At 71.6% G+C, this 115,343-nt stretch carries 89 protein-coding genes (1 of these 89 running past the window's edge); 39 read left to right on the plus strand and 50 right to left on the minus strand.

Going from position 1 to position 115,343, the window contains the following annotated elements; translation table 11 throughout:
• The 6 genes from CLV71_RS20135 to CLV71_RS20160 form a co-directional block, all read left to right on the plus strand.
• Nucleotides 1–2,128, plus strand: a 2,128-nt coding sequence (locus CLV71_RS20135; protein ID WP_133904376.1) for an alpha/beta fold hydrolase, incomplete at its 5' end; no start/stop codon positions are given.
• Nucleotides 2,128–3,249: a tryptophan dimethylallyltransferase family protein gene (locus CLV71_RS20140; protein WP_166664174.1), complete on the plus strand. Its 1,122-nt coding sequence runs from the start codon at nt 2,128–2,130 to the stop codon at nt 3,247–3,249. The genes CLV71_RS20135 and CLV71_RS20140, both read left to right, overlap by 1 nt.
• A 25-nt stretch (nt 3,250–3,274) precedes the next feature.
• On the plus strand, nt 3,275–3,808 hold the full coding sequence (locus CLV71_RS20145; RefSeq protein WP_243866602.1) for a flavin reductase family protein: 534 nt from the start codon (nt 3,275–3,277) through the stop codon (nt 3,806–3,808).
• A gap of 30 nt (nt 3,809–3,838) precedes the next feature.
• Nucleotides 3,839–5,257 carry a cation:proton antiporter gene (locus tag CLV71_RS20150; RefSeq protein ID WP_133904378.1) on the plus strand — a complete coding sequence of 473 codons (1,419 nt, stop codon included), beginning with the start codon at nt 3,839–3,841 and terminating at the stop codon, nt 5,255–5,257.
• A 147-nt stretch (nt 5,258–5,404) separates the two neighbouring features.
• On the plus strand, nt 5,405–6,562 hold the full coding sequence (locus CLV71_RS20155) for an FAD-dependent monooxygenase (protein ID WP_133904379.1): 1,158 nt from the start codon (nt 5,405–5,407) through the stop codon (nt 6,560–6,562).
• 26 nt (nt 6,563–6,588) lie between these two features.
• Nucleotides 6,589–7,386 (plus strand): hypothetical protein, encoded by a 798-nt coding sequence (locus tag CLV71_RS20160; RefSeq protein WP_133904380.1) that lies wholly within the window; start codon nt 6,589–6,591, stop codon nt 7,384–7,386.
• 54 nt (nt 7,387–7,440) lie between these two features.
• Here CLV71_RS20160 and CLV71_RS20165 read toward each other — a convergent pair whose 3' ends face one another.
• The 6 genes from CLV71_RS20165 to CLV71_RS20190 form a co-directional block, all read right to left on the minus strand.
• Nucleotides 7,441–8,289, minus strand: coding sequence for an ABC transporter permease (locus tag CLV71_RS20165; protein ID WP_133904381.1), 849 nt, complete (start codon nt 8,287–8,289; stop codon nt 7,441–7,443).
• Nucleotides 8,286–9,257 carry an ATP-binding cassette domain-containing protein gene (locus tag CLV71_RS20170; protein ID WP_133904382.1) on the minus strand — a complete coding sequence of 324 codons (972 nt, stop codon included), beginning with the start codon at nt 9,255–9,257 and terminating at the stop codon, nt 8,286–8,288. The genes CLV71_RS20165 and CLV71_RS20170 overlap by 4 nt, the downstream gene beginning before the upstream one ends.
• Nucleotides 9,254–9,682 (minus strand): lasso peptide biosynthesis B2 protein, encoded by a 429-nt coding sequence (locus tag CLV71_RS20175; RefSeq protein ID WP_133904383.1) that lies wholly within the window; start codon nt 9,680–9,682, stop codon nt 9,254–9,256. Before CLV71_RS20175 ends, CLV71_RS20170 begins: the two co-directional genes overlap by 4 nt.
• Complete coding sequence (locus CLV71_RS20180) at nt 9,679–9,939, minus strand: lasso peptide biosynthesis PqqD family chaperone (protein ID WP_133904384.1); 261 nt, start codon at nt 9,937–9,939, stop codon at nt 9,679–9,681. The genes CLV71_RS20175 and CLV71_RS20180 overlap by 4 nt, the downstream gene beginning before the upstream one ends.
• Entirely contained in the window at nt 9,936–11,750 is a 1,815-nt protein-coding gene (locus CLV71_RS20185) for an asparagine synthase-related protein (RefSeq protein ID WP_133904385.1), read from the minus strand. The genes CLV71_RS20180 and CLV71_RS20185 overlap by 4 nt, the downstream gene beginning before the upstream one ends.
• A gap of 91 nt (nt 11,751–11,841) precedes the next feature.
• Nucleotides 11,842–11,970, minus strand: coding sequence for a lasso RiPP family leader peptide-containing protein (locus CLV71_RS20190; RefSeq protein WP_133904386.1), 129 nt, complete (start codon nt 11,968–11,970; stop codon nt 11,842–11,844).
• Between the two features lie 223 nt (nt 11,971–12,193).
• Between CLV71_RS20190 and CLV71_RS20195 the strand changes: the two genes are divergently transcribed.
• The gene (locus tag CLV71_RS20195) at nt 12,194–12,961 is read left to right on the plus strand and encodes a hypothetical protein (RefSeq protein ID WP_133904387.1); all 768 of its coding nucleotides are present in this window, start codon (nt 12,194–12,196) and stop codon (nt 12,959–12,961) included.
• A 10-nt stretch (nt 12,962–12,971) separates the two neighbouring features.
• Here CLV71_RS20195 and CLV71_RS20200 read toward each other — a convergent pair whose 3' ends face one another.
• Nucleotides 12,972–13,733, minus strand: a complete 762-nt coding sequence (locus CLV71_RS20200) for an ABC transporter permease subunit (RefSeq protein WP_133904388.1) — start codon at nt 13,731–13,733, stop codon at nt 12,972–12,974.
• Complete coding sequence (locus tag CLV71_RS20205; RefSeq protein WP_133904389.1) at nt 13,730–14,659, minus strand: ABC transporter ATP-binding protein; 930 nt, start codon at nt 14,657–14,659, stop codon at nt 13,730–13,732. Before CLV71_RS20205 ends, CLV71_RS20200 begins: the two co-directional genes overlap by 4 nt.
• A gap of 142 nt (nt 14,660–14,801) precedes the next feature.
• Here CLV71_RS20205 and CLV71_RS20210 point away from each other — a divergent pair, with 142 nt between their 5' ends.
• Both CLV71_RS20210 and CLV71_RS20215 read left to right on the plus strand, forming a co-directional pair.
• Nucleotides 14,802–15,995 carry a sensor histidine kinase gene (locus tag CLV71_RS20210; protein WP_208297637.1) on the plus strand — a complete coding sequence of 398 codons (1,194 nt, stop codon included), beginning with the start codon at nt 14,802–14,804 and terminating at the stop codon, nt 15,993–15,995.
• Nucleotides 15,992–16,666 carry a response regulator gene (locus CLV71_RS20215; RefSeq protein ID WP_133904390.1) on the plus strand — a complete coding sequence of 225 codons (675 nt, stop codon included), beginning with the start codon at nt 15,992–15,994 and terminating at the stop codon, nt 16,664–16,666. The genes CLV71_RS20210 and CLV71_RS20215 overlap by 4 nt, the downstream gene beginning before the upstream one ends.
• Here CLV71_RS20215 and CLV71_RS20220 read toward each other — a convergent pair whose 3' ends face one another.
• The 3 genes from CLV71_RS20220 to CLV71_RS20230 all read right to left on the minus strand — a co-directional run bounded on the left by CLV71_RS20220 (nt 16,667) and on the right by CLV71_RS20230 (nt 20,917).
• Complete coding sequence (locus CLV71_RS20220) at nt 16,667–17,329, minus strand: LuxR C-terminal-related transcriptional regulator (RefSeq protein WP_133904391.1); 663 nt, start codon at nt 17,327–17,329, stop codon at nt 16,667–16,669. It lies immediately after the preceding gene.
• Nucleotides 17,330–17,711: 382 nt separating this feature from the next.
• On the minus strand, nt 17,712–19,316 hold the full coding sequence (locus tag CLV71_RS20225; protein ID WP_133904392.1) for a glycosyl hydrolase family 18 protein: 1,605 nt from the start codon (nt 19,314–19,316) through the stop codon (nt 17,712–17,714).
• 134 nt (nt 19,317–19,450) lie between these two features.
• Nucleotides 19,451–20,917 (minus strand): MDR family MFS transporter, encoded by a 1,467-nt coding sequence (locus tag CLV71_RS20230; protein ID WP_208297638.1) that lies wholly within the window; start codon nt 20,915–20,917, stop codon nt 19,451–19,453.
• A gap of 88 nt (nt 20,918–21,005) precedes the next feature.
• Here CLV71_RS20230 and CLV71_RS20235 point away from each other — a divergent pair, with 88 nt between their 5' ends.
• Nucleotides 21,006–21,620 carry a TetR/AcrR family transcriptional regulator gene (locus CLV71_RS20235; protein WP_133904394.1) on the plus strand — a complete coding sequence of 205 codons (615 nt, stop codon included), beginning with the start codon at nt 21,006–21,008 and terminating at the stop codon, nt 21,618–21,620.
• Nucleotides 21,621–21,659: 39 nt separating this feature from the next.
• Here the strand turns inward: CLV71_RS20235 and CLV71_RS20240 are convergent, their stop codons facing one another.
• A complete protein-coding gene (locus CLV71_RS20240; RefSeq protein WP_243866603.1) occupies nt 21,660–24,092 on the minus strand; it encodes an ATP-binding protein in 2,433 nt (810 codons plus the stop codon).
• Nucleotides 24,093–24,237: 145 nt separating this feature from the next.
• Here CLV71_RS20240 and CLV71_RS20245 point away from each other — a divergent pair, with 145 nt between their 5' ends.
• Nucleotides 24,238–24,540, plus strand: coding sequence for a hypothetical protein (locus CLV71_RS20245; protein WP_133904395.1), 303 nt, complete (start codon nt 24,238–24,240; stop codon nt 24,538–24,540).
• A 36-nt stretch (nt 24,541–24,576) separates the two neighbouring features.
• Nucleotides 24,577–24,948 carry a hypothetical protein gene (locus CLV71_RS20250; RefSeq protein ID WP_133904396.1) on the plus strand — a complete coding sequence of 124 codons (372 nt, stop codon included), beginning with the start codon at nt 24,577–24,579 and terminating at the stop codon, nt 24,946–24,948.
• Between the two features lie 53 nt (nt 24,949–25,001).
• On the opposite strand, the gene CLV71_RS20255 is transcribed toward CLV71_RS20250, so the two are convergent.
• From CLV71_RS20255 to CLV71_RS20270, 4 genes are read right to left on the minus strand one after another with little or no spacing between them, the layout of a single operon-like run.
• Complete coding sequence (locus tag CLV71_RS20255) at nt 25,002–25,919, minus strand: carbohydrate ABC transporter permease (protein ID WP_133904397.1); 918 nt, start codon at nt 25,917–25,919, stop codon at nt 25,002–25,004.
• Nucleotides 25,916–26,902, minus strand: coding sequence for an ABC transporter permease (locus CLV71_RS20260; RefSeq protein WP_133904398.1), 987 nt, complete (start codon nt 26,900–26,902; stop codon nt 25,916–25,918). The genes CLV71_RS20255 and CLV71_RS20260 overlap by 4 nt, the downstream gene beginning before the upstream one ends.
• Before the next feature lie 11 nt (nt 26,903–26,913).
• Complete coding sequence (locus CLV71_RS20265; RefSeq protein WP_133904399.1) at nt 26,914–28,536, minus strand: FAD-dependent oxidoreductase; 1,623 nt, start codon at nt 28,534–28,536, stop codon at nt 26,914–26,916.
• The gene (locus CLV71_RS20270; RefSeq protein ID WP_166664175.1) at nt 28,533–29,591 is read right to left on the minus strand and encodes a LacI family DNA-binding transcriptional regulator; all 1,059 of its coding nucleotides are present in this window, start codon (nt 29,589–29,591) and stop codon (nt 28,533–28,535) included. The genes CLV71_RS20265 and CLV71_RS20270 overlap by 4 nt, the downstream gene beginning before the upstream one ends.
• 239 nt (nt 29,592–29,830) lie before the next feature.
• Here CLV71_RS20270 and CLV71_RS20275 point away from each other — a divergent pair, with 239 nt between their 5' ends.
• The 5 genes from CLV71_RS20275 to CLV71_RS20295 all read left to right on the plus strand — a co-directional run bounded on the left by CLV71_RS20275 (nt 29,831) and on the right by CLV71_RS20295 (nt 36,996).
• Nucleotides 29,831–31,453: an extracellular solute-binding protein gene (locus tag CLV71_RS20275; protein WP_133904401.1), complete on the plus strand. Its 1,623-nt coding sequence runs from the start codon at nt 29,831–29,833 to the stop codon at nt 31,451–31,453.
• Nucleotides 31,454–31,463: 10 nt separating this feature from the next.
• Entirely contained in the window at nt 31,464–33,428 is a 1,965-nt protein-coding gene (locus tag CLV71_RS20280; RefSeq protein WP_133904402.1) for a glycosyl hydrolase, read from the plus strand.
• The gene (locus CLV71_RS20285; RefSeq protein WP_208297639.1) at nt 33,425–35,683 is read left to right on the plus strand and encodes a glycoside hydrolase family 3 N-terminal domain-containing protein; all 2,259 of its coding nucleotides are present in this window, start codon (nt 33,425–33,427) and stop codon (nt 35,681–35,683) included. Before CLV71_RS20280 ends, CLV71_RS20285 begins: the two co-directional genes overlap by 4 nt.
• Before the next feature lie 25 nt (nt 35,684–35,708).
• Nucleotides 35,709–36,701: an aminoglycoside phosphotransferase family protein gene (locus CLV71_RS20290; RefSeq protein ID WP_133904403.1), complete on the plus strand. Its 993-nt coding sequence runs from the start codon at nt 35,709–35,711 to the stop codon at nt 36,699–36,701.
• 94 nt (nt 36,702–36,795) lie between these two features.
• A complete protein-coding gene (locus CLV71_RS20295) occupies nt 36,796–36,996 on the plus strand; it encodes a hypothetical protein (RefSeq protein WP_133904404.1) in 201 nt (66 codons plus the stop codon).
• Nucleotides 36,997–37,099: 103 nt separating this feature from the next.
• Here the strand turns inward: CLV71_RS20295 and CLV71_RS20300 are convergent, their stop codons facing one another.
• Complete coding sequence (locus tag CLV71_RS20300; protein ID WP_243866604.1) at nt 37,100–39,073, minus strand: ATP-dependent Clp protease ATP-binding subunit; 1,974 nt, start codon at nt 39,071–39,073, stop codon at nt 37,100–37,102.
• Between the two features lie 185 nt (nt 39,074–39,258).
• On the opposite strand from CLV71_RS20300, the gene CLV71_RS20305 reads away from it, so the two are divergent.
• The gene (locus CLV71_RS20305; RefSeq protein ID WP_166664176.1) at nt 39,259–40,518 is read left to right on the plus strand and encodes a glycosyltransferase family 87 protein; all 1,260 of its coding nucleotides are present in this window, start codon (nt 39,259–39,261) and stop codon (nt 40,516–40,518) included.
• 24 nt (nt 40,519–40,542) lie between these two features.
• Nucleotides 40,543–41,265, plus strand: a complete 723-nt coding sequence (locus tag CLV71_RS20310) for an alkaline phosphatase D family protein (protein WP_133904407.1) — start codon at nt 40,543–40,545, stop codon at nt 41,263–41,265.
• Nucleotides 41,266–41,618: 353 nt separating this feature from the next.
• On the opposite strand, the gene CLV71_RS20315 is transcribed toward CLV71_RS20310, so the two are convergent.
• Both CLV71_RS20315 and CLV71_RS20320 read right to left on the minus strand, forming a co-directional pair.
• Nucleotides 41,619–42,443, minus strand: a complete 825-nt coding sequence (locus CLV71_RS20315) for a DUF72 domain-containing protein (RefSeq protein WP_133904662.1) — start codon at nt 42,441–42,443, stop codon at nt 41,619–41,621.
• A gap of 60 nt (nt 42,444–42,503) precedes the next feature.
• Nucleotides 42,504–43,121 carry a DUF2238 domain-containing protein gene (locus tag CLV71_RS20320; protein WP_243866605.1) on the minus strand — a complete coding sequence of 206 codons (618 nt, stop codon included), beginning with the start codon at nt 43,119–43,121 and terminating at the stop codon, nt 42,504–42,506.
• A 146-nt stretch (nt 43,122–43,267) separates the two neighbouring features.
• Between CLV71_RS20320 and CLV71_RS20325 the strand changes: the two genes are divergently transcribed.
• On the plus strand, nt 43,268–46,156 hold the full coding sequence (locus CLV71_RS20325) for an AfsR/SARP family transcriptional regulator (protein WP_133904409.1): 2,889 nt from the start codon (nt 43,268–43,270) through the stop codon (nt 46,154–46,156).
• Entirely contained in the window at nt 46,153–46,533 is a 381-nt protein-coding gene (locus tag CLV71_RS20330) for a hypothetical protein (protein ID WP_133904410.1), read from the plus strand. The genes CLV71_RS20325 and CLV71_RS20330 overlap by 4 nt, the downstream gene beginning before the upstream one ends.
• A gap of 82 nt (nt 46,534–46,615) precedes the next feature.
• On the opposite strand, the gene CLV71_RS20335 is transcribed toward CLV71_RS20330, so the two are convergent.
• The 3 genes from CLV71_RS20335 to CLV71_RS20345 form a co-directional block, all read right to left on the minus strand.
• The gene (locus tag CLV71_RS20335; RefSeq protein ID WP_133904411.1) at nt 46,616–47,869 is read right to left on the minus strand and encodes a helix-turn-helix transcriptional regulator; all 1,254 of its coding nucleotides are present in this window, start codon (nt 47,867–47,869) and stop codon (nt 46,616–46,618) included.
• 126 nt (nt 47,870–47,995) lie between these two features.
• Complete coding sequence (locus CLV71_RS20340) at nt 47,996–50,077, minus strand: AfsR/SARP family transcriptional regulator (RefSeq protein ID WP_133904412.1); 2,082 nt, start codon at nt 50,075–50,077, stop codon at nt 47,996–47,998.
• A 197-nt stretch (nt 50,078–50,274) separates the two neighbouring features.
• On the minus strand, nt 50,275–52,080 hold the full coding sequence (locus tag CLV71_RS20345) for a condensation domain-containing protein (RefSeq protein ID WP_166664177.1): 1,806 nt from the start codon (nt 52,078–52,080) through the stop codon (nt 50,275–50,277).
• An 88-nt stretch (nt 52,081–52,168) separates the two neighbouring features.
• Between CLV71_RS20345 and CLV71_RS20350 the strand changes: the two genes are divergently transcribed.
• Complete coding sequence (locus CLV71_RS20350) at nt 52,169–52,435, plus strand: phosphopantetheine-binding protein (protein WP_166664178.1); 267 nt, start codon at nt 52,169–52,171, stop codon at nt 52,433–52,435.
• Between the two features lie 175 nt (nt 52,436–52,610).
• Here the strand turns inward: CLV71_RS20350 and CLV71_RS20355 are convergent, their stop codons facing one another.
• From CLV71_RS20355 to CLV71_RS20440, 18 genes are all read right to left on the minus strand, one after another.
• The gene (locus CLV71_RS20355; RefSeq protein ID WP_166664179.1) at nt 52,611–54,431 is read right to left on the minus strand and encodes an AfsR/SARP family transcriptional regulator; all 1,821 of its coding nucleotides are present in this window, start codon (nt 54,429–54,431) and stop codon (nt 52,611–52,613) included.
• A 26-nt stretch (nt 54,432–54,457) separates the two neighbouring features.
• Nucleotides 54,458–55,435 (minus strand): thioesterase domain-containing protein, encoded by a 978-nt coding sequence (locus CLV71_RS20360; RefSeq protein ID WP_133904416.1) that lies wholly within the window; start codon nt 55,433–55,435, stop codon nt 54,458–54,460.
• Between the two features lie 18 nt (nt 55,436–55,453).
• Nucleotides 55,454–56,905 (minus strand): class I adenylate-forming enzyme family protein, encoded by a 1,452-nt coding sequence (locus CLV71_RS20365; protein WP_133904417.1) that lies wholly within the window; start codon nt 56,903–56,905, stop codon nt 55,454–55,456.
• Nucleotides 56,902–57,417 carry an acyl carrier protein gene (locus CLV71_RS20370; RefSeq protein ID WP_133904418.1) on the minus strand — a complete coding sequence of 172 codons (516 nt, stop codon included), beginning with the start codon at nt 57,415–57,417 and terminating at the stop codon, nt 56,902–56,904. The genes CLV71_RS20365 and CLV71_RS20370 overlap by 4 nt, the downstream gene beginning before the upstream one ends.
• Nucleotides 57,411–58,217 carry a hypothetical protein gene (locus tag CLV71_RS20375; RefSeq protein WP_133904419.1) on the minus strand — a complete coding sequence of 269 codons (807 nt, stop codon included), beginning with the start codon at nt 58,215–58,217 and terminating at the stop codon, nt 57,411–57,413. Before CLV71_RS20375 ends, CLV71_RS20370 begins: the two co-directional genes overlap by 7 nt.
• Complete coding sequence (locus CLV71_RS20380; RefSeq protein WP_166664180.1) at nt 58,162–59,613, minus strand: AMP-binding protein; 1,452 nt, start codon at nt 59,611–59,613, stop codon at nt 58,162–58,164. Before CLV71_RS20380 ends, CLV71_RS20375 begins: the two co-directional genes overlap by 56 nt.
• 64 nt (nt 59,614–59,677) lie before the next feature.
• Nucleotides 59,678–60,631 carry an alpha/beta hydrolase gene (locus CLV71_RS20385; protein WP_133904421.1) on the minus strand — a complete coding sequence of 318 codons (954 nt, stop codon included), beginning with the start codon at nt 60,629–60,631 and terminating at the stop codon, nt 59,678–59,680.
• Nucleotides 60,621–61,607, minus strand: coding sequence for an alpha-ketoacid dehydrogenase subunit beta (locus tag CLV71_RS20390; RefSeq protein WP_133904422.1), 987 nt, complete (start codon nt 61,605–61,607; stop codon nt 60,621–60,623). The genes CLV71_RS20385 and CLV71_RS20390 overlap by 11 nt, the downstream gene beginning before the upstream one ends.
• 2 nt (nt 61,608–61,609) lie before the next feature.
• The gene (locus CLV71_RS20395; protein WP_133904423.1) at nt 61,610–62,587 is read right to left on the minus strand and encodes a thiamine pyrophosphate-dependent dehydrogenase E1 component subunit alpha; all 978 of its coding nucleotides are present in this window, start codon (nt 62,585–62,587) and stop codon (nt 61,610–61,612) included.
• Nucleotides 62,584–63,372 carry a DUF3050 domain-containing protein gene (locus CLV71_RS20400; protein WP_133904424.1) on the minus strand — a complete coding sequence of 263 codons (789 nt, stop codon included), beginning with the start codon at nt 63,370–63,372 and terminating at the stop codon, nt 62,584–62,586. The genes CLV71_RS20395 and CLV71_RS20400 overlap by 4 nt, the downstream gene beginning before the upstream one ends.
• Nucleotides 63,359–64,306 (minus strand): phytanoyl-CoA dioxygenase family protein, encoded by a 948-nt coding sequence (locus CLV71_RS20405; protein ID WP_133904425.1) that lies wholly within the window; start codon nt 64,304–64,306, stop codon nt 63,359–63,361. Before CLV71_RS20405 ends, CLV71_RS20400 begins: the two co-directional genes overlap by 14 nt.
• Nucleotides 64,303–65,373, minus strand: a complete 1,071-nt coding sequence (gene hppD / locus CLV71_RS20410; protein ID WP_133904426.1) for a 4-hydroxyphenylpyruvate dioxygenase — start codon at nt 65,371–65,373, stop codon at nt 64,303–64,305. The genes CLV71_RS20405 and hppD overlap by 4 nt, the downstream gene beginning before the upstream one ends.
• A gap of 3 nt (nt 65,374–65,376) precedes the next feature.
• A complete protein-coding gene (locus CLV71_RS20415; protein ID WP_133904427.1) occupies nt 65,377–65,907 on the minus strand; it encodes a beta-ketoacyl-[acyl-carrier-protein] synthase family protein in 531 nt (176 codons plus the stop codon).
• Complete coding sequence (locus CLV71_RS20420; RefSeq protein ID WP_133904428.1) at nt 65,904–67,025, minus strand: beta-ketoacyl-[acyl-carrier-protein] synthase family protein; 1,122 nt, start codon at nt 67,023–67,025, stop codon at nt 65,904–65,906. The genes CLV71_RS20415 and CLV71_RS20420 overlap by 4 nt, the downstream gene beginning before the upstream one ends.
• Entirely contained in the window at nt 67,022–67,243 is a 222-nt protein-coding gene (locus tag CLV71_RS20425) for a hypothetical protein (protein ID WP_243866606.1), read from the minus strand. The genes CLV71_RS20420 and CLV71_RS20425 overlap by 4 nt, the downstream gene beginning before the upstream one ends.
• On the minus strand, nt 67,240–68,655 hold the full coding sequence (locus CLV71_RS20430; RefSeq protein ID WP_133904429.1) for a class I adenylate-forming enzyme family protein: 1,416 nt from the start codon (nt 68,653–68,655) through the stop codon (nt 67,240–67,242). Before CLV71_RS20430 ends, CLV71_RS20425 begins: the two co-directional genes overlap by 4 nt.
• 62 nt (nt 68,656–68,717) lie before the next feature.
• Nucleotides 68,718–70,043 (minus strand): aminotransferase-like domain-containing protein, encoded by a 1,326-nt coding sequence (locus CLV71_RS20435; protein ID WP_243866607.1) that lies wholly within the window; start codon nt 70,041–70,043, stop codon nt 68,718–68,720.
• A complete protein-coding gene (locus tag CLV71_RS20440; RefSeq protein ID WP_133904430.1) occupies nt 70,031–70,546 on the minus strand; it encodes a hypothetical protein in 516 nt (171 codons plus the stop codon). The genes CLV71_RS20435 and CLV71_RS20440 overlap by 13 nt, the downstream gene beginning before the upstream one ends.
• Nucleotides 70,547–70,664: 118 nt before the next feature.
• On the opposite strand from CLV71_RS20440, the gene CLV71_RS20445 reads away from it, so the two are divergent.
• Genes CLV71_RS20445 through CLV71_RS20455 form a run of 3 tightly spaced genes read left to right on the plus strand, consistent with a single transcriptional unit; the run spans nt 70,665 to nt 73,528 of the window.
• Entirely contained in the window at nt 70,665–70,925 is a 261-nt protein-coding gene (locus tag CLV71_RS20445) for an acyl carrier protein (protein WP_133904431.1), read from the plus strand.
• Nucleotides 70,926–70,932: 7 nt separating this feature from the next.
• Nucleotides 70,933–72,153, plus strand: a complete 1,221-nt coding sequence (locus tag CLV71_RS20450) for a beta-ketoacyl-[acyl-carrier-protein] synthase family protein (protein WP_133904432.1) — start codon at nt 70,933–70,935, stop codon at nt 72,151–72,153.
• A 4-nt stretch (nt 72,154–72,157) separates the two neighbouring features.
• The gene (locus CLV71_RS20455; protein ID WP_133904433.1) at nt 72,158–73,528 is read left to right on the plus strand and encodes a condensation domain-containing protein; all 1,371 of its coding nucleotides are present in this window, start codon (nt 72,158–72,160) and stop codon (nt 73,526–73,528) included.
• Between the two features lie 4 nt (nt 73,529–73,532).
• On the opposite strand, the gene CLV71_RS20460 is transcribed toward CLV71_RS20455, so the two are convergent.
• From CLV71_RS20460 to CLV71_RS20470, 3 genes are read right to left on the minus strand one after another with little or no spacing between them, the layout of a single operon-like run.
• Nucleotides 73,533–74,345 (minus strand): 2-hydroxy-acid oxidase, encoded by an 813-nt coding sequence (locus CLV71_RS20460; protein ID WP_133904434.1) that lies wholly within the window; start codon nt 74,343–74,345, stop codon nt 73,533–73,535.
• Between the two features lie 9 nt (nt 74,346–74,354).
• Nucleotides 74,355–74,636 (minus strand): phosphopantetheine-binding protein, encoded by a 282-nt coding sequence (locus CLV71_RS20465; RefSeq protein WP_133904435.1) that lies wholly within the window; start codon nt 74,634–74,636, stop codon nt 74,355–74,357.
• A gap of 22 nt (nt 74,637–74,658) precedes the next feature.
• Entirely contained in the window at nt 74,659–75,588 is a 930-nt protein-coding gene (locus tag CLV71_RS20470) for a 3-oxoacyl-[acyl-carrier-protein] synthase III C-terminal domain-containing protein (protein ID WP_133904436.1), read from the minus strand.
• 54 nt (nt 75,589–75,642) lie between these two features.
• Between CLV71_RS20470 and CLV71_RS20475 the strand changes: the two genes are divergently transcribed.
• The 5 genes from CLV71_RS20475 (at nt 75,643) to CLV71_RS20495 (ending at nt 81,509) form a co-directional block, all read left to right on the plus strand.
• Complete coding sequence (locus tag CLV71_RS20475) at nt 75,643–76,809, plus strand: glycosyltransferase (RefSeq protein WP_133904437.1); 1,167 nt, start codon at nt 75,643–75,645, stop codon at nt 76,807–76,809.
• Nucleotides 76,809–77,663 carry a thioesterase domain-containing protein gene (locus tag CLV71_RS20480; protein ID WP_243866623.1) on the plus strand — a complete coding sequence of 285 codons (855 nt, stop codon included), beginning with the start codon at nt 76,809–76,811 and terminating at the stop codon, nt 77,661–77,663. The genes CLV71_RS20475 and CLV71_RS20480 overlap by 1 nt, the downstream gene beginning before the upstream one ends.
• A 69-nt stretch (nt 77,664–77,732) precedes the next feature.
• On the plus strand, nt 77,733–79,367 hold the full coding sequence (locus CLV71_RS20485) for a class I adenylate-forming enzyme family protein (RefSeq protein WP_243866608.1): 1,635 nt from the start codon (nt 77,733–77,735) through the stop codon (nt 79,365–79,367).
• Nucleotides 79,368–79,395: 28 nt separating this feature from the next.
• Complete coding sequence (locus tag CLV71_RS20490) at nt 79,396–80,652, plus strand: cytochrome P450 (RefSeq protein ID WP_208297640.1); 1,257 nt, start codon at nt 79,396–79,398, stop codon at nt 80,650–80,652.
• Nucleotides 80,649–81,509 (plus strand): sulfotransferase family protein, encoded by an 861-nt coding sequence (locus CLV71_RS20495; protein ID WP_133904439.1) that lies wholly within the window; start codon nt 80,649–80,651, stop codon nt 81,507–81,509. The genes CLV71_RS20490 and CLV71_RS20495 overlap by 4 nt, the downstream gene beginning before the upstream one ends.
• 8 nt (nt 81,510–81,517) lie before the next feature.
• Here the strand turns inward: CLV71_RS20495 and CLV71_RS20500 are convergent, their stop codons facing one another.
• Both CLV71_RS20500 and CLV71_RS20505 read right to left on the minus strand, forming a co-directional pair.
• Nucleotides 81,518–84,445: a helix-turn-helix transcriptional regulator gene (locus CLV71_RS20500; RefSeq protein ID WP_133904440.1), complete on the minus strand. Its 2,928-nt coding sequence runs from the start codon at nt 84,443–84,445 to the stop codon at nt 81,518–81,520.
• An 18-nt stretch (nt 84,446–84,463) separates the two neighbouring features.
• Nucleotides 84,464–86,977: a type 2 lanthipeptide synthetase LanM family protein gene (locus tag CLV71_RS20505; protein ID WP_133904441.1), complete on the minus strand. Its 2,514-nt coding sequence runs from the start codon at nt 86,975–86,977 to the stop codon at nt 84,464–84,466.
• A gap of 97 nt (nt 86,978–87,074) precedes the next feature.
• Here CLV71_RS20505 and CLV71_RS20510 point away from each other — a divergent pair, with 97 nt between their 5' ends.
• Nucleotides 87,075–87,779: a helix-turn-helix transcriptional regulator gene (locus tag CLV71_RS20510; RefSeq protein ID WP_133904442.1), complete on the plus strand. Its 705-nt coding sequence runs from the start codon at nt 87,075–87,077 to the stop codon at nt 87,777–87,779.
• Between the two features lie 5 nt (nt 87,780–87,784).
• Here CLV71_RS20510 and CLV71_RS20515 read toward each other — a convergent pair whose 3' ends face one another.
• The 4 genes from CLV71_RS20515 to CLV71_RS20530 all read right to left on the minus strand — a co-directional run bounded on the left by CLV71_RS20515 (nt 87,785) and on the right by CLV71_RS20530 (nt 90,583).
• On the minus strand, nt 87,785–88,006 hold the full coding sequence (locus tag CLV71_RS20515; protein ID WP_133904443.1) for a response regulator transcription factor: 222 nt from the start codon (nt 88,004–88,006) through the stop codon (nt 87,785–87,787).
• A gap of 63 nt (nt 88,007–88,069) precedes the next feature.
• A complete protein-coding gene (gene sbnA / locus CLV71_RS20520; protein ID WP_243866609.1) occupies nt 88,070–89,092 on the minus strand; it encodes a 2,3-diaminopropionate biosynthesis protein SbnA in 1,023 nt (340 codons plus the stop codon).
• On the minus strand, nt 89,089–89,313 hold the full coding sequence (locus tag CLV71_RS20525) for an MbtH family protein (protein WP_133904444.1): 225 nt from the start codon (nt 89,311–89,313) through the stop codon (nt 89,089–89,091). The genes sbnA and CLV71_RS20525 overlap by 4 nt, the downstream gene beginning before the upstream one ends.
• 1 nt (nt 89,314) lies before the next feature.
• Nucleotides 89,315–90,583 carry an MFS transporter gene (locus CLV71_RS20530; protein ID WP_133904445.1) on the minus strand — a complete coding sequence of 423 codons (1,269 nt, stop codon included), beginning with the start codon at nt 90,581–90,583 and terminating at the stop codon, nt 89,315–89,317.
• Nucleotides 90,584–90,759: 176 nt separating this feature from the next.
• Here CLV71_RS20530 and CLV71_RS20535 point away from each other — a divergent pair, with 176 nt between their 5' ends.
• The 6 genes from CLV71_RS20535 to CLV71_RS20560 all read left to right on the plus strand — a co-directional run bounded on the left by CLV71_RS20535 (nt 90,760) and on the right by CLV71_RS20560 (nt 111,474).
• Entirely contained in the window at nt 90,760–100,278 is a 9,519-nt protein-coding gene (locus CLV71_RS20535) for a non-ribosomal peptide synthetase (protein WP_133904446.1), read from the plus strand.
• Complete coding sequence (locus tag CLV71_RS20540; RefSeq protein ID WP_133904447.1) at nt 100,275–107,603, plus strand: non-ribosomal peptide synthetase; 7,329 nt, start codon at nt 100,275–100,277, stop codon at nt 107,601–107,603. The genes CLV71_RS20535 and CLV71_RS20540 overlap by 4 nt, the downstream gene beginning before the upstream one ends.
• Nucleotides 107,603–108,589 carry a TauD/TfdA family dioxygenase gene (locus CLV71_RS20545; protein ID WP_133904448.1) on the plus strand — a complete coding sequence of 329 codons (987 nt, stop codon included), beginning with the start codon at nt 107,603–107,605 and terminating at the stop codon, nt 108,587–108,589. Before CLV71_RS20540 ends, CLV71_RS20545 begins: the two co-directional genes overlap by 1 nt.
• A gap of 156 nt (nt 108,590–108,745) precedes the next feature.
• Nucleotides 108,746–110,029 carry an aspartate aminotransferase family protein gene (locus CLV71_RS20550; protein WP_133904449.1) on the plus strand — a complete coding sequence of 428 codons (1,284 nt, stop codon included), beginning with the start codon at nt 108,746–108,748 and terminating at the stop codon, nt 110,027–110,029.
• Nucleotides 110,030–110,040: 11 nt separating this feature from the next.
• On the plus strand, nt 110,041–110,952 hold the full coding sequence (locus CLV71_RS20555; protein ID WP_133904450.1) for an ornithine carbamoyltransferase: 912 nt from the start codon (nt 110,041–110,043) through the stop codon (nt 110,950–110,952).
• A gap of 6 nt (nt 110,953–110,958) precedes the next feature.
• A complete protein-coding gene (locus tag CLV71_RS20560; RefSeq protein WP_133904451.1) occupies nt 110,959–111,474 on the plus strand; it encodes an aspartate kinase family protein in 516 nt (171 codons plus the stop codon).
• Here CLV71_RS20560 and CLV71_RS20565 read toward each other — a convergent pair.
• Nucleotides 111,461–114,355 (minus strand): glycosyl hydrolase, encoded by a 2,895-nt coding sequence (locus CLV71_RS20565; protein WP_133904452.1) that lies wholly within the window; start codon nt 114,353–114,355, stop codon nt 111,461–111,463. The genes CLV71_RS20560 and CLV71_RS20565 overlap by 14 nt on opposite strands.
• Nucleotides 114,356–114,582: 227 nt before the next feature.
• Here CLV71_RS20565 and CLV71_RS20570 point away from each other — a divergent pair, with 227 nt between their 5' ends.
• Together CLV71_RS20570 and CLV71_RS20575 are read left to right on the plus strand one after the other, a co-directional pair.
• Nucleotides 114,583–115,305 (plus strand): type VII secretion target, encoded by a 723-nt coding sequence (locus CLV71_RS20570; RefSeq protein WP_166664181.1) that lies wholly within the window; start codon nt 114,583–114,585, stop codon nt 115,303–115,305.
• Between the two features lie 26 nt (nt 115,306–115,331).
• On the plus strand, nt 115,332–115,343 hold the 5' portion of the coding sequence (locus CLV71_RS20575) for a hypothetical protein (RefSeq protein ID WP_133904454.1). It continues 429 nt past the right edge of the window; only the first 12 of its 441 coding nucleotides appear in the window; the start codon lies at nt 115,332–115,334; the stop codon falls past the right edge of the window.

The following is a 115,343-nucleotide window of genomic DNA, read 5'->3' on the forward strand; positions in this document are numbered from 1 at the left end:
GGGGCGGCCCAAGGGTGTGGTGGTCGAGCACCGGTCGCTCACCAACTACGTGGTGCGGTGCGCGACCGCCTACCCCAGCCTGCGGGGTGCCACGCCGGCACACGCGTCGGTGGGATTCGACGCGGGCGTGACCGGGCTCTTCGGGGCGCTCACGGTCGGCGGATCGGTACACCTTGCCGCCTTCGACGACCGGTTGCCGCAACGGGGGGAGCGGGACGGTGTGTCGTACACCTTCCTGAAGGTCACCCCGGCGCACCTGTCGTTCGCGATGGACGCATTGCCCGAGGACTTCGGCCCGTCGGTGCAGTTGATGGTCGGCGGCGCGGCGGTGCAGGGCGCGGATCTGGCGCGCTGGCGGGCGTCCCACCCTGGTGTGTCGATCGTGAACCACTACGGCCCGACCGAGGTCACCGTCGGCTGCACCGACTATCCGGTCCCGGACGGAGATCTCGCGGACGGCCCGGTGCCCATCGGGAAGCCGATGACGAACATCCGGGCGTTCGTGCTGGACCGGTGGTTGTCCCCGGTGCCGCCGGGCGCGCCAGGCGAGCTGTACTTCGCTGGCCTCGGCGTGGCCCGGGGTTATCTGGGTCGCGCCGCGCTGACCGCCGACCGGTTCGTGGCGTGTCCGTTCGGCTCTGGTGAGCGGATGTACCGGACCGGGGACGTGGCCAGGTGGCGGCAGGACGGGAACCTGGAGTTCCTGGGGCGCGCCGACGACCAGGTGAAGATCCGCGGTTTCCGGGTCGAGCCCGGCGAGGTGACCAGTGTGCTCGCCGGCCACCGGTCGGTTGCCGAGAGCGTGGTCGTCGCCAGGGAGGACCGGCCGGGGGACGTGCGGCTGATCGCCTACGTCGTGCCGGCCGCGTCCGTGCGTACGTCGCAGGCGGACGCGATGACCGTCGCCGGTGACCTGACCACCGCGCTGCGGGCGTTCCTGAGCGAGCGCCTGCCCGACTACATGGTGCCCGCGGCCGTGGTGCTGCTGGACACGATGCCGTTGACGGCCAACGGCAAGGTCGACCGCGGGGCACTCCCGGCACCGGACTTCGCGGGCGCGGCGGGCGCGGGCACCGCGGGCAGTCCGAGGGAGGAACTGCTGTGCGCGTTGTTCGCCGAGGTGCTCGGGCTGCCGAGGGTCGGCGTCGACGACGACTTCTTCGCCCTGGGTGGTCACTCCCTCGCCGCGACCCGGCTCGTGGCGCGGCTGTGGGCGGCGGCAGGACTCGACCTGTCGGTGCGGTCGGTGTTCGAGTCACCGACGCCCGCGCTGCTCGCCGCGCGGACCGGCGGCGCGAGCCGTGACGACGACTTCGACGTGCTGCTCCCGCTGCGCACGTCCGGTGCGCTGCCGCCGCTGTTCTGCGTGCACCCCGTCATGGGGCTGAGCTGGTCGTACTCCCGGCTGCTCGCCCACCTTGATCCCCGCAGGCCGGTGTACGGACTGCAGGCCCGTGCCGTGCGTGACGCCGTCCGCACACCCCGCGGCATCGACGAGATGGCCGAGGACTACGCCGAGCGGATCCGGGAGATCCAGCCGCACGGGCCGTACGCGCTGCTCGGCTGGTCGTTCGGCGGGATCGTCGCACACGCCGTCGCCACGCGGCTCCAGGAGGCGGGTGACCGGGTCGCACTGCTCGCGCTGCTCGACACGCGAGTACCCACCGGTGCCGCAACGGAGATCACCGACAACGAGGACGAGATGATGGCCGCGAAGATGCGCCGTGCCGGCCTCGACGAGCGGGCGCTCGAGCGCTATCTGTCCACACTGGAGCCCCCGGTCCGGGAGCGCCTGGTGACGCGGGAACGGGCCATCGCCAGGGCCGCGCTGAACAACAACGCCCTGCTGCGTGGTTTCACGCCAGGGAAGTGCGACGGCGACGTGGTGTTCTTCACGGCGGGCGACGACCAGGACGTGGCGAACGCCTGGCGCGGGCACGTCGGCGGCGCCGTGCACAACCACGCCGTGCCCTGCGCGCACCGCGACATGTTGACACCCGAGCCCGCCGCACTGATCGCCAGGGTCGTCGAGGACCACCTGGCGACACCACACGGATGGGGAGACCCTGCCGACCGGACACGGCCGGCGGGCGGAACGAGCACCGACAAGGGGAAGGGGCGGATCTGATGACGACTGTGGAGTTCCGGCCGTGGCCGATCGCGGGCGACCGCACACCGACGACGTACGGCGAGGTGATCGACGCCTACTTCGACGGCGCGTGCCGGACACTCGCACTGCCCGAGGACCACATCGTCCCGCACGCCCGGTCACTGACCTCGGTACTCGGCGCGTGGGCGCAGGCGCCGATCGAGAGCCTCGCCGACTACTACTCGTGGGTCGCCAACAACGGCGCGCCGCTCGAGTTCTCCGCCGCCTTCTCCGCCGCGGGAGTGCAGGCGTTCCGGGTGTTACTCGAGGTGCGGCGGCAGGACCCGACACCCAGGGCCGTCCAGGCGGAGGGGCACGCGTTCACCCGGCGGCTCGCCACGGAGTTCGGTGTGTACCTCGGCCGGTTCCTGGAGATCGAGGACCTGTTCCTCGGCGACCGCGACCCGGCGGGCCCGTTCTCGGTGATGCACGCGGTGGCGTTGTCCGCGGTCGGTGAGCCGCCGCTGTTCAAGATGTACCTCAACCCCGGCGTGACCGGTCGTTCGCCTGCCGGGGTCACCGAGGAGGCGTTGCGCAGGCTGGGTCTCGCCGACGCCTGGGCCGCCGTCGTGGACCACTTCGGCGGCGCCGACATGAACGCCCCCGAGCACGAGGTGGCCCTGGTCGGCCTCGACCTGACGTCGTCGGCCGACGCCCGTGTGAAGGTCTACCTGCGCCACACCGGGGTGGGTGCCGAGCGCATCGACCGGGCCGCCGCCGTCGCGGCCGACCACAAGGACGGCGTGTTCGCGGAGATCATCGAGGCGATCGGCGGCGGTGTGGACGCCACCGGCTGGGAGAAGGCACCCATGACCTGCCTGGCGTTCCGGTCCCGGCGGGACGTGCCGTCCTCGGCCACGCTGTACACCCCGCTCGACCCGAACCTGGCCAACGACGAGGTGTCGGCCGCCCGGGTCATGCACCTGATGCGCATGGCCGGCGTCGACCCCGGCGTCTACGAGACGGCGGTCTCGGCGATCTGCGGCGACCGGCGCGACCGGCTCCGCAGGCTCAGCTGGGTCGGCTACAAGCATCCCGCCGACCCGGTGTGCACCCTGTACGCCGGCCTGAACAGTCCCGGCCGGGAGCCGGTGGACTGAACCGCGGCGACAAGAGGGGGACCACATGCGAGAGCCGATGGGCGGCGCGGTGGCGCCGGTGGACTCGGGCCGGTTCCGTGCGCTGATGGCGACGTTCCCCACCGGCGTCGCCGTCGTCACCGCGACCGAGGTGGACGGTTCGCCCCGGGGCATGACGTGTTCCTCGGTGTGCAGTGTCTCGGTACGGCCACCCACCCTGCTGGTCTGCCTGCGCGAGGGCAGCCCCACCCTCTCGGCCGTGCTCGGGCTGGCGGGGTTCGCGGTGAACCTGCTGCACGACGAGGCGAGGCCGGTGGCCGAACTGTTCGCCTCCGGCGATCCGGACCGGTTCGACCGGGTCGGCTGGGCGCGGGACCCGTCGTTCGCCGGGCCGCACCTCGTCGACGACGCCCACACCATCGCCGACTGCCGCGTCACGCGGACCGTGCGGGTCGGCGACCACGCCGTCGTGTTCGGCGAGGTGCACCGGCTGGACCTGCCGACGGCCTCGCCGCCGCGACCGCTGCTGTACGGCCTGCGCCGGTACTGGGCCGTCGGCCAGCCGCGCTCCGAAACCTGACCGCCGCACGCCGACAGCGAGGGAGTCACAGTGTCCGACGAGACGTCGTGGGTGTCGGAGGAGACCTCCGAGCCGCGCTGGCGGGTCGTGGGAGGCTACGTCGTGCTGGCCGTGGTGCCCGCCGTCGTCTCCGTCGTACTGCTCGGCCGGTTGCGTGGCGGCCCGGTGCACCAGACGGAGCCTGTCCCGCACGTCGCGGTGGCGGTGCCCGTCTACCAGGCGTTGTTCGGTATCGCACTGATCATGGCCGGGTCCCACGCGATGGGCGCGCTGCTGGCCGCGCTCCGACAGCCCCGGGTGATCGGCGAGATCGCCGCGGGCCTGCTGCTCGGCCCCTCGGTACTCGGCGTGGTGGCACCCGGCCTGCTGCACGCGCTGTGGACGTCGGACATGATTGCGTTCCTGTCGCTGCTTGCGCAGCTGGGCGTGGTGTTCTTCATGTTCCTCGTCGGCCGGGACACGCCGTTCTCACTGCTGAGGAACGGTGCCGTTCGCGCGCTGGTGTCGGGACACGCGACGATCGCGCTGCCGTTCCTGTCCGGTGTGGTAATCGCGTCGACGATGCTGGCCGGGTACCGCCAGCAGACGGTGTCGCCGCTGGCGTTCGTGATGTTCTGTGGCATCGGGCTGAGTATCACGGCGTTCCCCGTGCTGGCGAGGATCCTCAGCGACCGAGGCCTGCGCGACACCAGGGTCGGTGTGCTCGGCATGGCGACGGCCGGTGTGGCCGACGTCAGCGGGTGGTGCGTGCTCGCCCTCATCGTGGCGATCGCCCGAGGCAACTCGACAGTGGACGCGCTGCGCACCGTCGGCCTGACGGTCTGTTTCGCGGCGGCGATGTGGTGGCTCGTGCGGCCTGCGCTGGCCAGGCTGTCCGACCGTGCCGGGGACTCACGGGGCTGGCTGACGATCGTCATGATGACAGTGCTCCTGTGTTCCGCCGCGATCACCCAGGCGATCGGCGTCCAGGCCATCTTCGGCGCGTTCCTGGCCGGTGTGATCGCGCCGAGATCCCGGTCGGTCACCGAGTTCGCCTACCGCCTGGAGGGCCCGACCACGTGGTTCCTGATGCCACTGTTCTTCGCGGTCACCGGTATCCAGGTCAGCCTCGGTACCCTCGGCAGCGGCGCGAACTGGCTGGTGATCGTGGTGCTTGTCGCGGTCGCCATGGCGGCGAAGCTGGTTGCCGGAGCGGCCTCGGCACGCGTGACCGGAATGGACGGACGGTCCTCACTCGGCCTCGGCGTGATGATGACCTGCCGGGGCATGACGGAGCTCATCGTCCTCCAACTCGGCCTTTCCCTGGGGATCATCTCGGGTGACCTGTACGTCATGCTGCTGGTGATGGCATTGGTCACCACGGCTCTCACCGGCCCGCTACTCGGCTACCTGCTGCCGAGGAGCCGGGAAACCGCGGCTCTCCACGCACCCGTCCACACAGGACAGTGAGGCCGAAGGGCGCCGACCGGCCGTCTCGCCGGTCCGTTCAGTCGGGACCAGGACGGGACCGTACTCCCACGAAACCGGGACCTCGGGACGCATAGGTTCGCGGAAGGCCGGGGACGAGCGCGTGCTCGCCTCGGCGAGGGAGAGGCAATGAGTTCACGGGTGGCTGTCGTCGGCGCGGGTATCGGCGGTCTCGCCGTGGCCGGTGCCCTGCTGCGCAAGGGTTTCCAAGTCGACGTCTACGAGCAGGCCGCCGCGTTGCGCGACGTCGGTGCCGGTATGCACCTGGGCTGCAACGGCAGCAGAATCCTCCGGCGCTGGGGCTTCGGGGCCTGGTTGGACCGCGCCGGGGTCCGGCCCGTCGCGCTGGAGGTACGCGCCTGGGACGACGGCAGGACGCTCAATCGCCAGGTGATGGGCGAGGACTGGGTCGCCGAGTTCGGCACCCCCTACCACACGATCCATCGTGCGGACCTGCAACGGATCCTGGTCGAGCACGCGGCAGGCGCACGGGTGCGGCTGAACCACCGGCTCACCGGGTTCACCGACCGCGGCGACGGCGTGCGCCTGAGCTTCGCCTCCGGCCGGACCGCGACGGCGGACGTGCTCGTCGGCGCCGACGGCATGCACTCGGTGGTGCGTGGCGCCGTCGCCGGACACGAGCGGCCCGTGTTCTCCGGTACCAGCGCGTTCCGCGGCATGGTGCCGGCCGGGAGCGTGCCGGACCTGCCGCCGGAGACGATGTTCCTGTGGGTGGGCGCGGGGGCACGCCTGTTGTGCTACCCCGTGAGCGGCGGCCGCTTCCTGACCTTCGTCGCCGTCGTCCCGGACCCGGGGAGTGGCACGGAGTCCTGGAGTTCCGAGGGCGACCCGGCGGAGCTCCAGGCTCTTTTCGAGAGGTGGCACCCGCACGCCCGCGCGCTCGTCGGTGCGGTGCGGGAGACGCGCCGGTGGGGCCTGTACGACCGGCAGCCGCTGGAGAGCTGGGGCACCGGCCGGGTCACGCTGCTCGGCGACGCGGCCCACCCGATGCTGCCCCACCACGGGCAGGGCGCCAACCAGGCGCTCGAGGACGCCGTGGCGCTCGCGCACTTCCTGCACACCGACGAACCCGGGGCCGGGCTTCGCCGGTACGAGGACCTCCGGCGCCCGCACACCGCCAGGGTGCAGCTCGGTTCGCGGGGGAGCGGCTCGCTCAGGGTGCGGCCGGGCGGAGGTGGCGAGCTGGCGTCGCTCGTGGAGGACACGTCCTGGATCCAGCGCTACGACGTCGAAGGGGTGTTGTTCGGCGAGGTCGTGGCGCGTTGAAGCCGAACGAGGAGGAGAGATCATCCATGTCGAACGAACTTGATCGCCGCGGCCTGCTACGGATGTCCGCGGGGGCCGCCGTGCTGGCCGCCGCGGGCATGGCCGGGCTCGCGCCAGGCTCGGCCGCGGCCGAGCCTGGCGCCAGGGGCACCGGCGCCGGGCTGCCGCCCGTGCCCGGTATGTCCGGGGACCGGCTGGCGAACGAACTGTGGTACCAGCTCGACGAGGCGACGCTGTACACACAGGACCCGGAGCTGAACGACGCCTATCTGGCCATGATGGACCACCTCGGCGGCGACCTCGAGAACGGGATGCTCGACGCCTGGAACTCGGTGGTCACCTCGCCGGACTACCCGGGTAACTACGCCGACCTGATGGCGCCGGTCCGCGGCGCGCTCCAGAAGCTGTCCGATGTGCAGGCGACCGTCTTCGACGCCTACTACCCGCGTCGCGACATCCGGCTCGCCGAGGCGTACGGCATGTTCGGCCAGGGTGTGCTGTTCGACCCGCGGCGGGCGCCGGTGAAGCAGGAGGTCCACACCATGGGCGGGAACCCGCCGCACGGCTACCACGTTTGGTTCGCCTACCTGCGCGCCATGATGGTGCTGGGCATCGACCGGGCGCGCTGGCGCGACATGGCCCCGTTCGTGGCCTACGGCTGGGCGGCCCAGTCCATCGCGAAGCCCGGCCAGCGGACGGTCAACCCCCCGCTGCCCGCCGCGACCATGCGCGGGCTGCGGCGGACCTGGCTGTGCCGGACCACCCGCCAGCTCGACCGGGACTTCCAGTCCTTCCCGTACCCGGCAGGGTCACCGGCCGCCTGAGCCGAGCACGACGAGAACAGGCCCGCCACCCCGGCGGGCCTGTTCTCGTCGCGTTCAGTCGGCGCGGGCGAACCGGCGGGTCGCCGCCATCAGCGCCACGGCCGCGATCAGCGCCACGATGCCGACCTCCAGCAGCACGGGCGGCGCCCAGCCCCACCACCTCGGCCCGACGGCGAGGCCACCGAGGTCGAGATCGCCGGGGAGCGTGCGCCGCAGCGCGTCGACGCCGTAGGTGAGCGGGTTCGCCAGTACCGCGGCGCCCAGCCACGTCGGCAGCCCGCCGACCGGGAACATCGCCCCGGACAGGAAGAGCATGGGCATCACGGCGATCCCGACGACGATCTGGAACGTGTCGATACGCCTGATCCGCACGGCGGCCAGCACGCCGATCGCGGTGAAGGCGAACGCCACCAGCGCGACCTCCAGCAGCCCGAGCAGCAGCTCCGGGCCGTACGGGATGCCCGCGTACCCGGCGACCAGCAGCACGAGCAGCCCGTAGACCGCACCCGTGGTGGCTCCGCCGAGGCAGAGCCCGCCCAGCAGCGCGCCGCGGCGGACGGGCGCGACGAGCATCTGCCGGAGGAACCCCGACTGCCGGTCCCAGACGATCGAGATGCCGACGGCCATCGCGGGTGACTGCACCGCCATCAGCAGCACGCCGGGGAACAGGTAGGCCCGGTAGTCCGCGCCACCGACCGTGCCGTTCAGGCCGGTGCCCAGGATGAGCAGGAACATCATCGGGGTGATCATCCCCATGAGGATCCGGACCTTGTTGCGACTGAACCGGATCCACTCCCGCTGCCACATGACCTTCACCGCCCGCAGCGTCCGGCCCTCGCCTGCCGTCAGCTCGGCCGTGCCCGGCGGGTGGGTGGTGGTGTCCGCGCCGGCCGTCGTGGTCATCGTCCACCTCTCCGGACAGCGGCGGTGAGGTCCGCCGGGTTCTCCGCCGACTCGCGGATGGTGCGGCCGGTGTAGTGCAGGAAGACGTCGTCGAGCGTCGGGGGCGTGACGGCCACCGACCGCACCGGCAGCCCGACCTCCGCGCACAGGCGCGGCACGAAGCCCGCGCCGTCGGTTACCCGCAGGTGCACGCCGTCCGGCTCCGCTGTCGCGGTCAGCCCGAAGCGGTCGCGCAGGATCCGGACCGTCTCGTGGTCGTCGCCGGTCCGCACGACCACGAGGTCGGCGCCGATGGTCGCCTTCAGCTCGGCGGGCGTGCCCGTCACGACCAGCCTGCCGCTGTCCAGGATGGCGAGCCGGTCGCAGTGCTCGGCCTCCTCGAGGTGGTGCGTGGTGAGGAAGACGGTGATGTCCCGCTCGGCACGCAGCCGGTGCAGGTGCGCCCAGATGGCGACCCGCGTCTGCGGGTCCAGCCCGGTGGTCGGCTCGTCGAGGAAGAGCACGCGCGGGGTGTGCAGCAGCCCCCTGGCGATCTCCAGCCGCCTGCGCATCCCGCCGGAGAACGTGCGGACCTCCTCGTCCGCGCGGTCGGTGAGCTCCACCAGTGCGAGTGCCCCGGTGATCGCGGCGCGGGCCACCCGGCGCGGCATGCCGAACAGCTCGGCCTGGAAGCGCAGGTTCTCCGCCGCGGTCAGGTCGACGTCCACGGTGGACTCCTGGAAGATGAGCCCGATCCGGCGGCGTACCGCGTCCGGTTCCCGGACCACGTCGTGCCCGGCGACCTCGGCCGTGCCGCCCGTCGGCCGCAGCAGCGTGCACAGCATGCCGATGGTGGTGCTCTTGCCCGCACCGTTGGGGCCGAGGAAGCCGAAGACCGTCCCCGTGGGGACGGTCAGGTCCAGCCCGGCCACGGCCTCTGCCGCGCCGTAGTGTTTTCGCAGCCCGCTGGTCTGGATGGCGGCGGTCACCGGCGCGTCCCGGCGTCGTGGCGGACGGTCATGGTCGCGCGGAACAGGGCCGTGTCCGCTGGTTCGCCGACGGGTTCGCCCGCCACCTCGAGCCAGGCGTGCGCCCGGAACGGCGCGGTGCGGATGCCGGTGCACCAGTCGGGCCACTGGCCGGACAGCCGGGTGAGCAACGCCGCGGCGACCGACCGCTGCAGGCAGCCCTGCCCTGCGCAGCGCGCGCTGACGCTGACGACGGCCTGCCGCGCGCGGAGTGCCCGCTCGGCGGTGGCGGGGCGGGCACCACGGCGGAGCACGGTGAGCATCAGCCGCAACCGGCGCGGCGGCAGCAGGATCAGCAGCCGCGCGAGCCCCACGGCCGCGCGTGCGGAGAGCGCGCGGCGCGGGCTCAGCCGGACGGTCTCCTCGGCGACGACCGGCATGGTCATGCCGTCACCACCAGTCCGGCGGCACGCAGGCTGCCGAGCAGCGCCCGAACGTCGGTGCGGACGCGCTCGGACAGCTCCGGCCTGCCCGCCACGAGCCGCGCCGCGGCGTCCTCCGGCGGGTGCCCGTCCAGCAGCAGCCGCAGGGTGGCCGCACCGGTCCGGTTCAACTGCCAGTACTTCCCGTCGCGCTCGTTGAGCAGCACCATGCCGTCCTCGGTCTCGGTGGCCGTGACGTCGCGTGCGAGGGCGAGGGTCATGGTGTTCCTCCTGCCGCGAAAGCGGGTTCCGGCGTGGCGCTCGGCGAACGCAACCAGCGCTCGCAGGCCAGCGTGTTCTCCAGCGGTGAGACCGCCTGGGTGGTCGGGCCGAGGTTCAGGAGCGCGGTCCGGAGAGCATCCGCGTCGACGAGGCCGAGCTCGGCGAGCCTGAGGTCGTCGCACAGGGCGACGAGCTCGTCGCGGTTGTGGCGCAGCCCGTCGTAGATCTCGGCGCTGAACTCGCCCTTGGTGCGCCTGCCGAGCAGCTCGTCCGGCACGATCCCGCGCATGGCGGCCGCCAGCACCGGCTTGTACAGCCCGCGCCCGCCGCGTTCGGCGAGACGGACCGACAGCGCGGCCTCGATCACCGGATCGTCCATGAGGGGTGCCTCGAACCGGACGCCGGTGGCGCGCACCGCGGCGTTCAGCTCACGGAGTGCACCGCCGTTCAGCACGACGAACTCGAGTGCCTGGTGGATGACCCGTTCCGGTGCCAGCGGCGCGGAATCGGCCGCGGCGACGATCGCGGCCCGCGCCGAGTCCCTGGCGGACGTTGTTACCCAGTGCGGCACTCGTGCACCACCGTGCCAGCCGAACGGGGCTTCGGAATAGTGCGCGGGCGGGTCGCCGAGCTGGTCCGCGCTCGCGCGCAGCGACCGCCCGAACGGCGTGTTGTCCGCCAGTGCCAGCAATGTCGACCGGAGCCCCCACCGGTTGACGTTGCGGGCCCGGCGGATGATCGGGATGCTGCGCAGTGGGTGGGCGCGCAAGCGTGAGTGCAGGTAGGCGGGCAGTGCGCCGAACAGCTCGTCGCCGCCGACGCCCAGCAGGTGCACGGCCGACCCCTCGGCCGCGACCGCCTTGGCCAGGTACTCCGTCCGGTCCCGGTTCGAGCTCCAGGTGAGGGGCCCTTCCGCGTCGTCGGTGTATTCGGCGTCCGGCCGGGCCGAGTACCGCCTCGGCCCGGCCGTCGGCGCCACGGACCGGTGCCGGGCGGACGGCAGTCTGCTCGTGGCGTACTCGGCCCAGCGCGTGTCGTCGTTCGCCTCGTCGAGCGGTTTCCAGTGGTGAGTGAGGAGGTTCATCCCCGTGTGGGCGGCGGCGAAGCACAGGCTGGTGGAGTCCATGCCGCCGGAGAGGTCGGCGCTGAGCAGCCGCTGGCCCCGGCCGCGGACCTCGACGGCGTCCAGCACCTCGGCACGCACCGCCTCGGCGGCGACGGCGGCGGGCACGTCGGGAGTGGGTGGCCGCCACCAGCGCACGGTGCGGGCGCCGCCGTCGGCGGTGAGCTCGAGCCAGTGTCCGACCGGCACCGGCTCGATCCCGGCCCACACGGTCGAAAGGCACAGTGGCCACGGTGCGCGGGGGACGATCAGCCGCAGTGTCAGCGCTTCCTCGTCCAGCTTCGCACCGGTGAACACGGTCAGCAGACCGGGATCCGTCGCGGCCACCGTCGTGCTCGCGACGGTGGTGTGGAAGATCTGACACGCGGTCGAAAGGGTGCCCCGCAGTCGCGTCCGGCCGTCGAAGGAGACCGCCAGGTGCGCGGCGCCGCGCACGGTGGCCGCCACCGCGTCGAGTTCCTGTGGTGACGCCGCCCTGGCGAGCGCGCGTTCGGCGGCCCCGGCGTCGAGCCGCGCACGACCGAGCAGGACCAGCCGCCGGGTCCCCGCGTCCACGACCATGATGTCCTCGTCCGCCCATTCGCCGACGATCCACGGCCGCCCGGACGGGTGCGTGATGCTTCGGGTGCCTCGCTTCCCGGCCGGCGCGGCGCCGGCCGCCCCGTCGGGGAAGAACAGAATTCGCATCTCTCCAGCTTCCGACACGGCTTCGGAAATTCTTTCGGCGTGCCCGCCCACGCGGGGCCACCGTGGTGGCGCCCCGCGTGAGCGTTCGCGATCAGCCCCAGATAGGGGTGTTCGCGTTGAAGTTGTCGATGTTCCCGCCCCAGGGGAGGCCCAGGGTCAACTCGGCGAAGTCGCCGACCTCGACCAGTGCGGGAGCCTCGTAAACGTCGTCGTGCTTCATGCTTGTTCCCCATCTCGTTGTGAACCGGAGGTGTGCGCGCCCACCTCGTCGAACGATTCCAACGTAGACGGCCTCAAGTCCCGGGAATGCGGGATTCCGGTCCCGACCGTGTCCCGAACCGCCGCCGCCCGCTCGGCAGTTGACCCGATTGTCTTGACAGCCACGGGAGTGGCGTAAACGATCGGTGACCGAAAGGGCAGCGGAATCCGGGGGAGTAACGAACATGTCGGAACTGAGTCGTCGGCGCGTGCTGAAATCAGGACTGGCCGCCACCGCGGCCGTCGGGGCGAGCGTCCTGTTGGCACCGGTCGCGCACGCGTCGGAATTTCCCGAGGTGCCGGGCATGCGCGGTGACCGCCGCGCCAACGAACTGTGGTACGCCTACGAGATGGAGTTCTCCTACGCGCCGTCGGCGGAGGTCGTGGCGGCCTACGGGGAACTGGACGCGGCCGCGCAGGGCTCGCCGCTGAGCCTGCTCGATCTCTACATCCAGACCCGCGAGCAGGGCACCTACCCGGAGTCCTATCTGGACCGGATCCGCCGCGCGCGGCACGCGTTCGAGGTGTTCTCCGTGGTGCAGCTCGATCTGTTCGACCGGTACTACCCGCGCGACGAGCGGGCACTGGCGTGGAGCTTCGTCCACATGGGAAACGGTGTCCTCTACGACCCGAGAATGCCGCACCCCAACGAGATACACATGATGACGATGGACAACACCTCGGCCGACGGCAAGACGACGACGTCCTGGCACTTCTGGCACGCGGTGAACCGTGGGCTCACCCTGCTGGGCATCGACCGGGCGCGCTGGAACCGCCTCGACCGGCTCGTGGGGCTGGGCTGGGAGGTCCAGTCGACCACGAAGCCGGCCGTCGGCCAGGTCAACCCGCCGATCGCCTGCCACACCGCCGAGCGGTTGATCCGCCGCTGGGAGTGCCGCACGCCGGGCGAGATGGACCGCGCCTTCCAGTCGTTCCCTTACCCCGCACCGTGATCGCGGGGTGTCAGGCGTCGCGGGATCGGAGCACCAGGTAGCCGCCGAGCAGGGCGAGCACCGTCCACCCGACCAGCACCAAGAGTCCCTGCCCCGGTCCCAGCGCGTCCTCGTTCGGCAGCACCCGGAACATCCGCGTGCCCGCCTGGTCCGGGAGGAACCGGGCCACGGACTTCAGCGCCTCGATGTTGCCGAGGATCGGCGAGACGATGAAGAGCAGCGGGATGAGGAGCGCGAGGGAGAGCACCGAGCTCCGCAGCATCGTCGCGACGCCGAGGGAGAACGCGCAGATCAGCACCATGTAGGCGGCCGCGCCGAGGACCGACCGCAACGCACCGGGATCGGTGATCGCCACGTTGTGCCCGTCGCCCAGTGCCGCCTGACCGGCGAAGAACGCCGCGAACGCGGTCACGAGGGAGACCAGCAGGGCCGGTGCGATAGTGGCGAGCAGCTTGGCGCCGTAGAGGACGCCGCGTCCCGGCACCGCGGCCAGCGACGAGAGGATCGACCCCGAGGTGTACTCGGCGCTCACCACCAGCACACCGAACGCCAGCAGGATGATCTGTCCGAACGCGAGGCCCGCGAAGCCGTTGTAGACCGGGTCGAACGTGCTGATCTGCTCCGGGGTCATCCTGGCGAACGCGCTCCGGTTGGCGTAGGAGATCCCGACGCTGATGCCCAGACTGACGACGAGGGTCATCGCGAGTGTCCACCGCGTCGACCGGACGGTCCTGATCTTGGTCCACTCGCTCAGCAGCACCGCCGTGTTCATCTCCGCCCCGCTTCCCGCGACTCGGCCCCACCGAGGAACTCGGCTGTGCCGGTGGTCAACCGCATGAACGCCTCCTCGAGCGACGCCGACCGGGTGCTGAGCTCGTCCAGCGGCACCCCGTGGTCCGCGGCCAGCGCGCTGATGCTCCTGGCGTCCGCGCCGGTGGCGGACAGGGTGCCGTCGGCCGCCTGCTCGACGGCGATCCCGGAGTCGCGGAGCAGGTCCAGCAGCCGCCGAGGCTCCGGGGTGGCGATGCGGACGAAGCCCTGCGCGTTGCCCTCGGTGAACTCGGCCATCGTGGTGTCGGCGAGCAGCCTGCCGCCGCCGATGACCACGAGATGGTCCGCGGTCAGCGCCATCTCCGCCATCAGGTGGCTGGAGACGAGCACGGTGCGGCCCTCCGAGGCGAACTGGCGCATGAGGTTGCGGATCCACCGGATGCCCTCCGGGTCGAGCCCGTTGACCGGTTCGTCGAAGAGCAGGATCGGCGGGTCCCCAAGCAGTGCCGCGGCGATGCCGAGCCGCTGGCCCATGCCGAGCGAGAACTCCCCGGCCCGCTTGCCTGCCACGCTTTCCAGCCCGACGATGCCGAGCACCTCGGCCACCCGCCCCCTCGGGATCCGGTTGCTCTGGGCGAGGCAGAGCAGGTGGTCGTGTGCGCTGCGGCCGGGGTGCACGGACCTGGTCTCGAGCAGCGCGCCGACCTGACGCAGCGGATCGGTGAGATCGCGGTAGTGGCTGCCGTCGATGAGGACCTCGCCGCCGGTGGGCCGGGTCAGGCCGAGAACCATGCGCAGTGTGGTGGACTTGCCCGCGCCGTTCGGGCCGAGGAACCCTGTCACCTGCCCGGGAACCACCCCGAAGGTCAGCCCGTCGACGACGGTCGCCGCGCCGTAGCGTTTCGTCAGGCCTCTGAGTTCGATCACCTGGCAACGATCCCGCGAACGGAGGGCCCGGCACATCGGAGGAGGAACCGAACTCCGGACTACGCCCAAAGTCGTAGACGGGGGCGTCAGGGTCGGCGCGGGGTCCGATGCCGTCGCCGCCGCACCACGCTACGTTTGGCCTGTGGCGCACTCCGACCTGCGGTCGTTCCTCACGAGGGAGCTGAGCCGCGAACGACTGGTCGCGCTCGACTGCCTGGTGGCCGCGCTCTACGCCGCGATCCTCATCGCGTACGCGGTGACCGACGCGGATGGACGGGTACCGGCGCTGCCCGTGTGGTCGCGGTGCCTGGTCGCGGCGGCCATCGCGCTGCCGGTCGCGGTTCGCAGGCTCTGGCCGGTGCCGGTCTTCGCGGTCGTGCTCGCCGTGTCGGTCGTGTCGATGGTGGCCAACGTGCTCGACGAGCCGGTCCTGGCCGCCGCCTACGCGCTGTACCCGGTCGCCCTCACCACGCCGCGCCGGACCTGGGTGCCGACCTCGGCGATCGCGGTGGTCAGCGCGTTCTGCCTGTTCGTCGGCACGCTGGCGCTGCCGCCGTCGCTCGTCTCCGGGAACGTGGGCATCGTCGTGTTCGGCGCGGCCGCGCTGGGTGGCGGCTGGACGATCGGCCGGGCGGTGGCCGAGCGCCGTGCGTACGCGGGCCGCCGCGCCGAAGGGCTGGCCACGCAGGCAGTGGCGGAGGAACGCCTGCGGATCGCCCGCGAGCTGCACGACATCGTCACCCACGGCATGGGCCTGATCGCGGTGAAGGCCGCGGTCGCCAACCACGTGTTCACGGTCCGGCCGCAGGAGGCACACGACGCGCTGCGGGTCATCGAGGCCACCAGCCGGATGTCGCTCGTCGAGATGCGGAACATGCTCGCGCTCCTGCGTTCGGAGCCAAGTGCGGACGAGCTGGGACCCGTCCCCGGCCTCGCGCGCCTGCCCGACCTGGTCGCGACGGCGGCCGGGTCCGGTGTCGAGGTCGAGTTGTCGGTGTGCGGTGAGGACCGGCTGCCGGAGGGCCTGGGAGTGTCGGTGTACCGGATCGTCCAGGAAGCGCTGACCAACGTCGCGAAGCACGCCGGGCCCGCGCGGTGCCGGGTGTCGATCGAGACCACCGGTCCGCAGGTGCGGATCGACGTGGTCGACGACGGCGCCGGGGCACGCGCACACGGTGGCGCGGCGGGGGAGCCCGGTGGTCACGGGCTGATCGGGATGCGTGAACGGGTCGCCATGTTCGGCGGGACGCTCGTCACGGGGCCCCGGCCGGACGGCGGGTTCGCCGTGTCGGCGTGCCTGCCGTACCAGCCGGTGGAGGTGGGCGGGGCGTCATGAGCGACCCGATCCGCGTACTGGTCGTCGACGACCAGGCGCTGCTGCGCGGGAGTTTCCGGGTGCTGGTGGACACCGCGCCGGGGCTCACCGTCGTCGGCGAGGCGGGCGACGGTGCCGAGGCGGTCGCGGCGGCCGAACGCCACCGGCCCGACGTGGTGCTCATGGACGTGCGCATGCCCGGGATCGACGGCATCGAGGCCACCAGGCGGATCTGCGCCGCGCCGGGTGGGGGCGGCACCCGGATCCTGATGCTCACCATGTTCGACATGGACTCCTACGTCTACGCGGCGCTGCGCGCGGGAGCCAGCGGGTTCCTGCTCAAGGACACCCCGCCGCAGGACCTGCTGGCCGCGATCCGCGTCGTCGCCGGTGGCGACGGCCTCCTGTCGCCGTCGGTCACCAGGAGGCTCATCGCGGAGTTCGCCAGGCGGCCCGCGGTGTCCCGGCCCGTGAGCCGCGAGCTCGACGGCGTGACCGCGCGTGAACGCGAGGTGCTCACGCTCATCGGCAGGGGCCTGTCCAACGTCGAGATCAACGAGCAGCTCGGGATCAGCCCGGCCACGGTCCGCACGCACGTCGGGCACCTGCGCGAGAAGCTGCGTGCGCGGGACCGGGCCCAGCTGGTGATCGCCGCCTACGAGAGCGGCCTCGTCGCCATCTCCTCCGAGTGACTACCCCATCCCCGCCTCCCGTGCGCGGACCGCGGCCGTCGCCCTGTCCTTGACCTGCAGTTTCCCGAACAGGTGGGTGACGTGGTTGCGGATGGTCTTCTCCGAGAGCACCAGCTGTCTGGCGATCCGCCGGTTGTCACAGCCGCGGGCGATCAGGTCGAGCACCTGCCGCTCCCGGTCGGTGAGGGTGGGAAACGCGGCGTGGCTGGGATACTCGTGGACCACGGAGAAGTACTCGCCAAGGCGCCTCGCCACGTTGGGACTGAACACCGCCCCACCAGCGGCGGCGATGCGCACGGCCTGCAGCAACTCGACGTGTGAGGCCCCTTTCGCCAGGTAACCGCTCGTGCCCGCACGCATCGCGGCCACCACGGCGTGCCCGGCGTCGGAGGCGGAGACCATCAGCACCCTGGGTGGTGGGGTGCCGCGTGCCTCGCTGTCGGCGACGATCGTCCTGGCGGCGTCGATGCCGGAGATGTCGGGCAGGTCCACCTCCATCAGCACGACGTCGGCGTCGACGGTGGTGTTCCGCAGCAGCCGCACGGCCTCGTTGCCGGTCGACGCCTCACCGACCACCTGGACGTCTCCGTCGGCCTGGACCGCGACGCGCACCCCGGACCGGTAGAGCGGGTACTCGTCGACGAGAAACAGCCGGACGGTCATGACGGATCAAACAGGCAAATCACCAAGGTTCGCGCGGCTCCCGATCTGACGTCAATGCGTAATCCGGTGCGACCGCCGACAATCCACTCCGCGCAAGGCGTAGTCATTCTTCCCCCAGGATTTGCGGTGAATCTTCCCCAATTCGAACCTACCGAGGCACACGGGCCCGCGTCAACGACCGGCAGCGGTGGTCGGAAGGCGGTTGACCATCGCGGCGATCCGAATACGGGTTACCGACGGGGGATACGGGCGCGGAGGTCGGACGACTTGTCGCTGCGCGCGGTTTGCCAAGATCGTGTCCTCGGCCCGCACGACAAAACGAGCGGCCACCACGAGCGGGAATGGTCGCTCGTGGTGGCCGCTGTCGGGGCGAGAAGATGTGTCAGCCGAGGCCGTTGCCGAAGGCCGTGACCAGCTCACCGTTGGCGGTGTCGCCGGACAGCTCCCAGAAGAAGGCGCCGCCGAGGCCCTGGGACCTGGCCCAGGACAGCTTGCTGCCTATCGTCGCCGGGGTGTCGTAGCTCCACCACTCGCTGCCGCACTTGCCGTACGCGGTGCCCGCGATCGTCCTGTTGGCGGGACAGCGGGTCTTGAGGACCTTGTAGTCCTCGATGCCCGCCTCGTAGGTCCCCGGCGCGGCACCCGTCGCGGTGCCGCCGGGCGCCTCCTGGGTGACACCCGTCCACCCTCGGCCGTAGAACCCGATGCCCAGCAACAGTTTGCTCGACGGGACACCCTTGCTCTTCAGCTTCTGGATGGCCGCGTCGGAGTTGAACCCGGCCTGCGGGATGCCCGCGTACGACGTCAGCGGCGAGTGCGGGGCCGTCGGGCCCTGCGGGTTGAAGGCGCCGAAGTAGTCGTAGGACATGACGTTGTACCAGTTGACGTACTGCGAGGCGCCGCCGTAGTCGGCCGCGTCGATCTTGCCGCCTGCCGAGCCGTCCGCGGTGATCGCGGCGGTGACCAGGTAGCTGGAGCCGAACCTGGTGCGCAGAGCCTGCATCAGGTTCTTGAACGACGCCGCGCCACTGGTGTCGCAGGACAGGCCACAGGCGTTCGGGTACTCCCAGTCGATGTCGATGCCGTCGAACACGTCGGCCCAGCGGGGGTCCTCGACGAGCCGGTAGCAGGAGTCGGCGAACGCCGCCGGGTTCGCCGCCGCCTGGCCGAAGCCGCCGGACCACGTCCAGCCGCCGAAGGAGAACAGGATCTTGATGTTCGGGAACTGGCGCTTGAGTTTGCGCAGCTGGTTGAAGCTGCCCCGCAACGCGCCCGCGTCCCACGTGTCCGCCACGCCGTCGACGCTGTTGGCCGTGGTGTAGGCCATGTCGTAGTCGGCGTAGGAGTCACCGATCGCGCACTGCCCGTTCGTCACGTTGCCGAACGCGTAGTTGAGGTGCGTCAGCTTCGCGGCCGAGCCGCTGGTGACGATGTTCTTCACGAAGTACTGGCGGCCGTACACGCCCCACTGCGCGAAGTACCCGAGCTTGGTGAGACCGCCGGTGTTGGGCGGCGGGTCGGTGGGCGGGGGATCGGTGGGCGGCGGGTCCGTCGGCGGCGGGTCGGTCGGTGGCGTGCCACCGGAGCCGCACGAGCCGCCGTCCAGCTTGCAGTTGGCGGGTGCGGAGTACGCGCCGGAGTAGGCGACGTTGAACCCGAAGCTGACCGACGCACCCGGGGAGATGGTGCCGTTCCAGGTGCCCTTGACGGTCACGTGCTGACCGCTCGCGGTGTAGCTGCCGTCCCACAGGCTGGCGATCCGGTGCCCGGACGGCAGGTCGAACTCGACCTGCCACGACGTGCGCGTGGCGGTGCTGCCGTTGGCGATCGTGTACTTGCCCTCGTAGCCGGTGCCCCAGTCGGATCCCTTGGTGAAGGTCGCCGAGACCCCACCCGCGCCCGACGCGGGCACCGCGGTGACCCCGAGCACGAGCGCGACCGTCGCGGCGCAGATCCCCACCATGTGGGGCCATCTCAGTCTTGTCATGGGACTCCTAGTCGATCCGCAGGGGGAGTGTTGTCCCCAACATGTGGTCTAGACCACATGAATGCAAGGGTCTAGACCACATGTCACTCGAACGGCCTAGTGGCAGTCCGGACCGGACAGTCCTCAGACCAGGGTCACCCTCGCCGACCGGAGCGTGCGACCACGGGTTGTGCCGCTCCTGCCACCGCGGCCGCGGCGGCACGGACCTGCGTTCGTCCCGGGAGCCAGACGCACAGGGCGGTCGCGACGAGTGAGAAGCCGGTTGCCCACCAGAACGCGGTGTGGAAGCCCGACACGACCGCGTCCGAGCCGGTTCCCGAGATGGACTGCTCGAGGATGACGGCCAGTACCGCGGTGCCGAACGAACCGCCGATCTGCTGCGCGGTCCGCGTCAGGACGCTCGAGTGCGCGATCTGCGCGCGGTCCAGGCCGACGTACGAGGCCGTCATGACCGGCATGGTGACGGCGCCGAGCCCGGCGCCCCGGACCAGCAGCCACAGCGCCAACAGCCACCCGTCGCTCGTCGCGTCGGCGAAGGCGAACGGCACGGTCGAGGCCGCGACGACGAGGAACCCGACGACGGCGATCGAGCGGGCCCCGACGCGGTCGGTGAGCGGCCCGGCGATCTGGCGGCTGAGCATCGTCCCGACCCCCTGCGGCACCAGCATGAGCCCCGCGCTCAGCGCACTCACGCCGCGGATCTCCTGGTAGTACAGCGGCAGCAGCAGCATCGCCCCGAACAGTGCGCAGCCCGACAGGAACAGCACCGAGAACGACGACCCGACCGACCGTGTGGCGAGCAGGCGGATGTCCACGAGCGGGTCGCGCCGGTGCAGCGCGTGGACCGTGAACGCCACCAGGAAGGCGACGCCGACGGCGAGCGGCGTGACGACGTCCGGGTGGTCGAACCCGTTCGCGGTGCCGGCGTTCGAGAGCCCGAGGATGACCGCCGCGATGCCCGGGGCGAGCAGCACGAGCCCCCACGCGTCGAGCCGGGGGCGCGCGGCGGTCGTGGCAGGCGTGTCCCTCTCCAGGTGGCGGGCCGCGAGGATCAGGCCGACGACGCAGAACGGCACGTTGACCCAGAACATGAAGCGCCAGCTGAGGCTGGTGATGATCGCGCCGCCGACGAGCGGTCCGAGGATCGGTCCGAGCAGCGCGGGCAGCGCCACCCAGGTGATCGTGCGGCCGAGCGCGCGCCCACCCGCCGCCTGCATGACCAGCGTCGTCATCACCGGCAGCATCAGCCCGCCGCCGAGCCCCTGCACGACCCGCCAGCCGATGAGCGACCCCGCGTCCCACGCGAGGCTCGCCCCGATCGAGCCGACGAGGAAGACCGCCAGGGCGAACATCCAGACCTGTTTGCCGCCGAAGCGGGCGAGTGCCCAGGCGGACAGCGGCACCGCCACGCCGAGCGCGAGCATGTAGCCGGTGGTCACCCACTGGATCGTCGAGACCGGCACGTCGAGGTCCGTCGCCAGCTTGTGCAGCGCGACGCTGACGATCGTCGTGTCGAACACGACCGCCAGCGCGCCGACGACCAGGATCAGCGCGGTCTTCAGCACCGCCGGGTCGACCCGGTCGTTCGTGTCCTCGGCCATCACGCCCCCTATAAGAGTTGGATCCATTCCTTAATGTCGAGAGTAGGGACGGTGGCGAAGGAATGCAAACCTCTCTTATGCTGGGTGCATGCCGACGAAGACGACGTCCGACGCGGTCAAACGCCGACGCCGGGGGACCGAGCTGGAGCACGCGCTGCTCACCGCGGCATGGGACGAGCTGGCCGAGGCCGGCTTCGCGAGGCTGACGATGGAGTCCGTCGCGGACCGCGCGAGGACCGGGGTCGCGGTGCTCTACCGGCGCTGGCCGAACAAGGACGAGCTGGTGTTCGCCGCCATCCGCCACTACGGCGACACCCATCCGATCGTGATCCCCGACACCGGCAGCCTGCGTGAGGACATGATCGAGCTGCTCGCGAACATCAACGCCGGACGGATCGAGCTGGCGACCCTCGTCGGCGCGACGTTCGCCGGGCTGCACGACAGCGCCGGACTCACCCCCGAGGACGTCCGCAACATCGTGCGTGGCGACGGCCCGCGCCGGTCGGACGTCGTGTTCCGGCGGGCCCACGACCGCGGCGAGATCGACCTCACGCGGATCCCGCAGGACGTGCTCGAGCTGCCGTTCCAGCTCGTGCGCCACGACGTCCTGATGACCCTGCGGCCGGTCACCGCCGAGCGGATCCGCTCGATCGTCGACGACGTCTTCTGGCCGCTGGTCACGGGACCGTACGCGAGGCCCTGACCGCCCGGCTCGGTCCCGGCCGGTGGACCGTCGCGACCCTCACCGCCGGGGCGGGCCTCCTTCGCCCACCGCTTCACCACGCTGATCGGCCAACCGCCCTCGCTCGGCGCCGTCGCCACCCGCGTCCGCCACACCTCGGTTGCCGTTCATGACTTTCGGTGGGGAGAGCTGGTCACGAAGAGCCTGGGCCCGGGGATCGCCGAGGTCGTCATAGATGCCGAGGGCCGCCAGCCTGCTGCGCCGTGCGAGCTCCGGCTGGCCGGTGTCCTGGTAGACGAGGCCGAGGGTGCTCAGGGCAAGGGCCTCGGTGTGCCGGTCACGGATCTCGCGGGTGAGGTCGAGACCTTCGAAGAGCCGGTCGAGCGCCTCCCCGTACGCACCGAGCCCGAGGTGCGCCTCGCCGAGGTGGATCAGGGTGACGGCCTCGCCGTGCCGGTGGCTGATGTCGCGGCAGAGGTCCAGCACGCGGTGGAACTGGGTCAGGGCGTCGTCGTAGGCGCCGAGACCCAGGTACGCCTCGCCGAGGTTGCCCATGGCGATGCCCTCGATGTACTGGTTCCCGATCTCGCGGAAGATCTCCACGGCCTGCTCGGCGTACTCGACCGCGTCCGTGTACTCGCGAAGGCCGAGGTAGACGTCGGCGAGGTTGGTCAGGCAGCTCCCGACGCCCCACCGGTCGCCGACCGCCCGGAAGAGCCCACGGGCGGCCCGGAAGAGGTCGAGGCACTCGGTGTACCGGCACATGCCCGCGTACGCGGTGGCCAGCCCGTTGAGCATCCGGGCCTGCCCTCGCACGTCCGCCAGGTCGACCGCGGCCGCCAGGCCCACCTCGTGCGTCGCGACCCAGTCGGTCCAGTGCTTGCCCAGGTAGAAGAAGCTCCACAGGTTGTTGGCGAGCTGCCACGCGGCGGCACCCAGCCCGGTCTCGACCGCGGCCCTGGCGACCGCGACCAGGTTGGCCTGTTCGGTCTCGCACCACCCGAGCGCCGCGTCGTAGTCGGCGAAGGCGGCGGCGTGCTCGGGGGCCGTTACCGCGTCCACCACCGCACGTCGCCTGCCGGGATGCAGCAGATCGTCCGCGGCGGCACTGGCGTGGAGGTACCAGCCGACCAGGCGGTGCACCGCCGCGCGCCGGTCGGTCTCGGTGTGGGTGGCCTCGGCGCGCTCACGGGCGTAGGCGCGGAGCAGGTCGTGCAGGCGGAACCGGTCGAGGCCCGCGGACTCCACCAGGTGGGCCTCGACCAGACCGTCGAGGAGCCGCCGTGCCGCCCGGGGGGCGAGTCCGGCCATGGCCGCGGCGGCGGGGGTGCCGACGTCCGGACCGGGATTCAGCCCGAGTAGCCGGAACATCCCGGCCACGGCCTCCGGCAGGCTCTGGTAGGACCAGGAGAACACCGGCCGGATCGCGGTGAACTGGTCCGCGCCGCCACTGAACACCTCCAGCCGTTGGACGTCGTCGACCAGTTCGGTCGCCAGCTCGGCGAGCGTGACGTGCGGGTGGGCGATCGCCCGCTGGGCGGCGATCTGGATCGCGAGCGGCAGCCGGTCGCACAACCGGGCGAGGTGCGCCACCGCCTCGGGCTCGGCGTCGGCCCGGTGTCCGCCGACGATCGTGCGGACCAGCGTCACGGCGTCCTCGTCGGGCAGCCGGTCGATGGCTATCCGGTGCATCCCCACGCTGACCGCGAGACCGGTGAGCTTGTCACGGCTGGTGACGACGACCATGCACGACGACGAGCCGGGCAGCAACGGCCGTATCTGCTCGGCGCTGCCCGCGTTGTCCAGCACGATCAGCAGACGCAGCCCGGTGACCACGGACCGGAACTGGGCGGCCCGGTCGTCGAGGGACGGCGGGATCTTCGCGGCGGGCACGTCCAGCGCCCGGAGGAAGCCGTCCAGCACCTCACCTGGCGCCGCCGGTGGACCGGGGTCGTAGCCACGCAGGTTGACGTACAGCTGCCCGTCGGGGAAGGAGGAACGCACCCGGTGTGCCCACATCACCGCCAGGGTGGTCTTGCCGACGCCCGCGGTGCCGCTGATCGCCGAGATGACCACCGCCCGGCCGGTCGGCGCGGCGCCTGCCGCCTGCCCAAGCAACGCGTCGAGCGCCACCAACTCCGCCGCGCGCCCGGTGAAGTCGCGCACCGGTGAGGGCAGCTGCCTTGGCACGACGACGACTGCCGGCTCGGCGGGTGCCGACGCGACGTGTCCGGAGTCGTTGTCCCTGCTGCCCTGCCGGACGCGGCGCGGTACGTGTGCCGCCAGGTTCACGCGCTCGTCGTCGCTCAGGCCGAGTGCGTGCGCGAGTGCGCGAACGGTGTATGGATAGGGGTGTCGGCGTTCTCCTCTTTCCAGCGCGCTGACCGCCTTGGCGCTCACCCCGGCACGTTGCGCCAGTTGTTCCTGGGTCAGAGATCTGTGCTCCCGGAGCCTTCGCAGCAGGGCGCCGAAGGATTCGAGCGGAACTCCCACACTTCATGCTAACTCTCGACGTTGCCGAGTGTGGGGCTTCCTGTGGGTGTCGGGCGCCCTCGGACGAGTGAAAACTCACGTTCGTCGGTTGCCAATGCACCCGTACCCGATGGGTCTTTTTACGGCACCCACACTTGGAGAGAATATGCGCAATCTCGGAAAGCCCGTTCTCGTCGCCGTGTTCACCGCGGGGCTCGCACTCCTCGGCGCGATGGGCGCCACCGTTTCCTCTGCCGCCGCGGAAACGACCAGCGCGGTCGAGTCCGTGGCGGGCCAGGCCCCGGCGTCGACGGCGGCCGAGACGTACATGGGAAGCACCCGGGACCTGGCTGCCTGCCATTCCACCGGGCTGTGGTACGTGACCAACGGCTATGCGACCTATTACTACTGCAAGGAGTACTACGACGCGGCCACCGGCCGCTGGTACGCCCTTTACATCGGCGTGTAGCACATTTCTCACGGGGAAACTCGAACAGGAGGAAGTATGCGGGGTATCAGGAAGTACTTCGTCGCGGCCGCGCTGACCGGCGGCCTCGCGTTCGCCGGCGTGCTGGGCGCCACGGGGTCCGCGTCCGCCGCCGAACCGACGACCGCGGTGGAGACCGCGACGCAGTCGGCGGTTCCGCAGCCGGGCTACATCTGGGTCGGTCGCTGGAACGTCGTGTTCAGCGAGTACGGCGGCCCCTCGACGATCGGCTCGACCGCCGACGAGATGATCTACGCGCAGTGCCAGCACAACGGGATCTGGGGATGGCAGACCTACGCGTGGGTGCCCTCGCTGAACAGCTGGGGCTGGCTGCGCAACGGCGACATCACCGGGTTCACCGATCCGATCTGGTGGCTGGACGTCTGCTGATCGACTGACGGTCGTCGACCGCGGGCCCGGGGGTGACCGCCGGGTCCGCGGTCTCAGCCCTTGACCGCGCCGACGAGCACTCCTTTGGCGAAGTACTTCTGCAGGAACGGGTAGACGAGCAGGATCGGCAGGATGGAGATCACGAGGATGGCCATCCGCAGCGAGGTCTGTGGTGGTGCGGCGCCGACCGCGCCGAGGTCGCCCGTGCTGATCTGCGCGCTGTTGACGACGAAGGTCCGCAGTATCAGGGAAAGCGGCCACTTCTCGGTGTCGGTGATGTAGAGCAGCGCGGAGAAGAAGTTGTTCCAGTAGGCCACGGCGTAGAACAGGCCGATCACGGCGACGACGGCCTTCGACAGCGGCAGCACCACGCGGAGCAGGATGCGCCACTCGCTCGCGCCGTCCGTGCGCGCCGCGTCCGTCAGCTCCACGGGAATGCCCATGAAGAACGCGCGCATCACGATGACGTTGAAGGCGTTCATGGCGACCGGCAGCACGAGCGACCAGTACGAGTCGAGCAGGCCCAGCTCCTTGACGATGAGGTACTGCGGGATGATCCCCGGCGTGAACAGCAGGCTGAAGAGCACGACGAACAGGATCGGGCGCGCGGCCAGCGCGCCGGGCTTCGACAACGCGTAGGCGAGCGTCGTGGTCGCCGCCAGCGAGATGAGCGTGCCCACCACGGTCACGAGCAGCGATACGACCAGAGCCCGTGCCACGGTGCCGCCGGACAGGATCGCCGCGTAGGCGGTGAAGTCCAGGTGTTCCGGGAACAGCACCAGGCCACCGCTCCTGTCCACCTGGTCGGCGGGTGCGAGGGACGTGGCGATGATCGAGACGAACGGCACGACCACGACGAGCACGCAGAAGGTCAGCACCATGGCCTTGAGGACACGGACGGGAAGTGCCGCCGCCCGCCGGCGTTGGGCACGCGTGCGGTGTCTGCGGTACACCCGCGCGGTGGTGGTCATCGCTGGTAGATCCCGTTCTCTCCGATGAGGTGGGCCACCTTGTTGGCGATCAGGATCAGGGCGAGACCCACGACGCCCTTGACCAGGCCGACGGCGGCGGAGGTGCCCCACTCGCCGTTGAGGATGCCGTTGTTGTAGACGTAGGTGTCGAGGACCTCGGACGCGGTTGGTCCGACGGCGCCCATCTGCAGGACGATCTGCTCGAAGCCGACCGACAGGACGTCGCCGAGGCGCAGGATCAGGACGAGCACGACCACGCCCCGGATGCCGGGCAGCGTGACGTGCCACAGCTGCCGCAACCGCGACGCACCGTCCACTTCGGACGCCTCGTAGAGGGTGTGGTCCACCTGCGACAGCGCGGCGACGAACAGGATCGTGCTCCACCCCGTGTCCTTCCAGATGACCTGGGAGGTGACCAGCGTCCTGAACAGCTCGGGGTCGCCGATGATGTTCACCGGTGAGCCGCCCGCGTCGGTGATGAGGTTGTTGAGCAGTCCGGTGTTCGAGAGCATCGACTGGAAGACCGCCACGACGATCACCCACGACATGAAGTGCGGCAGGTAGACGACCGACTGGACGAACCGCCGCACCTTCTCGCTCGCGAGCGAGTCGAGCAGCAGCGCCAACGCGATGGGGATCGGGAACACCACGACGATCTGCAGGAACGAGATGACCAGGGTGTTGGTCAGCGCGTTCAGGAACGCCGGGTCGCCGTCGAAGATCACGGAGAAGTTGTCGAACCCGACCCACGGCGCCTCCGTGATCGGGATGAACGGCTGGTAGTCCTGGAAGGCGATCACGTTCCCGAGCAGCGGGACGTAGTGGAAGACCAGGATGAGCACGAGGCCGGGGACCGCCAGCAGCAGGAAGGCCCTGTCGGTCCGCAGGCGGGTGAGCAACCCCGGCCTGCGCCTGCCGGGTCGTGGCGCGGGACCACGGTGTACGGCGGTGGTCACCACGGTCGTCGTGGTGTGTGTTGCCATGACGTCTCGCTTCAGTAGTACTCGAGCTTCGAGCGCAGTTCCTCGGGCCAGGACAGCTGCACGCCGCGCAGCTCCAGCAGCCGCTGGAACTCCTTGAGCCGGTGTCCGTCGGCACGCACCGCTCTCGGGGGCACGCTCGTGTCGATGGCGTGGGCCGCGAGCGTGCCCGCGGCCTCGCCGATGCCCCACTCGACCGGGTGCAGCCGGTAGCACCCGTTGCTCACGTGGGTCGTCCCGATGCCCTTGCCCGCCGCGATGAGGTTGTCGACGCGGACGGGGAGCAGTGCTCCGAGCGGGATCTCGAACGGGAAGGTGTCGATGTCGATGTACGTGCGTGCCGGGCCGCGGCCACCGGTGCTCGGGTGCAGGTCCATGCGGTAGCTGCCGACACCGATCGTGTCGCCGAACCGTTCCGCGCCGTCGAGCCCCGCGCGCATCGCCGTGCCGACGTGCTGTTCGAGGATCGTGAACTCGGCGCGGATGCGCCGCGACTCGCGGATGTAGGGGAACTTGGCCAGGCCGTCGGTGGTGCCGACCGCGTCGCCCCGCAGGCGCAGGCCGGGAAGTCCCGTGCCCCCGTCGTAACGCGGCGCCTCGGTCTGCATCCAGTAGAGGAAGGACAAACTCAGCTGGCGGGCGTGTTCCAGGTTGGCCGCCCTGGTCGCCGGGTCGACGCCGACCAGGGGGCCACCCCAGTAGTCCATCTGCTGCCAGTTGACGAGGGTGATGTCGCTGGCGAACAGACCGGGCTCGAAGTGCTTGCGGTACAGGATGCGGCGGAACCGCCACAGGTCGAAGTGGTCGCTGCCGGGGCCGTAGTCGTCCTTGTTCTCGAAGACCATCCGCTGGAAGGGCACGAGGGTGCGCGGCACCTCCCACCAGGACAGCCGGGAGCCGGGCCAGAACGGGTCGCGGTGGCCGAGCCAGTGGTCGTACTCTGCGGGACGGTCGATGGTGTGGTCCTCGCCCGGCCGGTAGTCCAGCGCGAAGCACCAGCTGAACGACTGCTGGTCGAGGGGGTCGGCGGGGCCGTCCAGTGCGTGCAGCTCACCGGTGTCGGCGCGGCTCTCCGACCCCGTCACGTTCTCCACGCCTGCCAGCTCCAGCAGGTCGCCCAGCTCGCTCGCGTCGAGGACGTAGGTCGGCTCGACCACCAGCTCGGCGCCGGTCCGGTCGTCGCGGACGGTGACGGCGACGATCCGGTCCCCGTCGACGTCGACCGCCACGGGGGTGTGCTCGCGGCGGATGTCGAGCAGGCCCCGGCTGACGTGGACACTGAGCAGCTCGTCCATCACGGCCGCGATCACCCTCGGCTCCGCGCAGATCCGGGAGACGCGGCCCTTGCCGGGGTTGAACCGAGGATCGGCCGCCACCTCCGGCAGGACGGGGTAGTTGCGCCGGTAGTAGTCGCGGACGGCCGCACGCATCCGCCGGTAGCTCGCGGTCGCTCCCTGCTCCTCGATCCAGGGGTGCTCGTCGGCGGGCACGACCTGGCTGGTCAGCTGGCCCCCGAGCCAGTCGGTCTCCTCGACCACCAGCACGGAGCACCCGGCCTCGCAGGCGGCCAGCGCCGCCGCGACACCGCCCGTGCCCCCGCCGACCACGAGGACGTCGACCCGACGGCCGCGGCTCACGCCGCCACCCGCGCGAGGGTCTCGCCGTCACGGAAACCGCAGGCCACGACCCTGCTGACCGGCTCACGGGCGTCGGCGGTGAGAAGTTCCACCAGGAGTGAGACGGACACGCGACCCAGGTCGAGCGTTGGCGTCAGCACGCTCGTCACCCGGTTCAGCTCCGGGTCGGTGCCGCCCGGGTAGTCGCTCAGGGACACGACGGAGAAGTCCTCCGGCACCCGCAGCCCCCGTGCTGTCGCCACCGCCACGGCGGCCCGCGCCACGAGGCAGTCGGCCACGAACACGCACGTCACCCCCTGGTCGATCACGGAAGCCACCAGGTCGTCCACCGGGTCCGTCGACGGCACGGAGTAGACCGGCGCGGTGTCGAGGCCGAGTGCGGCACGTGCCGCGTGGAAGCCCTCGGCACGGTCGGCCATGGCCGGGTGCCACAGGTCGGTCGCGATCATCGCGACCTGCCGGTGCCCGAGGCCGACCGCGCGGGTGACGGCCGCGGTCGTGGCTTCGGCGTAGTTCGCGGTCACGTAGGAGACGTCGCCGTGCTCCTCGGTGTGGCGTCCGATGTAGACGAACGGGTAGCCGTCGGCGGACAGGCGCCGCACCTCCTCGCTGTCGGAGTCGCGGCCGAGCAGGATGCTCCCGTCGGCGAGCTGCAGCGAGTTGACCCCGTCCCGGTAGATCATGCGGGTGCCCTCCGGGGAGACGGGCCCCCCGGTGAACAGCAGCAGGTTCTGCCCGGCGTGCTCGGCGGCCTCCTCGATGCCCTGCAGCATCGGGTAGTAGAAGTCCTCCGCCGCGGTCGGGAAGATGGGGGAGTAGGTGAAGACACCGATGACGTCGTTGCGGCCGCCCGCGAGCTGCCGGGCCGCCATGTTGGGCACGTAGCCGAGCTTGGCGATGGCGGCACGCACGCGGGCCTCGGCCTCCCGGCCGACGCGGACGCTGCCGTCCATGCGGTTGTTCACCACGGCCGAGACCACGCCGCTGGACACCCCCGCCAGCCTGCCGACGTCGGCCTGCGTAGGCCGACGGTTGGTGGTGCCTCGTTGACTCACCGGATCTCCATCCCGTAGTGCGCCGGCGTACGACGTGTCCGTGCCGACCGTGATGATGCGCTTCATCATAGGCACGCGTGACGCACTGGATCAATGCGCATGCTCAGCTCTTCAACACCTGTGACAAGGCTTGACCGGTGGAAAATCGCTCTGTACGGTCTGGTCGAACCAGATGATGATGCGCTTTATCACATCTCTCCGCGTGGCCGACGCAGCCCACGACCCGAAGGAGCCACCGAGTGGTTCAGCATCAGATCGGTCGCCGATCCTTCCTCCAGCTCACCGGCCTCGCCGGACTCGCGCTGGCAACCCCCGCCACGCTCGCCGCGTGCGGGCCCGGCAACAGCGGTACCGGTGCCTCGGGTGCGGCGGACGGCGCGATCCTGCCGTCCTACCTGCCCTACACCGGTGTCAGACCGGACCTCGCGGGCAGCGACACCTTCATGGCGGCGTTCTACGGCCTGCCCGCCAAGCCGCCCGCCGCGTTCCCGAAGCCGCCCGCTGGCGGCGGGTCGGTCACGGCGATGGTCAACGTCTTCGGCCCGCCACCGCCGGCCAAGAGCCACAACGGTTTCTGGCAGGCGCTGGACCGCGCCGTCGGTACCGACCTCGAGCTCAACATGGTCCCGGACTCGGACTACCCGACGAAGACCAGCACGGTGCTCGCGGGCGGCGACCTGCCGGACATCATGAACCTGCCGCTCTACACGCCACGGCTCGGCCAGGTGCTGCCCGCGCTGTTCGCCGACCTGGCCCCGTACCTGAGCGGCGACAAGAGCCACGACTATCCCTACCTCGCCAACCTGCCGACGGACTCGTGGCGGCCGATGGTCTACGACGGACACCTCTTCGGCGTCCCGGTGGCCCGCATGTCCACCGGTACCGTCATCTTCACGCGTTCGGACATCCTCGACGACCTGTCGCTGGACCCGAACCCGGGAACCTGGGACGACTTCGTCGCACTCGCGAAGGACCTCACGAGCGAGACGGACAAGCGGTGGGCCTTCGACGACCCGCACCGCCTGTTCACCTTCGCCGCCGCCTCCCTCGGCGCGCCGAACACCTGGCAGCTCGGCAGGTCCGGCGAGTTCGTCAACATGATCACGAGCGAGGCCTACGCGGACGCACTCGACAGGACACGCCAGTTCATCACGAAGGGCTACCTGCACCCCAACGGTTTCTCCGCGACCTTCGACCAGACCCGCGCCAACTTCGGCACGGGCGCGTGCGTGTTCCACTCGGACGGCTACCTGGCCTGGGACATCCTGTCGGCGAGCTACCCGGACATCGGCATCGACGCGCTCCGTCCACTGAAGACACCGGACGGCAAGGCGTACCAGTTCACCAGCGCGGGTGCGCTGTCGCTGTCGGCCGTCAGGAAGGGCGACGAGAAGTCCGTCCGCAGGAGCCTGGAGGTGCTCAACTGGCTCGCCTCGCCGTTCGGCACCAAGGAGTACCTGCTGCGCAAGTACGGCGTCGAGGGCACCCACTACACGATGAGCGACGGCGCGCCCGTCAAGACCGCCCTCGGGACGACCGAGACGGCACTGCCGCTGCAGTACGTCGTGGACTCCGCGCCCGTCCTCGGCCCGGGACCCAGGGACCGGGTCGACGCCCAGTACGACTACCACAAGACCGTCGCCGCCGAACTGCTCGAGGACCCGAGCATCGGGCTGTACTCGGAGACCTACGCCAAGCAGGGCGCGACGCTGCAGAAGATCGTCACCGACGCGCGGACCGAGATCCTGCTCGGCCACAGGCCGGTCTCCAGCTGGGCCGACACCGTCAGCCAGTGGAAGTCCTCGGGCGGGACCGCCATGGGCACCGAGTACACGCAGGCCCACGCCAAGAACCCACGGTGAGGTGACGACGATGTTCCGCTCACTCCTGGCCGCCCTGGTGGCCGGCGCCCTCATGACCACCGGCCTCGCGCAGCAGGCGCAGGCCGACCCGAACGTCCACGGTGGATCGCGTGCCCTGCGGGCCGCCACCCAGGGACTCACGACCGGCTGGAAGAACATCACGCAGCCCGTCGCCGGCGCGACGGCGAACACCACCTACGACTTCGGCATCTGGCTGCGCGGCACCGGCGCGCTGACCGTCAAGGTCACGAAGGCCAACGGCGACAACCTCCAGTACCTTCGCCCCAAGGCCACCGGCTCGTGGACGTACGTGTCGTCGAGCTTCGCCACCGGCACCTACAGCGGTCAGGTGGTCTTCACCGTCGTCGACAGCGCCGTCACGCAGTACCCGGCCGCGGACGTGAGCGGCACGATGTACCTCGACGACGCCTACCTCGGTGTCGGCTCGGGGCCGAACCTGTTGCAGAACAGCGGTTTCGAGGCGCAGCTCGCGGGCTGGGGCGGCGACCGGGGCACCGTGTTCACGCGGTATCCCGACCAGTCGGGCAACCCGCCCGCCGAGCAGTACCACGGCGTGAACGACGTCGGCGTCTACGCCTGGGACCGCAATCCCGCGGGCGTGACCGACTTCGGCAGCTGGGTCGGGCGCACCCCGGCGCTGGCCGAGGAGTTCCTCGCGCAGGACACGTGGTCCGACCTCGAGGGCGGTGACCGGCTCGCCCCGTGGAGCGGCACGCCCTACGCGCACTCGCTCCTGCTCGCGGCCTACCCGTTCCCGAAGTCGGGTGGCAGCCTGGCCGCCGCGGCCGACGGCGACTACAACGCCCACTACGCCACCCTCGGCCGGAACCTGGTCAGCAGAGGCCTCGCCGACACGGTGATCCGCTTCGGGCACGAGTTCAACGGCGGCTGGTACGTGTGGACGGTCGGCAACCAGGACAGCCCCGACCACGAACAGAAGTGCGCCGACTTCGCGGAGGCGTTCCGCCAGTTCGTGACCACGATGCGGAGCATTCCCGGTCAGCACTTCAGGTTCGTCTGGAACCCCTCCGCGTCGGTCTGGGGGGTCGACCTACCCGCGGCGTTCCCCGGCCGCGACTACGTCGACTTCGTCGGCATCGACCACTACGACCAGACCTGGGCGCAGGACAACGGCACCCCGATCTACGGCGCCGCCTACCAGACCGCCACCCCGGCCGAACGCCTGCGCCGCCAGCAGCTCGCCTGGAACGCCGAGGTGAACGACGGCAACTGGGGCCTGAACATGATCGCGGGCTTCGCCGCGGACCAGGGCGTGCCGCTCGGCCTTCCCGAGTGGGGCATCGCGGCACGGTCCGACGGCATGGGCGGCGGCGACAACCCGTACTTCGTGCAGATGATGCACGACTGGATCACGGCCAACAACGTCGCCTGGCATGTCTACTTCAACGTGTCGGCTCCCGACGGGGACCACGACCTGTACGACACGGTCGCCTTCCCGCGGTCCTCGGCGAAGTTCAGCGCGCTGTGGAACCCCGCGGGCGCGCCGCACACCGCACCCGCGATCACCCCGGCGGGCATCCCCGGCGTCACCGCGCCCTACCGGGTGGTCGAGGGCGAGTCCGGCACCCTGACCGGACCGGCGTTCCGCTACCACGGCGACCCGTGGGCGTCCGGCGGCAAGTTCGCCGTGATGTACCGCGACGGCAACGCGTTGGCGTTCACCGGCACCCCGGCGGCGACCCGCGGCGTCGCGATCGTCTACCAGGGCTGGCAGTCCGACCAGCGCGCGTCCCTGTACGTCAACGGCGCGCTCGTGAAGAAGGGCGTCCTGTTCCCCCAGCACGGCCGCTCGTGGTCGCACTCCTACGGTTCGGTCGTCCTCCCGGACGTCACCGTGCCCGCGAACGCGACCGTCCAGCTCCGGATCGACGCCGACGACGTGCTGCCGAACGTCGACAGCCTGAAGATCGACTACCTGGTGTTCCTCCAGTGAGCGTCGATCTCGGCGGGACGACGCCCTGGCTCGACACCACGCGGGACGTGGCCGCCCGGATCGAGGACCTGCTCGGGGGGATGACGCTCGCCGAGAAGGCCGGGCAGATGCTGCAGCTCGACGCCAGGGGAGACCTCGTCGACGCGGTCCAGGGCAGGCTCGCGGGGTCGCTCCTGCACGCCACGCCGGAACGCATCGAGGAGGCGGCGGCGCTGACCACGCGCACCCGCCTGCGCATCCCGCTGCTGATCGCGGAGGACTGCGTCCACGGGCACGGCTTCCGGTCGGGTGCGACCGTGCTGCCGAGCCAGCTCGGCATGGCGTGCACGTGGGACCCCGAGCTGCTCGAACGCGCGGCACGCATGGTCGCGACCGAGGTCGCGGCCACGGGCGTGCACTGGACGTTCTCGCCCGTCCTCTGCATCGCCCGCGACACGCGCTGGGGCCGCGTCGGCGAGACCTTCGGCGAGGACCCGTACCTCATCGGCGAGCTGGGTGCCGCGATGATCATCGGCTACCAGGGCGACGGCCCGGGTGATCCGGACGCGGTCCTGGCGTGCGCGAAGCACTTCGCCGGTTACTCCCAGACGGTCGGTGGCCGCGACGCGACCGAGACCGAACTGAGCAGGCGGGCGCTGCGGTCCTGGTTCCTGCCGCCCTTCGAGCGCGCGGTCCGCGCTGGCTGCCGCACGGTGATGCTGGGCTACCAGTCGATCGACGGCGTCCCGGTGACGGCCAACCGGTGGCTGATCGACGAGGTGCTGAAGACCGAATGGGGCTTCACCGGCATCCTCGTCACCGACTGGGACAACGTCGGGCGGATGGTGTGGGAGCAACGGATCCTCGCGGACGACGTCACGGCCGCGACCACCGCCGTGCGGGCGGGCAACGACATCGTCATGAGCACGCCGGTGTTCTCCGAAGCGGCCCAGGAAGCGGTCGCACGCGGCGACCTGGCCGTCGGGCAGCTCGACGACGCCGTGCGCCGCATCCTGCGGCTGAAGTTCGACCTGGGTCTGTTCGACGGCGGGCGCACGGCGCCACCCGTGGCGGTCATCGGCTCGGCGCCCCATCGTGCGCTGAACCTGGAGGTCGCCCGCCGTTCGCTCGTGCTGCTCCGCAACGACGGCACACTGCCCCTGCTGCCGACAGGTGCCGGTCCACAGCGGACGATCGCGGTCCTCGGCCCGAACGCCGACGACCCGGACGCCCAGCTCGGTGACTGGGCGGGCCGGTCGGGACAGGTCGACTGGCTGCCCGACGGACATCCCCGGGCGACGATCACCACGGTGCTCGACGGTCTCCGCCGGCACGTGCCGGCCGGCTGGCACGTCACCTCGGCCCGAGGCGCGGACATCGGGTCGATGACGCCCGATCCCGAGGGCCCGGTCTTCGCGGACGGCCAGCCACGCCCACCCGTCTTCGAGGCCAGCCCACCGGATCCGGCGCTGCTGGCCGAGGCGGTTCGGGTCGCGCGGGCGGCGGACTGGGCGGTCGTGGTGCTCGGCGACCTGCCCGCACTCGCCGGAGAGGGACGGTCGACCGCCACACTGGAGCTGCTGGGTGGCCAACAGGCGCTCCTGGAGGCGGTCGTCGGCTCGGGCACGCCGGTGATCGTCGTGCTCGTCCAGTCCAAGCCGTCCGTACTGCCGGAGGCCGCGACACGGGCCGCGGCGATCGTGCAGGCGTTCAACCCGGGCATGGAGGGCGGGCGCGCGATCGCCGAACTGCTCCTGGGCCTCGTCGAGCCGTCGGGACGGCTCCCGATCACGGTGCCCCGGCATGCCGGCCAGCTTCCCGTGTACTACAACCAGATCCGCGGCCAGCACGGGTCCCGGTACGCCGACCTGACGCAGGACCCGCTGTTCGCGTTCGGCGAGGGCCTCGGCTACGGCCGGCCTGTGTACGAGTCCCTGACCCTGAGGGAACACACGGTCCGACCCGACGGGGTCGTCGTGGCCCGGGTGCGCCTCGGCAACTCCGGTGAACGCCCGGTGCGCGAGACCGTCCAGGTCTACGTCCGCGATCTCGTCACGAGCGTGACCTGGGCCGAACGCGAGCTGAAAGCGTTCCGGCAGGTCGACATCGCCCCCGGTGCCGTGGTGGACGTCGAACTCGCGATCCCCGCGTCCGCGTGCACCGTCGTGGACGCGGAGGGCCGCCGTCGCGTCGAACCGGGCCGCTTCGAGCTGCTGGCCGGCCACTCCTCCCGCGACGAGGATCTACTGAGGACGGAGTTCGACATAATGGCGTGAACACAACGCGTCGGTTGGGGGAGCGGTGCCGGAGTCCGTCTCGCGTCCGTCCGGGGCCGTCCTGGTCCCGGACCGGGTCGCGCGGTCCGTGCGGGCACTGGGCGCGGCGGGGGAGAGGTGGCTGGCCGGGCTGCGGGGTCTGCTCGCGGAGCTGGAGGCCGAGTGGTCGATCACGGTCGGCGGCTCGCTGGCGGGCGGTCAGGCGGCCTACGTCGCCACCGTGGTGGGCCGCGATGGCAGGCAGGCCGTGCTCAAGGCGGCCATCCCGATGGGCATCGACGCGCTCACCCCGTTCGAGCGGGAGCTGACCGCACTGCGGCTGATGGGTGGTGATCCGTACGCGGAGCTGCTCCGGTACGACGTGGGACGGCGCGTGCTGCTGCTCGAACGCCTCGGCGAGCCGATGGCGGCCCTGGGCTGGCCGCCGGAGCGACAGGCGGACGCGCTGGTGGGCATGGCCGCCAGGGGCTGGCGTCCGGCGCCGGCCGACGTCGGGCTGCCGACCGGGGCCGAGGCGGCGCGCTGGCTGGCGGACTTCGTCGCCACGACGTGGGAGCGACTGGGCGGGCCGTGCCCGGAGGCGACCGTGGACCTGGCCGTCCGGTGTGCCGCGGCGCGGGAGGCGGCGTTCGACCCGCGCCGGGCGACGCTCGTGCACGGGGACGTGCATGCCTTCAACGCCCTGCGGTCCGGGGCGGGGTTCCGGCTGGTCGACCCGGAAGGGCTCGTCTCCGAGCCGGAGCACGACCTGGGCGTGATCCAGGCCCGGGGCGTCCAGGCCTGGACCGACGACCTCGCGACGAGTGAGCCCCGGCAGGCGCTGGAGGTGCTGACCCGCCGCTGCGCACGAGCCGGGCGACAGTCCGGGACCGACCCGGCGGCGATCTGGCAGTGGGCGTTCACGGAACTGGTCTCCACCGGGCTGTTCCTGCTGAGCCTCGGCCACACCACCGAAGCGGAGCCGTTCCTCGCCGCGGCGGACAACCTCACGACAGCCACGCCGGGCGGATCGCCGTGACCCGTGCCAGCAGAAGATCAGCGGGCCGATCACGGCTTGCCACTCGGTCAGTTCGGCAGTCCGTCGGCGTACCTGCCCGCGGTCGGAGTAGAACATGGTCAGCGTCATGGTCGCGGTGAAGAACACGGCCGGCACGAGGGTCGCGCCCATCATGATCGTGCTCGTGGGAGGACGCGCGGGGCGAGCACCCGTCCACGAGGCACTCCGGCGTGGACTCGGTGACGGGAGTGGTCCGCGACCCGCGGCGCCCATGACGACCTCGCTGCCCGAGAGCTGCACCTGGTCGGGTCGGTGACCTCACCGACCCGACCTGCGCCCCCGAGGTGGCGGGACGCGGCCATCAACCGGAGCGTGGTGGTGCCGGATGCCCCCGGCGCCACCACGGGGGGATCAGGTGGTCAGTCGTGGTCCCGTTCGGTGATTGTCAGTACCGGTACGTCGTCCTTGATGCCGATGGTGACGTGCCGTCCGCCGCGTAGGTCACCAGAGAGCAGGGCGTGGGAGAGTCTGCGGTCGACCTCCCTCGCGATGACGCGGCGCAGCGGCCGGGCGCCGTACTCGGGCACGTAACCCGACGACGCCAGCCACGACAGTGCCGTCTCGTCCACCTCCAACGTGATGTCCTGTTCCCGCAGGCGTTCGCGGGTGTCCTCCAGCAGCAGTGCCGTGATCCGGCGCAGCTGTTCGGCGTCCAGGCCGCGGAACAGGATGATCTCGTCGAGCCGGTTGAGGAACTCCGGCCGGAAGTAGCGGCCCACGGTCGCCAGCAACGGCTCCCGCACCTGCTCCACCCCGACACCGGACATCGCGGCGGCCAGGAGTTGGTCCGCGCCGATGTTGGACGTCATGATGATCACCGTGTTGGCGAAGTCGGCGGTACGGCCGTGCGCGTCGGTCAGCCTGCCCGCGTCCAGCACCTGGAGCAGCGTGTTGAACACCTCCGGATGTGCCTTCTCGACCTCGTCCAGCAGTATCACCGAGTACGGCGTGCGCCTGACGGCGTCGGTGAGCCTGCCGCCGTCCTCGTAGCCCGCGTAGCCGGGCGGCGCACCGGTCAGCCGCGTCACCGTGTGCTCCGCCGCGAACTCGCTCATGTCCAGCCTGACCAGCCGGTCGGCCGACCCGTACAGCGACTCGGCCAGCGCCCGCGCCACCTCCGTCTTGCCCACGCCGGTCGGCCCCAGGAACAGGAACGACCCGATGGGGCGCCTCGGGTGTTTCAGCCCCGTCCTGCTCCGCCGCACGGCGTCCGCCACCGCCTCCACCGCCTCCTCCTGCCCCACGATCCGCCGGTGGAGCTGCTCCTCCAGGTGCAGCAACCGGTGTCGTTCGCTCTCCGTCAGCTGCGCGACGGGGATGCCCGTGCTGCGCGACACGACCTCGGCGACGTCGTTCGCGTGGACCTCCGGGGCGCTCGCCAGCGCCGCCCTGGCCGCGTACAGCTCCTCGATCGCGTCGGCCAGTCGCTCGTCGTCCTCCTGTTCCAGGCCGCGAACCCGTGCCTCGAGCGCCTCGAGGTCCGGCGCAGCCGACTTCTGCCGCAGCCGCACCCGCGCGCCCGCCCGGTCCACCAGGTCGATCGCCTTGTCCGGCAGGAACCTCTCGGTGACGTACCGCGCCGACAGCTCCACGGCCGCCACCACCGCCTCGTCGGTGATCCGGACGACGTGGTGGCGTTCGTACCGCCCGCGCAGCCCCTTGAGCATCGCCACGGCCTCCTGCGCCGACGGCTCGTCCACCACCACGGGCTGGAACCTGCGCTCCAGCGCGGCGTCCTTCGCGATGTGGCGCTGGTAGTCCTCGGCGGTGGTGGCGCCGATGACCTGCAACCGGCCGCTCGTCAACGCAGGCTTGAGGATGTTCGCCGCGTCCATCACCGCGCCCTCGGCGCTGCCCGCGCCGATCACGGTGTGCAGCTCGTCGATGAACAGCACGATCATCCGGTTGGTCGCGGTGACCTCGTCGATGACGCCCTGCAGCCGCTCCTCGAACTCGCCCCGGTACTTCGAGCCCGCCACCACGGCCGCCAGGTCGACGGAGATCAGCCGGCGGGCACTGAGCGTGGGTGGCACGTCTCCGCTCGCGATCCGCGCCGCGATGCCCTCGACGATCGAGGTCTTGCCCACGCCGGGGTCGCCGACCAGGACGGGGTTGTTCTTGCTGCGGCGCGACAGCACCTCGACGATCTCGTCGATCACGTCGTCCCGGCCGATCACCGGGTCCAGCGCGCCGTCCCTGGCCGCGGCGGTCAGGTCGCGGCCGAAGCGTTCCGCCCGGCGGGTCTCCGAGCCCGGGGGTCCGAGACCGGCGAACAGTCGGCCGACCAGGCCCTCCAGGGGATTGGGCCCGAAGCCGAAGAAGTCGTCGGCCATGTCTCGCCACCTCTTCCGTGGAGCTGCTGTATCACCAATCCTCCTCGCTCGGAGGGCGGGTGCAACCGCGCCGACGAGGGCTGGTGTGACCCTGGTCATGTTCGGCCGGTGAACCTGGTCCGGGGGACGTGCGTCCTTGCGACGTGGCCGAGGATTTACGCATAACGGAAAACCCGCCTGCGAGCGTGGCCGGCTCGCCTCGCGTCAGCCTGCGGGAACGAGCCAGGGACTTCGTCCTGGCACCGTCCTCGCGACGGCACTGGCAGGTCGTCGGCGTCAGCCTCGCCGTCGTCGTGGTCCTCGAACTCGTCCTGGTGCCGACGTTCCACAACCACTTCATCGACCTGCACGCGTACTGGCAGGGCAACGCCGCCTGGTCGCAGGGGCGTGATCTCTACGGTTCCCTGTCGTCGCGCGCGGTGGGCTGGGTGCCGGACTTCATCTACCCGCCGTTCGCGCTCATCGCGCTCGCGCCGTTCACGCTGACCTCGTTCGCGGTCGCGAAGGTGACGATCGTCGTCGCCAACGTGGCCTGCCTCGCCGTCAGCGGCTACGTGGTGCTGCGGCGGCTTCGCCCGACCGCGCCGGTGTACACGACGGTTCGCCTGGTCGCGGTGGCCATGCCCGTGCTCGCGGTGCTGGAGCCGGTCCGGACCACCGTCGGGCTCGGGCAGATCAACATCCTGCTGATGACCGCGGTACTCGTGGACTGCCTCGCGCCGACGACACGCCTGCCCCGCGGCGTCCTGGTCGGTCTCGCCGCGGCCGTGAAGATCACCCCGGCCGCGTTCCTGCTGTTCTTCCTCCTGCGCAGGGACTACCGGGCGTTGGCGACCGCCGCGATCACCACGGTCGTCGCCACGGGCGCGGGTTTCGCCCTGGCACCCCGCGAGTCGACGCGGTTCTTCCTCGGGGGCGTGCTGTTCCAGCCGCACCGCGTCTCCGGGCCCGCGACCAGGGAGAACCAGACCATCGCGGCGTCGTTGAGCCGGCTCCACCTGCCCGACGGCGCGCAGCTGGTCGCGCGGGTCGTGCTCATCCTGGTCGTGCTGGTCGCGGGCGCGATCGCGATCCGGTACGCCGACCGGCTGCCGGCCGTGCTGGCCACCGCGACGGTGGCGCTGCTGGTGTCGCCGCTGTCCTGGGTCGCGCACTGGGTGTGGTTGGCGATGGCCTGGTTGATGATCGCCCACCACGTGTTCACCACGCTGGCCGACGAGACGGCGAGTACGCGGCGCCGGCGGTGGGCCGTCGTGGTGCCGGCGGTCGCCTCCGTGGCCTTCGTGGTGTCGCCACACGACCTCGCGTCGCAGAACGGCCCGTCCTGGTCGCCGTGGGAACACCTGGTGGTCCACACGTATCCGGTCGTGGCCATCGCGTTCCTGGTCGTCGCCGCACGCCTGGCTCTCCGTCGCAGGCACGCCGGCACCGCGGCGCCGAGCTGATGCGGGTGGTGCGGGGTCTGGTGCATGCTGTCGGCCGTGGTCGGTGAGCTTCCCGACAGTGCGCGGCGCAACCCGGAGCGGCTGCAGTACTCGCTCTACAAGACCGAGGCGCCGCTGCGCCACGCACAGATGCCCGCCGGACCGGACATCCGCATCAACCGGCGGCTGCGCTACGGCACCCTGGCCGACCTGACGGTGATCGACACGCGCTCCTACCGCGACGACCAACCGTGCGGCGACGGCGACGGTGTGGACTGCGCGGACCGCCTCGACCCGAACCGCACGATCCTCGGTGCCGCGCAGCGGGACTGGCTGCTGACCGGGCTGTCCCGGTCACGCGCGCGGTGGCAGATCCTCGGCAACCAGGCCCCGATGGGCCAGACCGACCGCGACGTCCGCAACCTGGTGGTGATCACCGGCGACCGCCACCAGAACTACGCGTGGGACCTCAAGCGCGACTACGCCGACCCGACCTCCCCGACGGTCGCGTCGGAGTTCGTGGGCACGTCGATCACCAGCGGCGGCGACGGCGCCGACATGAACACCGACGGCGTGAACTTCCTGGCGGCGAACCCGCACCTGAAGTTCTTCAACGCGCAACGCGGGTACGTGCGCGTGAACGTCGACCGACAGCGGTGGCGGAGCGACTTCCGGGTACTGCCCCACGTCCAGCAGCAGGGCGCGCCGGTGACCACACGCGCGAGCTATGTGGTCGAGGACCGGGTGCCGGGCGTGCAGCAGGCCTGACCGGGCCTGGTGGCGACTGCTGTGCGGCCACCGGCGCCCAGGACGAACGCACGCGCGGCCGGTCCGACCAGCCGCGGGTGCAGCCGCTCGCGGAAGTCCTGGAGCCACCGGTAGGAGAGTCCGTCGGGGGCGTCGTCCAGTCCGCAGAACACGGCCACGTTGCTCGGCGAGCGGGACCTCGACCAGGCCCAGCCGTTCGGCTACCGGGCCGAACCGGCGACGGACAGCCGACTCGGACGTCGCGCCCTCGCGCCCCTCGCGCCCCGTGTGCCGATCGTGCCAACCGGCGGGCGCGCGGTGTCCCGCGAGACCGGCGCAGTGTCCACCGACCGACCAGGTCCGCGGCCTCGGCGTCAGAACAGGGTCGCCGGCTCGACCGGTGCCGGCTCGGGCAGCGCCTCGAGGTCGGGCACCAGTGCCCGCACGTCGTCGTGGAAGCGGCGGGCGAGTGCCGGCGCGTCGTCGTTGTCGGGGGTGTGGAGGAAGACCGTCGGCGACCGGCCCTCGTGGAGCCAGTCGGCGACCACCCCGGTCCACGGCCGCCAGCCCTCGACCGTCTCCTCCACCGAGTCCCGGCCCAGGTAGCGGACGATGGGCCGGTCGGTCAGGGCCCGTGTCCGCCGGGGCACCCGCGGTTTCTTGGTCCAGGTCTCCTGCTCGATCTCGCTGACCGGTGGCCGCGCGAAGAAGACCGTCGTGTCGAACGGCACCCACTCGGCGTCCGCGTCGGCCAGCGTGCCCTCCAGCAGCGTCGTCGCGGCCGCGTCGGTGAAGAAGGCGGGGTGGCGCACCTCCACGGCGCGTCGGCGGTCGAGGGGGAGCCTGCGCAGGAAGCGGCCGAGGGCCTCGACGTCCGTGGGGCCGAACGAGCCGGGCAGCTGGGTCCACAGGACCGCCCGCTCACCGAGGGGCTCGACCGCGTCCAGGAACGCCCGCATCTCGGCCTCGACACCGGCGAACCGGCGCTCGTGCGTGACGACCTTGGGCAGCTTGACCACGAACCGGAAGCCGGGGTCGGTCTGCTGCGCCCAGGTCGCGACCGTGCTCCTGGCGGGGGTCGCGTAGAAGGTGGTGTTGCCCTCGACCGCGTTGCACCAGCCCGCGTAGGCCCGCAGGCGCTCCCTGGGCGGCAGCGACTGCGGCAGGAACCGTCCCGGCCACGCCTTGTGTGTCCACATCGCGCAGCCGACGTGAAGACGTGCCACGCCACCCCTCTCCTGTCGGTCGTAGGTCAAACCCTACCCGGGCAGCGGTTCCGGGAGCTGACGGTCGTGGACGCGGCGGAGCACCAGCTGCGCGACCAGCGCCCCGCACAGGCACAGGAACATGTCCCACTGGGTGTCCCACACGTCGCCCTGCGTGCCGAGGAAGTCGTCGGCACCGGCACCGAGGACCACGGCCGAGGCCCATTCCACGAACTCGAAGCACGCCGCGACCGACAGGCACACCGCCGAGGTGAGGGTGAACGTCCAACCACCCCGCCGCAGCGGCGTCAGCCGCAACAGCAGCTCGCGCACCAGAATCGCGGGCACGAAGCCCTGCACGACGTGCGCGAAGCGGTCGTAGTCGTTGCGCCGGGTGTCGAACAGGTCCCGGAACCAGTCACCGAGCGGCGTCCTGGCGTAGGTGTAGTGCCCGCCGTAGCAGAGGACGACCGCGTGGCCGACCAGCAGCCACAACACCAGCCGCGTCAGGGGAAGCCGGTGCCGGGTGAGGATCACCAGCGGCGCCCCGACGAGGATCCAGACGACCTCGAGCGCCCACGTGCCGAGACTCCTGGCACCCACCGCCGACCACACCAGCGCGACCACGAGAATCCCGACGAGCACGACACCCTCACGACGGGGGACACCCATCGCAACACTGTGCCGCATCCCGTGGCGGCACGCAGATCGTGGGAGGCCGAGGAAGCCGGGCGGTCCGTTCAACTCGCGTCCAGATTTCTTCCAAACGCGGACCGTAACGTCCCGCCCGTGAATTCACGCGGACAGATATTCACGGCATGATGGAGTTCCGCCTACTCGGTGACATCGAGGCCTACGCCGAGGGTCGACCGGTCGACATCGGTTACCTGCAACGAAGATGCATTCTGGCGATGCTGCTGACCGAACCCAACCGCGTGGTTCCGGTGGAGCGCATCGTCGGACGCGTCTGGGAGGATCGGCGCCTGCCGAAGAATCCGCGTGGCGCGGTCCAGTACAACATCACCATGTTGCGGAAGGTGTTGGCGCGGCAGGTGTCGATAGTGTGGCAGGACCACGGCTACCGGCTCGCGGTGCGACCGGAGACCGTCGATCTGCACCACTTCGACCAACTGGTCCACCGCGCCCGCACGGTCGACGACGACCACGCGGCCGCGTTGTTCGAACAGGCCCTCGGGCTGTGGCGGGGACAACCGTTCGCAGGCGTGGACCTGTGCTGGTTCAACGAGGTCCGCGTCACCGCGACACGGCGACGCGACGCGGCCTGGCTCGACCTGATCGACGTGCAGCTGCGGCGGGGCAGGCACACGGAGATGCTCGCCGAGCTGTCGGACTGCGTGGAGCGCGACCCGCTCGACGAGCGCCTCGCCGCCCAGTACCTGGTCGCCCTGTACCGCTGCGGGCGTCCCGGCGACGCGCTGGCCCACTACCAGCGGCTCCGGCAGCGCCTCGCCGAGGAGCTGGGTGCCGACCCCGGCACGGCGCTCCAACGCGTGCACCAGCAGATCCTCACCACCGACCCGGCACTGGCGGTGCCCGCGCGCGTGGCCCCGGCGACCCGTGTGCCCCTGCCCCGCCAGCTGCCCGCACCGCCCCGGCCGTTCGTGGGCCGGTCCGTCGAGCTGGCCCACCTCGACGCCGCACTCGGCGAACCGGACGACACGGTGCCCGTCTCGGTGATCTGCGGCGCCGCGGGCATCGGCAAGACCTGGCTCGCCCTGCACTGGGCACACCGGCACCTGGACCGTTTCCCCGACGGCCAGCTGCACGTGGACCTGCACGGCTTCGGCCCCGGCGGGAACCTCGTGGCTCCGGCCACGGCGTTGCGCGGGTTCCTGGACGCACTCGGTGTCGAACCCGCCGCGGTGCCGCCGGAGACCGGCGCCCAGATCGGGTTGTACCGGAGTCTGCTGGCAGGCAGGCGCGTGCTGGTCGTGCTCGACAACGCCCGCGCCACCGCACAGGTCGCCCCGCTGCTGCCGGGGAGTCCGACGTGCGCGGTGCTGATCACGAGCCGCCACCGCCTGGACGACCTCACCACCGCGCACGGCGCCCGGTCGCTCCGGCTGGACCCGTTGGGCGACGCGGAGGCGCGGGAGCTGCTGGCACGCGGCATCGACCGGGACCGGGTCACCTCGGAGCCCGGCGCCGTCACCGAACTGCTCACCCGCTGCGCGGGACTGCCGCTGGCGATCGGGATCGTGGTCGCCCGCGCCTGCCGCTATCCCCGGTTCCCGCTCGCCGTGTTCGCCGAGGAGCTGCGCGACCACAACGGTCGGCTGGACGCGTGGACGACCGGCGACAGCCGGCTCGACCTGCGGGCACTGCTGTCCTGGTCGCACCACGCCCTGTCGCCGCCTGCCGCGACCGCGTTGGGACTGCTGGGAATGGCGCCGGGGGAGGACATCGGCCTGGCCGCCGCGGCGAGCCTCCTCGCGCTGCCCACCGCGCAGGCCCGCCTCGTGCTGCGTGAGCTCGAGGACGGACATCTGCTGGAGCAGCACGTCCCGAGCCGCTACCGCATGCACGACCTCGTCCGCCTCTACGCACTCGACCGCGCCTGCCACGACCAGCCGGAACAGAGCCGAGGCGGGGCACTGCGACGGCTGGTCGACCACTACGTCCACACCGCGTTCGCCGGTGACCGTCTGCTGAGACCCCTGCTGTCGCCGGTCGAGCTCACACCGCCCGCCGGCGGCTGCCTGCCGCACCCGCCGCGGGACCAGCGCGCCGCCCTGGCCTGGTTCACCGCCGAGCTTCCCAACCTGCTGGCCGTCCAGCACCTCGCGGCCGAGCACGGCTGGCCCGCGGCCGTCCACCAGCTGGCGCGGCTGCTGACCACGTTCCTGTACCGGCAGGGCCGTTTCCACGACGTGCTCACCGTGTGGCGGGCCGGGCTCGCCGCGACCGAGCAGCTGGCGGAGCCGTTCCTCGAGGCCGGCGCCCACCAGCTCCTCGGCGCGGTCCTCGCCGAGCTGGGTGAGGACCGCGCCGCACTGTGGCACCTCGGTCGTGCCGAAGCCCTTGGCGACGCGGCCGGGCAGGCCGACACCCACCACGCCCTGGGCAGGTTCTGGTCGCTGCGAGGCGACCACCGGCGTGCGCTGACCCATGCCGACCGAGCGCTGCGGCTGTATCGCACCCTCGGCGTGCAGGCGGGCGAGACACGTCAGCTCACGGTCATCAGCTGGTACCACGCACAGGCAGGCGACCACGAGAGTGCCGCCGCCGCGGGGGAGGTCGCGCTGGCGTCGGCACGACGTCACGAGCACCGCGAGGACGAGGCGATCGTGCTGGGCCTCTTCGGCTTCCTCGCACAACACGCGGGCCGCCTCGTAGCCGCCGTCGAGTGGTACCGGCAGTCCCACGTGCTGTTGCACGAGGTCGGCAGCACCTATTTCGAGGCAGGCGCCCTGGATCTCCTGGGACAGGCCCATTCGGCACTCGGTCGGGCCGACCTGGCCCGCCCCGCGTGGGAGCGGGCACTGGAGCTGTGCCGCGCGCAGCACCGCGCCGGGGACGTCGAGCGGCTCCAGCGTCGGCTCGACGCCATCGAGCCGTCAACCCGCACACCCACCAGCGCACAAAGCGGCACAAAAGACCTGCCAAAGCGGGTTCTCGGATGCTGGTCGGGCGGCGTCGCGGCGCCGTTGAACTCTTCACCTCTCCAGGAGGACGTCATTTCATGAAATCCATGTCGAGCTGGTTACGGAAAGCGTCGGTCGGGGCCGTGACGGTCGCCGCCGTGCTGGTCGCCTCGCTGCTCGCCGTCGCGCCCGCCCAGGCGGCCCCGTCGCCCGGCAAGGCCGACGCGTCATGGGCGACGGTCGCGGCCGCGCCGGGCGAAGCGGGCACCAGGGCCATCTGCTCTCCGCCGACCCGCCTCACCACCCAGGCGATCTGGTACGACTGCACCGTCTTCTCCGGGCAGTACATCCAGGCCTGGATCGTCTGCAGCGGCTACATCTACTTCAGCGACCTGATCGGCGAGGGATCGTGGTACATCGTCGGCACCTGCCCGCCAGGAACGCTGCGTGACGACGAGGGCATCATCTACTACGAGTGAGCGTGCGACGCCTCGACCTTCACTCCGGTGACCGGGGGTGGGGAAACGCCTCGGCGTCTCTCCACCCCTCCGGCCGCACGGGTTACCCGTTCGGCCGCCGGACCAGCGGGACCACGTCGCGACGGCTTGCCACGCCGAGCTTCTGGTAGACGCGGCCAAGGCAGTTGTCCACGGTGCGGGCGGAGAGCCGCAGCCGCCTGCCGATGGCCGAGCTGGTCATCCCGTCGGCCACGAGCAACGCCACGTCCCGCTCACGTCTGGTCAGGCCGGCCAGTGCGGGCGTCAGCCTCAGCAGGGGAGTGGCCGCATGGGGGAACGCGGTGGGAACGGCCCGCTGGTTGCGGATGGCCGCCGCGGCGGTCGTGGCCTCCGCCGCGAGCAGGTCGAAACCCAGGCTGGTGAACGCGGCCGCCGCACGGTCCAGTCCGTGCACGTCGGCGCGGGCCAGCGCGGCTGCCGCGGCGGCCATCGTCGGCGCCAGCCTGCCCTGCACCACACCGGCGAGCGTCGCGAGCCTGCGGTGTGCCGACTGGGGGTCGCCGAGGCGTGCCACGTCGTAGCGCGCCACGGCCTCGACGGCGAACTGCCCGTGGGCCATGGCGACGTCGGCGGCGGCGTCCGCCTGCCTGGCGGCGAGCGTGGTGTCACCGCCTGCCGCCGTGACCCAGGCCTGGCTCAGCCCGGACAGCGGGATGAACAACCGGCCCACCGGCGCCTCGGCGGCCAGCCGCAGGGTGTGCTGCGCCTCGGTCCGCTCACCGCACACGGCCCTGGCCGAGGCGAGCCAGGACAGGCACGGCGCCAGCATCCGGTAGGGGTCGTGCGTCCCGAGCAGTCCCACCGCGACGTCCAGGGACGCCACCGCGGCGGCAAGGTCGCCGCGTGCGTTCTCGACCACGCCACGCAGCATCGACCAGCCCGCGGTCGCCGCGGCGTTCCCGTCGGCCACGGCCGCCCGGTGTCCGTTCTCGGCGATCACCCGCGCGTCGCCCACCTGGCCGGCCAGTACCAGCGAGAAGCACTGGACGTAGCCGATCAGGGCAAGCTCCCACTGGGCCGGCCCGGCCTGCCCGATGGCGACCCACACGCGGTCGAACCGTCCGGAGAGGCTCGCCCCGACCACCGCCGTCGCCAGCGCGGGGATCACCGCCGCGCGGGGTGCGGTCCGGTCGCGCAGCACCCGGTCCGCCTCGGCCAGCGCCGACGCGGTGCGCCCGTCCAGCAGCATGAGCCCGGCTCGGTACGCCGCGGCGACCGGACCGTCGACCTCGGACAGCATCCGTGCCGCGGCACTGACATCGTCGCTGCGCCAGTACCGGGTGGCCGCCGAGGTCACCGCCCACCGAGTTCGGTGCGTTTCGGCGGCAACCTGATCCGAGCGCACCATCGCATCCACGAACCCAAGGTAGAACCGCCCCGTAAGTTGGGCATAAGTCCGCTGCGGCTCGCGACGGTGTGCGGGTCACCGCTGTTCGCGCAGGAACAGGTAGCCGCGCAACGCGTCCGCGAGCTGCCAGGCGAAGACCTGCGGACCGTGTGCCGCGGCGTGGGTGATCGCGGCCATCAGGTTCGGCAGCTCCGCGTCCAACCACGCCAGGGCCTCGGTGAGGTCGCCGTTGGCCGGCTCGGGTACGGACAGCCGAGACGTGCCCGGGTCGAGCCGCGTGGCGGCGGACTGCGTGCCGCGCAGGTAGTGGTCGTAGAGCCGGTCCAGCGCGGCGTGCCGGTCGAGGGTGCCGTCCCTGGTCGCCAGGTCCGCGGCGTAGAGGCGCAACAGGTCGTGCAGCGTGTAGCGGTCACAGGCGTGTTCCACGATCAGGTGGCCGCGGGCGAGGCGGTCGAGCAGCCGGTTCGCCTGCGGGAGCGAGAAGTCGGCGAGCGCCGCCGCGGCCGGTGCGGTGATCTCCGTGCCGGGGACGAGCCCGAGCAGCCGGAACAGCAGGGCCGCGTCGTCGGGGAGGGTGGCGTAGGAATGGTCGAACGCGGCGCGGACGGCCGCCTCCGGGTCGCCGTCCATCTGCAGTGCGGCCAACCGGTCCCCGCCGGCCAGGCGGGTCGTGTAGTCGGCGATCGCACGGGTCGGCCGCGCGGTCAGGTTCGCCGCCGCGATCCGCAGCGCCAGCGGCAGGTGCCCGCACAGGTCGGTGAGCTCCGCCGCGGCGTCCGGCTCCGCGGCGACCCGGTCCGCCCCGAGCAGCCGGGTCAGCAGGGTCGTGGACTCGGCGGGGTCGAGCGCGTCGAGCGTCAGCGGCACGGCACCGTCCCTGGCGACCAGACCGCCGAGCTTGTCGCGGCTGGTGAGCAGGACCCGGCAGCCCCGGCTGCCGGGCAGCAGCGGGCGGACCTGGTCCGAGTGCGCCACGTTGTCGAGCAGCACAAGGGTTCTCGTGTCCGCCAGCAGGCTGCGGTACAGGCTGGCGGCGACGTCCACCTCCAGCGGTACCTGCTCGGCGGGCACCCCGAGAGCGGGCAGGAACCGGGCCAGCGCGTCGATCGGGCGCATCGGCGGACCGGCCGCGTGGCCGCGCATGTTCACGTACAGCTGGCCGTCCGGGAAATGCCGCCGGACCTGGTGCGCCCACCGCATCGCGAGAGCCGTCTTGCCGACCCCGGCGGTGCCGACGATGGTGGCGATCACCGGCAGCGGGGGCCCGGCGGCACCGTCGGGGTCCCCCGGGTCGGGCAGCAGGATGTCCAGCTGTTTCAACGGCGACTCGCGGCCGGTGAACGCGGTCACCTCCGCGGGCAGCTGGGCCGGGGTGACGCGGTGGTCGTGGCCGCTCTGCCGGACCGGCGCGACGAGGTGCGGTTCGTCGGAGAGCATCGCCAGGTGGAGCCTGCGCAGTTCCATCCCTGGCTCGACACCGAGCTCGTCGGTGATCATCCGGTGCGCGCTGCGGTAGGTCGCGAGTGCCTCCGCGCGTCTGCCGCACCGGTAGAGGGCCAGCATCAGCTGCCCCTGTAATCGTTCCCGCAACGGGTGTTCCGCGACGACCTGCGCCAGCTCGTCGACCATCTCCGCGTGCCTGCCGAGGTCGAGCAGGGCACCGAGCCGCTCCTCCATCGCGGTCAGCCGCCGCTGCTCCAGCCGGGTGATCTCCGTGGCGACCGTCGCGGTGGAGGGCACGTCGGCGAGCACGTGACCGTGGCACAACGCCAGCGCCTCGGAGAGCCGGGTGAGCGCGCCGCCCCGGTCGCCGCCCGCGATGGCGCGGATACCCGTGTCGACCAACCGCTCGAACACCCGCGCGTCCACGTCCTCGTCGGCGACCGCCAGCTCGTAGCCGTGCCCCCTGGTCAGCAGCGGGCCGTGGGTGCCGCCACCGAGGATCCGGCGCAGCGCACGCACGTAGCCGCGCACCGTGGCCGCCGCGGTTCCGGGCGGCTGTTCGCCCCAGATCTCGTTGACCAGCTGGTCGGTGCTGATCACCTTGCCCGCCTCGATCAGCAGGACGGCCAGTACCAACCGCTGTTGTGCCGCACGGACGGAGGTCCAGTGCGCCCCGTCGTGAACCCGCAGCGGACCGAGTATGCGAAAGCGCATCCGAGCTGCCTCCGGCCGTCCGACCTACCTGATGACAGAATAGTGAGTCATTTTCATCTTTGGCGCGAATGTGGTCATAGGCAAGGCTCCATTTACCGGCACCGGTCGGAAGTTTCGTCGCTACGACGCCTGGCGCGGGTGAAACCCCTGGTGGGAGAGCTTCTGATCAGAGCTCGGTGCGGATTCGTGACTCGAAATTACCTGGGCGCGACCGGTTCGCGACCGGTGCCCGAGCCGGTGAACTCGCGCCAGGCGGCGGGATCCGCCGGGTCGGCGGGCGCGCTGCGGCACACCACGTACTGGCGCGGGGCGATGGCGACGGGATGGCGCTGCAGCGCGGCCACGCAACGGGCGTGGGCCTGCTCGGGGGTGCTGACCGACTCGGTGGCCGTGAGGTAGGCGACCAGTGCCCGGCCGTCGACCGACGGGAAGATCCGCGCCACCGCGGGTGCGAGCGCGTCGTCGAGCAGGCGCTGCACCTCGGTGAGGTCGACCCAGCAGGAGTCGACCAGCAGCCAGTCCGGCCCACGGGAGATGGGGTCGAGCCCGATGGCCTCCCGCGTCCGGTCGGCGTCGAGGTCACCGTAGGCCGCGGCCACGAGCAGGCGCTCCACGGCCAGGAGCAGCGACTCCAGCTCCGTGCGGGGCACCAGGCCGTTGTCGATGCTCCACCCGTCCAACCGGACCACGTCGTCGACCTGGTAGAGGTCGAACCGCACCAGCGTCGCGGGCCCCGGCAGCGAGCGCCAGCGCAGCTCGGTCCGGCCCACCGCGGCGCTGACCTGTTCCGGACGGTGCAGGGCGCCGGGATCGGGCGCCGGCCGCGACTCGACCGCGAGGTTGTTGAACACCGGGTCGTAGTTGAAGCACAGACCTCGTTCGTAGGCGATCCGGTCGCCGAGCTCGGCCCGCTCGACGACGTCGTACCTGCCGTGCCTGGACCCCTCCATGACCGAGGCCCAGGTCTGCCGCGCGAGCGCGTCGAAGCCGCCCGCACCCGTCTCGACGGTCACGACGGCGGCTTGGGCGAGGGTGCCGACGTAGCGCGTGAGGTGGCGCTCGAAGCGGTTGCTGGAGATGACGGGGAACACCAGCTCCCGCAACCCGGTGCGCTGTGCGAGCACGGCGCAGATCGCGGCGAGGACGATGCTGGACCCGCTGACCCTGGTGCGCGCCGCCACCCGGCGCACCGCCATCGCGGCGGCCTCGGACGACATCTGCACCGCCAGCGACTCCCCGGTGACCGTGGCCCGCGCCGGCACGTACAGGAAGTGGGGCATGCGCTCCAGCTGGTCCTGCCAGTAGTGGAGCGCACGTTCGGCCTGGCGCCGCGCGGCGGGCACGGCTTCGGCCCTCACCTGGTCGAGCGGCTGGTGGCAGGGCGCGCCGACCCGCCGTGCGGACCGGTCCCGTGCCATCTCGGCGAACTCGCGCCTGACGATCTTCACCGCCTGGTCGTCCACGGTCAGGTGCGAGATCGCCGCGACGCAGGCGATGACCTGCCCGGCCTGCCCGTCCCGGCCCGTCGCGGTGGCCACCCCGACCCGCAGCGGGGGCCGGGTCAGGCCGAGCCCCGCCCGGTCCCGCTCGGCCATCCACCGCCCGAGCGCCTCGGCGACCTTGGGCCGGTCCCTCGGTCCCCACCCGTCCCCGGCGAGGGCGCAGACCTCCACCGTGAGCACGCCAGAGCCCGCGACGCACTGGCGGGGGTGGCCGCCGTCCACCACGTAGTGCGTGCGCAGCGCCTCGTACCGGCCGAGCAGCACGCGGACCGTCTCGACGACGTCGTCGACCGACATGCCCGCGGCGACCTCGAGCTCTCCCCACAGCGTGTGCAGCGGGTGGTTGGGCGACCCGACCAACCAGTGCATGGTGTTGAGCTGACCGAGTGTCAGCGGTCCCGTCGCGGTCCGGTGCCCGGTGAAGGTGACCGGCACGGAGGGCAGCGGGGTCAGCTGTACACGCCGGCGACGGGTGGTTCTGGTGGGAGCGGTTGTGTTCATCGTCTTCACCCTGTCTGTGACGTGATCGCCCACATAGAACATCGCGAATGGATAATGAACGGATATCCCGATGAATTTGTATGTAGCCATGCCAGATGCTGAGGTGATCCCGGGCGACGGTGCGGCCATGGCGGACATGGTCGCCGAGGCGTGGCGGGACGTGCTGCGGTGTCCCGGACCGTCCCAGGAGGACAACTTCTTCGAGCTCGGCGGGCATTCGCTGGCCGGCGCGCGGGTGATGTCACGGCTGCAGCCGAACGTCGAGGCCGAGCTCACCATGCGGATGCTGTTCGACAACCCCGTCTTCGGCGAGTTCGTGGCCGCGGTCACCCGGCTCGCCCGGCGACCGGCGTAGCCCCTCGCGTTCCATTGTGGCCGGCCTGCGCGGGACTCCCGACCGGAGACCGGGAACGTTCGCCGGGTCCACGGTCCCCCGCCACCGAGCGATGGAGATCGCCTCGAGCAGGTAGCGGTAGGACGCCGTCCCGTCGCCGTAGTACGGCATGACGAACGTCGCGACCTCGGCGCGGCTAGACACGGTCGCCCTCGGCGGCGAGCAGCTCGCGTGCGAAGGCCCTGAGCACGCCACGGAGGTGGAACCGCACCTGCCCGGCCGCGTCCCGCTCGACGTCGAGCAGCCCGGCGTTCACCAGCTCGGCGAGCGCGTCGTCGGCGTCGTCCTCCGCCACGGCGAGCAGCGGTGCGCACACCCAGCCCGCGAAGCCCGCCGTGCCCACCAGGCTCACCCGGCGCAGCAGCCGCTGAGCCTGGCCGCCGAGCCGATCGTAGGTCCGGCGGACCGTGACGGTCAGGTCCAGGCCGCCGTGCGACAGCTCGGTCAGCCCTCGGCCCTTCTCCGACAACCGCCCGACCAGCCGCCCGACCGGCCAGTGCGGCCGGGCGGCGAGGCGGGCGGCGGCGAGGCGGAGCACCAGCGGCTCCCCGGCACACAGCTCGGCCAGCCGGGTGACCGCGCCGGCCTGGTGCAGTACCCGCTCCTCGCCGAGCACCTTCGTCAGCAGCTCGACGGAGTCCGGCAGGCTGATCGAACCCACCGCGACCCGTGTCGCGCCCGGCAGGTCGGTCGGCCCGAACCGGCTGGTGACGATGACGGCGCAGCGCGGGTTCCCCGGCAGCAGGGGCAGCACCTGCCGCTCGTTCGCCGCGTCGTCGAGCACCACGAGCATCCGGCGGTCGCCGACGAGGTTGCGGTAGGTCTCGACACGTTCGTCGGTGGACTCCGGGATCGCGGCGGCCGCGACCCCGAGCGCGCCGAGGAAACGCCCGAGCACCTCGTGTGGCGTCAGCGGCCTGGCGCTGCCGCCGAGGTCCACGAACAGCTGGCCGTCGGGGAACTCGTCGGCGACCAGGTGCGCGACACGGACCACGAGGCTGGTCTTGCCGAGCCACGGTCTGCCGTGGACGGCCGCGAGACGGACCGTGTGGGCGTCGGTCCGTGGCCCGGCCAGCACCTGGCGCAGCCGCTCGACGAGCCCCGCACGGCCGACGAGGTCGCCGACGTCCGGCGGGAGCAGGCGGGGCACGGCGGGTGCCGGCTGCGCGGACGCGACGCTCGCCGCCGGTCCGAGCGCGATGTCGGTGTCACCCCGCAGGATCGCCTGCTCGATCCGGACCAGCTCGTCACCGGGCTCGAGCCCCAGCTTCGCCACGAACAGCTGCCTGCCCGCCCGGTAGGTCTCCAGTGCCTCGGCCCGCCGCCCCGCCTGGTAGAGCGCGATCATGAGCTGCGCACGCAGCCGTTCCCGGAACGGGTTGGCGGCGACCAGCTCGGTCAGCTCGCTGATCAGCTCGTGCTCGTAGGCAGGCTCCCTCGGATGACCCATCCGCAGCTGCGTGGCGACGTACTCCTCGACCACGGCCAGCCGCCGCACGTCCAGTGCCGTGCTGATGGACTCCAGCAGCGGGCTGTTCATCCCGGACAACGGTTTTCCCCGCCAGAGCGCGAGCGCCCGGCGGAACGCGGCGACCGCCTCGGCGTGCCGGTGCCTGGCCGCCTCCGCCCGGCTGCTGGACACGAGCGACTCGAACGCCAGCAGGTCGAGGTTCTCCTCGGTGCACTGGATGGAGTAGCCGGGCGGCCGGGTGACGATCGTGTTGGGCATGCCGCCCGCGACCATCCGCCGCCGGATCGAGGAGACGCAGATGCGGATCTGCTCCTTGGCCGTCGGCGGCGGCGCCGCGTCCCAGACCGCGTCCACGAGCCGGTCGACGGTGACGACCCGGTTCGGCTTGCACAGCAACATCGACAACACGACCCGCTGGCGGGGGGCCAGCGGCAGCGGCTCCGCGTCACGGGCCACCTCGAGAGGGCCGAGAATTCGGTAGAGCATCGCGCCTTCTTCCGATGGGCGACGGGTCAGCCGATCAGCCGGCGGAGTTCGTCGGCGACGGCCGGGAGGCGGGTTCCGTCCGGGCCCGCGGCGCATTCGTGTGCCCGCTCGTCCTCGGCCGCCGGCCAGTCGGCAGGCCGCTCGGTGCCGGGGGCCAGGAAGGTGTCGAGCGGTCCCGGGTAGGACGTCCCCGTCCAGTCGCGGACCGCGGCGCGGTTGGCCTGCCACACCCGCAGCGACCGCGTGACGAAGTCCGGGTTCTCGTCCCGGGGCACGAGGTCGTGCTCCTTCCAGTCGTCGAGCACCTCGGCCGCCGTCCGCCCCTGCGCGAGCTGCCCGAGGGAGGAGTCGACGAGACCGCCGGTCGGTTCGACCAGCTCCGCGTCGATCGCGGCGAGCAACCGCACCTCGGCACCCGCCTCGGTCAGCAGGTGCGCCAGCTCGACGGCGACCGCCACGCCGGTCGAGCAGCCGCCGAGGAGGTAGGGGCCCACCGGGTCGACGGCCCGGATCTCGTCGAGGTAGGCGCGTGCCATGGCCTCGACCGTGGTGACCGGCGCCGCGTCGGTGTGGAGGCCGACGGGCTGGAGCCCGAACACGGTGTGGTCGTCGCCGAGGGCACGGGCCAGGTGGCAGTAGGAGCCGAGCTGCCCGCTCGCCGGGTGGACCATGAACAGCGGGGGGTGTGTGCCGTCGCCGCCCTGGAGCTCCACGAGCGGCCCGGACAGCGTCCGTCCGTTCTCCTCGCGCACGAGCGCCGCGAAGCGCTCCACGGTCGGGTTCTCCGTCACCGCGTTGAGCGGGAGCTGGCGGTCGAACTCGTCGAGGACGGCGTTGACGACCCGCGCGGCGTCCAGCGAGTTCCCGCCGACGCCGAAGAAGTTCTCCCTGATGCCGACGCAGAACCCGAGCACGTCCTGCCAGTGGCGGGCGACCCAGATCTCGGCCGGGTCCCTCGGGCGGGCGTAGCCGGTGTCGGTTGACGTTTCGACGGCCAGATTCATCGTTCGGCTCACTGTCTGTCAGTCCTGTCTGATGCCGGCGGTGTCAAGTCGCCAGCGCTGGATCTTCCCGGCCGCCGACCGGGGGATCCGGTCGACGAAGGTGAACTGTTTCGGGATCTTGTAGCCGGCCAGCCGCCGCCCGCAGTGCGCGGCGAGGTCCACCCGGTGGACGGTCGATGCCGGTCGCAGCACCACCCGCACCCCGATGACCGAGCCGAGCGTGTCGTGCGGCACCCCGAGCGCCACCACGTCGAGCACGTCGGGGTGGTCCAGCAGCGCCGCCTCCACCTCGTTCGGGTCGACCTTCTCGCCGCCGACGTTGATGAGGTCGTCGCCCCTGTTCTGCAGGAACAGGTAGCCCTTCTCGTCCAGCCGGCCGCGGTCGCCGACCGTGGCGAACCCGTCCGGTGTTGTGCGCACCACCTGGTCGCCGACGTACGCGGAGCGGCCGCCTGTCTGCGCGGTCCGCATGTAGACGGTGCCGACGGTGCCCGGCGGTACCGGCCTGCCCTCGCCGTCCACGACGCGCAGCTGGGTGAGGAAGCCCCGACCGACCGTTCCCGGCCTGGCCAACCATTCGTCGCCGCGTGACAGGGTCATGCCGATGCCCTCGGTCGCCCCGTACAGCTCGAACAGCCGTTCCGGGCCGAGCAGGTCGATCCAGCCGCGCTTGGTCTCCGGGTCACAGCGGGCGGCGGTGTGCAGCACCGCGCGCAGGCTCGCCATGCCCGACTGCTCCGGCCGGGCGAGCAGCAGTATCTCGCGCATGTGTGTCGGGGTCAGCTGCATCCACTCGACGGCGTACCGCGCCACCAGCTCGACCGTCCACTGTGGCGAGAAGAACGGCTGCAGGACGACGATGTTGCGGTCCAGCACCGAGTCGATGAGCGTGGTGAACGGCGCCGCGTGGAACAGCGGCCCGACGATCAGCTGCCGCTGCCCCGACCGCCAGCCCGTCTGTCTTATCGGCAGGGACGGTGTTCTCGCCGCGTCGTAACGCAGCGGCCCCGGCCGCACGGCGATCTTGGGGACGCCGGTGCTCCCGCCGGTGGCCAACAGGTACGCCGCGGTCCGGTCGTCCGGGGATCCCGGCGGCAGGTCCACTCGCTCCGGCCTGCCATCCGGCGGGAGCAGGTGGATCCGCGCGAACCGCCTGCCGAGCTGGCGCAGCAGGATCGTCCGTTCGGCCGCCGGGGTCGCCGGGTTGAGTGGGAAGACCGGGACCTCGGCGGCAAGTGCCGAGACGATGCTCGTGGCCGCCCGCAGGGTATTGGCCGCCTCCACGACCACACAGGACGACCCGGGCAGCGCCCGCAGCACACTCGCCGTCTCCTCGACGAGACCGCCGAGTTCCCGCCACGACAGGGTCTGCTCGGTCAGCTCGGCGTCGAACCCGACCAGGGCGGTGCGTGCCGGCTCGTCGCGGGCGAGGTCGCAGATCCGCTGCTGGACCGACGGCAGCGAGGTCATCGCAGGATGTCGGCCACGCGCCGGACGCTGGAGGCGCTCATGAACTCGAACACGTCGAGCGACCGGTCGAACTCGGACTCGATGGCGGCGATGACACCGAGCGCGGACAGCGAGTCGCCGCCCAGCTCGAGGAAGTCGTCGTTCGCGCCGACCGACCCCGCGTCCAACCGCATCTGCTCCGACCAGATCGTGACCAGCTTGCGTTCCACGTCGTCCCTGGGGCTCTCGAAGAGGACGCACCGGCCGTCGTCCACAGCGGACGCGAGCTGTGCGACGTCGACGGACCCGTCCTTCATGGGGATGCTCTCCACGGTCAGCACACCCGTCAGCCCGCTGTCCTCACCCAGCTGCTGGCGCACGTAGTCGCGGAGCACCGGGCCGCCGAGGTAGTCGGTCAGCTCGACGGCGGCGATCGTGATGTCCTTCCCGTCGTGGCGCAGGGTGGCCGTCTCGGCCCGGCGCACACCGGGATGTGCCAGCAGCACCCGGGAAATCTCGGTTGGCGTCACCACGAGAACTCTCCTCTCAGCACGTCGGCGACGAGCTTGTTGGTTTCGGCGTCGCGCAGCAGTTCCGCGCGGTCCACGTCGAGCGACACGGTCGTCGCGTCCGCGTGGTCGAGCTCATGGTCCTTCGAGGACACGAACAGCGGGGTCCCGGTGTGCGTGTCGAGCCTGCCCTGGTTCGCCAGCTGCAGGTAGGTCAGGTAGCTGGTGAACCCTCTGGTCAGTTCCTTCCTGAAGACGTCGCTCAGCCCGAGTCTCCCGGCCAGGGCCACCATCAGGGTGTCGTAGCGGCCGGCCAGCGCGGCGGCGACGCCCGGCAGGTCGTTGGGGTACTTGTCGAGCAGGTGCCCGGCGTACCGGTGGGCGCCGTCGCGTTCGGCCTCGGTCAGGTGTTCCTCGTAGGCGGTGACCGAGGTGACGAACTGGTCGTGCAACGCGGTGGCGCCTGCCGGCACGACGGCGTCGAAGAGCACGACCCTGGGTGGGGGGCACCCGGCCGCGCAGATCGCGTCCGCGACACAGGTCGCCAGGGACGCGCCGCCGCAGAAGCCCAGCACCGCGCTCACCGGCCGGCCGATGCCCAGCACCTGGCCGACCCACCGCTCGATCCTGGTGTCGAGCAGGTCGGGCTCCGCGCCGGGGTCCGGCGGTCTGATGTGGAGGAAGCAGGCATCCACCGGGGTCCCCGAGGCCAGCTCGGCGAAGCCCGCCGTGGCCCGCCCGCCCGCGAAGTCGAGGCACAGGACCAGGTCAGCTCCCCGGTCGCAGAGCAGCTGCCAGTCCGTCGGCTCTGTCAACGGTTCCACCGCCCGACCTCCTGTCCGCGAGTGCCTGGTAGTCGACCTTGCCGCCCGGGGTCTGGGAAATGCGGTCGACGGGCTGGAAGACCACGTGCCTGCCCGGTACTCCCAGCGACGCGGCGAGCTTGGCGCACTGGGCGTGGTGAACCGCCGGGTCGCCGGCACCGACCAGGCGGACGACGTCGTCCTCGTCGCTCACGACCGCGGTGGGGTGCCCCGGCTGTTCCACCAGGTGCTCCAGGTCGTCGAGGCTCACACGCACCCCGAGGATCTTCACGATGCGTTTGGTGCGGCCGGTCAGGTACAGGTATCCGTCGCGCAGGTAGCCGAGATCCCCGGTGTCGAGGACGTCCACCTCGTTGCCCCGGGCCAGGTCCGCGCGACCGGCGGCGTAGCCGAGCATGACGCCGGGACCGCGGTAGTGGACCGCACCCTCGCCGGGTATTCCCCCGTGCCGGGGCGGTGTCGGCTCGATCGTGATCGTGCCACCCGGTACGGCCCTCCCGACCGAGCCCGGACGCGCGGGCAGGTCGGCCGGATCGAGGCAGGCGATCCGGGAGGTCGCCTCGGTCTGGCCGTACATGACGAAGAACCGGCCGTGCCGCTGCGCCATCGTCTGCCCGAGTCGGCGTGCCGCCTCCTCGCCCAGGCGCGCACCCGACTGGGTCATGGTGCGGATCCTGGTGCGGCCCAACAACGTCGTGTGCGCGGGACCGAACGCCGCGTACGTCGTCGGGACCGCGGCGAACGAGGTGGCCCCGGCGCGGGTCAGCTCGTCCCACATCGCCAGCGACAGCGGCGACCTGTTGCCGAGCATGATGCACGCGCCGGCGAGCAGGTGGCTGTTCAGCACGGACAAGCCGTAGGCGTGGGTGATCGGCAGCGTGGTCGGCGCGCACTCCGCCGAGGTGATCCCCAGGGCCTGGACGATCGCGGCGCTGTTGGCGGCCACACCCGCGTAGGACAGCCGTACCGCCTTCGGGCTGCCGGTGGATCCCGAGGTGGCGACGACGACACCGGTGTCCGGGTGGATCTCGCCGGCCGACGTGGCCGCCTGCCTGCGAAAGACCCGCGCCCCGGTGGTTTCGGTCGGCAGGTAACCGAGTTCGGGCAGACCGTCCTCCGCGCCAGGGGCAGGCACGACGAACTCCGGCTGGTAGGCCGCGAGGATCTCCGGGGTGGCGGGCAGGAACGCCACGGTGTGACCGAGTCGCAGGCCTGCCAGGTAGGCCAGCAGTGTGGGCAGCTCCCGATCTCCCGCGCACAGCACGAGCGCCTTGCCGTCGTGCCGGAGCAACCGTTCGGCCCCGCCGACGAGACCGGCGAGGTCGTGGTAGGTCAGCGTCTCCCGCCCGGCGACGGAGACGGCGGGCGACGACGGCACCGCACGATCGTGAGTCACCAGGTCGAGCATCGCCACCACCTCCGTTTGCCGTCGACATCAGGAAAACCTCCGCGGCTATCCATCACGTATCCAAACGCGGTAGTCCAAAGTGGTCACGGAGGTAGTCGCTGACCTGTCGGCGGGCCAGGCGCCCGCCGTCGAGAACACCCGCCATGGCGAAGAAGCCGTGCACCATCCCGGGATACCGCGTCGCGACGACCGGGACGCCTGCCGCACGGAGTCGTGTCGCGTACTGCTCGCCCTCGTCCCGCAGCGGGTCGTACTCGGCGGTGATCACCAGCGCCGGGGGCAGCGCACCGAGGTCCTCGGCGAGCAGCGGGGAGACCAGTGGATCGAGGCCGTCCTCCGGCGTCGCCAGGTAGTGGCCCCAGTACCAGGCGACCGACCGCCGGTTGAACAACGCGTCGTCGTCGTTGTCCCGCATGGACTCCGTGCCCCCGCGGTAGTCGGTGTTCGGGTAGACCAGCACCTGCGCCACGAGGTCCGGTCCACCCCGGACCCGGGCGAGCAACGCGACGACGGCGGCGAGGTTCCCCCCGGCACTGTCCCCGGCGACGGCGAGGCGGCGGGGGTCGGCGCCGAACTCGTCCGCGTGGTCGGCGATCCACGACGTGGCCGCGTAGCAGTCGTGCACCGCGGCCGGGAAGCGGTGTTCCGGCGCCAGCCGGTAGCCGACGGTGATCACCTGGGCGGGCACCGAGTTGGCCAGGTGTCTGCAGATCTCGTCGGAGGTGTCGATGCTCCCGAGGGTCCAGCCGCCGCCGAAGAAGTAGACCAGCGTCGGCAGCGGCGCGGCGTTGGCGGTCGGGCGGTAGACCCGCACCGGCACGTCGCCCTGCGGTCCGGGAACACAGCGGTCGGTCACCTCGTGCACGGGTTCGCCCGCACCCGCCGCGTCCCGGATCGCGGCGAGGTCCGCCGCCCTGGCCTCGGCGATCGGCAACGTGTACAGCGGGGGTGCACCCGCCGCGACCACCCGCTCCCGCATGGCCGTCACCTGGGGGTCAAACGGCATGTGCGCCTCCGTCGTTCAGCACCCGCTGGATCGCGCTCACCAGCTGCGCACGGCTCGGCTGGACGGCACGGTCCAGCTCGGCCGCGTAGGGCAGCACCGCACCGTCCGGTCTGGTCACACGCGCGGGCGCGGTGGGTAGGCCGAACCACTCGGCCGCCGTGGCGAGGATCTCCGCGCCGATCCCGCACGACCGGTTGGAGTCGTCGATCACCACCAGGCGCCCGGTCTTGGCCACCGACACCGCGAGCCCGTCCCAGTCGAACGGGTACAGCGTGCGCGGGTCGAACACCTCCACCGACACCTCCCCGGCCAGCTCGTCGGCGACGGCGAGCGCGTCCCACACCAGGTGCCCGATCGCCACGACCGTGACGTCGTGGCCCTCCCGGCACACCCGCCCGACCCCCAGCGGAACCCTTGCCAGCTCGGCGAAGTCCACGTTCTCGCGCACCGCGAGCGCACCGGCGGGCGCGAACACCACGACCGGGTCGTCGTCGCGGATGGCCGTGCACAGCAGCCCGTAGGCGTCGGCGGGGGAGGAGGGCACCGCGGTCTTCACCCCCACGTGCGCGAACAGACTGTACGGGTGGTCGGAGTGCTGGCCCGCCCAGCCGAGACGCGAACCGGAGCCGGGCACCAGGTAGGTCACGGGCACCCGCGCCTGGCCGCCGGTCATCAGCGAGAACTTGTGCGCCTGGTTGACGATCTGCTCGAACACCAGGAACAGCAGCGAGGGGATCTGGAACTCGATCACGGGCCGCAGCCCGGCGAGTGCGGCACCGGTGGCGAAGCTGGTGAACGCCTGCTCGGACAGCGGGGTGTCCAGCACCCGGCGGTTCCCGAACCTCCCGGCGAGTCCCGAGGTCACGGTCGAGACCGCGACCCGGACGTCCTCGCCGAGCACGAACACGTCAGGATCGCGGGCCAGCTCGCCGGCGAGCGCGCGGTTGAGCGCCTTGCGGTAGGACAGCCACGGCATCCTCAGCCACCCCCCGGCCTGCCGCGCATCCCGGTGGCGTACAGGTGGTCCAGCGCGCCGGCCGGGTCGGGACGCGGACTCCCGATGGCGAACTCGACGGCACTGCCGAGCAGTGCCTCGATCTCGTCGTCGATCGCCATCCTGTCCAGTTCGGACAGTCGGGCGCCCTGGATCGCCACCGGGTCCCTCGTCCTGGCCGTCGCCACCTCGGCCTCGTCGCGGTAGCGGACCCCGGAGCCGTGCTCCCAGGTGTGGTGGGCGTCGAACCGGTACGTGCGGTACTCGATCAGGCTCGGCCTGCCCTCGGCACGGGCACGTCGCACCGCGGCGTCCGCCGCGTCGAGCACCACCTGCGGGTCCGCCCCGTCGACCGTGACGGCAGGCATCCCGAACGCCTCGGCCCGGCCGGTGATCGTGCCCGCCACCGCGTCCTCGACCGTCAGCGACGTCGCGTAGCCGTTGTTCTCGCACACGAACAACACGGGAACCCGCCACAGCGCGGCCAGGTTCATCGCCTCCAACAGGACGCCCTGGTTGACCGCGCCGTCGCCGAAGAAGCTGACCCCCACCGGGCCGCCCTGCGCCTCCGCCGCCTGACGCCGGGCCGCCCACACCGCGCCGACGGTGATCGCCCCGTTCGCGCCGACGATCGCGTTCGCCCCGAAGATCCCCAGTGAGAAGTCCGCCGCGTGCATGGAGCCGCCCCGGCCCTTGTTCAGCCCGGTGGACCGGCCTGCCAGCTCGGCCAGCATCCTGGCCGGGTCGGCGTTGCGGGCCAGGACGTGCCCGTGCCCCCGGTGGGTGCTGGTGATGATGTCGCCGTCCCGCAACGCGGCGCACACCCCGGCCGCGACGGCCTCCTGCCCGATGTACGGATGGATACCGCCGATGATCACGCCACTGTGGACAAGCTCGATCGCCCTCTCCTCGAACCGTCGGATCAGGCGCACTGTCCGGTAGAGATCGCAGGGGGTGCTCATGCGGTCTTGATCGCCTCCAGGATGCCGTCCCACAGCCTGGCCCTGGCGGTCAACGCCGTGTTGACCGTGTCCGCGCACTCCCGCCACTTCTCGTCGTCCTCACCGCACAGGTCGGCCAGCATCTGCATGGCCATCGGCGTGTGCTGCTCGCCGTCCACCTCGATGTGCCGCTCGAGGTAGTCCACGAAGGTCCCGAGCCGCCCGTCGCGTTCGTTGACCGCGACCACCTGGGTGAACATGTCCGGGATCAGGTCCTCCCTGCCGAACGCGAACGCCGCGGCCTGGCAGTGGACCGGCATCGTCTCGATGATCTCCCAGGTGGTGGCGGCGAACTCGACGGACGGCTTCGGCACGCCCGCCCGGTCCAGCGCCTCGCGCACCCGCGTCCCGTCACGCAGCAGACGCAGCAGCCCGTCGACGGCGGCGGTGCTCGCGCCCGCCTCGCGCATACCGTCGACGTAGAGTTCGAAGTGGCTGACGAAGCCCTCGCCCAGCTCGTCGGACTCCTCGACCATCACGATGTCGTTGATCAGGCGGCGGCTGCCCGCCGGCCCGGTGGGCACCCAGGGCACCTCGACGCAGGTCAGGTTGCGCTGCAACGACTTCAGCAGCGACATGAAGTCCCACACGGCGAACACGTGGTGTGCCATGAACGTGACGATCGCCTCGTGGTGGTCGAGGTTCGCGTAGAGCGGGTGGGCGACGACGCGGTCACGCGCGACACCGACGGCCTCCTCCAGCCGGCTGATTCCCGGGTGGGTCTTTCCCCAGTCATATCTGGACATGGGTGGCTCCTCCGCCGTCGGTCGTCGGTGTGTGCCAGAGGGTCGGGCAGTACTCCGGGTCGGCGTAGTCCGGCGTGCCTTCCGGGGTGCGGCGGACCAGCGGGTCGTGGTTGTAGGTCGCCAGGGTCCCGTCGGAGAGCGCGAACTCGCGGTAGGCGTTGTCCCCGTCCTGCAGGTGCAGCGAGATGGCCCGGCGCGGGCGGTCGCTCCGGTTGGGGCCGCTGCCGTGGTAGGTCCGGCAGTGGTGGAAGCTCATGTGCCCCTTGGGAATGACCATCGGGATCCGCTCGACCGCCGCGTCGTTGTGCGCGGCGTTGCGGGCGAGCATCTCCTCGAGCCGGCTTCGGTCCCGCTCGGCGAAGTGCTTGTTGGCGCTGTCCTCGAACCCGATCTCGGCCCAGGTGTTGCTCCCGTCGACCATGACGATCGTGCCCTGCTCCTCGTCGCAGTCGTGGAACGGGATGAACGCGGTGAGCATGTCGTCCGAAGTGGACGACGCCCAGTAGTGCTTGTCGAAGTGCCACGGCACGATGTTCGACGGCTCGTCGGGGTTCGGCGGCTTGTAGATCAGCGTCGACTGGAACACCCTGATCGACGCGGCCCGCGCCAGCCGTGCGGCCACCGCACCGATCAACGGCTTGAGCAGCACCGACGCGATCGCGTCGCTCTCGTAGTGCACGTAGTCGTTGTGTCGCTGCACGTCGCCGTGCTCCGGCGTCCAGCAGGCGAGCCGGGGCGGCCGCACCGGCAGCGCCCGGTCCCGTTCCCCCGCGTAGTACCGCTCGGTCGCCACCGCCAGCTCGTCGACCTCGTCGTCCGAGAAGAGCTTCCCGGACAGGTACCAACCGTGCTCCGCGAAGAACGCCACGTCCTCGTCGGTGGGCAGCAGTGCCAGCTCGTGGTCGGTGAGCACGAACTCCCGTGTCGTGGTCATGACGGGACCCCGGACAGCTCGCGCTGCTTGGCTGCGTAGAGCGCCTTGATGTTGCCGGTGCCGAAGGACAACGCGCCCCGCCGCTCGATGATCTCCATGAACAGCGTCCTGCGGACGTGCATCGACTCGGTGAAGATCTGCAGCAGCCTGCCCCAGTGGTCCCGGTCCACCAGCACCCCCAGCCTGCGCAGCTCCTCGATCGGCACGTCGAGCTGCCCGACCCGCTGTTCGAGCGTGTCGTAGTAGGTGGCGGGCGTGCCGAGGAACCGCACACCGTGGTCGCCGAGCCGGTTCACCGCGGCCACCACGTCGTCGGTGCTGAACGCGATGTGCTGCACGCCCGCGCCCGCGTGCCAGGACAGGAAGTCGTCGATCTGGCCGGGCTGCCGGTTCGGGTCCGGCTCGATCAGCGTGAACGTGACCTGCTGGGACGGGCTCTGCACCGCGATGGAGTACAGGCCCTGCCCGCCGACCTCGATGTACTCGTCGAAGACGGACGTGAACCCGAACACGTCCTCGTAGCGTTGCGCGGTCGACGCCAGTCCGCCCGCCGGCACGCAGATCGCGAGGTGGTCGATGGTACGCAGGAGCTTGCTGTCCTCGTGCTCGTCGGGCTCGGTCACCTCGATCGCGCCGGGCAGGAACTCCCTCGGCGGACCGTGCCGCTCGATCAGCCGGTGCGTCACGTCGGAGAAGCCCGCGACCTCCGCGACGACCGCCCGCCGGTCGTCCTGGCCGTACTCCCTGGGTGGGGACAACGGCTCCGCGCCGCGCTCGACCAGGGTGCGGTAGGCGGCGGTGGCGTCGTCCACCCCGATCCCGACGCAGGCCACGCCGTCGCCGTGGCGCCGGACGTACTCGGTCGCCGGGTGGTCGACGACCAGCCCGGAGGTCAGCACGATCTGGATCTCGCCCTGCCGCAGCAGCAGCGAGCGCTGGCCGGCGAGCCCGGTCTCCGGGCCGCCCTGCCCGCAGACGGTGAAACCGAACGCCGTACTGAGGTAGAGAGCCGTCTGACGCGCGTCCCCCACGTACAACTCGATGTGGTCGATACCGGAAATGTTCATCGGCTACCTCTCCTGCCTGACGGGGACTTCCTCGACCGTCGCCAACACGGCCGTCGCGGTGGCCGGTGCGTCCTCGGTCTCGGACTGTTCGACGAGCACGACGACGGCGGCCGTCGCGTCGCCGTCGTCGATCAGCAGCGCGGCCAGGTCGAGGCCGTCGGTCAGCGGGTGCCCGGTTGGGCACAGGCACACGACCGGCCCACCGAGGCCCCAGCGCGCGGCGACGTGCCCGGCGATGCTGTTGGGCACGCACTGGAAGAAGAACAGCGGCTCGACCCGGCCACCCGAGTCCACCGTGCGTGCCACGTGCCGTGCGGAGGTCAGGTCGCCGCTCGCGCTCACCACGATGATCGCCGTCGACCCGACGGCGTCGGGCGGTGCGGGCGGCTCGCCGTAGACCTGCCGCAGGCAGCGGTCCGCGGTCTCGGCGACCAGCGGGCTGAACGAGGAGAGCACGTACCCGGGGACTCGCGGTCGCTCCCGGTCCGCCGGCTCGGGCCATCCGGCCCTGGAGACCACCGTCAGGCTGTTCATGCCGCCCGCACCACCAGTGCGGTGTTCGCGCCGCCGAACGCGGCGTTGAGGCTCAGCGCGTACTCGCCTGCCATCGGACGGGGACCGTCGAGGATCACGTCCAGCTCACATGCCTCGTCCGGCGCGAGAAACCCCGCGTTGACCGGGAGCAGACCCGCACGCAGGGCCAGCACCGTGACGACCAGCTCCAGCAGGCCGGAGGCCGCGAGGGCGTGCCCGTGCGCCGCCTTGGTCGAGCTGACCGGCACCCGCCGGGCCGAGGGGCCGAGCGCCCGGTGCAGTGCGGCCGCCTCGGCGGCGTCGCTGAACGACGTGCCGGTCCCGTGTGCGTTGACGTAAGCCAGTGCCCCGGCGGGCACGCCCGCCCGGTGCAACGCCGCGTCGATCGCCGTGGCCATGCCGTGACCGCTCGGATGCGGCCGGACGGCGTGGTAGGCGTCCCCGGCCCGGCCCCAACCGGCGAGCCGGGCCAGCACCCGGCCGCCGCGGCGCTCGATCGCGACGGCAGGCTCCAGCACGACCGCCGCCACCGCGTCACCGAGCAGCAGCCCGGTCCGCCCGGCGCTGAACGGCCGCACCGCACCGTCGGTGGCCAGCGCCCGCCCGGTGTCGAACAACGCGAACTGGTCTGGCTCGACCAGGTACCCCGCCGCGACCACGATCCGCTCGGCCCTGCCTCGGGAGATCGACGCGGCCGCGTCGGCGACCGCGGTGCTCGCCGACACACACGCGCTCGTGTACACCCTGGACACCTGCCCGAGACCCACCCGGCTCGCCAGCATGGCGGCGAGATCGGCCGCGTTCGGCCTTGGTCGCGCGGAAAGCCGTGGCGCGTCGGGGAAGGCGTGCACGGCCAGCAACAGCGGGGTGTCCGCGCGTGCCTCGGGGTCCAGGCCCGCCTCCCGGCACGCACGGGCCGTCACGTCGGCGAGTTCGTCGAGCAGCGACCCGGCGTCGGGCAAGGTCGCCGCGACCCGCACTCGGCGCCCGGCGACGTCGAACCGCCGCACCGGGCCGAACGCCGCGGTCCCGGACAGGACCCCGGCCAGCTGGGCGTCGGCACCCCGTCCCAGCGCGCTCGCCGCGGCCAGGCCGGACAGTCCGACCTCGGCGCTCACCCGGACCGCCCCAACCGGGTGCCCAGCACGTCGACGGCCTCGGACACGGTCGAGATCCCGGCGTAACCACCGTCGTCGGGGTCCACCCGTACGCCGTAGCGCTGCTCGACCTGGTGCAGCAGCCACGCCAGCTCCATGGAGTCGATCGTCTCCGGCACCGCGTCGACCGGCCGGGAGCCGAAGCTCGCGAGCATCGCCACGACCTCGTCCCGGCTCACTCCGTCACCTCGCGGGCCGCCGCCCGGCGGAGGACCGAGCCGTCGCGCACGAGCTTTCCCGTCGTGGTGCGGGGCAGCGCGTCGAGCACGTGCATCCGCCTCGGCAGCTTGTAGCCGGCGAGCCGGTCGGCCAGCACGGACTGGACGGTCGCCGCGGTGGCCGGTGGGACGAGCCGCACGTACGCGGTGATCATGTCGTCGTACAGCACGACCGCCTCCGCCACTTCCGGCAGCGCGGTCACGGTCGCCTCGACCTCGGTCAGGTCGACCTTCAGCCCGCCCACCGAGATCTGCGAGTCGAGGCGCCCCAGGACGGTGACCAGCCCGGTGTCGGGGTCGGTCCTGCCGGCATCCCTGGTGTGCAGCCAGCCGTCCGCCCACCTCGTGGGGTCGGACAGCCCGACATAGGGGGACTCCGGCCTGCCGATCAGCAGCTCGCCGTCGTGTTCGACCACCTCGAGCCCTGGTGCGGGCCGCAGCGCGGGCCGGTGCGAGCCGAACAGGTCGGTGGCGATCACGCCGACCTCCGTCATGCCCCACATGTTGCCGAGCGGCACCCGGTACCTGTCGACGAACGCCTCGGCTGTCGTGGCAGGCACCAGTTCGCCGCCGGTGGTCATCCGCCGGAGCTGTGGCAGCGCGGGCGGGTCCGTCACGGAGGTCATCAGTCCGATGTGGAACGGGACTCCGAGCACGGTCGCCGGAGTCGTCTCGGCCGCGACGGCGTCGAGGATGCCGCCCCCGGCGACCCGTTCCGGCCACCTGAGCCGTACGCCGGCATGCAGCCCGTACAGCAGGGCACCCACCAGCCCGAGCACGTGCACCATCGACGCCAGCACGATGATCCGCTCGCCGCGCAGTGGCACACCGTCGATGCGCGTGTATCGGTCGATCTCGGCCATCAGGTCGCCCGCCGTCCGACCGATCACCTTGGACGGACCCGTCGAGCCGGAACTGAGCTGGATCACGGCATGCGGCGTCGTCGCGGGACGACCCGGCCACGGTGTCACGGACTCGTCGACGTCGGCGAACGCACGCAACGCGCCACCCCTGGTGCGTTCCGCGGCGACGACGACCTGTGGGGCGAGGCGGTTGAGCGCCGCGTCGACCTCGAACGAGGTCAGGCGGTGGTCGAGCAGGATCACCTGGGCGCCGATGCGCCAGCCGGCAAGGAGATTGGCGACATACGCCATGGACGGTGGCAACCGGAGCGCGAGTGTCCCACCGGCACGCAGACCCGCGGCCACGAGAGTCGACTGTCGCCGTGACACCAGCCGGCGCAACGTACCCCGGTCGACCGGTTCGTCCGAACAGAGGCAGACTTCGTTGTCCGGTCCGGACAACAGGAGCTCGTCGACCCATTCCGGACTCGCCACGAGGCCGGGTTCGGACGCCGACAGGTTCTGTGTCATCGGCACTCCCTCGCGTAGCCGAGTACGCACTTTTCCTTGGTACTAGGCAAAGACAAGCAGGGCTAGAGTAATTCCCCGGTGCCGCGCAACCGGCGCAGCTCGTCGTCGACGAGTGCCGCCAACCGGTCCAGTCCGGCCTCGATCCCGGCGGCTGGCACGGTGCTGCAGGAGAGTCGGAGCGCCCGCACCTCGGCGCCGTCGTCGTAGAAGTGGTGCATCGGTGTCCACAGCACCCCGTAGTCGCGGGCGGACCGTTCGAGCAGCCGGTCGTCGACGACGAACGGGACGGTGACCACGACGAAGAACCCGCCGGCGGGAGCGGTCCAGCTGACCTCGGCGACACCGTTGGCGTCGCGGGGAAACCGCTTGGCGAGACCGTCCAGCACGTGCCGCAGGTTCTCCGCGTAGACCGTCCGCTCCCGAAGGTTCGCCCTGGCAAGGCTGCCGTTCTGCTCGACCAGCTTCCCGCCGACCACGGCCTGCGCGATCGGCGCGGTGTTCAGGGTCAGCATGCTCTTGATCTTGGAGAGCTGGTCGGCGAACAGGCCGACCGAGCCGTCGGCCGCGGCGACCCGCTGGTCGGCCACGACGTAGCCGACCCGGGCGCCGGGCAGCACGGACTTCGCGAACGAGCCGAGGTACACGACCCGCCGGGACTCGTCCATGGCCTTGAGGGTGGGCAGCCGGTCCGCCTCGCCGTGGAACAACCCGTACGGATTGTCCTCGAGCAGCAGGATGTCCTCGTCCGCCGCGACGTCGAGCAGCCCGCGTCGTGTCGAGGTGTCCATGCGGACGCCGGACGGGTTGGCGAAGTCCGGCATCACGTAGCACGCCCTCGGCCTGCGTCCGGCGGCACGCGCCTGCCGGATGACGCGGACCAGGTCGTCGAGGTCGATCCCGTGCTCACCGCTCGCCACGGGGCGCACCGGCAGGTCGACGAGCCGCGCCGCGCCGGTCAGACCGACGTAGGTCGGGGATACCGCGAGCAGCAGGTCGCGCTCGTCGGCGCGCAGTGCACGCAGCACCAGGAACATGGCCTCCTGGCACCCGACGGTGACCACGACCGACTCCGGGTCGACCGTGACTCCTTCGTCCAGTTCGAGGTTTGTCGCCACCAGCTGGTGGATGATCCCTTTTGTCCGGCCGTACTGGAACACCGTGCGGCGCACCTGGTCGTCGGGGAGACCGAGCCCCTCGGACAGGTAGCGGCAGAACAGGCGCAGGTAGCGGTGGAGGTCCGACAGGTCGAAGAACCCCTCGTACGGCCTTCCGGCGGCGAGCTGTATCGCGTCCGGGTACTGGCCCGCCACCTCGTTGAGGAAGTTCATGGAGTTCAGCGCCGGGTCCTCGAGCGCACCGTGCAGTTCCGCCGTGGTCAGGTCGACCACGACCGTGCTCCCTTCAACAGGTCGGCGACGACCTTGACGACCTCGGGATCGGTCAGCAGCTCGCGGGAGTCGACGTCGAGCGAGATGTTCCGCTCGTGGTCGAGCCGGTGGTCGCGTGACGACAGGTAGAGCGGGGTGCCGGTCCGCATCGGGGTCACCGCCGCGGCGTCGAAGAGCACGACCGTGGGCGGACTCCCGCCTGCGACGGCGATCGCGTCCGCGACGGCCGTCGCCAGTGCGCATGCCTCGCCGTGCCCCAGCACCGCGCTCACCGGGTCGCCGGTGTCGACAACCTCGCGCACCCACGTGTCCTGCGGACCGGGACCAGACTGTCCGATGTGGAGGATACGGGCCTCGACGAGTGACGAGGACGCCAACGCGGCGAAGGCCGTCGAGGCCGGTGTGGTCGCGAAGTCCAGGCACAGAACGAGATCGGAGCCGCGGTCGCAGAGCTGTCGCCAGCTCCGCGACACCACGGGTTGTCCGCTCGGCACCATCGCCATGCGCACCATGGTGACGGCCCTCGGCGCGAGTGGATAGAGTAATCGGGCCGTTACTCCAGTGCTTGACGGCGCAGCCTCCGTAGCGGATTCTCTTGTCCGTCGGAAGGAAACGTCGGCCATGACTGATGAGATCCGCCAGTTCCTGTTCGAGTCGTTGACGGAGATGCAGTACAGCACCGACGACATCGGCGACGACACCACACTCGGCCCGGCAGGTATCGACCTGGAGTCGCTCGCCATCGCCGAGCTGGCGATGCGGTTCGAGGACAGGTTCGGCGTCCGGTTCAACGATGACGAGTCCGATACCTTCGCCGCCATGACGGTCAGCCAGTTCTGCGACGTCGTGGCGGACCGAACGCGGGCGTCGTCGGCCACGTGACACCGCCATGACCGGTGTCACGGTGACCGGTATCGGCCTGGTGAGTCCGGTCGGCACAACGGTCGACGAGGTGTACACCTCGGTCTGCACCGGCCGGTCCGGGCTTTCCCGGCCGCCACCGGAACATCCGCTGCACGGGATCGTCGAGGTGGCCGCGTTCGGCCCGGCCGTCGATCCGGCAGGTGTGCTTCCCGCACCGGAGGCCCGTACCGTCGACCGCTCGATCGTGATGGCGCTGCGGGCGGCGCGGGACGCGTTGGCAGACGCCGGCGTCGAGATCGGCCGGGACGTCGACACGCACCGGGTCGCGGTAGTCGTCTCCGGTGTCGGCGGGCTGGCGACGCTGGCGGACCAGGCGGCCCGCCGCGTCGACCGGGGCAGACTGGGCGTCAGCCCGTACCTGCTCTCCGCCGTGCTGCCGAACATGGCGGCCGCGCGGATCGCCATCGAGTTCGGCATCCGTGGCTATGTCTCGTCGGTCGGCACCGCGTGCGCGTCGGGCGCGCAGTCGATCGGCGAGGCCATGCGCATCCTGCGGGCGGGCGAGGCCGACGTGGTGGTGTGCGGCAGTTCCGAGGCGCCGCTGTTCCCGACGTTCGCGGACGCCTTCGGCAACGCCCGTGCGCTCGCCGGGGGCTGGCCGGACCCGACCGCCGCGAGCCGGCCGTTCGACCGGCGCCGCAACGGTTTGGTGCTCGGCGAGGGAGCGGGGGTGTTCGTGGTGGAGCGAAACGAGTTCGCGCGTGCCAGAGGCGCCAGGCGGTACGCCGAGGTGCTCGGCTGGGCGGCGACGAACGACGCCTACCACACCGCCACACCGCGCCCCGACGGATCGAGTGCGGCGCAGAGCATGCGACTCGCCCTGCGTGACGCCGGTCTGTCCACAAGGGACGTAGACTATCTCAACGCACACGGCACCAGCACGAAAGCCGGTGATGCCGCCGAGGTGGTGGCGATCAGAAGCGTGTACGGCCAGGCCGGTCCACCGGTCAGCTCGACGAAGGGCGTGACCGGACACCTGCTCGGTGCCTCGGGCGTGGTCGAGGCCGCGATCAGCGTCATGGTGCTGCGTAAGGGACTCCTGCCGCCGACACACAACCTCGACGACCCGGACCCGGCGTGCGACCTCGACCATGTCCGCACTGTTCGAACTGTCGGAGTGCGGGCGGTCATGTCGAACTCGTTCGGCTTCGGCGGCCACAACGTCAGCCTCGTGTTCGGTACGTGAGCCCATGGCCGGACGGACGACGACGGACCGGATCACCATCCCGTTCTCCGGACCTGGTGCGGGAACCGCGCCGCTTACCTGGGGCCAGAAGACGATCCTTCGGGACATGGAGGAGACGGGCTGGACGCACAACTCCAGCGGTGCCCACCAGCTGCCGCACGGCACCACGGTCGAGGCCGTCGCCGCGAGCCTTCGTGCGCTCGTGGGCCGGTATCCCGCACTGCGGCTGCGGTTGGGCACCGACGCGGACGGCCAGGCCTGCCAGGTGGTGTCCGGGGCCGGGGAGATCGACCTCGAGGTCGTGAACCTCGCCGACGACACCGAGCCCGCCGACGTCGGCAAGTACGTCGACGACCTGTGCTACACGTGGATGGTCACCCCGTTCGACCCCTACCGGGAGTGGTCGCTGCGGATGGCGGTGATCCGGCACCGGGATGTCTCGCTGTACCGGGTGCTCACGGTCGGCCACCTGGTCGCCGACGGCGCGGCGGTCCTGCGGCTCGTGGCCGATCTCCGCACGGGCAGGTCGACCCGCGACGAGCCGCCCTCGGTGGGGCCGCTCGAGCTGGGCAGGTCGGAACAGACCCCGGAGTCGCGCCGGATCAGCGACCGGGCCGTGCGTTACTGGGAGACGAGGCTGCGGTCCATCCCGCCACAGACGTTCGGTGCCAGGCAGACACCCCGGCTCGGCAAACGCTACCGGCACGGGCGGTTCGACTCGCCCGCCGCCCACCTCGCCGTGCTCGCCATCGCCGAACGGACCCGCACGGACACCTCACGCGTGCTGCTCGCCGTCCTGGCCACGGCCATCGGGCGGGCGACCGGCGTGCCGCGGCTCACCACGAAGGTCGTCGTGAGCAACAGGTTCCGGCCGGGTCTCGCGGATGCGGTCGCGACGCTGTCGCAGGACTCCGTGCTCTCCGTCGAACTCGACGGGACCGTCGACGACGTGATAGCCCGCGCATGCCAGGCATCGACGGCCGCCTGGCTGCACGCCTACTACGACCCCGACCAGCTCGAGGACCTGCGTACGCGGCTCGACCGCGAGCGCGGCTGTCCCGCGAGGGTCACCTGCCGGATCAACGACCGGCGCGCCGCCCGGCCGAACGCCGGGGTGGTCCGCAGTGCCGGGGTGACGACGGAACGGATCCACGCGAGGGCGGCGGAGACTTCCCTTGTCTGGGAGGGTGATCTGGACGAATCGTGCGACCAGCTGTTCGTCGCGATCGAGGACCGGCCGGGAACCGTCTACCTGCAGGGAATCTTCGACCTGGCGTGCTTCACCGAGGAGCAGGCCGAACGGCTGCTGCGCGGGGTCGAGGAGGTGGCCGTCGCGGCGGCCTTCGACCCCGTGACACCGACCGGCGTCGGCTGAGACCTCACGTGCCGAACCCGGTCAGGCAGAGGTAACGCAGCTGGGGGTCGTAGTCGGCGACCACCACCAGCTCCGCAGGACCGTTCAGGTGCTCGGCCAGCTGCCACCACGCCCCGGTGGCCGGTTGCCCGGCCGGCACCACCGTGTAGTCCGGGTGCCCTGGCCATGCCGCGGCGAGGCCGTCACCCAGGACGACGCACACCTCGTCGTGTCCGGTCGACAGCTCGGCGATCCCGGCCCTCGTGAGACCCGCGACCGCGTCCGGGGCCACGTCCGGGTACTGGTGAACGCCGGTGACCGGTGACCCCGGGCCGTCGCCGAACAGCATGGCGACACCGCGGTGCCGCGCCGGTGGGGTGGCAGGCGAGTCGTAGGGAACCGACGCCTGCTCGACGACGATCAGCAGCGCCCGGCGGGGCCGGTAGGCGCCGATGACACGCAGCCCGGTGAACGCCGCGGCGCGGCCCTGGTCGCAGAGGGCGAAGGACATCGGGGTGCCGGGGCACACCCGGCTCAGGTAGGCGGCGGTCGCCCGGCCGGGCCACAGGTCGTGGACAGAGAACGCCAGCACCAGCAGGTCGACAGGCTCGGCCACGGTGGTCGCCAGCAGCGACGCGGCCATCTCACCGTAGGACTGGCCGGACCACTCCGCGTGCGGTTCGATGCCGAAGGGCCGGGTCAGGTCCGCCAGGTAGGCGCCGACACCGGCCCGGTGTTCGTCGTCGGCCAGGACCCTGGCCGGTCCGGTGAACGTCGCACGTTCGGTGCGGATCAGGTTGGGGCCCGCGCACGACGCCGCCGGTCCCGGTCGGGACACGAACACCGGCTACCAGGGACGGCCGTGGCAGGCGACGAAAGTGGCCAGCTGGCCGACGGTACGCGTCCGCTCCGGGTTCATCGTCTCGACGTCGATCTGGATCCGCAGCCGCTCTTCCAGCTCCAGCAACAGTTCCAGCCCCAGCGACGAACTGAGGCCGAGCTGCTCGGCCATCAGCATGTCCTCGGTGACCGGTTCCTCCCGCTTCAGCAGTCCGCGCAGCAGTGCGGCGATGGCGTCGACGGCGCGCTCTCGCAACTCGGCGTCGATCTCGGCCTCGGGTGCGGCCATGGTCGTCCTCCAGTGTGGAAACTCAGTGCCGGAACAGCATCGCGGAGAAGGTCGCGCCGTTGCCCGCGCCGACCGCCGCGACGAGGTAGTGGTCGCCTTCGCGCACCAGTCCGTCCTCGAGGGCCGTCCGGTAGTTGGCGAACGCGTCCGCGCAGAAGACATGGCCGCCTGACGCGACGTTCGACAGCACGACGCGCCCGACGGGATAGCCCAGCAACAGGCACAACCGCTGCCAGGTAACCACGTTGACGTTGTGCGGGAGTATCAAACGGATATCGTCGAGCGTCAGGCCTGCCTCGCCGACCGCCCGGTGGATCACCGAGGCCAGTGCGGGCCGGTACTCGCGCTGGAACCGTTCGGTGCTCTCGCCGATCTCGACGTCGAACTCCCCGCGCTGGTGGCAGGCGTAGGCGAGCAGCCGGTCACGTGGCCCGGTCGCGCTCACCAGACATGCCGCCGCACCCTCGCTGAAGATCGAGGTTCCCGGCAGCAGCCGGGCATCGAGGGTGAAGGTCTTCTCCCCGGTGAGCACCAGCGCCAGCGCGTCCGGCCGAGGATCCTCCGCGAGCAACCGCCCGGCCAGCTCGACGGCCAGCAACCCGCTGGCACAACTCTGTTGTGTCACGGTGAACGTGAGGGCGTGCCCGAGACCGAGCTCCCGGCACACGTCGTGCAGCGGGTTCTCCGGGTACGGCACGACGACCGGCATCGCCCTGCCGTGGATGACGTAGTGTACCCGGTTCTCGTTGCCGCGCAACGCGGTGAGGCCACGCACCGCGGCGTGGAGCAGGTCGTGCAGCGACCGGCCGGAGTCCAGCCGGACCTGGTCGAGCCCGTGGAACCGCCGGAAGAGCCTGACCTGGAGGTCGGTGAGCCCGAGCGGGCCGGCCAGACTCCCGATGGGAACCCGTGTTTCCGGTGTGTACACCGATACCGCGTCCAGTGCGGTCATACCCGAATGGAAACACGCCTTCCCGAGGCCGTCAACGTGTGTCACCATTGCCCAATGTCGCGATTCCTGTTCGTGGCGCTGCCGCTTTCCGGCCATCTCAACCCGATGCTCGCGATCGGCCAGATGCTGGTCCACAGTGGACATGAGGTCGCCTGGTGCGGCCAGGAGAGCGTGCTGCGCCCGCTGGTCGGGCCGGACGTGACGGTCCACCCCACGGGCACGCGTCTCCACCGCCGACCCGCCGACACCGGCATGGCAGGGCTTGCGGCTCTCTGGGACGGATATCTGGTCCCGTTCACCCGCTTCACCCTCGACCCGGTCGACGCCGCGGTGCGTTCGTACCGGCCCGATGTCGTCGTGGCCGAACAGTACGCACTGGCCGCCGGCCTGGTGGCGCACCGGCGCGGAGTGCCGTGGGCGACCGTGTGCACCGGCGCACTCGAGCTTGCCCCGCCGCCGGAGCTGACCGGGTTCGCGGACCTCGTGGCCGACCGGGTGGCGACGGTGGTGGCGATGGCGGGCATCTCGGACGGCGAGTCGTTCGACCCCCGCTTCTCGCCACACCTGGTGCTCGCCCTGACCTCTGCGGCGCTCACCGGCGGCGCCCCGCTGCCGGAGCGGTGCGTGCTCACCGGGGCGGTGCTCGGCGACCGGTTGAACGCACCGGACTTCCCCTGGCAGGCATGGGATCCCGGCCGCAGGCACGTGCTGGTGACGGTCGGCACCCTTGTCGGGCACCTGGTCGGGGACTTCTACCAGCGGATGGCGGCCGCGCTCGCACCCATGGCGGAGGAGGTACAGGCGGTGTTCGTCACCTCGGGAGTCGCCGGGACCTCGTTCCCGGACAACGTGATCGCCGCGGACCTCGTGCCGATGCTCGACCTGCTGCCCCGGCTGGACGCGGTCGTGTCCCACGCCGGGGGAGTCGTCCACGAGGCGCTCGCGTACGGCCTGCCCCTCGTCGTGGCACCGGTCCGGGCCGAGCAGGTGGCCGTCGCGCGTCAGGTGGCCGATGCCGGCGCCGGTATCGAGGTCTCGATGCTCCAGGCGAGCCCTGACCAGCTCGCCGCCGCGGTGCGGGCCGTCCTCGACGAGCCGGCATACCGGCACAGCGCCGGGCGGATCGCCGGGGAGTTCGCTGCCGCGGGCGGCGCCCGTGCCGCCGCGGCAGAGCTTGCCGCACTCGCGTCCCGTGTGGACGCCGTGGAGGTGAGTCGGTGATGGCACTACCCTCGGCGGAGGAGCTTCGCTGGGCACGGCAGCGGCGTGCGCACCTGCGGGAGGCAGGCAGCGACCTGGACATCGTGCTCACACTCCGGAAGGGAACCGGCCCACCCCTGTTCTGCGCGCCACCCCTGGTCGGGCTGAGCTGGTGCTATCTGGCGCTGTCGCAACACCTCCGGTCCGGCAACCCGGTCGTCGGCCTGCAGTCGCGCGGACTGCGCAGGCCGGAGCCGCTACCGGCCGACATGGCGGAGCTGACGCGTGACCTCGCCGACCACCTCCGCAACGTCCAGCCCGACGGTCCCTACCACCTGTTCGGCTGGTCCCTCGGCGGGAACATGGCCCACGCGATCGCCGAGCGGCTCGAACACGACGGCCACGAGGTGGCGTTGCTGGTCATGGGAGACGCGACCCCGGCACTGCCCTACAGCTTCGGCCGGGCCGCCGACAGCGCCTGGCGCGTCTGCAACTTCGTGCTGAGAGAGGTCGGCTACCAACCGGCGATCCCACCGGACGAACCGGAACCGGAAGCACGGATGCTCGCGTTGGTCAGGGAACGTCCCGGACTCAGCTTCGACGCGTGGCCGGACGAGCGGGTGCTCGCCCTGCCGAGGGTGGTCCAGAACAACCTCGCCATCTCCCAGGCACACCGGCCCGGCCGGGTGAGTGCCCCGATGCTGTTCCTGTCCGCGACCAGGGGCGGGCCGCCGACGGAGAAGAAGGTCGCGTCCTGGCAGCCGCACACGGGCGGGCCGGTCGACGTCGTCGATGTCGACTGCCGACACGAGCATCTGCTGCTGCCCCAACCGGTTGCGCGGATCGGCGCCGCGATTTCCGCGCGCCTACTCTAGTGCACGCCCCCCGCGCGTGCGACCGTGTGGCGATCGGGTCCCTGTTCCCCTGGCCAACCGGGAGGTTCTGTGAGCAACCTGCGTGCAGCACTGGCGGAGGACATGCGGGTGGGAGCGGGCAACGTGCTGCTCATGCTCGCCGAGCACGGGGCGGACCGGGACACCCCGAGGGTGACCTTCGACGTCGACGTGGACGGCATTCCCGCATGGACACCGTTCTCCCTGGCCACGCTGACCGAACGGGTCGCGGCGCGCGCGGAGTGGTTCGCGGGCAGGGGAGTCGGGCGGCGTGACCCGGTGGCGATCTACGTGACGTCCTCGGCGGACGTGTTCCTGAACTTCTTCGCGCTCACCTGGCTCGGCGCGATTCCCGCGCTGATGAACGGCAACATGCCGACCGAGATCGCCGCCGCGTACGTGCGGAAGCTCCGTGGCACCGGGGTCGTCGTCGACGCCGACCACGCCGGGCTCCGGGAGTACGACCTCGGCATGCCCGTCCTCGGCGACGCCAGCGAGACGGGCACCGGCGATCCGGCCAAGGCGCCACCGCACTTCCGGCACGACGGCGAGGACCCGGTGGCCATCACGCACTCCTCCGGCACCACCCGGATGCCGACCGCGGTCGTCCACTCGCACCACAGCCTGTTCGCCGCCATACGCGCGGTCCGGCTCACCGAGGCGCGCCCGTACGGTCAGGTGCGTGAGCTGTCCGCGCTGCCCGCCGCACACGCCGCGGGCATCATCGTGATCAACCAGGCACTGTGCAACGGCTACCAGATCCTCTGCCTGTCGGCGCAGGGCGGATCGCTGGAGCGCGGCACCGAGCGGATCCTGGACGCCATCGAACGGTGGCGCCCGACCGGCGTCTTCGGTTTCGCGGTGACGTGGTCGGAGCTGGCCCGGTTCGACCTGTCCACACGGGACCTCGGGTCGGTGCGCATCTGGTCGAGCACCGGCGACTGTGCGCACGAGACGCACGTGCGGAACCTGATCGCGGCGGGCAGCCACGTCGAGTGGACCAGGAACGGCATGGTCCAGGTCGCCGGCTCCAAGTTCATCGACATGCTCGGCTCGTCGGAGATGGGCCACAGCGCGTTCTTCATGACCCACAGGCTCGGCAGCGACCGCTACGACCGCTGCGTCGGCAGGCCGTACCCGTTCGCCGAGGTGGCGTTGCTGGACGTGGTGACGGGGGAGGAGGTGCCGGTCGGCCAGGTCGGGCAGTGCGGGCTGAGGGCGCCGACGGTCGCACCCGGCTACTGGAACGACTCGGCCGCCACCTACCGCACCCGGCTCGGCGGCTACTACCTGACCGGTGACCTCATGTACCGGGACGAGGACGGCTACTACTACCAGGTCGACCGCGCCACCGACGCACTCGACCTCGGCGACGGGACCTGGCTCTACACAGCGCTTTCCGAGGAACGCATCCTCACCGGCTGCCCGGATGTCCGTGACTGCACGGTGGTCGCGGCCAGGGACGACGACGGCGGCCCGGTCGCCGACGTGCTGCTCGTGCTCCACGACGGCGCCGACCCCGCCCGCGACCGCGGCGAGGAGATCCGCGCCGGGCTGGGTGCCGCCGCACACGTCCTGCGGCGGATCGACGTGGTCGCCGACGACGACGTCGTCCTCGGCCCGACCGGCAAGGTGCGCAAGTTCATCATGCGCCAACGGATTCTGGCGGGAGCGGCGGAGAGGTAGTCCTGTGCCGACCCTTGGTGGGAACATCGTGAGCGGGAACCGTTCCGCACGAGACGAGCCGGCAGGCAGGCTGCTGCGGCACCTGCTCGGCGACGAAGGCAGGCGTGACCCGTACCCGGTCTACCGCCGTCTGCACGACCTCGGGCCGGTGGCGGCGCTGCCCGATGGCAACCGGTACGCCGCCGTCGTCCACGGCCACGACGCCGTCGGTCAGGCGCTGCGGGACGACAACCTCAGGGTGCTCGACGCGGCGTACCTCGACCGGGCAGGAACCCGGTGGCGCGAACACCCCGCCGTGCGCACCCTGCAGAGCTCCCTGTTCCACGCCAGCGGCGCGAAGCTCGCCTACGTCCGCCGTCTGTTCGGCCAGGCGTTCGGACCCACCAGGGTCACCGCCCTCGAACCGATGCTCGACCGGATCACCGGTGCACTGCTCGACCGGCTGGCGGCACTCGGCGCCAACGGCACGCCGGTGGACTTCATGGCCGAGTTCGCGTTGCGCCTGCCCAGTGACGTCATCGGCGAGCTGTTCGGGGTGCCGGCGTCCGACCGGTCCTGGTTCCCCTCCAGGGTGGCGGCGTTCGACGCCGTGATCGAGGTGGGACAGCGCCCGTTCCGCGAGGTCCGGGCCGCCGACGCGGCGGCGGAGGAGCTGACCGCGTACTTCGCCGACCTGCTCGCCACCCGCCGAGCCGACCCTGGCGACGACCTCGTCTCCGCACTGGCCACAACGGACACCGGCCTGACCGAGGTGGAGCTGCTCGCGAGCCTGGTCATCGTGTTCAACGCCGGGTTCCGCACCACGACGAACCTGCTCGGCAACGGCCTGCGGCTCCTCGTCGACCACCCGGAGCTGCTGGCGGCCCTGCGGGAGGACCACGCGCTCGCCCCGGCCTACGTCGAGGAGATCCTCCGCCTCGAACCGGCGGTCCACGTCGCCACCCGCTACGCGGTCGAGACCACCGACATCGCCGGAGTGTCCATACCGGAGGGACGTCCCGTCGTCATCCTCACCGGCGCCGCGAACCGGGACCCGCGCCGCTTCCCCGACCCGGACCGGTTCGACCCCACCCGTGCCGACAACCACCACTACTCCTTCAGCGCCGGACCGCACTTCTGCATCGGCGCCGCACTCGGCCGGGCGGAGACGGGACTGGCCCTGCCGCGGCTGCTCTCCCGCTTCCCGTCCCTCGCCCTCGCCTCGCCGCCAGGCCCCCGCCGCCACCTGGTGCTGCGCGGCTACGACCGCCTGGAACTACTGCTGAGAAAGGGACTTCCCGGATGAGGAACCTGTTGTTGGTGCTGGGCATGGGTCGCTCCGGCACCTCCATGCTGACCGGGCTGCTCTCGCTCTGTGGCGCCGCACTGCCGGACAACCTGCTCGCCTCGGACGCCAACAACGAGAAGGGGTACTTCGAGTCGCTGGACGTGCTCACCATGAACGAGTTCTTCCTCAACTGCCTCGGGTTGGACTTCTTCGACACGTCGTTCCGGCTCCAGGAGGGCGAGCTCGCCGCGGACGGCGCCGGCGCGCTCACCAAGCGGATCGGCAAGTTCCTCGGCCGCTACGAGGACCGTCCGCTGCTGGTGGTGAAGGACCCGAAGATGGTGCCGCTCCTGCGGTACTGGCTGCCCGCCGCGACCGGCGCCGGGTGGGACGTGAAGATCGTCGTGACGGTTCGCCACCCGCGCGAGGTGAGTGCCTCGCTCGCGCGGGTACAGGCGGGGCAGGCCGACCACAGCGTCTCGGACGCACTGTGGATCAAGTACAACCTGCTGGCAGAACGCGACACACGCGACTTCCCGAGGGTGGTCGTCACCTACGACGAGCTGCTCGCGGACTGGCGCGGACAGCTGAAGCGCGTCACGTCGGCGTTGGACGTGGAGCTGGACCTCGGGTCCGACCGCGACGAGGCGGTCGATTCCTTCCTCGACAGGAAACTCCGGCACTTCGCGGCCGACGACGACCAGGTCCCGCCCAACCCGTGGGTCGCGGCGATCTACCGGCAGCTGACCGAGCTGAGCGTGGACGGCGCCCTCGACCGGGACCGGATGGACCGGTTGTACGAGCTGTACGTCAGCGCGGAGCGCATGGTCCGCGCATGCGTCCTGTCCACGTCACCCGCGCCACGGCCTGCGTAGCGCCGCCGTCAGGGTTCACCGCCCAGGACGGCCGCCGCGTACACGTGCAGGGCCTCGCGGTCCGGCTGGCCGGTCTTGCTGACCAGGTTCGCCACGTGCTTCTCCACGGTGCGGGGTGAGATGTGCAGCCGCCCGGCGATCGCCTTGTTGCCGAGCCGGTTCACGAGCAGCTGGAAGACCTCGTATTCGCGCACGGTCACGCCGAGCGCACGCAGGGCGGCGGGCACCTGGTCGGTGTCGGTGCGCCGCCGCCGGACCGCCGCGCCCGTCTGGCGCAGCAGGGCACGGCACGCGCCGGCGACCGCGGACACGTCCGCCTGGTGGAAGTACTCCTCGGCACGCCGCAGCCACGTTTCCGGTTCGCCCCAGCCGTCGACGATCGCGGCCTCGGCGACCAGGCGCAGCCCGAGGTGGCGGGTCATGGGGTAGAGGTCGGCGACCTCCAGCGCCGCCGACACCGCGGCCACCGCCTCGGCGGGTCTGCCGGACCGGCCGAGCAGGACGGCGTGCGCCAGGTGGACGAACTGGTGGTTCCACCGCATCCGGCTCATGACCGACGCGCTGACCTCCTCGTACTGCGTCCAGGCCGCGGTGCCGTGCAGCACGTCGACGAACAGCTTGAGGCCGTACCGGCCCGCGAGGCAGAACGTGGTCGGGTTGCTCCGCTCGGCGGACTGGAGGCGGGCCAGCTCGGACCGTGCCCGCTCGCGGTCCTCCTCGAGCAACGCGCAGAAGGCCCCGGCCAGACCCAGCAGGAGCGCGGACTCCGGTGACTCCTCCGCGCGCATGCGGTGGAACTCGGCGGTCGCCTCGGCAAGCTCCCGCCGCCGCCCGCGGTGCGCGGCGAGCACCGCCCTGGTCAGCTGGCTGTACATGGCGACGTAGTCCAGGCGCAGCCGTGTCGCCGCGGCCCAGCACGCGTCGGCCAGCTCCGCCGCCTCGGCGAACCGGCCGCACATCACCGTGTGCAGGGCGATGCTCGCGTCCACCACGTGCCCGATGGTGATCGCGCCGACCCGCAGCGCCTCGTCGCGGACGCGTTCCATCCCCGCGACGTCCCCGCCCGCCAGCCAGTCGTTGCGCGCCAGCTCGACGAGCGCGTAGATCCGCCAGATCGGCAGCCGGTGTTCCTCGGCGAGCTGGCGGGAACGGTCGAAGCAGGCCGTCGACTCCGCCAGGTCCTGTTCGCGGGCAACGGTTCCGATGGTGAGCCACGCCTGGCAGGCGGTCGCGGGCAGCTGGGCCCGCTCCGCGGCGGCGACCGCACGCCTCGCCAGCTTCCCGGCGTCCCGTTCGCGGTCCGTGCCGGGCAGCTCCATCGCGAGGTCGGCGGCGACGGCGTCGAGCGGGGCGGCGTCCTCGTCGGCGGGATCCGGGCCGAGCAGGGCACGTGCCGCGTCGACCTGCGCGAGCCCCGCGGCGGGACGCCCGGCGATCTTCGCCACCCACGCGAGCCGGACGTGCAGTCCCGCCCGCCGCGCGGCGCCCATGCCGGTGCTCTCCCACCGGTTGAGGCTGTCGACCAGCTCGAAGGCCCGGTCGAACCGGCCGGCCTCGGCCAGGGAGTACAGCAGGGACTCGAGGATCTCCGCGCGGATGCTCGTGCCGTCCTGGTCGGCGAGCAGCCCGTCGGCCCGTTCGAGGAGCGTGATGGCCGAGCTGGACGCACCGGCGGCGAGCGCACGCCGTCCGGCCTCGGCGAACAGCCGCGCCGCGCCCGCGAGGTCCCCGGTGTGCGAGCGCAGCGACGCCACGAGCTGGCACCACTCACCGGGCAGGCCGGGCTGGATGGTCTCGATCGCGTCGGCGGCCCGGCCGCACAGGTCGGCCCGGTCGGTCGGCGTCATCATCGCCAGCAGGGCTTCCCCGGTCAGCGGGTGCTGGAAGGCGTACCAGTCGGGTGCCGGCTGGTCGGCGGTCACGAGCTGCGCCGCGACGCCGGCGTGCAGGTGGCTGAGCACCGTGCGGTCGTCCATCCCGGTGACCCGCTGCACGACCGAGAGCGGGAACCGGCGGCCGAGCACCGCGGCGACCGACAGCAGCATCCGTGCCCGGGGCCCGAGGCGGTCGATGCGGTTGGCGATGCTGCGCACCAGGGTGGCGGGCACCTCCCTGCGTGGCTCGTCGTCGACCTCGTGCCACCCGCCGCCACTCTGGACCAGCAGGCCGTTGTCGACCATCCCGCTCAACAGCTCCTCCACCATGAACGGGTTGCCGGCACTGTCCTGCCACAACCGCAGCGCCGCGCGCCTCGGCACCTCGTCCGGTGCCACCTCGAGGCAGGACGCGACGAGCCTGCGCACGTCGGCGACGTCGAGCCTGCGCAGGTCGAGGATCGTGGCGCAGCCGCGCTGGGCGGCGGACCCGGTGAGGTCGAGCGCGGCACACGGTTCGCTGCGGACGGTCGCCAGCAGGACGACCGGCAGGTCCTGGAGGTTGTCGACCAGGTACTCGACGACGGCCAGCGTCTCGGCGTCGGCCTCGTGCAGGTCCTCGAGCACCAGCAGGCAGCCACGGTCCCTGCCGAGCGTGGCGAGCAGCCGGAGCACGCCCTCCGCGAGCACGACGACCGAGTCGCCGTCCGGCGCCTGCCCGCCCCGGTTCCAGTCGGGGACCAGCCTGCCGAGCACCGGCCGGTACGGGCCGAGCGCCTTCTCGTCGGGCGGGTCACCACTGCGGAACAGCGACAGCAGCGCCTCGGCCAGCGGCCGGAACGGGACCGTCGGCCCGATCGTGCTGCCCCGCCCTCGCAGTACCCGCAAGCCCGCGGTGAACGCGCGGCTGGTGGTCTCGACGGCGAGCCGGGACTTGCCGATGCCCGCCTCGCCGACGATGAACACCGTGGTGCCTCGCGCGGCGCGGGTACCGGCGACCGCGCGGTCCAGGTCGTGCAGCTCACGATCGCGGCCGACCACCAGCGGAGCGCGAGTCTGCATACCGTGACCCCAGTGTCCTCAGCGATCCGGACTTGCGGGCTCGAGCAGGAGAACCGACGGCACCTGGTCGGCGAAACCGAGCCGCAGAAAACCGTAGCCGATGCCGGCCAGACCGGTCAGCAGTCCCGGCGACGGCACCCCACCGGGCGTGCCGCAGCGCGGGCCGCCGCGGTCGAGCGCGCCGATGGCCCGTGCGGCGTAGTGCACCCTGGTCCGCGCCGCGCCCTCGTGTCCACGCAGTGCGAGCACGGTGAGCGCGTCCACGATGCCCAGCTCGCCGTGGCAGAGGCTCGTGTCACGCAGCGGCCTGCGTGCCGCGAGTGCGGCGACCGCGTCGTCGACAGCGGCCGGCTCGTGGTCGGCTGCGGCCAGCAACACCCCGGACATCCCACCGCACCAACCGAAGTCGTCGTCCGCGACCGGCTGGGGGGCCGGGGCCGTGCCGGTGCCGGTGAACCGTCGCATGGCGTACGCGACACCCGCCGCGCCGCCCGCGAACCCGGCCGGCGAGTACGGCCCGGCGACAACGGTCTCCCCGAGCCGGGCCGCGAACCTGGCCGCCACGTCACCCGCCGAGGCGAGGCCGGTTTCCTCGTGTACGGCGAGCATCGCCAGCAGGCCACCGGCGTAGCCCGTCGCGACTCCCGCCGACCCGCCCGGCACGTCCGCGAGGGTGCCCGTCAGCTCGACCGCTCTGGACAGCCAGTCCGCGCACTCGCCGTCGCCGAGCAGCGTGCTCATGCGGGACAGCGCGTAGCAGATCCCGCCGAGGCCGAGGAAACCTCCCGGGCCGAGGGTCCTGGCCGGCTCCGGTTCGTCGCCGAGGGTGTCCAGCAACCCGGGTAGCGGCCGGATGGCCTTCCTTGCCAGCTCCCGGTAGCGGTCGGTGTCGGTGAGCCTGCCGAGCTGCGCGAGGAACAGCGCGACCCCGGTGTAGCCGTCGCCGAGTCCCGCGCCCAGCGGGGCGAGCGCCCAGTGCCTGCCTGCGACGGGTTCCAGGCCGAGCCAGTTGGCCCGGTCCTCGTCCTGCAGCGACCTCGCGACGAGCTGGTCTGCGATGCCGCAGGCCGCGGCCAGCAGCGACGGCGGGTCCGGCACCCCGGTCGCGGCCGGTTCGGGTGCCGGGTCGCCGCCGCGGTGGTCGACCGGCCCCGTGCGTGCCGCCATCGCGGCGGCGATCAGCCATTCCTGGTCGAGGCGGTCGACCTCGTCCAGGTCCGTGATCTTCGCGGTCGCCGCGTCGAGACCGGACACGTCCAGCAGGCCGGGTATCCGCTCGCCGTCGCGCGTCCAGGCGTCTCGCGAACCCGGCCTGCCGACGAACACGGGCACCTCACCCGCCACCAGGTCGGCGACCTCGAACCGCACGAGCGGGCCGTCCGGGGTTCCCGGCCCGGCGAAGAAACGCTCACGGTCGCGGTCGTCCCGCAGCAGGTCGGGCCGGGTGGACTCGGCCAGCAGCGCCGCGTAGGCCCCGGCCGGTCGCGCGAGGAGCCGGATCTCGTCGTCACCGCAGCGGCTCAGCAGGCCGCCGGACCCGGTCAGCTCGTCGCGGTGCGCGACGATCGCGTCGTAGCCCGCGCGGAACCCGGTGAGCAGCGCGAAACGGTACTCGGCCGGGTCGACGTCCTTCTCGCCAAGCCGGGGACGGCCCGCGCCGAGCGGTGCCGGCAGCAGGGCCGTGCGGGTCACCGACGAGCGCAGCGCGAGCGCCGCCGGGTCCTGGCCCGCCACCGGGTCGAGCGTGGCGTGGAAGAGGGTCTCCACGTCGACGAGCACCGGCTGGTCGCCCGCCGCGACCAGGTTCTCGTGGTGGAGGTCCACGGCGTCCACGGCGTACAGCAGCGCCAGCAGGGCGCCCTGCCTGCGGTAGAAGCGGTCGACCTCGGCGACGCTCGCGCACGGCCGGGGCGCGACGAACTCCACCCAGCCGTGGCCGGGCCGCACCACGGTGGTGACCGGCCGCAGCGCCAGCCCGGGGATCGTCTTGTTGAGCCAGCTCACGAGCTCACCGAAGTGACGCAGCAGCGCGGGGGAGCGCGGCTTGTACACCACGGCGCGACCGTCCGCGAAACGCAGCACCGCCACCGCGCGCCCGCGCCCGTGTTCGCGGACGCTGGTGCGCACCGTCGTCAGCCTGCCGGGATCGACCCCGCCGAACAGCAGCTCGACGATCGTGTCGCGGTCGGCGGCGAAGCGGGTGAGCAGCTCCAGCGTTGCGTCGACCGCGTGCAGGCAGGTCTGCGCCAGGAGCCGCGCCAGCACCGGGTACTCGGCGAGCAGCGCGGCGAGACCGTCGGGTGCCGGTGTCCCGGCGAGGAGTCGCGCGAGGCGTTCGCCGAGTCGGTCGGCGAACTGGTCGCACACCGAGGAGAGGTCGGCCAGCTCGGCGTACTGCCCGGCACCGCGAGCCACGCGCTCCCGTGCCAGGTCGAGCAGCGGCGCCGGACCGCTCGGGTGTGCCGTCCCGACCGCCCGCTCGACGAACTCCGCCCAGTCCGGTCGGCCGGTACTGGTGGACGGAAGGCTCACACGGTGATCCTGCCACCACCGGGCGGGTGCCGTATGGGGGCGCGGCCCCCACATTGGCGACGCGCGGCGACGGGCGAAGTTTGGGGGTGCCACGCGGATGCGTGGTGGGGGCGCCGCGTGCACGCTGGTCGTGGTGGGGCCGACGGGGGTTGCGCTGGGAGGAGTGGTCGTGGACGTGTTCGCGCCAGAGGTACCGGCGGTGACGTCCGTGGAGGTCCTCGCCTCGGACCCGGTGCTGCGGGAGGGGGTGGAGTCCGCGCTGCGCCGGTGCCGGGAGGTCACGACCGTGCGGGACGGCACGCCATCGGTCACGGTCATCGTGGTCGACGCGGTCGACGACGAGACCCTGACGGTCCTTCGCGACACCAGGGGCACCAGCCGCCGCGGTGTCCTGCTGGTCGCGACCTCGGTGGACGCCACGGGCACTCTGCTCGCCATCGAGGCAGGGGTCAGCGGTGTGCTACGCCGCAGGGAGGCCAGTGCGGACGGCCTGGCCGCTGCCGTGCTCGCGGTCGCGAGCGGCCACGGCAGCATGCCGCCCGACCTGCTCGGCGAGGTCATGGCACGACTGGGCGGGCTGGAGGGAAACCTGCCGGGCAGGCATCCGGCCTCGGTTCTCGACGAGCGGGAGAAGGCCGTGCTGCGCATGGTCGCCGACGGCCACGAGACCGCGGAGATCGCCAGGGCGCTCGCCTACTCGCCGAGGACCGTCACCGGGATCGTGCACGACATCACCCACCGCCTGCGCCTGCGCAACCGCGCCCACGCGGTCGCGTACGCCCTGCGGGAAGGGCTGATCTGAGAAGCTCAGACGAGCCCGGTCCGCACGGCGTAGGCCGCCGCGTGCGCGCGGTTGCGCAGCTGCAGGCGGACCATCATGGCGTGGATGACGTTCTTGACCGTGTGCTGCGAACACGACAGCGACCGTGCGATGTGGGCGTTGCTGTAGCCGTCCGCGATGAACCGGAGTACGTCGACTTCCCTGGCGCTGACGGCAGGCACCGGACCGTGCTGCGAAAGTTCCCGCATGGAGGTGACGGTAGTGGCCGTCCTCGGCCACCACAGTCGGGCCAGGCCCCCATCTATGCCTGCTCATACCGTTGTGGACAGTCGTGGATCGAGCTCGCCGGCCTGCCACAGGTGTGCCACGTCGCCGAAGTTGGCGCTCACCCAGTCGTCGTCGTAGATGGTGTCGAGGTAGCGCTCGCCGCGGTCGGGGAAGATCAGCACGCAGTTCGCGCCCGCCGGGATGCGCTCCCGCCTGACCGCGACGGCGGCCACCGCGGCACCGGAGGACCCACCGGCGAGCACGGCCTCGTGTGCGACTAGCCGCCGGCAGCCGACCAGGCAGCCGAGGTCGTCGACGTGCACCACGTCGTCGGCGAGCCCCTCGCGGAACAGGGGCGGCCGGACCGAGGCGCCGTGGCCGGGGATCAGCCTCGGCCTCGGGGTGTCGCCGAAGATCGCGCTGCCCGCGGCGTCCACGGCGACGATGCGCACGTCGAGGCCGTGCCGCCTCGCGAACTGTGCGCAACCACGCAACATCCCGCAGGAACTGGTCGGGCAGAACAGGTAGTCGAGCGGGCCCGGCAGCCCGTCGACGATCTCGCGCATCGTGGTCTCGTGTGCCAGGGCGTTGAGGTGGTTGGCGTACTGGTCGGGGCAGTAGGCGTGCGGGATGGCCGCCACCAGCTCGCGAACCCGCCGGATCCGCACCGGCAGGTACTCGTGCGTCACGGGGTCGGTCTGGGTCACCACCTCGACCTCGGCGCCGAACGCACGCATGATCGCGACGTTCTGCGTGTTCGCCCGGGGATCGACCACACACACGAACCGCAGGCCGAAGTAGCGGCAGACCTGTGCGAGCCCGATGCCGAGGTTGCCGGAGCTGGACTCGACCACCACCGACAGCCCGGGCACCAGCGTCCCGTCACGGATCTTGCCGAGCAGCATGGCGAGTGCCGACCGGTCCTTGACGCTGCCGCCCGGGTTGGCCGCCTCCAGCTTCGCGTAGACCCGGAACGGACTGCGTGCCTCGATCCTGGTCAGCTCGACGAGCGGCGTCGCCCCGACCGTGGCGAGCACGCCGTCGCCCTGTGCGATCGGTCCGCTCACGACGACCGACTTGCCGCCTGCTCCATCCGCCTGCGCAGGCTCAGGGGCCGCATGTCGGTCCACACGGTGCCGATGTGGGCGAGGCACTCGTCGCGACCGCCCTCCGTGCCCTCCCTGCGCCAGCCGGACGGAAGCTCCCGGTCTACCGGCCAGATCGAGTACTGCTCCTCGTGGTTCACCACGACGCAGTAGGTGCGCCCGTCAGCGGTGTCCTCTGCCATGTCAGACGTTCTCCTTAGTGTGCGACAACTCCGTGTTCGTCGACTTCGACTCGAGGCTGCCGAGGGATGGCGCGGCACGGATGGCGCGGTTGACGGTCGCGACCGTGGCGATGAACACCATGAAGACCGCGAGTATCCACACGGTCGTCCGCGCGCCGACCGACCCCAGCAGCAGGCCGCCGACGAGTGAGCCGACCGGGATGGCGCCGAAGGCCACCATGCTCGCCGCGCCGATGACCCGGCCCTGGATGCGGTCCGGGGTGATCGCCAGCTGGTAGGCCGAGATCACGACGTTCCAGACCGGGCCGACGAAGCACATCAGCGCGTACACCGCACCGAGCAGGTACGGGTCGCGTACGAGGAGGATGACCGGCACCATCAGCGCCCACACCCAGTTCACCCCGATGACGACCACCTTCATGGACAGCCGTCGTTCCGCGGCGGGGGCGACCAGCGAGCCGAGCACGCCGCCGACCGACGCGATGCCGAACATCAGCCCGATCGCACCCGGCGTCGCGCCGATGTTCCCGGCGAGCACGATGACGGTCAGGAACAGCGCCTGGAACAACAGGTTGCTCCCGGCGACGAGGATCGTGGTGGTGCGCAGGAACGGCTGGCGCAGCAGCCACCTGACCCCCTCGGTCAGCTCGGTGCGCATCCGCTTGCGCTCGCCGGTCCGCTCCGTCTGGAAGTCCTTCCTGATGAGCAGCAACGTCACGAGCGAGACGAGGTAGCTGACCACGTCGAACAGGAACGGCACCGCACGGCCGATCCCGAACAGGATCCCGCCGAGCGGCTGGCCGAGCATCATCGCGCCGCGCTCCCTGGCCTCGTTGCGGGACAGGGCGACCGTCAGCTGGGAGGAGTGCACCACGTTCGGCACCGCGGCGGAGGCGGCCAGACCGTGTGCCACGGACAGCGTCGCCTCGACGATCCCGACGAGCAGGATGTGGGGCAGGGTCAGCCGGTCGGCGAGCACCGCGACGACGATGGTCGTGATCACGAGTGCGCGCAGGACGTCGCACCAGATCATCACCCGTTTGCGGTCCCAGAGGTCCACCAGCATCCCGGCCGGGATCTGGAAGAGCAGGACCGGCAGCATCGTGACGAACCCGACGAGCCCGGCGTCGACGATGGACCCGGTGAGTGCGAGCACCAGCAGCGGATAGGCCATGCCCGAGGCCCGCGAACCGAGGATCGACACCGCGGACCCGCTCCACAACAGCAGGAAGTCCCGGTTGTGGCGTAGCGGTACGACCCGATCAGTCATGGGGTCGATGCTGGTCGAGTCCCGGCCCCCGACGACAGAGACGTTCCGGCAGTCACGTGCGCGGTCACGGTTGCGGAAAGGTGTACCGCGCTGACTCTGCTGCCGGACGCCCCACGGGGGAGAGGCTCGACCAGACGTGCGTTGTCTGACCAGCCCACCACAGGAGGTGCCGGGTCGTGAGTCGAACCATTCCCCGCCTGCCGTTGTCGTTCGGTCAGCGTCGGCTGTGGTTTCTCGACCAGCTGCGGCCCGGCGCGGTGGACTACAACCTGCCGATGCTGGTCCGGTTGCGCGGCAGGCTCGACGCCGGTGCGCTGCGTGCCGCACTCACCGAGATCGTCGCGCGGCACGAGGTGCTGCGCACCCGGTACGCCGTGGTGGACGGCGAACCGGCGCAGGTGGTCGAGGACTCCGCGTGGCTCGAGCTGACCGAGACCGACGTCCGCGGCCTCGACCGCGAGCGGGTCGACGAGCTGGTCGAGAGCGGCTGGCGCAAGCCGTTCAACCTCGCCGGGGGACAGGTGCTGCGCGTGGCGCTGTTCCAGTTGGCCGACGACGAGCACCTGTTGCTCATCGTCACGGCGCACATCGCGTTCGACGGCTGGTCGTGGGGGGTGCTGGCCCGCGAGCTGCGTGAGCTGTACCGGTCGCTGACCACCGGAGAGCCCGTCTCACTCGCGCCGCTGCCGATCCAGTACGGCGACTTCGCGCGGTGGCAACAGGAATGGCTTTCCGGACAGCGGACCGAGGACCAGCTCGAGTACTGGCGGGGCAGGCTCGCGGGCCTGGCGCCACTGGAGCTGCCGACCGACCGGCCGCGCCCGCTGGTACTCGACGCGACCGGGGCGCGTGCCTGGTTCACCGTGCCCGCCTACCTCGTCGCCGCGTTGGCGCGGATCGCGAGGCAGCACCGGGCTTCGCCGTTCATGGTGCTGCTGGCGGGCTTCCAGCTCCTGCTCGGCCGGTACGCGGGCACCGACGACGTCGCGGTCGGCAGCCCGGTGGCCGGGCGCAACCGGATGGAGACCGAGGACCTCATCGGGTTCTTCGTGAACACCCTGGTGCTGCGGGCGGATCTGCGCGGTGATCCGTCCTTCGTGGACCTCCTGGAACGGGTGCGCAACACCACCCTCGACGCGTTCGACCACCAGGACGTGCCGTTCGAGCGGCTCGTGGACGAGCTGGTGCCGGACCGCGACCTGTCCCGCAACCCGTTGTACCAGGTCAGTTTCGTGTTGCAGAACGCGGCGGCGGAGCCGCTCGCCCTGCCGGGCATGGCCGTCGAGCCGGTGGGCACCCCGTTCGCCGCGTCGCCGTTCGACCTGACCCTGCACCTGGTCGAGCAGGCCGACGGGTCACTGGCAGGCGTCGTCGACTACGCGAGCGCCCTGTTCGACGAGGCCACCATCACCCGGCTCGGCGACCACTACGTGCGCCTGCTGACCAGCATCGCCGACGACCCGACCGCGCGTCTGTCCGAACTGGAATGGCTGACCGAGCCGGAGCGCACGCAGGTGCTGGTCGACTGGAACGACACGGGGACGCCCATGCCGTCGGCAGGCGTGCACGAGCTGTTCGAGGCGCAGGTCGCCCGCACGCCGGAGGCGGTCGCGATCCGGTTCGGCGACGTCGAGCTCACCTACGCCGAGGTCAACGCGGCCGCCAACCGGCTCGCCGCACGGCTGCGGTCACAGGGCGTCGAGCACGACTCGGTGGTCGCGCTGTGCCTGCCCCGCGAGCCGTCGCTGGTCGTCGCGGTGTTCGGTGTGCTGAAGGCGGACGCCGCCTACCTTCCCCTCGACCCGGACCATCCGGTCGACCGCCTGCGCGACCTGATCACCGACAGCGGCGTCGCGGCGGTGCTCACCACCGGCGCCCTGCGCTCCACCGTGGACGGCTCGTGCCCGGTCATCCTGGTGGACGACGACCCCGGCGACACCACGGCACAGAACCCGGTCTCGGAGTCCACACCGGACAGTCTCGCCTACGTCGTCTACACCTCGGGCTCGACCGGACGCCCCAAGGGCGTGCCGATCCCGCACCGGGCTCTGGTCAACTACGTCACCTGGTGCCAGAGCGCCTACGCGACCCCCGGTTCCGGCTCGCCGCTGTACTCCTCGCTGGCCTTCGACATGCCGGTCACCTCGGTGTTCCCCGCGCTGCTGTCCGGGGACACGGTCACGATCATCGCCGAGACCGGCGAACCCGGTCTCGGCGCGCTGGTGGCCGAGCTGGAACGTGGTGGCTTCGGCCTGCTGAAGATGACCCCGTCACACCTGGCGGTGCTCGGCCAGTCCCTGTCGCAGGACGGCTTCCGGCGTGCGGCGCGGCGGCTGGTGGTCGGCGGCGAGGAGCTGCCGGGCGAGCTGCTGGCGCCGTGGGCCCGGCATGCGCCGGACACGTTGGTGGACAACGAGTACGGCCCGACCGAGACGACCGTCGGCTGCTCGCTGTACGCGGGGACGGCCGCGGAGCTGCCCTCGGGGGTGCTGCCGATCGGCAGACCCATCGCCAACACCAGGATGTACGTCCTCGACCGTGATCTGCGCCTGCTGCCGGTCGGGGTGGCCGGCGAGCTGTACATCGGCGGCGCGCAGCTCGCCAGGGGGTACGTGGGGCGGCCGGAGCTGACCGCGGAGCGGTTCGTGCCCGACCCGTACTCGCCCGAGCCGGGCGGGCGGCTCTACCGCAGCGGCGACCTCGCCCGTTACCGCGCGGACGGCAACATCGTGTTCGCGGGCCGGGTGGACGACTACGTCAAGATCGGCGGCTACCGCGTCGAGCCCACCGAGGTCGAGGAGACCCTCGCCCGGCACCCGGCCGTGCGGACCGCCGTCGTCGTGGTGCGCGACCGGCAGCTGGTCGCCTACCTGCTCCCGGCCGACGGCGCCGACCTACGGCCCGGTGACCTGCGGACCTACCTGGCCGGCAGGCTGCCCGCCTACCTCGTGCCGCAGGCGTTCGTGACGCTCCCGGCGCTGCCGTTCACGCCGAGCGGGAAGATCGACCGCAAGGCGCTGCCCGCGCCGGCGGTACGCAGGCCAGAACTCACCGGCGACTACGTCCCACCGGTCACCCCGGCCCAGCAGACGATCGCCGCGGTCTGGGCCGACGTGCTCGACGTCGACCGGGTCGGCCTGCACGACGACTTCTTCGACCTCGGTGGCCACTCGCTGCTCGCCACCCGGGCGATCTTCGCGCTCCGCGACGCCTTCGGCGCGGACCTGGCGCTGCGGCTGATGTTCGAGCACCGCACAGTGGCCGGGCTGGCCGACGTGATCACGAACCAGGCCGCGCACGCGGACCGGATCGCGCCGATCGTCGCCGTCCGCCGGGACGGCCCCGTGCCGCTGTCGTTCGGCCAGCACCGGCTGTGGTTCCTCGACCGCCTCCAACCCTGCGCCACCGACTACCTGTCGCCGGTCGCGCTGCGGCTGCGCGGCCCCCTCGACCCGGCCGCGCTCGGCGGTGCACTGGACAAGGTGGTGGCCAGGCACGAGGTCCTGCGCACCCGGTTCCGCCAGGTCGACGGCGAGCCGACGCAGCTGGTCGACCCGCCGGGGCCCGTGCCCGTCGAGCACGTGGACCTGACCGGGCTCGAACCTCCCGCGCGGGAGGCGTCGGTGCACACGGTCGTCGCCGCCGACCTCGCCACCCCGTTCGACCTCGAACGCCAGTGGCCGGTCCGCGCCACGGTGATCCGGCTGGCCGACACCGAGCACGTCCTGCTGCTGACCGTGCACCACAGTGCGTTCGACGGCTGGTCGGTGGACATCCTCGCCACCGAGCTGGCCGAGGGCTACGCCGACCCCTCGTCCACTGTGGACCCACTGCCCGTCCAGTACGCCGACTACGCTGTGTGGCAACGGGAGCTGCTGTCCGGCGGAGCACTGGCCGCACAGCTCGACTACTGGCGCGACCGGCTCGCCGGCCTGGCCACGCTCGAACTGCCGACCGACCGGCCCCGCCCCCCGGTCCGCGACTCGGCAGGCGCCCACCTCGCGTTCACCGTCCCGGCGCAGCTGGCGCGGACGCTGACGAAGCTCGGGCGCGCGCAGGGGGCGACACCGTTCATGGTGCTGCTGGCCGCCTTCCAGGTGCTGCTCGGCCGCTACACCGGTCAGGCCGACGTGGCCGTCGGCACCCCGGTCGCGGGCCGGGACCGCGCGGAGATCGAGAAGCTCATCGGGTTCTTCGTCAACACCGTGGTCATGCGTGCCGACCTGTCCGGCGAACCGTCCTTCGTGGAGCTGGTGAACCGGGTGCGGCGTGGCGCGGTCGACGCCTACGCCAACGCCGACCTGCCGTTCGAGCGGCTGGTGGACGAGCTGCGCCCGACCAGGGACCTGTCCCGCAACCCGCTGTTCGGGGTGCTGTTCGACCTGCGGCACGCGCGGCGCACACCGTTCCGGCTGCCCGGCGTCGAGGTCGACCCGTTCGGGGTGGACCCGCGGATCGCCAAGTTCGACCTGAGCCTGACCGTCGACGAGCAGCCGGACGGCGAGCTGTGCTGCTACCTCGGCTACGCCACGGCCTTGTTCGACCGCACCACCATCGAACGGATGGCGGGGCACTTCGGCAGGCTGCTGGAGAGCATCGCGGCCGACCCGCACGCCCCGGTGTCCCGCCTGGACCTGCTCACCCCGGCCGAGCGCGAGCAGCTGCTGGTGGGGTGGCGCGGACAGCTGCTGGAGCGTCCACACAGGACTCTCCCCGAGCTGTTCGCCGACCAGGCACGGTCCACTCCGGACGCGCCGGCTGTCGTGTCCGGTGACCACGAGCTGACCTACGCCCGGCTCAACGCGAGGGCGAACCAGCTCGCCGACCACCTGCGCTCGCTCGGTGTCGGCCCGGAGACCCCGGTGGCCGTGGCCATGCGCCGGGACGCCGACCTGGTCACCTCGCTGGTCGCGGTCCTCAAGGCAGGTGCCTGCTTCGTGCCGCTCGACCCGGACTACCCGGCCGACCGGCTGGCGTTCATGGTGCGTGACTCCGGCGCGCGGGTCGTGCTCACCCAGTCCACCGTGGCCGGGCAGCTGACGGGCGGGGCAACGGTTCTCGCCGTCGACACGCTGTGGGACCGGCTCACCGCGTGCTCGGTCGACGACCCGCCGCCCGTCGACCCGTTCGGCGCCGCCTACGTCATGTACACGTCCGGGTCTACCGGCGAGCCGAAGGGTGTCGTGGTCACCCACGCAGGCATCCGCAACCGGGTGCTCTGGGCGGTGGACCGCCACCGGCTCGGTCCTGCCGACCGCCTGCTGCAGAAGACCACGATCGGTTTCGACGCGGCGATGTGGGAGTTCCTCGCGCCGCTGGTGTCCGGCGGTGCGGTCGTGCCGGCACCCGACGGCGTGCAGCGTGACGCGGCGGCCATGGTCCGGGCCGTCGTCGAGCACGACATCACCGTGCTGCAGCTGGTTCCTTCGATGCTGCGGCTGCTGGTCGAGGAGCCGGGGCTGGCCGGGTGCCGCTCGCTGCGGATGATCTTCTGCGGCGGGGAGGCGTTGCCTGCCCGGCTGTGCGCGCGGGCACGGGAGGTCCTGGACGTCGAGGTGTTCAACACCTTCGGCATGACCGAGTGCTCGATCGACGTGACCGCGGCACTGTACGACCCGGCGGACCCCGGTGAGATCGTCCCGGCGGGCACCGCACTGCCCAACACGCAGATCCTCGTGCTGGACGCGGCGGACAACCCGGTCCCGATCGGGCTGCCGGGGGAGATCTGCGTCGCGGGCGTGCATCTGGCCCGTGGCTACGTGAACCGGCCCGATGCCACCGCGGTTCGCTTCACCCCCAACCCGTTCGGCACCGTGCCCGGCGACCGGCTCTGCCGCAGCGGCGACCTCGGGCGCTGGCGTGTCGACGGGTCGCTGGAGGTACTCGGCCGCCTCGACCACCAGGTCAAGGTGAACGGGGTCCGCATCGAGCTGGGTGAGATCGAGGCCGCGCTCGGCACCCACCCGGGCGTCCGCGTCGGCATCGTGAGCGTGCACCAGCCCTCGGCGGGCGACAAACGGCTGGTCGCCTACGTGCTGCCCGCCGACGGTGCCCGGCCCGACGCCGCCGAGCTGCGTGCCCATCTCGGTCAGCGGCTGCCCGCGCCGATGCTGCCGTCGATCTTCCTGACCCTCGACGAGCTGCCGCTCACGTCGAGCGGCAAGGTCGACCGCACTGCGCTCCCGGTACCGGACGGTCACCGGTCCGACCTGGTGGGCGAGTACGTCGAACCGAGCACCACCGACGAGTGCGTGGTCGCCGCCGTCTGGGCCGACGTGCTCGGCGTGGACCGGGTCGGCGCACGCGACAACTTCTTCGAACTGGGCGGTCATTCCCTGCTCGCCACCCGGGTGATCTTCCGGCTGCGCCAGGTCCTCGGCGTCGAGCTGCCACTCGCCGACATGTTCACGACGCCGACCGTGGTCGGGGTCGCGCAGCTGCTCGGGCTGGCGAGGTCCGGGGCCGCCTCGACACCGATCACACCCGTGTCCGGTGTGGACGGTCTCGCGCTCTCGTTCGCCCAGCAACGCCTGTGGTTCCTCGACCAGCTCGACCCGGGCAGCACCGAGTACCTGGTGCCCTTCGCCCTCCGGCTGCGCGGCCCGCTCGACCCCTCGGCGCTCGAGGCCGCGCTGACCGACGTGATCGCCCGGCACGAGACACTGCGCACCCGGTACGTGGCCGTGGACGGCGAACCAGTGCAGGTGATCGACCCGCCGCGCCCGCTCCACCTGGGGCGCACCGAGCTGGGCGACCGGAACCCGGCCGACCTCGTCGACGAGGAGAGCCTGCGCCCGATCGCGCTCGACCGCGAGTGGCCGATCCGGGCGCGACTGGTCCGCGTCACGCCCGACGAGCACCTGTTCCTGCTGACCATGCACCACATCGCGGGTGACGGGTGGTCGACCGGGCTGCTGTTCGGCGAGCTGACCGAACGCTACCGCGCGCACCTCGCAGGCACACCGTCCCCTGTGGACACTCTGCCCGTGCGGTACGCGGACTTCGCGGCGTGGCAGCGGGACTGGTTCACCGGTCCGGTCCGGGAAGGTGAGCTGACCTACTGGCGGGACCGCCTGGCCGGCCTGACCCCGACAGAGCTGCCGACCGACCGCCCGAGGGCCGCGCAACGTGACCTCGCGGGTGCGTTCGTGTCCGTCGACGTGCCCGCCGAGACCGGTGACGCGGTCCTCGGCGTCGGCCGCGCCCTCGGCGCCACCCCGTTCATGGTGCTGCTGGCCGCGTTCCAGGTGCTGCTGGCCAGGTACACCGGCGAGCACGACGTGGTGGTCGGCACCCCGGTGTCCGGCCGCACCAGGGCCGAGACGGCCGACATGATCGGACTCTTCGTGAACACCCTGGTGCTGCGTGGCGACCTGTCCGGCGAGCCGGGCTTCACCGACCTGGTAGCGCGGGTCAGGGACGCGGCCGTGCGCGACTACCCGCACCAGGACCTGCCGTTCGAGCAACTGGTCGACGAGCTGGCGCCGGAGCGGGACCTGTCGAGGAACCCGTTGTTCCAGATCATGTTCGAGGCCGACGCCGCGGGCCGGACCGCGCTCACCCTCGGCGACGTGGTGGTCGAGCCTGCGCACGGCACGTGGCACGCGGCGAAGTTCGACCTCGGCGTGCGCGTCGAGTACCGGTCCGACGCGGCGATGACCGTGCACGTCGAGTACACCACCGCGTTGTTCGACCGCGCCACCGTCGAGCGGCTCGCCGGGCACTACCGCCAACTGCTGGAGAGCATTGCCGCGCACCCGGACACCCCGGTACTCGACCTGGAGCTGCGCACCGAGGCCGAACAGCGCGAATGGCTCGACCGGGGCGCGGGATCCTCGGCCGACGAGCCGGCGGGGTGCGTGCCGGAGCTGTTCGAACGGCGCGTGGCCGCGCACCCCGACGCGGTGGCCGTGGTGTTCGGCGACGTCGAGCTGACCTACGCCGAGCTGAACGCGCGGGCGAACCGGCTGGCCCACCACCTGCGACGGCTCGGTGTCGGCCGGGAGAACACGGTCGCGGTCTGCCTCGAACGCGGCCCGGAGGCCGTCGTGGCACTGCTCGGCGTCCTCAAGGCGGGCGGCGTCTACGTGCCGTTCGACCCGGACCACCCCCGGCGGCGACTGTGGGCGATGCTCGAGGACGCGGGCGCGGACGTCGTGCTCACCCAGCGCCGGTTCGCCGACCGGCTGACGAGCGGCCGGGCGAAGGTCCTCGCGATCGACGACGACCAGCCGTACGCGCGGGAGTGCGCCGAGAACCCGGCGAGCGTCGTCGGCCGCGACGACCTCGCCTACATGATCTACACCTCCGGCTCGACCGGGCAGCCCAAGGGCGTGCTGATCGAGCACGGTTCGTACGTGCAGCACTGCGAGGTGATCGCCGGCGAGTACGACATCGTGGCGGGCGACCGGGTGGTGCTGCTGTCCGCGCTGACCTTCGACGTCGCGATGGACCAGATGGCGGCCACGCTGCTGGCGGGCGCGACGGTCGTGGTGAGTGACCCGGTGTTCTGGAGCCCGGCCGAGCTGCCTGACCGGCTCGCCGGGTACGGGGTGACCACCGTGGAGATCACCCCCGCCTACTACCGGGAGATGCTCGACTCGCTCGGCGCGGACGTGGACCGGCTGGCCCGCGTCAAGCTGATGAACGTCGGCAGCGACGTCGTCACCGTCGACGACGCCCGGCGCTGGGCGGAGACCGGTCTGCCCGGCCGGTTCCTGTGCAACTACGGTCCGACCGAGGCGACCGTCACCTGCCTGCTGCACCCGGTGTCCGGCGACCTGTCGGACGCCAGGGGAGAGGCGGCGATGCCGCTCGGGCGACCGGTCCCCGGCACCCGCGCCTACGTCGTCGACGCACACCTGCGGCCGCTGCCCGTCGGGGTGCCCGGTGAGCTGCTGCTCGGCGGGGTGCGGTTGGCCCGCGGCTACCACCGGCGGCCGGAGCTGACCGCCGACCGGTTCGTGCCGGACCCGTTCGGCGACGTGCCCGGCGCGCGGCTGTACCGGACGGGAGACCTCGTGCGCCGCGGGCCGGACGGCGACCTGGAGTTCCTCGGGCGCATCGACCAGCAGGTGAAGGTCCGCGGCTTCCGGATCGAGCTCGGGGAGATCGAGGCGGCGCTGGCCGGCCATCCCGACGTGCGGGCGGTCGCCGTGGTCGCGACGGACGGAGGTGCCGGTGGCCGGGCGCTGGCCGCGTACCTCGTCATGCGTGACGGGGTGGCGCTCGACCCCGCCGTGCTGCGGGCCTACCTGCGTGAGCAGGTCCCCGACTACATGATCCCGTCGTGGTGGACGGTGCTACCGGCACTGCCGCTGACCACGAGCAAGAAGGTCGACCGGAAGGCACTGCCCGCACCGGACCGGGTTCGCCCGGACCTCGACGAGTCCTATGTCGCGCCACGGGACACGGCGGAGGAGGTCATCGTCGGGATCTGGGCGGAGGTGCTCGGCCGTGACCGGATCGGCGTGCACGACGACTTCTTCGCCGCGGGCGGGCATTCCCTTCTCGCGACGAGGGTTCTCGCCCGTCTCCGTGACACGTTCGGGGTCGAGCTGCCGCTGCGTGCGCTGTTCGAGGCGACCACCGTGGCGGACCTCGCCGAGGTGGTGCGGACCGCGATCGAGGCCGAGATCGACCAGCTGACCGACGCCGAGGTGGCACTCCAGCTGACGCGGGAAGGCAAGCGATGAAACACCTTCTGTCAACCTCGGGTGAGGAGGCCGGCAGCCGCACCTCAGGGGGACGTGAGCCACACCGGTCCACTCTCTCCCGCGAAGAACTGCTGCGGCTGCGGTTGCGTGGTGCGGCGAAGCCCGAGCAGGCCGACGAGATACCGCGGCTGCCGAGGGGCGACGGGCTGCCGCTCTCGTTCGCGCAGCGCAGGCTGTGGGTGTTGGACCGGATCCGACCCGGCGGCACCGAGTACCTGATGCCGGTGCTGCTGCGGCTGCGCGGCGACCTGGACGTTCCCGCCCTGCGGCGGGCGCTGGACGAGATCGTGGCCCGGCACGAGGTCCTCCGGACCCGGTACGCCACTGTGGACGGTGAGCCGGTCCAGGTGATCGACCCGCCGGGACCCCTGCCCCACACCGATGTGCGCGACGGCGACCTCGCCGACCTGGTGGCCGCGGCAGGCGACGAGCCGCTCGACCTGGCCACCGAGTGGCCGATCCGCGCGATGCTGGCGCGGGTCGCCGACGACGAGCACGCGTTGCTGCTGACACTGCACCACATCGCGGCCGACGGGTGGTCCGAGTCGGTGTTGCTGACCGAGCTGGACACCCTGTACGGGGCGTTCGCGGCAGGCGGATCCTCACCGCTGCCGGTCCCGACGGTCCAGTACGCGGACTTCGCGGCCTGGCAACGCGAACGCCTGTCCGGCACGCGGCTGACCGAGCGGCTCGACTACTGGCGTACCCGGCTGTCCGGGCTCGCGCAGCTCGAACTGCCGACCGACCGGCCACGCGGTCCGGTCCGCGACGCCGACGGCGCCACGGTCACGTTCACCGTGCCCGCCGAGCTGGCCCGCACACTGACCGCGCTCGGCCGTGCGCACGGCGCCACCCCGTTCATGGTGCTGCTGGCCGCGTTCCAGCTGCTGCTCGGCCGCCACGCGGGCCAGACCGACGTGGTGGTCGGCAGTCCCGTCGCCGGACGCGACCGCACCGAGCTGGACAGGCTGATCGGCCTGTTCGTCAACATGGTCGTGCTGCGGACCGACCTGTCCGGCGACGTGTCCTTCACCGACGTCCTGGCCAGGGTGCGGGAGACCGCGCTCGGCGCCTACGAGCACCAGGACATCCCGTTCGAGCGGCTCGTCGACGAGCTGGCACCGGTGCGGGACGCCTCCCGCACACCGTTGTTCCAGGTGGTCTTCCAGCTCGCCACCGTCGCGGGCGAGCCGTCCGCCGACCGTGCCGGCCTGCGTGCCGAGCAGCTGCCGGCCGGGTGGAGCGTCGCCAAGTTCGACCTGAGCCTCGCCCTCGTCCCTCGGGCCGACGGCTCGCTGGTCGGCGAGCTGGAGTACGCGACCGCGCTGTTCGACCGCGCCACGATCGAACGGATGACCGGCCACTACCTGCGGCTGCTGACCAGCATCGCCGCCCGGCCGGACCTCCCGACCCACAGGCTGGAGCTGTTGACCGGCGCCGAACGCGAGTTGCTCGTGGAGTGGAGCGGGTCGGGCGAGAGCCACCCGACCGGCCCGAGCCTGCCGGAGGTGTTCCAGGCGCAGGTGGCGCGCACCCCGGACGCGGCCGCGGTGAGCCACGACGGCACCTCGCTTACCTACGCCGGGCTGAACGCGCGGGCGAACCGGCTCGCACACCACCTGCGGGGCCTCGGGGTCGGGCCGGAGACACTGGTCGGCGTCTGCCTCGACCGCGGCATCGACGTGGTGGTGGCACTACTCGGCGTCCTCAAGGCCGGCGCGGGCTACCTCCCGCTCGATCCGGGGCAGCCGGCCGACCGCCTCGCCTACATCGTCGACGACGCCGGAGTCGACGTCGTGATCTGCCACGACGAGCGGTTCAACACGGTGACCACCGTCGCGCCCGACCAGGAGAGCGGATCCGACACCGACCCCGCCCCACTGTCCACAGCGGACAACGTGGCCTACGTGATCTACACGTCCGGTTCGACCGGCAGGCCCAAGGGCGTCCCGGTGACGCACGCCAACGTGCTGCGGCTGCTGCGGTCCTGCGAGGCCGACTTCGGTTTCGGCCCGACCGACGTGTGGACCCTGTTCCACTCCTACGCCTTCGACTTCTCGGTCTGGGAGCTGTGGGGTGCCCTGCTCTACGGGGGCCGGGCCGTCGTCGTGCCCTTCACCGTGTCCCGGTCCCCGAGCGAGTTCCTCGACCTGCTGATCGCCGAACGGGTCACCATCCTCAACCAGACCCCGTCGGCCTTCCGGGGCCTGGTCGAGGCCGTCACCGAGGCCGATCCCGCACCGGACGCCCTGGCCCTGCGCCGGATCGTGTTCGGCGGCGAGGCACTGGACGTGGCGGAGCTGGCGCCCTGGTTCGAGCGGTTCGGCGACACCGGGCCGCGGCTGGTCAACATGTACGGGATCACCGAGACCACCGTGCACGTGACACACCACGCCATCGACCCGGCCGAGCACAGGCGCAGCCCGATCGGCCGCCCGCTGGCCGACCTGCGGGTGTACGTGCTCGACCACGACCTCAACCCGGTACCGGTCGGGGTGCGTGGCCAGCTCTACGTGTCCGGCCCGGGCGTGGCTCGCGGCTACCTCGGCCGACCGGGACTGACGGCCGACCGGTTCGGCCCCGACCCGTTCGCGACCACGCCGGGCGCCCGGATGTACCGGACAGGTGACCTGGCCCGCCTCACCGGCGACGGCGCACTGGAGTTCCTCGGCCGGGTCGACGACCAGGTCAAGATCCGCGGCCACCGGATCGAACCGGGCGAGGTCGAGGCCGCCATCGCGACACATCCGGCGATCGACAAGGCCGTCGTGATCGCCCACCAGCGCGCGGGCGAACGGGAACACCGCCTGGTCGCCTACGTGGTGCCCGCTGTCGGCCACACGTTCCGGGTCGACGAACTACGCGACCACCTCGGCCGGACGCTGCCGTCGTACATGGTGCCCGCCCAGTTCGTGCCGGTCGACACCGTCGTCGTGACGGCCAACGGGAAGGTCGACCGCAGGGCCCTGCCGGATCCGGACGAGCACCGAGGCGCCCCGAGCGGCGACCACGTCGCGCCACGCACGCCCGTCGAACAGCTCATCGCGGAGGCCTGGACCGAGGAGCTCGCCGAACCGGCCGTCGGCGTGCACGACAACTTCTTCGGCCTCGGTGGCGACTCGATCCGCGCCATCAGGGTCATCGGCGCACTGCGCAGGCGCGGCATCGAGCTGACCGTGACCGACCTGCTGGTCCACCAGACCATCGCCGGGCTCGCCCGCTACCTCGAGACGGCCGCACGGCCCACCGCGGAGAGCGTGGAGGAGCAGCGGGTCGGCCCGTTCGAGCTGCTCGGCGACGCCGACCGTGCCGCGCTGCCCGCAGGCCTGGCCGACGCGTACCCGATGTCCATGGTGCAGGCCGCGATGGTCTACCAGATGATCGCCGACGAGGAGGACAGCCCGTACCACAACATCACGCTCTTCCCGATCGCCGACGACGCCCCGTTCAGCCTCCCCGCGCTGCGCGAGGCCGCGACGCTGCTGGCCGCACGGCACGAGATCCTGCGCACCTGCTTCGCCCTGACCGGCTACACCGAGCCACTGCAGCTCGTGGCCGCCACCGGCGCCGTCGAGGTCGGCTTCGACGACCTGCGCACGATTCCGGCCGACGAGCGGGACGCGGTCATCCAGCGGTTCGTGACCCACACCCGGGCCAGGCCCTTCGACGTCGGCCGGGCCCCGATGCTGCGCTTCCACGTCCACCAGACCGACGACGACCGCTGGCTCTTCTCGTTCATCGAGTGCCACGCCATCCTCGACGGCTGGAGCCACCACTCGCTGATCACCGAGCTGATGGCCGGGTACCGAACGATCCGCGACGGGCGCGAACCGGCACCGGCGCAGGCACACACGGTCCGCTACGCCGACTACGTCGCCGCCGAGAACCGCTCCCTGACCTCCGGAGTGGACGGTGAGTTCTGGGCGGACCGGCTCGCCAGGTTCGACCGTGTCGAGCTGCCCGCGGGCTGGGCCGCGGCACCCGAAGCCGCCGAGCGCCCCTACCAGCTCCGGGTACCCTTCGACGACCTCGACGCGGGACTGCGCCGACTGGCCGCGGCAGCGGGGGCACCGCTCAAGAGCGTGCTGTTCGCCGCGCACCTGAAGGTGCTGAGCGTGCTCAGCGGGACGTCCAGGTTCCACACCGGGCTCGTCACCAACGGACGGCTGGAGACCCACGGCGGCGCGGCCGTGTGCGGCATGCACCTCAACACCCTCCCGATCGGTGTCGAGCTGACCGGCGCCACCTGGACGGAACTGGTCCGGCAGGTGCTGGCCGAGGAGGTGGCGGCCTGGCCGCACCGCCGGTTCCCGCTGCCGGAGATGCAGCGTGCCTGGGGCGGTGGCACCCCGCTCGTCGAGGTCGCGTTCACCTACCTCGACTTCCACGTGCTCGACAGCAGGCGGATCGAGTCCGCGGGCGTCGTCGACGTCAGCCCCAACGAGTTCGGCCTCGACGTGTGGACCTTCCCCGGGGTGCTGTTCCTGTCCGCTCAACCAGGCCGGATCAGCCGTGCCAACGGGCAGCGGCTCGCCGGGCTGTACCGCCGCGTCCTCGCGGACATGGCCGCCGACCCCCTCGGCGACGCGCGCACGACCGCACTCGACGAGCACGAGACCGGGCGGCTGGCGTCCTTCGCCTCCGGCCCGCGTGCCGACTACCCCGACGCCTGCGTGCACGAGCTGTTCGAACGCCAGGTCGCCCGCACCCCGGACGCGGCCGCGCTGCGTGGTGCGGACGGCACGGAGGTCACCTACGCCGTGCTGAACGCCCGCGCCAACCGGCTCGCCCACCACCTGCTGGACCGGGGTGTCCGGCCGGAGTCCCTGGTCGGGGTGCTGCTACGGCGCGGCCCCGAGCTGGTGGTCGCACTGCTCGCGGTGCTCAAGGCAGGCGCGGCCTACCTCCCGCTCGACCCCGGCGACCCGCCGCTGCGGCTGGCCACCCTGCTCGGCGAGGCAGGCGCCGGCCTCGTGCTCACCGAGACAGCCCTGGCCGACCGCGTGGCCACACCGGTCGTCCTGCTGGACACCGACCTAACCGGACAGTCCGAAACGGACCCGGCGAGCGGCGCGACACCGGACTCGCTCGCGTACGTGATCTACACCTCCGGTTCCACGGGCACGCCGAAGGGCGTGCTGATCGAGCACCGCAACGTGGTCAACTACCTGTCCTGGTGCCGGGGCGCCTACACGCCGCTCGGCGGCTCCGGCGCGGTCCTGTACTCCTCGATGGCCTTCGACCTCCCGGTGACCACGCTGTTCCTGGCGCTGCTGTCCGGCCAGCCGGTGACCGTCACCGCCGACGACGGCGTGCCGGGCATCGGCGCGCTGGTGGACGTCCTCGAACACGGCCGGTTCGGCCTGCTCAAGCTCACCCCGGCACACCTGGCGGTGCTCAACCAGGCACTGTCGGCCGATGCCGTGCGCACCGCGGCGGGCCGGCTGGTCGTGGGTGGCGACGAACTGGTCAGGGACGCGGTCTCCACCTGGGCGCGGCACGCCCCGGACACGGTGGTGGACAACGAGTACGGGCCGACCGAGACCACCGTCGGCTGCTCGCTGTTCGAGACGACCGCCGCCGACCTGCCCCCAGGGGTGGTGCCGATCGGCAGGCCGATCGCCAACACGGTGTTCCGGGTGCTCGACGCGAACCAGCGGCCGGTCCCGGTCGGGGTGACCGGTGAGCTGTACATCGGCGGCGCGCAGCTCGCCCGCGGCTACGTCGGACGCCCCGACCTGACGGCGGCGCGGTTCGTGCCGGATCCGTACGCCGAGGGCCAACGCCTGTACCGCAGCGGGGATCTGGCCCGCTACCGCGACGACGGCATCCTGGAGTTCGCCGGCCGCGCGGACAACCAGGTCAAGATCCGCGGCTACCGCATCGAGCTCGGCGAGATCGAGGCCGCGCTGTGCGGGCATCCGGCCGTGGCGAAGGCCGCCGTACGGGTCGCCGTGATGCCCGGCGGGGACCGGGACCTCGTCGGCTACCTCGTGCGGGCCGAAGGCGCGACGATCGACCCGGCCGGCGTGCGGGACTGGCTGTCGACGCGCCTGCCCGGCCACCTCGTCCCGCCGTCGATCATGGTGCTCGACGCGCTGCCGCTCACGCGGAACGGCAAGGTGGACGCGGCGAAGCTGCCCGAGCCGGCCGACCCGCGTGCGGGGGCCGCCTACCTGGCGCCGAGGACCGCGACCGAGGGCATCCTCGCCGCCGCGCTGGCCGAGGCCCTGGGCCGGCAGAAGGTCGGGATCGACGAGGCGTTCACCGACCTCGGCGGCCACTCCATGACAGTCATGCGGGTGATACTGAAGCTCCGCGACGAGCACGGGATCTCGGTGCCGTTCCGGGCCTTCTACCAGCACCGCACGGTCGCCGAGCTGGCCCGCGCCATCGACCCCGGAGCACGGGACGGCCTGCGGTCCACGGTGGTCGCGGACCGCGACGGCGACTGGTCGGACGCGCTGCTCTGGTTCCGCCGCTCCGGCACCAGGCCGCCGTTGTTCTGTGTGTACCCGGGCGGGGGCCAGTGGTACGTGCACCTGGCCGAGTGCATCGACGCGGACCGCCCGGTGGCCGCCCTCGAATGGCCGGGCCTGCACCGGGACGCGCCGTCCCCGCAGAGCATCGGCTCCGTCGCCGAGCTGTTCGTCGCCGAGGTGCGTGCCGTGCGGCCGACCGGCCCCTACCACCTGTTGGGCTGGTGCGGCGCCGGTCCGGTCACCCTCGAGATGGCCCACCGGCTGCGGCGTGACGGCGAGCAGGTCACCCTCGCGCTGCTCGATCCTGCGCTGGACAGCCACACCAGGAGCAACCTCTGGGAGGAGACCGCGATGTTCGTGCGGGGCGAGACCGTGCTGGAGAAGCTCGACCAGGCGCGGACAGCCGACGAGATCACCGCACTGCAGCGCGAGTTCCTCGAGGTGCTCGACTACATCATCGACGAGGGCGGCAAGGACGCGCCGCTGCCGGGCGACACGTTCTGGGCGGGCAGGCTGCGGGTCTGGCGGGAGCTGACCCAGGCGATGCTCGGCTACCGGCAGCGACCCACTCCGGGACACCTGCACCTGCTCGTCGGCGACGAGCTGGCGGGTGGTGGCCACGACGTCTCGTGTGGACAGACGGTCACGGAGTACCTGGACCGGTGGGGTGAGCTGACACCCGGCGGCCTCGAGGTGCACCGGGTCGGCGGCGACCACCTCGGTGTGCTGCGCAGGCCACACGTCGACGACCTCGCGCGTCTGCTCACCCGCCTCATGGCGGCATCGGAAACCCGACAGGACACCCAGAAGGATGTGAACTGATGTCGACAGCCATCGACGTCGACGCCGCGGCCGGCGTCGTCACGCTGAGCCGGGCCGACGCGCCGGCCGCCGAACAGGTGGCAGCCACACTGCTGGCCGTTGCGGGCGAGCTGATCGACGATCCGTCGTGGATCGCCGAGGCCGCACTGCGGTGGCACGACCTGCCCGAGTCGCTGCGCAGGCCGCTGCTCGCCTACCGCCGCAACTCCGGCCGGACCGGTGCGTTGCTGGTCCGCGGCCTGTCGGTGGACGAGTCGAGCCTGCCCGAGACGCCCATGGTGAGCGGTTCCGCGCAACGCGAGGCGACACTTCCCGCCGCGCTCCTCATGCTCGTGGCCGCCGCTTTCGGCGACCCGATCGCGTTCCGTGAGGAGAAGTCCGGCGCCATGGTGCAGAACGTGGTGCCGGTGCCCGGCAGGGAGGACGTCCAGGGCAACGAGGGCTCGGTCCTGCTGACGTTCCACAACGAGAACGCCTTCCACGAACACCGCCCGGACTACGTGCTGCTGTGCTGCCTTCGTGCCGACCACGACCGGATCGCCGGACTGCGCACCGCGTCCATCCGGCAGGTGCACGGGATGCTCACCGAATGGCACCGGGAAGCGTTGTTCAGGAAGGACTTCGTCACCGCGCCGCCGCCGTCGTTCGGCGCCGCGCTCGGGGAGTCGGAGCCACACGCGGTGCTGTCCGGTGCCCTGGAGGACCCGGACGTGATGGTGGACTTCGCCGCCACCAAACCGCTGACCGAGCAGGCCGGTGACGCGCTGGTCGAGCTGCAGAGCCTGTTCGCCGCCAACGCGCTCACGCACTACCTGACACCCGGCGATCTGGCCATTGTGGACAACCGAGTGACGGTGCACGGCCGGACGGGCTTCGCCCCGCGCTACGACGGGCGGGACCGCTGGCTGCAGCGCACGACTGTGACCCAGAACCTGCGCCGGTCCCGGCTCCTCCGGGCCGACGACGGCCACGTCCTCGGCGGCTGAGCACATGACTGTTCCGCCTCCCCGGAATTCGACGTGCTGGTCGCGTTGGAGGACGGCGGGTCCTCGTGCTCGTGGCCGGGTCGCGCCACGTTCCCCCGACGCGCGGCTGCGTAGCGCTCAGCCGGGTGTGACGCCGAAGTCGACACAGGGAGAGTCATGACCGCACAGGTCGAGGCTGGTCGGGTCCGACCGATCGTCGGCGACGTGTCCGTGTTCGAGTCGACGGAGTCGCAGGTCCGGCTGTACTGCCGCACCTTCCCGGTGGTGTTCGACCGGGCACGCGGCGCCGAGCTGTACGCGGAGGACGGCCGCGTGTTCATCGACTTCTTCTGCGGGGCGGGAACCCTGAACTACGGCCACAACAACCCCCACGTCAAGCGCCGGCTGACCGACTACCTCGCCGCCGACGGCATCATGCACGGCCTGGACATGTACACCGCCGCCAAGCGGGAGTTCCTGGCCTGCCTGCGCGAGGTCGTGCTCGCCCCGCGCGAGCTGGACTACCGGGTCCAGTTCTGCGGTCCGACCGGGACCGACGCGGTGGAGGCCGCACTCAGGCTGGCGCGCAAGGCCACCGGGCGGCGCGGTGTCGTCTCGTTCGCGGGCGCCTACCACGGCATGTCCCTCGGCTCGCTCGCGGTGACCAGTGGGCGGCGGGGAAGCGGCTCCGCCGACGTGACGTTCGTGCCCTACGAGGACGGTCCACACGGGCGGTTCGACTCGATCGGCTACCTGGAAAGGATGTTCACCGACCTGTCGTCCGGAGTGGACCTTCCGGCGGCGGTGATCGTCGAACCGCTGCAGATGGAAGGTGGCGTCTACCCGGCGTCGCGCGAGTGGCTCGCGGCACTGCGGGAGCTGACCCTGCGCCACGGTGTGCTGCTGATCTGCGACGAGATCCAGGCGGGCTGTGGCAGAGCGGGCACGTTCTTCGCCTTCGAGGACGCGGGCATCGTGCCGGACATCGTCACCCTGTCCAAGTCGCTGTCCGGCTACGGTCTCCCGCTCGCGGTCACGCTGCTGCGTCCCGAGCTGGACGTGTGGTCGCCGGGGGAGCACACCGGCACCTTCCGGGGCAACCAGCTCGCCTTCGTCGCGGGCGCCGCGGCCCTGGAACTGTGGCAGCGAACGGAGTTCCGCACCTGTTTCGCGGTCGCGAGCCAGCGGCTGCGGCGCTTCGGCGCGGAGGTCACCCTGCTCGACCCGGCGATCGCGGTCCGAGGCCGGGGGATGGTCCTCGGGATCGACGTCGGCACCGCAGGTGGTGCACCGCGTGCGAAACGCGTGCAGCGGCACTGCTTCGACCACGGGCTGATCGTCGAGCTGTGCGGCCGGGACGACGAGGTGGTCAAGGTGATGCCGCCGCTGACCATCGACCCGGCCCGCCACGAGCGCGGGCTGGAGCTACTGCACCGGGCGCTGGTCGCCACGGCCGAGTGACGGAGTCCCCGATGCGACACCTCCTGTCGATCAGCGATCTCGACGACAACGACCTGCGACACCTGGTCCGGCGCGGCGCGGAGTTCTCGGCGGGCACGGTGAGCCCGGCGGAACCCCTGCACGGCAGGGTCGTGGGCATCTACTTCAGGAAGACCTCGACGAGGACGCGGACCGCGTTCTCGGCAGGCGCGCTGCGGCTCGGCGCGCGGATCGTCGGCTTCGGCCCCGACGACCTCCAGGAGAACACCGGCGAGACGGTCGAGGACACCGCGGCGGTGCTGTCCGGGATGCTGGACGTGCTCGTCGCGCGGACGGCGGGCAGCCAGGCGGAGCTGGCGCTGTTCGCCGAACAGCGGCGGATGGCGGTGGTGAACGCGATGAGCGCGGCGGAGCACCCCACCCAGGCGCTCACCGACCTCACCACGATGACCCGCAGGTTCGGCGATGTCGGCGGGCTGCGCGTGCTGTACGTGGGGGAGGGCAACAACACCGCCTCCGCGCTGGCGCTGGCGCTGTGCCGGTTCCCGGACACCGAACTGCACCTGCGGACCCCGCCGGGCTACGGCCTGGACGCCAGGTTCCTGCACGAGGCCGAGGTGTACGCGAAACGCGGTGGCGCCAGGGTCGTCGAGCGCCACGACATGACCGACCTGCCGCCGGTCGACGTCGTCTACACGACCCGCTGGCAGACCACCGGGACGACGAAGCCGGACCCGGACTGGCGGACCGTCTTCGCACCGTTCCAGGTGGACGGTGCCGTGCTCGACACCAGCCCGGACGCGGTGTTCATGCACGACCTGCCCGCGCACCGGGGCGAGGAGGTCACCGCGGAGGTGCTCGACGGCCGGGCGAGCATCGCCTTCGCCCAGGCGGAGAACAAGTACCACAGCGCCCGCGCGGTGCTCGAGTGGTGCTCGGGCTGACGTGCCGTGGAGCGCGCGAGGGTCCACGGCGTGCACGCGTCGTCGACGGCCGCGAAGATCACCGTCACCGGCGTGCCGGACCACGCCACGGCGGCGGTCCTGCGGGTCGTCGCGGAACAGGGCGTCGTGCCCGGCATGGTGAGCCGGAACCCGGCCGGCCCTGTGGCGGTCGCCTTCACCGTCGACAGGTCGGCAGGCCCGGTCGTGCTGGCTGCCCTCGGTGCCGCCCGAGACCGGATCGGGTTCCGCACGGTGGACCTCGACGACAACGTCGCCGTGGTCATGCTGACCGGGGCGGGTCTGCGCGCCGATCCGGTGGTCCCGGCCACCTTCTGCGAGGTCCTGGCCCGCGAGGGAGTCCGGCTGGGGCTCGTCTCGTTCGACAACGCCCGGATCTCGGCAACCTGCGGCGGACACGAGGCCGAGGCCACCGTACGGGCACTGCGCGAGGTGTTCGAGGTGGGGCGCGGAGTCCCGACGTCGCGCGGATGGTGGCGGCCGTCAGCGACTATCGGACGGTGAAGGGAATCTCCACGGTGGACTGGTTGCCCTCGGTCGTGGTGGCGCTGGTGCGCAACGTGGTGGTGCCGTTGCCGATGGCGCTCCAGACCTCCAGCCTGACGCACCCGCCGGACAGGTCGGCGGGTACCCCGGTCCGCGACTGGATGCCACGGTCCTGTGTGTAGGTCTCCCATCCGACGACGGGGTCCGTGGCGAAGTAGTGATAGGTCTCCGACACGGGGTACGCGCCGGAACCGTTGGGATCGTAGGAGATCCTGACCTGGACGCCGTTGGCGACGCCGGTGCCCGAGTCGACGCGCAGCGCGAAGCGGGTCGACCCGCTCGGGTCGAGGGTCGCGGTGATGCCGCAGGCCGTGTACACGCGGGCATTGGTCGGCGTGCCGTCGTGGTTCACGCCGCCCGCGCCCGCGATCGTGTCGCCGCGTGCGCCGGTGCCGTCCGCCGTGGTCAGCGCGCTCGGGCTGACCAGCTTCAGGACCGGACTCGCCACGGGCGGATCGGTCGGCGGCGGGGTGTCGCCGGGCACGGCGCTGCCGCCCGACCACGTGTAGGCGCCCGTCGTCGCGGTCCTGCCCGGCGCCACGACCAGGTTCGTGCCGTTCGAGAAGTGCACCGTCACGCTGGTGCTGCCCAGGTTGGTCGCCACATAGGTACGGGCGCCGTTTCTCGTGAACACCGCGTACAGCGGGTGGTCGGCCGTGACCCCGGTGTCGACCTGCCCCAGCGCGCTGAGGTTGCGCAGCCAGTGGAACGTGTGCGCGCGACTCTCGCCCTCCTCCGGCGTGTAGCCGGAGTTGGCGCGGAACGCGGCCAGCGCCGTGTCGGGTTTGGACAGTGCCTGGAACGACCAGATGACATCCGCCCAGGAGCGCGGCGTCGCACTGCCGGAGTTGCGGACGATCTCGGCGACGTTGCGGTCCACATAGGCCGGATCGTGTCCCAGGTAGAGCGAGCCGCCCGTGATGGGCAGCATGTTGATGCCGTGGATCTTCTCCGGGTCGGCGGTGAACCAGGTGGCGTACGCGCCGCCGTCGCCCCAGACCATGCCGACCGTCGAGTGTTCGAAGGCCGGCGGGAACGCCTCGTCGTCCGGGTCCTGCCAGTAGTTCTGGATGGCGCTGGCCTGTGTGGTGTAGATGTACAGCCCCGCGTCGCGGACCGTGGTGTCGCCGGTCGCCTGGCCCCACTGGATGAGGGCGTTCGCGAAGTTCATGCCCTCCGACGAGGACTCCTGGTTGTTGCCCGCGAAGAACGCGCCGTGCCCGGCCGCCCAGTCGTGTCCGGCGAAGATGTCGAAGTCACGCAGGAACGGGAACCGGGTGTCGCCGCGGTCGTAGTTGTTCGCGTCGCGGATCAGCAGGTCCACCATGCCGCCGTACTGGCTCCTCGCCGCCCACGACGGGTCGAACTTGGCGAGGGTCGCCGCGGCCGCGACGTAGTAGCCGTAGTGGAAGTGGTGGTCGTTCAGCTCCGCGTCGGAGCCGTAGGAGGCGGGGTAGCCGATCAGCGTGCCCCAGTTGCGGTCGTAGTAGAACACCCGCTGGGACTTGCCCGAGGAGGCGGTGAACCAGTCGGTCAGGCGGTTGCGGATCGCGCCCAGCATCTTGTCCCGCACGTCGGCTCGGTTGACCAGGTCGGCGATCTCGGCCAGCCGTGCGGCGCGGCCGAGGCCCTTGCCGGTCCAGTACGTGTCGTTGCCGAAGCCCGCGAGCGGGTCGCCCTGCGCGGCCTGGTCGAGGTAGCCGTCGAGGGTGGTCGCGTCGCCGCCGGTGATGCCGACGCCCGGCAGTTCGGGCAGCACGCCGTTGTAGCGCGTGTTCGTGGTGAACGCCGAGGTGCCGACGAGGACCTTCATCGGGCCGCGCGGGGAGAGGTAGGTCTCGGCGATGGGGGTGCCGCCGCCGAGGTTGTGCCACTGGTGCGGGTAGAGGGCGACGACCGTGCCGGTCTGGGTGCCCTCCATCGCCTGGGTGGTGAAGGCGTAGGTGGCGCGTACGACGCTCGCCGACTCGTCGTAGTCCCAGGACACGCGGGTGCCGGTGACGTGTGCGTGCGCGTAGGTGCCGTAGGAGGTGGCCAGGGCGACGCGCCGGGCGTCGGTGGAGCCTGCGGTGGTCGGCAGCACGGCCACCGAGAAGTAGCCGCGGCCCGCGAGGTTCGAGGTGATCGCGGTGCCCGACACCGACCAGGTCGCGCCCGTCGGGGCGTAGGCGGCGTAGTCGTGGCCGTCGACGCGGAAGCCGATCCGGTTGCCGCTGGTGTGCCACACCGCGGGGGCGCTCGCGAACGACAGGCGCGCGTCCCCGCCGGTCACCCTGGCGTAGACGAAGGGCGAGCCGTGGCCGATGGTGGCGCGCAGGGTGCGGGTGCCGTCGGACCAGTAGGGGCTGACGGTCCAGTCGGTCCAGCCGTCGACCCTGGCCTCGGCCGCGTTGAGGCCGGTGACGCCGAGGGTGAAGTCCGCGCCGTACTGGAAGTGGTACTCGCCGACCGTGGTCGGGGTGCCGGTGATGGTCGGGCTGGTGGAGTAGTCCACGCCGAGGCCGCCCGCGACCGTGTCGAAGGAGAACGGGTGCGCCATCAGGTTGTCCGAGAACGCGCAGTCGGTGCGCTTGTAGACCAGTGACGACCACCAGTCGTTGGTGGGCACGGGGCCTGCGGGCGCGTTCGCGGTCATGTGCCGCCTCGGGTTGGTGGACAGGTCGCCACACCCCGTCGGCAGGGCGGCGCCTGCCGGGAGGGTCGTGGTGTAGCTGCCCGCACCCACCGGGTCCCCGCTCGCGGGCGCGGTGTCCAGCAGCAGGGGGCCCACTGTCGCGAGGGCGGACAACACGGCGATCGTGCGCAGGCGTGCAGGCCGGGGTCCGGTGCGGTTTCGCATGGGCGGCTCTCCTTCGAGCAGGGTTGACCAGGACAGCGAACGACCACAGGTCCGGCGAGCAACAAAAAACACCGACATTGATGAAAGCGCTCTCACACTTTGTAGCAGGCCGTCGCGTGAAGGGTCAACGATCGATGCGGGACAGGAGCGTTCCGCCTGCTGCCACTGCTCTCGGCGCCGTTCGTGTGACAGGCTTTCGGTTACACACCGGCGAAGGGGCGTGCGCGATGGCGGACGAGTTCGAGGTCAGTGTCGACGGCCTGCGCGAGCACGCGGCCACCGTCGGCAGCCTCGCAGGCGAGGTGAGCGCGGTGGGGACCGCCGCGCAGGTCGCGGTGGGCGGTGACTCGTTCGGGTCGATCGCGCAGTTCTTCGCGCAGTCGATCATGTCGACGAGCGACGAGATGCGCGCCGCGATCGGCACGAGCGCCCAGTCGGTCATGGACGTCCAGTCCGGGCTGACCGCCACGGCGAACGCCTACCAGCAGACCGAGGAGCACCACGCCCAGGTGTTCCGCGTCGCCGACGGGTCCGCGACCGTCGCCGCCGCCGCGACGGGGGAGGTCGGGCAGCGGGACAAGGCCATCGCCGTGCTGGAGCGGATCTCCAGGGAGCATCCGGTCAGCGTGGCCACGGTCGCGGTGCGCCAGGTGAAGTGGTTCCGCGGCTGGGTGGGCAACGTGCTGGCGTCCCGGATCGGCGACCACTACGAGAAGGACATCCCGGACCTGCTCGCCAGGGAGCCGACCGACGCCAACATCCGCGCGGTGGCCGACAGGGAGACCGCGTTCTGGAACTCCGAGAAGGACGGCAACTGGCTTGGCGCCGCCGTCTCCGCGGACCGGCGGTACAACATGCTGGTCGACGCGAGGACCGACTGGCTCAACGAGATGCCGCCCGCACAACGCGACCAGGTGGCCCGGCAGCTGGGAGTCCGGCTCGGCGACTAGGACCCCGGGCAGGCTAGTTTGCCCTGGTGAGTCTCCTC

Source organism: Actinophytocola oryzae, from assembly GCF_004364325.1.
GTDB classification, from domain to species: Bacteria; Actinomycetota; Actinomycetes; order Mycobacteriales; family Pseudonocardiaceae; genus Actinophytocola; species Actinophytocola oryzae.

Excerpts from the sequence above, each read along its gene's own strand:
- CLV71_RS20140 (WP_166664174.1), top strand. The coding sequence starts at position 2,128 with ATGACGACTGTGGAGTTCCGGCCGTGGCCGATCGCGGGCGACCGCACA.
- CLV71_RS20145 (WP_243866602.1), top strand. The coding sequence starts at position 3,275 with ATGCGAGAGCCGATGGGCGGCGCGGTGGCGCCGGTGGACTCGGGCCGG.
- CLV71_RS20155 (WP_133904379.1), top strand. The coding sequence starts at position 5,405 with ATGAGTTCACGGGTGGCTGTCGTCGGCGCGGGTATCGGCGGTCTCGCC.
- CLV71_RS20160 (WP_133904380.1), top strand. The coding sequence starts at position 6,589 with ATGTCGAACGAACTTGATCGCCGCGGCCTGCTACGGATGTCCGCGGGG.
- CLV71_RS20165 (WP_133904381.1), bottom strand. The coding sequence starts at position 8,289 with ATGACCACGACGGCCGGCGCGGACACCACCACCCACCCGCCGGGCACG.
- CLV71_RS20175 (WP_133904383.1), bottom strand. The coding sequence starts at position 9,682 with ATGACCATGCCGGTCGTCGCCGAGGAGACCGTCCGGCTGAGCCCGCGC.
- CLV71_RS20180 (WP_133904384.1), bottom strand. The coding sequence starts at position 9,939 with ATGACCCTCGCCCTCGCACGCGACGTCACGGCCACCGAGACCGAGGAC.
- CLV71_RS20185 (WP_133904385.1), bottom strand. The coding sequence starts at position 11,750 with ATGCGAATTCTGTTCTTCCCCGACGGGGCGGCCGGCGCCGCGCCGGCC.
- CLV71_RS20190 (WP_133904386.1), bottom strand. The coding sequence starts at position 11,970 with ATGAAGCACGACGACGTTTACGAGGCTCCCGCACTGGTCGAGGTCGGC.
- CLV71_RS20195 (WP_133904387.1), top strand. The coding sequence starts at position 12,194 with ATGTCGGAACTGAGTCGTCGGCGCGTGCTGAAATCAGGACTGGCCGCC.
- CLV71_RS20200 (WP_133904388.1), bottom strand. The coding sequence starts at position 13,733 with ATGAACACGGCGGTGCTGCTGAGCGAGTGGACCAAGATCAGGACCGTC.
- CLV71_RS20215 (WP_133904390.1), top strand. The coding sequence starts at position 15,992 with ATGAGCGACCCGATCCGCGTACTGGTCGTCGACGACCAGGCGCTGCTG.
- CLV71_RS20220 (WP_133904391.1), bottom strand. The coding sequence starts at position 17,329 with ATGACCGTCCGGCTGTTTCTCGTCGACGAGTACCCGCTCTACCGGTCC.
- CLV71_RS20225 (WP_133904392.1), bottom strand. The coding sequence starts at position 19,316 with ATGACAAGACTGAGATGGCCCCACATGGTGGGGATCTGCGCCGCGACG.
- CLV71_RS20230 (WP_208297638.1), bottom strand. The coding sequence starts at position 20,917 with ATGGCCGAGGACACGAACGACCGGGTCGACCCGGCGGTGCTGAAGACC.
- CLV71_RS20235 (WP_133904394.1), top strand. The coding sequence starts at position 21,006 with ATGCCGACGAAGACGACGTCCGACGCGGTCAAACGCCGACGCCGGGGG.
- CLV71_RS20245 (WP_133904395.1), top strand. The coding sequence starts at position 24,238 with ATGCGCAATCTCGGAAAGCCCGTTCTCGTCGCCGTGTTCACCGCGGGG.
- CLV71_RS20250 (WP_133904396.1), top strand. The coding sequence starts at position 24,577 with ATGCGGGGTATCAGGAAGTACTTCGTCGCGGCCGCGCTGACCGGCGGC.
- CLV71_RS20255 (WP_133904397.1), bottom strand. The coding sequence starts at position 25,919 with ATGACCACCACCGCGCGGGTGTACCGCAGACACCGCACGCGTGCCCAA.
- CLV71_RS20260 (WP_133904398.1), bottom strand. The coding sequence starts at position 26,902 with ATGGCAACACACACCACGACGACCGTGGTGACCACCGCCGTACACCGT.
- CLV71_RS20280 (WP_133904402.1), top strand. The coding sequence starts at position 31,464 with ATGTTCCGCTCACTCCTGGCCGCCCTGGTGGCCGGCGCCCTCATGACC.
- CLV71_RS20295 (WP_133904404.1), top strand. The coding sequence starts at position 36,796 with ATGGTCAGCGTCATGGTCGCGGTGAAGAACACGGCCGGCACGAGGGTC.
- CLV71_RS20300 (WP_243866604.1), bottom strand. The coding sequence starts at position 39,073 with ATGGCCGACGACTTCTTCGGCTTCGGGCCCAATCCCCTGGAGGGCCTG.
- CLV71_RS20310 (WP_133904407.1), top strand. The coding sequence starts at position 40,543 with ATGCTGTCGGCCGTGGTCGGTGAGCTTCCCGACAGTGCGCGGCGCAAC.
- CLV71_RS20315 (WP_133904662.1), bottom strand. The coding sequence starts at position 42,443 with ATGTGGACACACAAGGCGTGGCCGGGACGGTTCCTGCCGCAGTCGCTG.
- CLV71_RS20320 (WP_243866605.1), bottom strand. The coding sequence starts at position 43,121 with ATGGGTGTCCCCCGTCGTGAGGGTGTCGTGCTCGTCGGGATTCTCGTG.
- CLV71_RS20325 (WP_133904409.1), top strand. The coding sequence starts at position 43,268 with ATGATGGAGTTCCGCCTACTCGGTGACATCGAGGCCTACGCCGAGGGT.
- CLV71_RS20330 (WP_133904410.1), top strand. The coding sequence starts at position 46,153 with ATGAAATCCATGTCGAGCTGGTTACGGAAAGCGTCGGTCGGGGCCGTG.
- CLV71_RS20340 (WP_133904412.1), bottom strand. The coding sequence starts at position 50,077 with ATGCGCTTTCGCATACTCGGTCCGCTGCGGGTTCACGACGGGGCGCAC.
- CLV71_RS20345 (WP_166664177.1), bottom strand. The coding sequence starts at position 52,080 with ATGAACACAACCGCTCCCACCAGAACCACCCGTCGCCGGCGTGTACAG.
- CLV71_RS20350 (WP_166664178.1), top strand. The coding sequence starts at position 52,169 with ATGCCAGATGCTGAGGTGATCCCGGGCGACGGTGCGGCCATGGCGGAC.
- CLV71_RS20355 (WP_166664179.1), bottom strand. The coding sequence starts at position 54,431 with ATGCTCTACCGAATTCTCGGCCCTCTCGAGGTGGCCCGTGACGCGGAG.
- CLV71_RS20360 (WP_133904416.1), bottom strand. The coding sequence starts at position 55,435 with ATGAATCTGGCCGTCGAAACGTCAACCGACACCGGCTACGCCCGCCCG.
- CLV71_RS20365 (WP_133904417.1), bottom strand. The coding sequence starts at position 56,905 with ATGACCTCGCTGCCGTCGGTCCAGCAGCGGATCTGCGACCTCGCCCGC.
- CLV71_RS20385 (WP_133904421.1), bottom strand. The coding sequence starts at position 60,631 with ATGCCGTTTGACCCCCAGGTGACGGCCATGCGGGAGCGGGTGGTCGCG.
- CLV71_RS20390 (WP_133904422.1), bottom strand. The coding sequence starts at position 61,607 with ATGCCGTGGCTGTCCTACCGCAAGGCGCTCAACCGCGCGCTCGCCGGC.
- CLV71_RS20395 (WP_133904423.1), bottom strand. The coding sequence starts at position 62,587 with ATGAGCACCCCCTGCGATCTCTACCGGACAGTGCGCCTGATCCGACGG.
- CLV71_RS20400 (WP_133904424.1), bottom strand. The coding sequence starts at position 63,372 with ATGTCCAGATATGACTGGGGAAAGACCCACCCGGGAATCAGCCGGCTG.
- CLV71_RS20405 (WP_133904425.1), bottom strand. The coding sequence starts at position 64,306 with ATGACCACGACACGGGAGTTCGTGCTCACCGACCACGAGCTGGCACTG.
- hppD (WP_133904426.1), bottom strand. The coding sequence starts at position 65,373 with ATGAACATTTCCGGTATCGACCACATCGAGTTGTACGTGGGGGACGCG.
- CLV71_RS20415 (WP_133904427.1), bottom strand. The coding sequence starts at position 65,907 with ATGAACAGCCTGACGGTGGTCTCCAGGGCCGGATGGCCCGAGCCGGCG.
- CLV71_RS20430 (WP_133904429.1), bottom strand. The coding sequence starts at position 68,655 with ATGACACAGAACCTGTCGGCGTCCGAACCCGGCCTCGTGGCGAGTCCG.
- CLV71_RS20440 (WP_133904430.1), bottom strand. The coding sequence starts at position 70,546 with ATGGCGATGGTGCCGAGCGGACAACCCGTGGTGTCGCGGAGCTGGCGA.
- CLV71_RS20445 (WP_133904431.1), top strand. The coding sequence starts at position 70,665 with ATGACTGATGAGATCCGCCAGTTCCTGTTCGAGTCGTTGACGGAGATG.
- CLV71_RS20450 (WP_133904432.1), top strand. The coding sequence starts at position 70,933 with ATGACCGGTGTCACGGTGACCGGTATCGGCCTGGTGAGTCCGGTCGGC.
- CLV71_RS20455 (WP_133904433.1), top strand. The coding sequence starts at position 72,158 with ATGGCCGGACGGACGACGACGGACCGGATCACCATCCCGTTCTCCGGA.
- CLV71_RS20465 (WP_133904435.1), bottom strand. The coding sequence starts at position 74,636 with ATGGCCGCACCCGAGGCCGAGATCGACGCCGAGTTGCGAGAGCGCGCC.
- CLV71_RS20470 (WP_133904436.1), bottom strand. The coding sequence starts at position 75,588 with ATGACCGCACTGGACGCGGTATCGGTGTACACACCGGAAACACGGGTT.
- CLV71_RS20475 (WP_133904437.1), top strand. The coding sequence starts at position 75,643 with ATGTCGCGATTCCTGTTCGTGGCGCTGCCGCTTTCCGGCCATCTCAAC.
- CLV71_RS20480 (WP_243866623.1), top strand. The coding sequence starts at position 76,809 with ATGGCACTACCCTCGGCGGAGGAGCTTCGCTGGGCACGGCAGCGGCGT.
- CLV71_RS20495 (WP_133904439.1), top strand. The coding sequence starts at position 80,649 with ATGAGGAACCTGTTGTTGGTGCTGGGCATGGGTCGCTCCGGCACCTCC.
- CLV71_RS20500 (WP_133904440.1), bottom strand. The coding sequence starts at position 84,445 with ATGCAGACTCGCGCTCCGCTGGTGGTCGGCCGCGATCGTGAGCTGCAC.
- CLV71_RS20510 (WP_133904442.1), top strand. The coding sequence starts at position 87,075 with ATGCGTGGTGGGGGCGCCGCGTGCACGCTGGTCGTGGTGGGGCCGACG.
- CLV71_RS20515 (WP_133904443.1), bottom strand. The coding sequence starts at position 88,006 with ATGCGGGAACTTTCGCAGCACGGTCCGGTGCCTGCCGTCAGCGCCAGG.
- CLV71_RS20525 (WP_133904444.1), bottom strand. The coding sequence starts at position 89,313 with ATGGCAGAGGACACCGCTGACGGGCGCACCTACTGCGTCGTGGTGAAC.
- CLV71_RS20530 (WP_133904445.1), bottom strand. The coding sequence starts at position 90,583 with ATGACTGATCGGGTCGTACCGCTACGCCACAACCGGGACTTCCTGCTG.
- CLV71_RS20540 (WP_133904447.1), top strand. The coding sequence starts at position 100,275 with ATGAAACACCTTCTGTCAACCTCGGGTGAGGAGGCCGGCAGCCGCACC.
- CLV71_RS20545 (WP_133904448.1), top strand. The coding sequence starts at position 107,603 with ATGTCGACAGCCATCGACGTCGACGCCGCGGCCGGCGTCGTCACGCTG.
- CLV71_RS20550 (WP_133904449.1), top strand. The coding sequence starts at position 108,746 with ATGACCGCACAGGTCGAGGCTGGTCGGGTCCGACCGATCGTCGGCGAC.
- CLV71_RS20555 (WP_133904450.1), top strand. The coding sequence starts at position 110,041 with ATGCGACACCTCCTGTCGATCAGCGATCTCGACGACAACGACCTGCGA.
- CLV71_RS20565 (WP_133904452.1), bottom strand. The coding sequence starts at position 114,355 with ATGCGAAACCGCACCGGACCCCGGCCTGCACGCCTGCGCACGATCGCC.
- CLV71_RS20570 (WP_166664181.1), top strand. The coding sequence starts at position 114,583 with ATGGCGGACGAGTTCGAGGTCAGTGTCGACGGCCTGCGCGAGCACGCG.